Annotated in this window: 102 protein-coding genes, 3 tRNA genes, 3 rRNA genes and 3 pseudogenes (1 of these 111 cut by a window edge); 48 read left to right on the forward strand and 63 right to left on the reverse strand. The window is 43.7% G+C overall.

The features are described 5' to 3' along the window. The 3 genes in view from AC4MCD_RS02540 to AC4MCD_RS02550 are tightly spaced (at most 11 nt apart) and all read left to right on the forward strand, a layout consistent with a single transcriptional unit that may run on beyond the window. Window positions 1–324, forward strand: partial view of a Re/Si-specific NAD(P)(+) transhydrogenase subunit alpha gene (locus AC4MCD_RS02540; RefSeq protein ID WP_034170850.1) — the 3' end only. The gene continues 804 nt to the left of window position 1, outside the view; 324 of the gene's 1,128 nt are visible here — the last part of the coding sequence; the start codon falls outside the window, past its left edge; its stop codon occupies window positions 322–324. Between the two features lie 11 nt (window positions 325–335). Beyond that, a complete protein-coding gene (locus tag AC4MCD_RS02545) occupies window positions 336–659 on the forward strand; it encodes a proton-translocating transhydrogenase family protein (RefSeq protein WP_004783638.1) in 324 nt (107 codons plus the stop codon). Window positions 660–662: 3 nt separating this feature from the next. Then, the gene (locus tag AC4MCD_RS02550) at window positions 663–2,108 is read left to right on the forward strand and encodes an NAD(P)(+) transhydrogenase (Re/Si-specific) subunit beta (RefSeq protein ID WP_159123084.1); all 1,446 of its coding nucleotides are present in this window, start codon (window positions 663–665) and stop codon (window positions 2,106–2,108) included. Window positions 2,109–2,427: 319 nt separating this feature from the next. Here the strand turns inward: AC4MCD_RS02550 and rsfS are convergent, their stop codons facing one another. The 5 genes from rsfS to AC4MCD_RS02575 form a co-directional block, all read right to left on the reverse strand. Continuing rightward, entirely contained in the window at window positions 2,428–2,829 is a 402-nt protein-coding gene (gene rsfS, locus AC4MCD_RS02555) for a ribosome silencing factor (protein ID WP_419365688.1), read from the reverse strand. Between the two features lie 81 nt (window positions 2,830–2,910). Beyond that, window positions 2,911–3,699, reverse strand: coding sequence for a hydroxypyruvate isomerase family protein (locus AC4MCD_RS02560; protein ID WP_419365689.1), 789 nt, complete (start codon window positions 3,697–3,699; stop codon window positions 2,911–2,913). Window positions 3,700–3,740: 41 nt separating this feature from the next. Continuing rightward, window positions 3,741–4,607, reverse strand: a complete 867-nt coding sequence (locus AC4MCD_RS02565) for an NAD(P)-dependent oxidoreductase (protein ID WP_419365690.1) — start codon at window positions 4,605–4,607, stop codon at window positions 3,741–3,743. A gap of 36 nt (window positions 4,608–4,643) precedes the next feature. Beyond that, entirely contained in the window at window positions 4,644–5,432 is a 789-nt protein-coding gene (locus tag AC4MCD_RS02570; protein ID WP_491876541.1) for a crotonase/enoyl-CoA hydratase family protein, read from the reverse strand. 101 nt (window positions 5,433–5,533) lie between these two features. Then, window positions 5,534–8,341 carry a GacS-like sensor histidine kinase gene (locus AC4MCD_RS02575; RefSeq protein WP_419375144.1) on the reverse strand — a complete coding sequence of 936 codons (2,808 nt, stop codon included), beginning with the start codon at window positions 8,339–8,341 and terminating at the stop codon, window positions 5,534–5,536. 331 nt (window positions 8,342–8,672) lie between these two features. On the opposite strand from AC4MCD_RS02575, the gene cysM reads away from it, so the two are divergent. The 5 genes from cysM (at window position 8,673) to AC4MCD_RS02600 (ending at window position 14,919) form a co-directional block, all read left to right on the forward strand. Next, on the forward strand, window positions 8,673–9,602 hold the full coding sequence (cysM, locus tag AC4MCD_RS02580; protein ID WP_034702431.1) for a cysteine synthase CysM: 930 nt from the start codon (window positions 8,673–8,675) through the stop codon (window positions 9,600–9,602). Between the two features lie 17 nt (window positions 9,603–9,619). Next, window positions 9,620–10,438 (forward strand): 3'-5' exonuclease, encoded by an 819-nt coding sequence (locus tag AC4MCD_RS02585; RefSeq protein ID WP_179992986.1) that lies wholly within the window; start codon window positions 9,620–9,622, stop codon window positions 10,436–10,438. Window positions 10,439–10,444: 6 nt separating this feature from the next. Next, entirely contained in the window at window positions 10,445–11,821 is a 1,377-nt protein-coding gene (gene rlmD, locus AC4MCD_RS02590) for a 23S rRNA (uracil(1939)-C(5))-methyltransferase RlmD (RefSeq protein ID WP_491876542.1), read from the forward strand. 44 nt (window positions 11,822–11,865) lie between these two features. Next, a complete protein-coding gene (locus AC4MCD_RS02595) occupies window positions 11,866–14,175 on the forward strand; it encodes a RelA/SpoT family protein (RefSeq protein WP_004783621.1) in 2,310 nt (769 codons plus the stop codon). Window positions 14,176–14,268: 93 nt separating this feature from the next. Continuing rightward, window positions 14,269–14,919, forward strand: coding sequence for a hypothetical protein (locus tag AC4MCD_RS02600; RefSeq protein WP_491876543.1), 651 nt, complete (start codon window positions 14,269–14,271; stop codon window positions 14,917–14,919). Window positions 14,920–14,974: 55 nt separating this feature from the next. On the opposite strand, the gene secF is transcribed toward AC4MCD_RS02600, so the two are convergent. From secF to queA, 8 genes are all read right to left on the reverse strand, one after another. Then, window positions 14,975–15,949 carry a protein translocase subunit SecF gene (gene secF / locus AC4MCD_RS02605; RefSeq protein WP_419365694.1) on the reverse strand — a complete coding sequence of 325 codons (975 nt, stop codon included), beginning with the start codon at window positions 15,947–15,949 and terminating at the stop codon, window positions 14,975–14,977. Window positions 15,950–15,956: 7 nt separating this feature from the next. Then, window positions 15,957–17,855 (reverse strand): protein translocase subunit SecD, encoded by a 1,899-nt coding sequence (gene secD / locus AC4MCD_RS02610; RefSeq protein ID WP_159123076.1) that lies wholly within the window; start codon window positions 17,853–17,855, stop codon window positions 15,957–15,959. Between the two features lie 52 nt (window positions 17,856–17,907). Beyond that, complete coding sequence (yajC, locus tag AC4MCD_RS02615) at window positions 17,908–18,237, reverse strand: preprotein translocase subunit YajC (protein ID WP_004783613.1); 330 nt, start codon at window positions 18,235–18,237, stop codon at window positions 17,908–17,910. A 100-nt stretch (window positions 18,238–18,337) separates the two neighbouring features. Further along, a complete protein-coding gene (tgt, locus tag AC4MCD_RS02620) occupies window positions 18,338–19,468 on the reverse strand; it encodes a tRNA guanosine(34) transglycosylase Tgt (RefSeq protein ID WP_262738105.1) in 1,131 nt (376 codons plus the stop codon). Window positions 19,469–19,591: 123 nt separating this feature from the next. After that, window positions 19,592–20,446 carry a hypothetical protein gene (locus AC4MCD_RS02625; RefSeq protein WP_491876544.1) on the reverse strand — a complete coding sequence of 285 codons (855 nt, stop codon included), beginning with the start codon at window positions 20,444–20,446 and terminating at the stop codon, window positions 19,592–19,594. Between the two features lie 110 nt (window positions 20,447–20,556). Beyond that, the gene (locus AC4MCD_RS02630; RefSeq protein WP_491876545.1) at window positions 20,557–21,126 is read right to left on the reverse strand and encodes a LemA family protein; all 570 of its coding nucleotides are present in this window, start codon (window positions 21,124–21,126) and stop codon (window positions 20,557–20,559) included. Window positions 21,127–21,151: 25 nt separating this feature from the next. Further along, window positions 21,152–22,180 (reverse strand): hypothetical protein, encoded by a 1,029-nt coding sequence (locus tag AC4MCD_RS02635; RefSeq protein ID WP_491876546.1) that lies wholly within the window; start codon window positions 22,178–22,180, stop codon window positions 21,152–21,154. An 18-nt stretch (window positions 22,181–22,198) separates the two neighbouring features. Further along, a complete protein-coding gene (gene queA, locus AC4MCD_RS02640; RefSeq protein WP_180130690.1) occupies window positions 22,199–23,233 on the reverse strand; it encodes a tRNA preQ1(34) S-adenosylmethionine ribosyltransferase-isomerase QueA in 1,035 nt (344 codons plus the stop codon). A 167-nt stretch (window positions 23,234–23,400) separates the two neighbouring features. Between queA and AC4MCD_RS02645 the strand changes: the two genes are divergently transcribed. Continuing rightward, window positions 23,401–23,487, forward strand: a tRNA-Leu gene (locus AC4MCD_RS02645). 286 nt (window positions 23,488–23,773) lie between these two features. On the opposite strand, the gene AC4MCD_RS02650 is transcribed toward AC4MCD_RS02645, so the two are convergent. Next, entirely contained in the window at window positions 23,774–25,417 is a 1,644-nt protein-coding gene (locus AC4MCD_RS02650; RefSeq protein WP_491876547.1) for an acyl-CoA synthetase, read from the reverse strand. A gap of 241 nt (window positions 25,418–25,658) precedes the next feature. Here AC4MCD_RS02650 and AC4MCD_RS02655 point away from each other — a divergent pair, with 241 nt between their 5' ends. The 4 genes from AC4MCD_RS02655 to infC all read left to right on the forward strand — a co-directional run bounded on the left by AC4MCD_RS02655 (window position 25,659) and on the right by infC (window position 30,832). Then, window positions 25,659–26,939: a D-arabinono-1,4-lactone oxidase gene (locus AC4MCD_RS02655; RefSeq protein WP_491876548.1), complete on the forward strand. Its 1,281-nt coding sequence runs from the start codon at window positions 25,659–25,661 to the stop codon at window positions 26,937–26,939. 16 nt (window positions 26,940–26,955) lie between these two features. Next, the gene (locus AC4MCD_RS02660) at window positions 26,956–28,125 is read left to right on the forward strand and encodes an alanine racemase (protein WP_491876549.1); all 1,170 of its coding nucleotides are present in this window, start codon (window positions 26,956–26,958) and stop codon (window positions 28,123–28,125) included. A gap of 227 nt (window positions 28,126–28,352) precedes the next feature. After that, window positions 28,353–30,275: a threonine--tRNA ligase gene (gene thrS / locus AC4MCD_RS02665; RefSeq protein WP_491876550.1), complete on the forward strand. Its 1,923-nt coding sequence runs from the start codon at window positions 28,353–28,355 to the stop codon at window positions 30,273–30,275. 5 nt (window positions 30,276–30,280) lie between these two features. Beyond that, the gene (gene infC / locus AC4MCD_RS02670; RefSeq protein WP_081400954.1) at window positions 30,281–30,832 is read left to right on the forward strand and encodes a translation initiation factor IF-3; all 552 of its coding nucleotides are present in this window, start codon (window positions 30,281–30,283) and stop codon (window positions 30,830–30,832) included. A 61-nt stretch (window positions 30,833–30,893) separates the two neighbouring features. Here the strand turns inward: infC and AC4MCD_RS02675 are convergent, their stop codons facing one another. The 3 genes from AC4MCD_RS02675 to AC4MCD_RS02685 all read right to left on the reverse strand — a co-directional run bounded on the left by AC4MCD_RS02675 (window position 30,894) and on the right by AC4MCD_RS02685 (window position 32,630). Next, a complete protein-coding gene (locus AC4MCD_RS02675; RefSeq protein ID WP_491876551.1) occupies window positions 30,894–31,289 on the reverse strand; it encodes a hypothetical protein in 396 nt (131 codons plus the stop codon). A 225-nt stretch (window positions 31,290–31,514) separates the two neighbouring features. Further along, on the reverse strand, window positions 31,515–32,066 hold the full coding sequence (locus tag AC4MCD_RS02680; RefSeq protein ID WP_166135695.1) for a hypothetical protein: 552 nt from the start codon (window positions 32,064–32,066) through the stop codon (window positions 31,515–31,517). A gap of 99 nt (window positions 32,067–32,165) precedes the next feature. Beyond that, complete coding sequence (locus tag AC4MCD_RS02685) at window positions 32,166–32,630, reverse strand: Hsp20 family protein (RefSeq protein WP_004783582.1); 465 nt, start codon at window positions 32,628–32,630, stop codon at window positions 32,166–32,168. Between the two features lie 310 nt (window positions 32,631–32,940). Between AC4MCD_RS02685 and AC4MCD_RS02690 the strand changes: the two are divergent. The 3 genes and pseudogenes from AC4MCD_RS02690 to AC4MCD_RS02700 all read left to right on the forward strand — a co-directional run bounded on the left by AC4MCD_RS02690 (window position 32,941) and on the right by AC4MCD_RS02700 (window position 34,355). Beyond that, window positions 32,941–33,562, forward strand: a pseudogene (locus AC4MCD_RS02690) (glutathione S-transferase N-terminal domain-containing protein). A gap of 72 nt (window positions 33,563–33,634) precedes the next feature. Further along, complete coding sequence (locus AC4MCD_RS02695; RefSeq protein WP_159123055.1) at window positions 33,635–33,925, forward strand: hypothetical protein; 291 nt, start codon at window positions 33,635–33,637, stop codon at window positions 33,923–33,925. Window positions 33,926–33,932: 7 nt separating this feature from the next. Further along, a complete protein-coding gene (locus AC4MCD_RS02700; RefSeq protein ID WP_419365702.1) occupies window positions 33,933–34,355 on the forward strand; it encodes a YqaA family protein in 423 nt (140 codons plus the stop codon). Between the two features lie 92 nt (window positions 34,356–34,447). Here the strand turns inward: AC4MCD_RS02700 and AC4MCD_RS02705 are convergent, their stop codons facing one another. Then, complete coding sequence (locus AC4MCD_RS02705) at window positions 34,448–35,701, reverse strand: MFS transporter (RefSeq protein WP_491876552.1); 1,254 nt, start codon at window positions 35,699–35,701, stop codon at window positions 34,448–34,450. Between the two features lie 230 nt (window positions 35,702–35,931). Between AC4MCD_RS02705 and rpmI the strand changes: the two genes are divergently transcribed. After that, window positions 35,932–36,126: a 50S ribosomal protein L35 gene (gene rpmI / locus AC4MCD_RS02710; protein ID WP_004278281.1), complete on the forward strand. Its 195-nt coding sequence runs from the start codon at window positions 35,932–35,934 to the stop codon at window positions 36,124–36,126. Window positions 36,127–36,137: 11 nt separating this feature from the next. Continuing rightward, window positions 36,138–36,497, forward strand: a complete 360-nt coding sequence (gene rplT / locus AC4MCD_RS02715) for a 50S ribosomal protein L20 (RefSeq protein ID WP_004647525.1) — start codon at window positions 36,138–36,140, stop codon at window positions 36,495–36,497. Between the two features lie 161 nt (window positions 36,498–36,658). On the opposite strand, the gene AC4MCD_RS02720 is transcribed toward rplT, so the two are convergent. Continuing rightward, window positions 36,659–37,687, reverse strand: coding sequence for a hypothetical protein (locus tag AC4MCD_RS02720; protein WP_491876553.1), 1,029 nt, complete (start codon window positions 37,685–37,687; stop codon window positions 36,659–36,661). 159 nt (window positions 37,688–37,846) lie between these two features. Between AC4MCD_RS02720 and pheS the strand changes: the two genes are divergently transcribed. The 3 genes from pheS to AC4MCD_RS02735 all read left to right on the forward strand — a co-directional run bounded on the left by pheS (window position 37,847) and on the right by AC4MCD_RS02735 (window position 41,632). After that, window positions 37,847–38,827 carry a phenylalanine--tRNA ligase subunit alpha gene (pheS, locus tag AC4MCD_RS02725; protein WP_034703065.1) on the forward strand — a complete coding sequence of 327 codons (981 nt, stop codon included), beginning with the start codon at window positions 37,847–37,849 and terminating at the stop codon, window positions 38,825–38,827. Between the two features lie 130 nt (window positions 38,828–38,957). After that, entirely contained in the window at window positions 38,958–41,339 is a 2,382-nt protein-coding gene (gene pheT, locus AC4MCD_RS02730) for a phenylalanine--tRNA ligase subunit beta (RefSeq protein WP_491876554.1), read from the forward strand. Then, a complete protein-coding gene (locus AC4MCD_RS02735; protein WP_004783565.1) occupies window positions 41,336–41,632 on the forward strand; it encodes an integration host factor subunit alpha in 297 nt (98 codons plus the stop codon). The genes pheT and AC4MCD_RS02735 overlap by 4 nt, the downstream gene beginning before the upstream one ends. An 88-nt stretch (window positions 41,633–41,720) precedes the next feature. On the opposite strand, the gene AC4MCD_RS02740 is transcribed toward AC4MCD_RS02735, so the two are convergent. From AC4MCD_RS02740 to trxA, 3 genes are all read right to left on the reverse strand, one after another. Next, window positions 41,721–42,008, reverse strand: a complete 288-nt coding sequence (locus AC4MCD_RS02740; RefSeq protein WP_491876555.1) for a hypothetical protein — start codon at window positions 42,006–42,008, stop codon at window positions 41,721–41,723. 402 nt (window positions 42,009–42,410) lie between these two features. Beyond that, complete coding sequence (gene rho, locus AC4MCD_RS02745; RefSeq protein WP_004783562.1) at window positions 42,411–43,679, reverse strand: transcription termination factor Rho; 1,269 nt, start codon at window positions 43,677–43,679, stop codon at window positions 42,411–42,413. A 321-nt stretch (window positions 43,680–44,000) separates the two neighbouring features. After that, on the reverse strand, window positions 44,001–44,327 hold the full coding sequence (trxA, locus tag AC4MCD_RS02750; RefSeq protein WP_005233946.1) for a thioredoxin: 327 nt from the start codon (window positions 44,325–44,327) through the stop codon (window positions 44,001–44,003). 261 nt (window positions 44,328–44,588) lie between these two features. Between trxA and ppx the strand changes: the two genes are divergently transcribed. From ppx to AC4MCD_RS02775, 5 genes are read left to right on the forward strand one after another with little or no spacing between them, the layout of a single operon-like run. Continuing rightward, window positions 44,589–46,109, forward strand: a complete 1,521-nt coding sequence (ppx, locus tag AC4MCD_RS02755; RefSeq protein ID WP_491876556.1) for an exopolyphosphatase — start codon at window positions 44,589–44,591, stop codon at window positions 46,107–46,109. 30 nt (window positions 46,110–46,139) lie between these two features. Further along, window positions 46,140–46,964 (forward strand): acetyl-CoA carboxylase carboxyltransferase subunit alpha, encoded by an 825-nt coding sequence (locus AC4MCD_RS02760; protein ID WP_004783557.1) that lies wholly within the window; start codon window positions 46,140–46,142, stop codon window positions 46,962–46,964. Then, window positions 46,901–48,274: a tRNA lysidine(34) synthetase TilS gene (tilS, locus tag AC4MCD_RS02765; protein ID WP_491876557.1), complete on the forward strand. Its 1,374-nt coding sequence runs from the start codon at window positions 46,901–46,903 to the stop codon at window positions 48,272–48,274. Before AC4MCD_RS02760 ends, tilS begins: the two co-directional genes overlap by 64 nt. 2 nt (window positions 48,275–48,276) lie before the next feature. Beyond that, complete coding sequence (gene proC, locus AC4MCD_RS02770; RefSeq protein ID WP_491876558.1) at window positions 48,277–49,107, forward strand: pyrroline-5-carboxylate reductase; 831 nt, start codon at window positions 48,277–48,279, stop codon at window positions 49,105–49,107. Between the two features lie 31 nt (window positions 49,108–49,138). Continuing rightward, window positions 49,139–49,708: a YggT family protein gene (locus AC4MCD_RS02775; protein ID WP_004783550.1), complete on the forward strand. Its 570-nt coding sequence runs from the start codon at window positions 49,139–49,141 to the stop codon at window positions 49,706–49,708. Window positions 49,709–49,856: 148 nt separating this feature from the next. Here AC4MCD_RS02775 and polA read toward each other — a convergent pair whose 3' ends face one another. Next, window positions 49,857–52,622 carry a DNA polymerase I gene (gene polA, locus AC4MCD_RS02780; protein ID WP_491876559.1) on the reverse strand — a complete coding sequence of 922 codons (2,766 nt, stop codon included), beginning with the start codon at window positions 52,620–52,622 and terminating at the stop codon, window positions 49,857–49,859. A 161-nt stretch (window positions 52,623–52,783) separates the two neighbouring features. Here polA and AC4MCD_RS02785 point away from each other — a divergent pair, with 161 nt between their 5' ends. Further along, window positions 52,784–55,489, forward strand: coding sequence for a DUF2339 domain-containing protein (locus tag AC4MCD_RS02785; RefSeq protein ID WP_491876560.1), 2,706 nt, complete (start codon window positions 52,784–52,786; stop codon window positions 55,487–55,489). Between the two features lie 138 nt (window positions 55,490–55,627). Here the strand turns inward: AC4MCD_RS02785 and AC4MCD_RS02790 are convergent, their stop codons facing one another. Together AC4MCD_RS02790 and AC4MCD_RS02795 are read right to left on the reverse strand one after the other, a co-directional pair. Further along, window positions 55,628–56,551 carry a mechanosensitive ion channel family protein gene (locus AC4MCD_RS02790; protein WP_180015546.1) on the reverse strand — a complete coding sequence of 308 codons (924 nt, stop codon included), beginning with the start codon at window positions 56,549–56,551 and terminating at the stop codon, window positions 55,628–55,630. Window positions 56,552–56,560: 9 nt separating this feature from the next. Continuing rightward, window positions 56,561–57,391, reverse strand: coding sequence for a DUF432 domain-containing protein (locus AC4MCD_RS02795; RefSeq protein WP_419365710.1), 831 nt, complete (start codon window positions 57,389–57,391; stop codon window positions 56,561–56,563). Window positions 57,392–57,484: 93 nt separating this feature from the next. Here AC4MCD_RS02795 and gspE point away from each other — a divergent pair, with 93 nt between their 5' ends. Beyond that, the gene (gene gspE, locus AC4MCD_RS02800; protein ID WP_419375323.1) at window positions 57,485–58,972 is read left to right on the forward strand and encodes a type II secretion system ATPase GspE; all 1,488 of its coding nucleotides are present in this window, start codon (window positions 57,485–57,487) and stop codon (window positions 58,970–58,972) included. A gap of 173 nt (window positions 58,973–59,145) precedes the next feature. On the opposite strand, the gene AC4MCD_RS02805 is transcribed toward gspE, so the two are convergent. From AC4MCD_RS02805 to AC4MCD_RS02825, 5 genes are all read right to left on the reverse strand, one after another. After that, window positions 59,146–59,571 (reverse strand): organic hydroperoxide resistance protein, encoded by a 426-nt coding sequence (locus AC4MCD_RS02805; RefSeq protein ID WP_159123044.1) that lies wholly within the window; start codon window positions 59,569–59,571, stop codon window positions 59,146–59,148. Between the two features lie 117 nt (window positions 59,572–59,688). Beyond that, complete coding sequence (locus tag AC4MCD_RS02810; protein WP_491876561.1) at window positions 59,689–60,516, reverse strand: carbon-nitrogen hydrolase family protein; 828 nt, start codon at window positions 60,514–60,516, stop codon at window positions 59,689–59,691. A gap of 20 nt (window positions 60,517–60,536) precedes the next feature. Continuing rightward, on the reverse strand, window positions 60,537–61,055 hold the full coding sequence (gigB, locus tag AC4MCD_RS02815) for an anti-anti-sigma factor GigB (RefSeq protein WP_004783532.1): 519 nt from the start codon (window positions 61,053–61,055) through the stop codon (window positions 60,537–60,539). A 112-nt stretch (window positions 61,056–61,167) separates the two neighbouring features. Continuing rightward, entirely contained in the window at window positions 61,168–62,136 is a 969-nt protein-coding gene (gene gigA, locus AC4MCD_RS02820) for an RsbU family protein phosphatase GigA (RefSeq protein WP_180011763.1), read from the reverse strand. 103 nt (window positions 62,137–62,239) lie between these two features. Further along, window positions 62,240–63,157, reverse strand: coding sequence for an MlaA family lipoprotein (locus AC4MCD_RS02825; protein WP_491876562.1), 918 nt, complete (start codon window positions 63,155–63,157; stop codon window positions 62,240–62,242). 545 nt (window positions 63,158–63,702) lie between these two features. On the opposite strand from AC4MCD_RS02825, the gene AC4MCD_RS02830 reads away from it, so the two are divergent. From AC4MCD_RS02830 to rrf, 5 genes are all read left to right on the forward strand, one after another. Further along, window positions 63,703–65,240, forward strand: a 16S ribosomal RNA gene (locus AC4MCD_RS02830). A 61-nt stretch (window positions 65,241–65,301) separates the two neighbouring features. Next, window positions 65,302–65,378, forward strand: a tRNA-Ile gene (locus AC4MCD_RS02835). Window positions 65,379–65,444: 66 nt separating this feature from the next. Beyond that, window positions 65,445–65,520: transfer RNA gene (locus AC4MCD_RS02840), tRNA-Ala, on the forward strand. A 399-nt stretch (window positions 65,521–65,919) separates the two neighbouring features. Continuing rightward, window positions 65,920–68,811 (forward strand): 23S ribosomal RNA (locus AC4MCD_RS02845). 202 nt (window positions 68,812–69,013) lie between these two features. Beyond that, window positions 69,014–69,128: ribosomal RNA gene (gene rrf / locus AC4MCD_RS02850) — 5S ribosomal RNA — on the forward strand. Together the 16S, 23S and 5S rRNA genes with 2 tRNA genes alongside form the textbook arrangement of a ribosomal RNA operon. Before the next feature lie 112 nt (window positions 69,129–69,240). On the opposite strand, the gene AC4MCD_RS02855 is transcribed toward rrf, so the two are convergent. From AC4MCD_RS02855 to rplM, 9 genes and pseudogenes are all read right to left on the reverse strand, one after another. After that, window positions 69,241–69,654 carry a roadblock/LC7 domain-containing protein gene (locus AC4MCD_RS02855; RefSeq protein ID WP_491876563.1) on the reverse strand — a complete coding sequence of 138 codons (414 nt, stop codon included), beginning with the start codon at window positions 69,652–69,654 and terminating at the stop codon, window positions 69,241–69,243. A 10-nt stretch (window positions 69,655–69,664) separates the two neighbouring features. Continuing rightward, window positions 69,665–70,209 (reverse strand): annotated as a pseudogene (locus AC4MCD_RS02860) (GTP-binding protein). Window positions 70,210–70,223: 14 nt separating this feature from the next. Further along, window positions 70,224–71,201 (reverse strand): hypothetical protein, encoded by a 978-nt coding sequence (locus tag AC4MCD_RS02865; protein ID WP_491876564.1) that lies wholly within the window; start codon window positions 71,199–71,201, stop codon window positions 70,224–70,226. 87 nt (window positions 71,202–71,288) lie between these two features. Continuing rightward, window positions 71,289–71,649, reverse strand: a pseudogene (locus AC4MCD_RS02870) (roadblock/LC7 domain-containing protein). 421 nt (window positions 71,650–72,070) lie between these two features. Continuing rightward, window positions 72,071–72,718, reverse strand: coding sequence for a hypothetical protein (locus tag AC4MCD_RS02875; protein ID WP_180015663.1), 648 nt, complete (start codon window positions 72,716–72,718; stop codon window positions 72,071–72,073). An 18-nt stretch (window positions 72,719–72,736) separates the two neighbouring features. Further along, window positions 72,737–73,165 (reverse strand): ClpXP protease specificity-enhancing factor, encoded by a 429-nt coding sequence (locus tag AC4MCD_RS02880; protein ID WP_491876565.1) that lies wholly within the window; start codon window positions 73,163–73,165, stop codon window positions 72,737–72,739. Then, a complete protein-coding gene (locus AC4MCD_RS02885; RefSeq protein ID WP_491876566.1) occupies window positions 73,158–73,826 on the reverse strand; it encodes a glutathione S-transferase N-terminal domain-containing protein in 669 nt (222 codons plus the stop codon). Before AC4MCD_RS02885 ends, AC4MCD_RS02880 begins: the two co-directional genes overlap by 8 nt. 334 nt (window positions 73,827–74,160) lie before the next feature. Beyond that, the gene (rpsI, locus tag AC4MCD_RS02890; RefSeq protein WP_004785251.1) at window positions 74,161–74,547 is read right to left on the reverse strand and encodes a 30S ribosomal protein S9; all 387 of its coding nucleotides are present in this window, start codon (window positions 74,545–74,547) and stop codon (window positions 74,161–74,163) included. Between the two features lie 12 nt (window positions 74,548–74,559). Beyond that, on the reverse strand, window positions 74,560–74,988 hold the full coding sequence (gene rplM / locus AC4MCD_RS02895; protein ID WP_004785249.1) for a 50S ribosomal protein L13: 429 nt from the start codon (window positions 74,986–74,988) through the stop codon (window positions 74,560–74,562). Window positions 74,989–75,524: 536 nt separating this feature from the next. On the opposite strand from rplM, the gene pdxA reads away from it, so the two are divergent. Genes pdxA through AC4MCD_RS02910 form a run of 3 tightly spaced genes read left to right on the forward strand, consistent with a single transcriptional unit; the run spans window position 75,525 to window position 78,187 of the window. After that, the gene (gene pdxA / locus AC4MCD_RS02900; RefSeq protein WP_491876567.1) at window positions 75,525–76,493 is read left to right on the forward strand and encodes a 4-hydroxythreonine-4-phosphate dehydrogenase PdxA; all 969 of its coding nucleotides are present in this window, start codon (window positions 75,525–75,527) and stop codon (window positions 76,491–76,493) included. 30 nt (window positions 76,494–76,523) lie between these two features. Continuing rightward, the gene (gene rsmA / locus AC4MCD_RS02905) at window positions 76,524–77,336 is read left to right on the forward strand and encodes a 16S rRNA (adenine(1518)-N(6)/adenine(1519)-N(6))-dimethyltransferase RsmA (protein WP_159123656.1); all 813 of its coding nucleotides are present in this window, start codon (window positions 76,524–76,526) and stop codon (window positions 77,334–77,336) included. A 5-nt stretch (window positions 77,337–77,341) separates the two neighbouring features. Next, window positions 77,342–78,187 carry a symmetrical bis(5'-nucleosyl)-tetraphosphatase gene (locus AC4MCD_RS02910; protein ID WP_104425779.1) on the forward strand — a complete coding sequence of 282 codons (846 nt, stop codon included), beginning with the start codon at window positions 77,342–77,344 and terminating at the stop codon, window positions 78,185–78,187. A gap of 56 nt (window positions 78,188–78,243) precedes the next feature. On the opposite strand, the gene AC4MCD_RS02915 is transcribed toward AC4MCD_RS02910, so the two are convergent. The 7 genes from AC4MCD_RS02915 to AC4MCD_RS02945 form a co-directional block, all read right to left on the reverse strand. Continuing rightward, window positions 78,244–78,690, reverse strand: coding sequence for a DUF2147 domain-containing protein (locus tag AC4MCD_RS02915; RefSeq protein ID WP_491876568.1), 447 nt, complete (start codon window positions 78,688–78,690; stop codon window positions 78,244–78,246). Window positions 78,691–78,831: 141 nt separating this feature from the next. Continuing rightward, window positions 78,832–79,281, reverse strand: a complete 450-nt coding sequence (locus tag AC4MCD_RS02920) for a DUF2147 domain-containing protein (RefSeq protein ID WP_491876569.1) — start codon at window positions 79,279–79,281, stop codon at window positions 78,832–78,834. A gap of 396 nt (window positions 79,282–79,677) precedes the next feature. Beyond that, window positions 79,678–80,124, reverse strand: a complete 447-nt coding sequence (locus AC4MCD_RS02925) for a DUF2147 domain-containing protein (protein ID WP_034704115.1) — start codon at window positions 80,122–80,124, stop codon at window positions 79,678–79,680. Between the two features lie 87 nt (window positions 80,125–80,211). Then, window positions 80,212–80,886 (reverse strand): LrgB family protein, encoded by a 675-nt coding sequence (locus tag AC4MCD_RS02930; RefSeq protein ID WP_419364715.1) that lies wholly within the window; start codon window positions 80,884–80,886, stop codon window positions 80,212–80,214. Window positions 80,887–80,895: 9 nt separating this feature from the next. Next, entirely contained in the window at window positions 80,896–81,267 is a 372-nt protein-coding gene (locus AC4MCD_RS02935) for a hypothetical protein (protein WP_491876570.1), read from the reverse strand. A 34-nt stretch (window positions 81,268–81,301) separates the two neighbouring features. Beyond that, window positions 81,302–82,642 (reverse strand): ribosome rescue GTPase HflX, encoded by a 1,341-nt coding sequence (hflX, locus tag AC4MCD_RS02940; protein ID WP_491876571.1) that lies wholly within the window; start codon window positions 82,640–82,642, stop codon window positions 81,302–81,304. Between the two features lie 76 nt (window positions 82,643–82,718). After that, on the reverse strand, window positions 82,719–82,850 hold the full coding sequence (locus AC4MCD_RS02945; RefSeq protein ID WP_257220898.1) for a hypothetical protein: 132 nt from the start codon (window positions 82,848–82,850) through the stop codon (window positions 82,719–82,721). 190 nt (window positions 82,851–83,040) lie between these two features. Between AC4MCD_RS02945 and AC4MCD_RS02950 the strand changes: the two genes are divergently transcribed. Continuing rightward, window positions 83,041–83,850, forward strand: coding sequence for a lysophospholipid acyltransferase family protein (locus AC4MCD_RS02950; RefSeq protein ID WP_175968124.1), 810 nt, complete (start codon window positions 83,041–83,043; stop codon window positions 83,848–83,850). 35 nt (window positions 83,851–83,885) lie between these two features. Here AC4MCD_RS02950 and AC4MCD_RS02955 read toward each other — a convergent pair whose 3' ends face one another. Continuing rightward, window positions 83,886–85,520: a phospholipase D family protein gene (locus tag AC4MCD_RS02955; protein ID WP_419364748.1), complete on the reverse strand. Its 1,635-nt coding sequence runs from the start codon at window positions 85,518–85,520 to the stop codon at window positions 83,886–83,888. A 101-nt stretch (window positions 85,521–85,621) separates the two neighbouring features. Between AC4MCD_RS02955 and AC4MCD_RS02960 the strand changes: the two genes are divergently transcribed. Next, window positions 85,622–86,632 (forward strand): metallophosphoesterase, encoded by a 1,011-nt coding sequence (locus AC4MCD_RS02960; RefSeq protein ID WP_034704127.1) that lies wholly within the window; start codon window positions 85,622–85,624, stop codon window positions 86,630–86,632. Between the two features lie 22 nt (window positions 86,633–86,654). Here AC4MCD_RS02960 and AC4MCD_RS02965 read toward each other — a convergent pair whose 3' ends face one another. From AC4MCD_RS02965 to trhA, 3 genes are all read right to left on the reverse strand, one after another. Continuing rightward, window positions 86,655–87,068, reverse strand: a complete 414-nt coding sequence (locus AC4MCD_RS02965) for a hypothetical protein (protein WP_491876572.1) — start codon at window positions 87,066–87,068, stop codon at window positions 86,655–86,657. A 142-nt stretch (window positions 87,069–87,210) separates the two neighbouring features. Then, the gene (locus AC4MCD_RS02970; RefSeq protein WP_180003873.1) at window positions 87,211–88,527 is read right to left on the reverse strand and encodes an MFS transporter; all 1,317 of its coding nucleotides are present in this window, start codon (window positions 88,525–88,527) and stop codon (window positions 87,211–87,213) included. Window positions 88,528–88,669: 142 nt separating this feature from the next. Beyond that, window positions 88,670–89,314 carry a PAQR family membrane homeostasis protein TrhA gene (gene trhA, locus AC4MCD_RS02975; protein ID WP_034704133.1) on the reverse strand — a complete coding sequence of 215 codons (645 nt, stop codon included), beginning with the start codon at window positions 89,312–89,314 and terminating at the stop codon, window positions 88,670–88,672. Between the two features lie 101 nt (window positions 89,315–89,415). On the opposite strand from trhA, the gene AC4MCD_RS02980 reads away from it, so the two are divergent. Together AC4MCD_RS02980 and AC4MCD_RS02985 are read left to right on the forward strand one after the other, a co-directional pair. Next, on the forward strand, window positions 89,416–90,636 hold the full coding sequence (locus AC4MCD_RS02980; protein WP_491876573.1) for a class I SAM-dependent methyltransferase: 1,221 nt from the start codon (window positions 89,416–89,418) through the stop codon (window positions 90,634–90,636). Then, entirely contained in the window at window positions 90,630–91,067 is a 438-nt protein-coding gene (locus tag AC4MCD_RS02985; protein ID WP_419375264.1) for a GNAT family N-acetyltransferase, read from the forward strand. The genes AC4MCD_RS02980 and AC4MCD_RS02985 overlap by 7 nt, the downstream gene beginning before the upstream one ends. 55 nt (window positions 91,068–91,122) lie before the next feature. On the opposite strand, the gene AC4MCD_RS02990 is transcribed toward AC4MCD_RS02985, so the two are convergent. The 5 genes from AC4MCD_RS02990 to AC4MCD_RS03010 all read right to left on the reverse strand — a co-directional run bounded on the left by AC4MCD_RS02990 (window position 91,123) and on the right by AC4MCD_RS03010 (window position 97,503). Beyond that, the gene (locus tag AC4MCD_RS02990; protein WP_491876834.1) at window positions 91,123–91,476 is read right to left on the reverse strand and encodes a hypothetical protein; all 354 of its coding nucleotides are present in this window, start codon (window positions 91,474–91,476) and stop codon (window positions 91,123–91,125) included. Window positions 91,477–91,636: 160 nt separating this feature from the next. Further along, on the reverse strand, window positions 91,637–92,788 hold the full coding sequence (locus AC4MCD_RS02995; protein WP_491876341.1) for an IS4-like element ISAbe18 family transposase: 1,152 nt from the start codon (window positions 92,786–92,788) through the stop codon (window positions 91,637–91,639). A gap of 131 nt (window positions 92,789–92,919) precedes the next feature. Beyond that, complete coding sequence (locus tag AC4MCD_RS03000) at window positions 92,920–95,052, reverse strand: 3-hydroxyacyl-CoA dehydrogenase NAD-binding domain-containing protein (protein ID WP_491876574.1); 2,133 nt, start codon at window positions 95,050–95,052, stop codon at window positions 92,920–92,922. Between the two features lie 10 nt (window positions 95,053–95,062). Next, a complete protein-coding gene (locus AC4MCD_RS03005; RefSeq protein ID WP_491876575.1) occupies window positions 95,063–96,268 on the reverse strand; it encodes an acetyl-CoA C-acetyltransferase in 1,206 nt (401 codons plus the stop codon). 224 nt (window positions 96,269–96,492) lie between these two features. Continuing rightward, window positions 96,493–97,503, reverse strand: a complete 1,011-nt coding sequence (locus tag AC4MCD_RS03010) for an AraC family transcriptional regulator (protein ID WP_004785199.1) — start codon at window positions 97,501–97,503, stop codon at window positions 96,493–96,495. Window positions 97,504–97,716: 213 nt separating this feature from the next. On the opposite strand from AC4MCD_RS03010, the gene AC4MCD_RS03015 reads away from it, so the two are divergent. The 3 genes from AC4MCD_RS03015 (at window position 97,717) to AC4MCD_RS03025 (ending at window position 101,189) form a co-directional block, all read left to right on the forward strand. Next, window positions 97,717–98,841, forward strand: a complete 1,125-nt coding sequence (locus AC4MCD_RS03015; RefSeq protein ID WP_491876576.1) for a CaiB/BaiF CoA transferase family protein — start codon at window positions 97,717–97,719, stop codon at window positions 98,839–98,841. Between the two features lie 226 nt (window positions 98,842–99,067). Further along, the gene (locus tag AC4MCD_RS03020; RefSeq protein WP_180003868.1) at window positions 99,068–100,711 is read left to right on the forward strand and encodes a nitrite/sulfite reductase; all 1,644 of its coding nucleotides are present in this window, start codon (window positions 99,068–99,070) and stop codon (window positions 100,709–100,711) included. Further along, complete coding sequence (locus AC4MCD_RS03025) at window positions 100,704–101,189, forward strand: DUF934 domain-containing protein (protein ID WP_419375231.1); 486 nt, start codon at window positions 100,704–100,706, stop codon at window positions 101,187–101,189. Before AC4MCD_RS03020 ends, AC4MCD_RS03025 begins: the two co-directional genes overlap by 8 nt. 52 nt (window positions 101,190–101,241) lie before the next feature. On the opposite strand, the gene AC4MCD_RS03030 is transcribed toward AC4MCD_RS03025, so the two are convergent. The 3 genes from AC4MCD_RS03030 to AC4MCD_RS03040 form a co-directional block, all read right to left on the reverse strand. After that, on the reverse strand, window positions 101,242–101,697 hold the full coding sequence (locus AC4MCD_RS03030) for a VOC family protein (protein WP_419375230.1): 456 nt from the start codon (window positions 101,695–101,697) through the stop codon (window positions 101,242–101,244). 185 nt (window positions 101,698–101,882) lie between these two features. Beyond that, window positions 101,883–103,058: a thiolase family protein gene (locus tag AC4MCD_RS03035; RefSeq protein WP_166139143.1), complete on the reverse strand. Its 1,176-nt coding sequence runs from the start codon at window positions 103,056–103,058 to the stop codon at window positions 101,883–101,885. A 112-nt stretch (window positions 103,059–103,170) separates the two neighbouring features. After that, a complete protein-coding gene (locus tag AC4MCD_RS03040) occupies window positions 103,171–103,692 on the reverse strand; it encodes a GspH/FimT family protein (RefSeq protein ID WP_419364686.1) in 522 nt (173 codons plus the stop codon). Window positions 103,693–104,067: 375 nt separating this feature from the next. On the opposite strand from AC4MCD_RS03040, the gene omp38 reads away from it, so the two are divergent. Next, a complete protein-coding gene (omp38, locus tag AC4MCD_RS03045) occupies window positions 104,068–105,138 on the forward strand; it encodes an outer membrane protein Omp38 (protein ID WP_419364684.1) in 1,071 nt (356 codons plus the stop codon). 104 nt (window positions 105,139–105,242) lie between these two features. Next, window positions 105,243–105,776 carry a cysteine peptidase family C39 domain-containing protein gene (locus AC4MCD_RS03050; protein WP_419364682.1) on the forward strand — a complete coding sequence of 178 codons (534 nt, stop codon included), beginning with the start codon at window positions 105,243–105,245 and terminating at the stop codon, window positions 105,774–105,776. Window positions 105,777–105,831: 55 nt separating this feature from the next. Here AC4MCD_RS03050 and AC4MCD_RS03055 read toward each other — a convergent pair whose 3' ends face one another. The 3 genes from AC4MCD_RS03055 to AC4MCD_RS03065 all read right to left on the reverse strand — a co-directional run bounded on the left by AC4MCD_RS03055 (window position 105,832) and on the right by AC4MCD_RS03065 (window position 109,766). Beyond that, window positions 105,832–107,295: an amino acid permease gene (locus AC4MCD_RS03055; RefSeq protein WP_419364680.1), complete on the reverse strand. Its 1,464-nt coding sequence runs from the start codon at window positions 107,293–107,295 to the stop codon at window positions 105,832–105,834. Continuing rightward, window positions 107,295–108,329: a methyltransferase gene (locus AC4MCD_RS03060; protein WP_419375228.1), complete on the reverse strand. Its 1,035-nt coding sequence runs from the start codon at window positions 108,327–108,329 to the stop codon at window positions 107,295–107,297. The genes AC4MCD_RS03055 and AC4MCD_RS03060 overlap by 1 nt, the downstream gene beginning before the upstream one ends. 66 nt (window positions 108,330–108,395) lie before the next feature. Then, on the reverse strand, window positions 108,396–109,766 hold the full coding sequence (locus tag AC4MCD_RS03065) for a uracil-xanthine permease family protein (protein WP_419364676.1): 1,371 nt from the start codon (window positions 109,764–109,766) through the stop codon (window positions 108,396–108,398). A gap of 162 nt (window positions 109,767–109,928) precedes the next feature. On the opposite strand from AC4MCD_RS03065, the gene typA reads away from it, so the two are divergent. Both typA and mscL read left to right on the forward strand, forming a co-directional pair. Further along, complete coding sequence (typA, locus tag AC4MCD_RS03070; protein WP_067731027.1) at window positions 109,929–111,764, forward strand: translational GTPase TypA; 1,836 nt, start codon at window positions 109,929–109,931, stop codon at window positions 111,762–111,764. A gap of 175 nt (window positions 111,765–111,939) precedes the next feature. After that, window positions 111,940–112,383: a large conductance mechanosensitive channel protein MscL gene (gene mscL / locus AC4MCD_RS03075; RefSeq protein WP_419364674.1), complete on the forward strand. Its 444-nt coding sequence runs from the start codon at window positions 111,940–111,942 to the stop codon at window positions 112,381–112,383. Window positions 112,384–112,482: 99 nt separating this feature from the next. Here mscL and AC4MCD_RS03080 read toward each other — a convergent pair whose 3' ends face one another. Both AC4MCD_RS03080 and mutM read right to left on the reverse strand, forming a co-directional pair. Beyond that, window positions 112,483–112,767 (reverse strand): peptidylprolyl isomerase, encoded by a 285-nt coding sequence (locus tag AC4MCD_RS03080; RefSeq protein WP_005237136.1) that lies wholly within the window; start codon window positions 112,765–112,767, stop codon window positions 112,483–112,485. Beyond that, complete coding sequence (gene mutM, locus AC4MCD_RS03085) at window positions 112,764–113,624, reverse strand: bifunctional DNA-formamidopyrimidine glycosylase/DNA-(apurinic or apyrimidinic site) lyase (RefSeq protein WP_004785170.1); 861 nt, start codon at window positions 113,622–113,624, stop codon at window positions 112,764–112,766. Before mutM ends, AC4MCD_RS03080 begins: the two co-directional genes overlap by 4 nt. 383 nt (window positions 113,625–114,007) lie before the next feature. Between mutM and AC4MCD_RS03090 the strand changes: the two genes are divergently transcribed. Further along, window positions 114,008–115,279: a carbohydrate porin gene (locus AC4MCD_RS03090; RefSeq protein WP_419375227.1), complete on the forward strand. Its 1,272-nt coding sequence runs from the start codon at window positions 114,008–114,010 to the stop codon at window positions 115,277–115,279. The last annotated feature ends 64 nt before the right edge of the window (window positions 115,280–115,343 follow it).

The raw sequence follows: 115,343 nt of genomic DNA on the forward strand, positions 1-115,343 counted from the left end.
CCACGCTTAATCCGCGCTGAAACCGTAGCCAAGATGAAACCAGGCTCAGTGATTCTGGATATGGCAGTGGAATCAGGCGGTAACGTGGAAGGTTCTAAATGCGGTGAAACTGTTGTGACTGAAAATGGTGTGAAGATTCTGGGTGTGCCAAATATTCCATCAACGGTGTCGACTGAAGCATCAGCGCTATATGCACGTAACGTCTATAACTTTGTTGAAACACTTTTTGATGCAGACAAGAACTTTGTCCTGAATCAGGAAGATGAAATTCAAAAAGCCCTACTTGTCACTCACGGCGGCCAAGTGCTGTTAAAACGTGGTTAAGGAGCAGACTCATGGTTGAAACAATTACGATTTTCGTCCTGGCCATCTTCGTGGGTTACTACGTGGTTTGGGGGGTAACACCAGCACTACATACGCCATTGATGGCGGTGACCAATGCCTTGTCTTCGATCATTATCGTGGGCGCAATGATTCAAACTGTTGGCCTGCCAATGGTGGGCGTTGAAGGCAGCGTGGATTTCCAGACCATTAACGTGGTGAGTGTACTGGGGGCAATCGCAGTATTTCTGGCGAGCATTAATATTTTCGGTGGCTTTGCCGTGACTGCACGTATGCTGGAAATGTTCAAACCTAAGCAAAAGAAGAAAGAGGGTTAAACCATGGAATTTATTCGAGAGTATGCGGATTGGTTCTACCTGATTGGCGCCGTTCTTTTTATCTTAACGCTACGTGGTTTGTCTGGTCCTAAAACTGCAATTGCAGGTAACCGCTACGGTATGATCGCCATGGCGATTGCTGTAGTGACCACATTCTTTGTTGCTGAAAATCCAGTAGTCTGGATGATTCTTGCAGCAATGGCTGCGGGTGCAGTGGTGGGTATTGCGCGTGCACGTACTGTACCAATGACCCAGATGCCAGAAACTGTGGCACTTATGCACTCACTGGTGGGTCTGGCTGCGGTACTGATTGCAGTTGCCGCAATTATCCATAACAACAAGCTGGTTGAATTAGGTCCAGACCTGTTAGCTGCAAATGGTGTGACTTTCCATGAAATGAGCAAGGTTCACCTGTTTGAACTGTTTGTGGGCTGTTTTGTGGGAGCGATTACCTTTACTGCTTCTGTATTTGCATACGGCAAGCTGGCTGCAAAGAAATGGGCAAAAACCATTTCAGGTGGCTGGGTAAAACCGGTTCAGGCTCTGATCTTTATTGCAATGCTGGCAGCAGGGATTCACTTCTTCCTGACAGGTAGCATGACATCTTTCTGGGCAATGACTGGTCTTGCACTGGCATTTGGCTGGGTATGGATTGCACCAGTAGGCGGCGGCGATATGCCGGTTGTAGTTTCGCTGTTGAACTCATTCTCAGGCTGGGCAGCAGCAGGGATTGGTTTCACACTGGAAAACAACATGCTGATCGTTGCGGGTTCGCTGGTTGGTTCTTCAGGTGCGATTCTGTCTTACATCATGTGTAAAGCGATGAACCGTTCGATCATCAATGTATTGTTTGGTGGTGCGATGGGTGGTGCAGCTGCGCCGACAGCAGCTGCGGGTGCACAAGTGCAACGTAACTACCGTTCAGGTTCTGCGGATGATGCTGGCTTCTTAATGTCGAATGCAGACAGCGTTGTCATTGTACCGGGTTATGGTATGGCACAAGGCCGTGCACAAAACGCAGTAAAAGAGCTGGCAAACTTGCTGAAAGAGCAGGGCGTGACTGTACGTTTTGCGATTCACCCGGTAGCTGGTCGTATGCCTGGTCATATGAACGTATTGCTTGCAGAAGCTGATGTTCCTTATGAAGATATTCTGGAAATGGACGAGATCAACTCAGACTTCCCGGCAACTGACGTAGTACTGGTTATTGGTGCAAACGACGTTGTAAACCCAGCTGCAAAAGACGATCCGAACTCACCGATCTACGGCATGCCAATTCTGGAAGCTCACAAGGCGCGTACCATCATGGTAATCAAGCGTTCTATGGCGACCGGTTATGCAGGTCTGGACAATGACTTGTTCTATAACGACAAGACCATGATGATTTTCGGTGATGCGAAGAAAGTTGTGGAAGATATGACTAAAGCGATTAATGGTACAGGTCACTAAGACTTTCCATTCGCTGAATCATCTTAAATCCTCCTTTTAAAAGGGGGATTTTTCCATTTAAATTACAGATAAATTCTCCTTCCTATATAAAAGCTGAATCGAAAAGAATTACAAAGTAAAATTAGCTATGGTGTTTTATTTTTAGAAAATTGGTCTGGATAAAATTGCAACAAAACGTTTAAAGAATAGGCTGAATGATTAAATCTGATCAAAAAACGAATTCATTAAAGTTTTTGACCCATAAATTTCTTTTTCGATTCAAGTTAAACAATATAAAAAAAGCGACCTACATAGGTCGCTTTTTTTGAATATTCGATATTTATGCTACAGAATCTGTAGGATTGCGCCATAGGCTTTCTAGATCATAGAATTTACGCGCTGTAGGCAGCATGCAGTGCACTACAACAAAACCTAGATCAATCAGGATCCATTCTGCATCACGTTCGCCTTCGATACCAAGCGGACGGAAACCTGCTTTACGTGCTTCTTCAGCAACATTATCTGCAAGTGATTTGATATGACGGGTTGATGTACCGCTTGCAATCACCATGGCATCTGCCACGTTACTGATGCTAGCAACATCAAGCTGAACAACTTCTTTAGCCTTTACATCTTCGAGGGCTGCATGTACAACTTTCAAGCATGCATTTACTGCTTGTGCATGAGAATTCATAGTGTGATCGTGAGAATTAGAAGCGCTGGGCGATGGTTCTAAATTCATAGGGAGTATAATTTCCTAACAATTATGCATGATCTAATATAGCGGTTTTAGCCCAAAATTTCAAATGCACCTTCCGCCGCTTTAGTCATACTCTGGGAAGAACTGTTCTTTCCAGTCAAAGGATTCTTCCGAAGTCCCCAGAGGTTTATATTCGGCTGCGACATAACCATTGTATTGGCTATTCTCTAACCATTGAAAAATCTCATAATATGGAATGGAAGCCGTATTTGGTTGATGACGCCCCGGGCAGTCTGCAAACTGGATATGACCAATCTCTGCAATATTTTCTTTTAAGGCTTCAAGTACATCTTCACCCATCATGGCCATATGATAACAGTCATATTGCATTTTCAAGGATGGATGATTGACAGCTTCCAGCATCTCCTGAGCTTGAGCCACATTCTGAATCAGAAAGCGTGGCATATCCTGACCGTTGATCATTTCAAAAACCGGCTGAATCTGATAATCAGAGAGCATGGAGCAGGCAACTTTCAGATTACTCGCCAAGCTGTTCAGGCAAGGAAGCAGGTCACAATCCAGTGGCTGTTTGCCGGCCAGAATATTGACACTCGGCACATTCAAAGCAGTCGCATATTGAATGGATTGCTCTACGGCATGACGAAACTCGATTTCCTGTCCAGGGATGCCGGCCAGACCATGTCCACCTTGCATCAGATCGCCGGCAGGCACATTAATCAGGCAGATATCCAGATCATGCAACTGAAGCTGCTGCTGGATCTGCTCAATACTCAGTTCATAGGGAAACTGGATTTCCACATGTTTAAAACCATGCGCATGAGCCAAGGCAAAACGTTCTAACAGCGGTACTTCCGTAAAAATCATGGAAAGGTTAACGGCGAGTTTGGTCATGGGCTTTTCCTTGCTCAAGATAGAATATTGAAATCGAATATTTAACGGTCTACGTGCTTGATTACAGTGGCCAGATCGGCTTCTGCAAATCCGTCTTGCTGATGGGCTTTGAGTTGAGATAGGGCCTGGCTTGCCACAGGGATATCCAAAGATAAAGTAGCAGCCAGTTGCACCGCATTGTTCAGGTCTTTAGATAGTGTCTGCACTTTCCATTGCACGGGTTCAAAAGTCTGGCTGGCCATACGTGGGGCCAGAATCTGAAAAGGCTTGGAGTCAGCAAAACCACCGGCTAATGCAGGTGCTAGTAGGGCTGTATCCACACCGGCACGATCGGCCAGGGCCACTGCTTCAGCGATCAGGGTACTGTTCGCCGCTACAATCAGCTGGTTACAGATTTTAGTCGCCTGACCGGTTCCCGTATCACCCATGCGAGTGACACGTTGTGAAAGCACGGTATAGATGGGATCAAGTGCGGTAATAGTTTTTGCATCACCACCCGCGAAGATGACTAGCGTGCCTTGTTCTGCACCGGCTGTACCGCCAGACACAGGAGAGTCAATCCAGATCGCTTGTTTAGCTTGGGCCTGTTCAGCTAGAGTTTTGGTTTGATGTACAGAAAGGCTGGAAAAATCGACAATGATCTGACTAGCTACCAGATGTGGTTGAATCTGCCCAAAGACCGATTGCACTGCGGCATCATCTGCCAGACAGGTCAAAATAACCGGATAATCTGCAATTTGATCTAGAGATAGCGGAGTGGCTCCGAGGGCAAGCAAAGGATCGCAGGCACTGGCCGTACGGTTCCAGACTGCAACTTGAAAACCTGCTTCTAGCAAGCGGGTTACCATACGACTGCCCATGAGTCCCATACCTAAAAAGGCAATTTTGCTATCACGATCGAATTGCATCTTATCTCTCATCTTTTGATTTTGCTTCAGCTATAATTATCGATATTGACGTGGCACAAACTGCACATCCGGATTTTTATCCTTTTTACGTGCCAGTTGGCTGTTTTTACCGAGTAACAGTTTAAGTTGCCAGATTTTTTCCATACGCAGTGACTTTTTGGGTTTGTGTTCCATCGCATCCAGCACAAATTTAGAGGCCATCAAGGCATCTGGAGAGCGTTGTAACATTTCTTCAGCCAAAACCTGTGCTTTTGCTAATGGCTGTTCATCAACATGGGTGATCAGGCCAATTTCTTTGGCATAGGCACCTTCAAAAATACGTGCGGTTAAGGTCAGCTCTTTGGCTAGATCAATCCCGATCAGACCTTTGAGTGAACGCGTTAGTCCCATGTCTGGTACTAGGCCCCAACGAGTTTCCATAATTGACATTTTGGTCGCAGGGTGGGCGATCCGGATATCCGCAGCCAACGCAAGTTGCATACCTGCACCAAAGCAGAAACCTTCAATGGCTGCAATTACTGGGACAGGCAATTCCTGCCAGACCAGAAAAGCTTTCTGAAATAAGCTCTGTCCAGGACGGATCAGTTCCCAGGCCGCATAGGCACGATTTTTAGGATTGTTTAAATCGGCCAAGTCAATGCCGGCACTAAAGACCTGCGCTTCACCGGTTAAAATGACACAACGCACCGACTTGTCTTTTTTAATCTGGTTTGCAATCTGCACCAGTTCACGCAGCAGGGCAAAGCTCATGGCATTACGTTTGTCTGGACGGCTGAGAGTAACCGTGGCAATTCCATTATTTTTTTCAAAGCGCACAAGTGACATGGTATTCATCCTTAATTTTTCTGTAAGCGAGCATAGCATGAGCAATCTGTGCTTGCATGACAGTGCGGTCATACAGATATGAGTGATTAAACAGCAATGATTTAACCACTATGCTTGTTTAAGATTTGCTGGGCTGCCTGTTCTACCTGCTCAATCACGGCTTTCAACTCATCTAGGTATTTCAGTACTTCCTGAACAAAACTGTCATCGGCTTTACGACGTTCCTTACGCAAGGTCGAGACAAACTGTTCAAAACTTCCGGTAACTTTTTGCAGAGTCGGTGTGCCGACATAACGGGTAGCCCCATAGAGACGGTGCAAGACATGTTCCAGCTGCGGAAAATCTTCCAGTTCAATCAATTGCTCAATCTCATCCAGCTCCTTTTCAAAACTGTCGACCAGCATACTGAGCAGATCGACCGCTAGATCTTCTTTATTGGCCGCCAGTTGCAGGCTTTGTTGCCAGTCCAGAATATTCGGATCTAGCGCATCAATGACATTGGCACGTTCCAGCACCGGAATCTTTTTAAAACTCTCAGTCGTCCAATGCGTCAGAATCTGCACGATCTGATCAATCTGAATAGGCTTGGTGACATAATCATCCATGCCATTTTGCAACAGTTTTTGCTTCTCATCGGAAAGGGCATGTGCTGTCAGGGCAATAATCGGTAGACGCTGATGATTTTCGAAAGTTGATTCCAGTGAACGGATTGCACGGGTGGTATCGATACCGGACATCACTGGCATCTGAATGTCCATAAACACCAGATCAAAGGACGGCAGGCCCTGTTCATAACGGCTCTGGATGATATCAATCGCTTCCTGTCCGCTAATGGCTTTGGTTGTGGTGACATTCAGTTCGGCCAGCAATGCCTCCAGAACAATCAGGTTCGGCAGATGGTCATCAACGGCAAGGATATGCAGTCCCTGACCATTAAAGTCTTCATGCTGTTCCTGATCGAAGACGGGTTGATTACCAAGTAGCTGAATTAGGGCACTACGACTGAGTGGCTGATGCAGGGCGCGGGCACGATGATCATTCAGCATGTTCGGATCAAGCTGCATCTGATAACCATATACAGCCAGATGTCCCTGATAGCGAGAGCGAATCTCTGTCAGTAGAGCCTGGCTATCGCCACTATGGTCGACAATCAGCCAGGTATTCTCGATATTTTGTAAATGGTTCAGACGGCTGAACAGATCCAGAATGGACGTCGATTCAATATGTTTAACGCGATAATTTTCCAGATAATGTCTTAAGACATTCGCCGTTGCCGGGTGGGCAAGATAAGACACAACGGTCAGATCACTGAAATCCGGGTGCTCATGGATAATATCTTCATCCACCGGGAATTGGGCGGTAAACCAGAAGGTTGAGCCTTTTTCTGTTGGAGCGCGTTCCTGATTGTCTTCAAAGCCGATCTGACCATGCATCAGGTGAACCAGCTGTTTGGAAATGGCCAGTCCTAGACCTGTACCACCGAATTGGCGGGTGACCGAGGTGTCGCCTTGCGAGAAGGATTCAAACAGTTTTTTACGGTCAGTTCCGCTCAGGCCAATGCCGCTATCCTGAACGCTGAAATGCAGCAGACATTGTCCAATATCATCGTGCTCCATGCGTGCCCGAACAATGATTTCGCCGTCTGGAGTAAACTTGATCGCATTGGAAATCAGGTTGGTCAGAATCTGCTTGAAGCGTAGTACATCACCAATCACATGTTTTGGCACATTGTCTGCAAAATAGAACGCCATATCGATATGCTTCTGTGCAGCCAGTGGCGAGAGCATGTCCATCACATCAAAGATAGCTTCTTCCAGATCAAAAGGTGCAGTTTCCAGTTCCAGTTTGCCAGCATCGATCTTGGAGAAATCCAGTACATCATTGATTAGGGCCAGCAGATGCGCAGAAGATTTGCGGATGGTCTGCAAATACAGGCTTTGCTCATTGCTAAGATTGCCTTGACGCAGCAGCAGGTGAATAAAACCATCAATACTGTTTAAGGGTGTGCGTAATTCATGGGAAATATTGGCCAGAAACACCGACTTGGCCTGGTTGGCAGAGATCGCCTGGTCACGTGCTTGACGATAAGTAATATTTTGAACTTCTAAAGTATCTAGGGTACGGCGCAAATCGTCTTCAGTCTGTTCGGTATGCTCGCGCAATTCCAGAAAACTGAAATGCAGACGTTTCACCACATTGGCAATATCACGCTGCAAAAGACGCAGTTCACCGGTACTGTTAATCACCATGTGCTGATCTAGAGTGTCGGCATTCAGGCGTTGTAGCTGCATGCGAATCTCATACATTGGCGCAATCCAGCGACGCGAATAGAAATTCAGACATAACAACAAGAGCAATAAGGTCAATAAGCCGGTTGCAATCAAAACGATCAAGACCCGGTAGCGGGCAATTTCTAAGGGTTGGTTGTCTAGTTCAATTGCCAGCCAGCCTGCATTCATGCCATTTTCATTTACTTTGACTGCATAAATATGATTGTTTTTATCTAATATCGGGCCAACAAAATTGCTATCTTTTTTAAAGTCCGGCCAAGGCGCTTGCTCCTGAAAACCAATGCCGAGTTTACTTTTGCCATTTTCATCCAGAATAGCCGCACGAACCAGATGCTTTTCATTCAGCATATTTTGCATGGCATCATGAGCCTGCTCATATTGCCATGGATATAGGCTCAGAATGTCCAGCGCATATTCAGAAGTGGCCTGAAAACGGGTCAGAATCGCAATGGCCATCTGCTTTTGCTGGGCACGGGCGGCATTGGAAGTTTCTGAAATGACCAGAGCAGCGCCGACACAGGCCAGAATAGTAATGGGTACAAAAATCAGTGCAATCAGCTGTCCATAAGCATGATTTAAGTGTAGGCGTTTAAACAGCTTTTTGTTGATATTTGACATGATTCAAGCAGTATTTTCCTTATGCTTTGCATATTAGCATGCTTTAAATCTACTGTTAAAATTTCAGCATTATTTTTCTAAAGCTCCAGATTAAGGCAGAAAATAAGAACTATTATGCTGAACAGTCATTATGGGTGTTTGAACAAACCTTTTCAGGGGGAGAGGTGAGCTAAGTCACTGTCATGATTAAGGAGTTTTATCAAGCTAAAACAGGACGAATTGGCCATGCCGATCGTGATTTATACAGTTTTATGCAAAAGCACTGCTATAAATGGGTGCAGGGAAATGCATTTTTTCATACAATAGCCGCACCTCGATATAGGTGCAAATAATGAGTAATACCACCCCTGATTTTCAAGCAGACGAATTTTTACTGGACCATTATGTAGGCAAAACGCCACTGGTGCGTTTGCAGCGTCTGGCTAGTCACACTCAAGCCACAGTACTCGCAAAACTCGAAGGAAATAATCCGGCAGGCTCGGTCAAGGACCGTCCAGCGTATAACATGATCATGCAGGCGGAAAAGCGCGGACAGATCAAACCGGGTGATACCTTGATTGAGGCGACCAGCGGAAATACAGGGATTGCATTGGCAATGGTTGCGGCCATGCGCGGTTACAAGATGCAGCTGATTATGCCGAATAACATGAGTCAGGAGCGTAAGGACGCGATGCGTGCTTATGGTGCTGAACTGATTGAAGTGACCAAAGAGCAGGGCATGGAAGGTGCACGTGATCTGGCCTTGCAAATGCAGGCTGAAGGTAAAGGTCTGGTGTTAAACCAGTTTGGTAACCCGGACAATGTCGAAGCGCATTACCTGACCACAGGTCCTGAAATCTGGCAGCAAACAGGCGGCAAGATTACTCACTTTGTCAGCTCAATGGGTACTACAGGTACGATCATGGGCGTATCTAAATATCTGAAAGAAATGAATCCGGATATTCAGATTGTGGGCCTGCAGCCATCTGATGGTTCTAGCATTGCCGGTATCCGTCGCTGGCCAGAAGAATATTTGCCAACAATTTTTGATCGTAGCCGTATCGACCGTATTATCGATATTCCACAGATTGAAGCGGAACGCACCATGCGTAAACTGGCGCAAAAAGAAGGCATCAGTGCCGGAACATCTTCTGGCGGTGCAGTTTGGGCATCGATCAAGCTTGCAGAAGAAAATCCGGATGCAGTGATTGTATGTATTATCTGTGACCGTGGTGACCGTTACCTGTCTACAGGCTTATTCTCTGTACAAGATCCTGAATAATTTTTGAGAAATCTTTTATGCGCCTGCCTGTTTTAACCTTCGATATTGAAACCCAAACCGATCTTAAATCAGGCGCGCATCTGTTTGGTCTGGATCTGCCCGAGGCTGATCTGGATCAGGCCCTGACCAAATTACGCCGTCAGGAATCAGGCTCGGACTTTCAGCGTCTGCCTTTGCATGAAATTGTCTGTATTTCTGGTTTATGGATGGATGAACAGGGCATGCGCCTGTTTTCTTTTAGCCGTGAACAGTACAGCGAAGCAGAAATTTTAAAAAAGTTCTTATCCATTTTTGACAAGCGTCATCCGACGCTAGTCAGTTGGAATGGCTCACAATTTGATCTGCCGGTTATTCTTTATCGGGCCATGTATCATGGTTTATCTGCCCCAAGTCTGTTCGATCAGGGCGAAATTGATACGCAAAAGCGTTATAATAACTACCAGAATCGTTACCATCAGCGTCATGTCGATTTGATGGATGTCATGGCCATGTTTCATGCCCGTCATTTTCAGAAACTGGATGATGTTGCTCATTTATTGGGTTATCCAGGCAAGCGTGGTGATGGTGGCTATCATGTACCTGAATATGTACGTAACCAGCAATGGAGCGAACTCACCAGCTATTGCGAAGGTGATGTGCTCAATACCTGGTTGGTCTATATTCGCTGGCTGTTGCTAAAAGGCCAGTTGATGTTGCCTGATTATCAGCATCTGGTGCAAAGTACGATTCAATATCTGCATACTCAGCCGCAACATGCAGATTTTTTATCAGTCTGGCGTGAAACCTCACAAAGAACTGAATTTACCCGTTTTGATTTTCCCATCTCCACATCCTAGGTTTTCATGAAACGTCGAGCACAACCACGTCCAGCACCGCAATCCGAGTATATTTTTCAGGTTGAATCACTCTCACATGAAGGACGTGGCATCGCTCACTATGGTTCACATCCGGATCACCCGCTTGAAAAGCATGGCAAGAAAGTTTTTATTCGATATGCCTTGCCGGGTGAAACCGTTCGTGCCCGCATTACCCGTGAAGTCAAAAAACTGGAAGAGGCGGATAGCCTTGAATTGCTCAGTGAGGCTTCCGAGATCAGGGTCAAACCTGTGTGTCCACACTTTGGCGTATGTGGCGGCTGCAATATGCAGCATATCCATCCAGATGCACAGATTGAACTTAAGCAGAATGTTCTGAAATCACATTTGCAGCATTTTGCCGGGATACAGCCTGAAGAATGGCTGTCACCGCTACGTTCACAACGTGAAGATTATCGTCGTAAAGCCCGGATTGGGGTGCGCTATCTGCCTCAAAAAGACAAGCTGGTGGTCGGTTTTCGTGAAAATCAGTCCAATAAGCTGACCTCGATTGACCGCTGCATGATTCTGGATCGCGAGTTTGGATCGGTTACACGTCTTAAACAATTGCTCCAAAGTCTCGATGGTCAGGCAGATATTGGTCATATAGAATTGGCTATGGGTGATCATGACATTGCGTTGCTTATTCGTGAAACTGCAGAATTATCGGTAACAGATGTCAACCGATTACGCCAATTTACGTTAGAGAAAGGTTGGCAGCTTTATTTGCAACCTGCAGGCCAAGATTATTTGAAGCGGATTGATGAGCCTGAACAGGTAGCACGCTTACACTATGGTCTTGATGACTTTGATGTGGAATTCGGTTTTAATCCATTGGACTTCACTCAGGTCAATTCAACGATCAATCCGCAGATGGTTCGCTTGGCATGTGATTTGCTTCAATTACAGCAGGGCGAACGAGTTCTGGATCTGTTTTGTGGATTAGGAAACTTTTCTTTGCCACTGGCGCGCTGTGTTGGTGCGTCTGGTCAGGTGGTTGCGGTTGAGGGGAGTGAGGAAATGGTGCAACGCGGTGCAGAAAATGCTAACAATAATGGTATTGCACAAGTTTCGTTCTATTCACAAGATTTAACCAAAGATTTTTCGCACCAGTCTTGGGTAAATCAAGGATTTGATGCATTATTAATCGACCCGCCACGTGCTGGAGCAGAAGAAGTCATGCATTATATTCCTCAGTTTGGTGCCAAAAGAATCGTTTATGTGTCATGTAATCCCGCTACGCTCGCAAGAGATGCAGGGCTACTGGTACAACAGGGTTATCAGCTAACGAAAGCCGGTGTGATGGATATGTTTACACATACCGGACATGTCGAGTCGATTGCCTTGTTCGAAAAAGAAAATTAAATAAACGATCAAAGAGATGATGTATCTAAAAGTAGGAGAAGGGTATGGTCACAGTACGTGAGCAACTGCCTGGGCGGCTCAATGAGTTGTCACAGGAGGCGACTGTAGAACATGCCGAACAAGCACAGCAGGATCTGACTGAATGGTTAGATCGGGTTCGTGGCATATTAGACGGGGCTCCCCTGAAGCAGCTCGAAGAAGTTGCCCGTTTAACCTTAGAAAAAGAGCTACAAAGTACGGTTCAGCATCGCTCTAATACCTTCTATACTGGTATTGAAATGGCGGATATTCTCGCGCATCTCTATGTCGATGAAGATACCTTATCCGCTGCCATGCTTTACCGCGCAGTACGTGAAGGCGTCATGCCACTGGCAGAAGTGCAGGAAAAATTCGGTGAACAGGTCTACAGTCTGGTCAAAGGCACGCTGTCCATGGGTAAGCTGTCTGAGCTGATTGAAAAAAATAAACGCCTGGAAGATCACTTTAATAATAACCAGCGTGAACATCTGTCTGGCATTTACAAGATGCTGATTTCAGTGACAGAAGATGTCCGCGTCGTGTTAATCAAGCTGGCAGAACGTACCTATGCACTGCGTGAGCTGGCCAATTCTTCACGTGAACGGCAAGAACGGGTCGCACGAGAAATCCTCACCATTTATTCTCCTCTAGCGCATCGTCTCGGGATTGCCCAGCTGAAATGGGAACTCGAAGATCTGGCCTTCCGCTATCTGGCGCCGGAACGCTATAAAGAAATCGCCTCTCTGCTGAATGAAAAGCGTCTGGAACGTGAACAATATATTCAGTTCGTGATTGATACATTGCGTGAAGAGCTGGCAGAACACGGCATTGAAGCTGAAATTAATGGCCGGGTGAAGCACATTTATTCGATCTATCGGAAAATGAAAAGCAAGAGCCTGAGCTTCGACCAGCTGTATGACATCCGTGCGCTGCGTGTACTGGTGAAAAGCGTACCTGAGTGTTATCACACGCTCGGGATCGTACATCAATTGTGGCGACATATTCCGCATCAGTTTGATGACTATATTACCAATCCGAAGGCCAATGGTTATCGCTCTTTACACACAGCTGTGATTGCGGAAAACAAGTCACTTGAAGTGCAGATTCGTACTTATACGATGCATGAAGAGGCTGAACTTGGCGTATGCTCACACTTCAACTATAAGGAAGGTTCGAAAAATACCGATACTTCCTTTAATCATCGTCTGCACTCCCTGCGTGCAGTGATTGAGCATTATCAAGAACGCAATGAAGCCAGCGCACATAAGGATGAAGAAGAGGAAGTTGAAAATTTTGAACACATTCAAGATTTTGAAGGCTTTGAAAAAATCTATGTGTTCAGCCGTGATGGTGATATTAAAGAGTTGCCGCGGGGTTCAACTGTGCTCGACTTTGCCTATCACGTGCATACGGAAGTCGGCAACAAATGCTATGCAGCCCGGGTCAACCAGCGCTATGTGCCTTTAACCTATGCCTTGAAAACTGGTGAACAGGTCGAGATTCTGACCAAGAAAGACCGTGAACCGAATCGGGACTGGTTGGTTAATTCACTGGGTTATATCAAGACTGCACGTGCCCGTGACAAGTTACGTCACTGGTTCCGTCAGCAGGATCGCAGTAAGAACCTGGAAGTGGGTCGTGAAATTCTGAATAAAGAATTGGCACGTCTGGCAATTCATCCAAAATCAATTGATCTGGGTGATTATTGCAACCATTTTAATGTGAAGAGTGGCGAAGATATTCTGATTGGTCTGGTGAATGGTGATATTAGCCTGCATGCCCTGATCAATCAGGTGAACCGTCATATGCATCTGGATCAGGATGAGCCTGAACTGGTGCTGAAACCCGCCTTGAATCCGCGTGCTAGCCATACCTTGTCTGCACATGGTATTCTGATTGATGGGCTGGATAACGTGGAACTGCATGTAGCCCAGTGCTGTCAGCCGGTACATGGTGAATCGATTGCGGGTTATATTACACTGAATCGCGGTGTAAGCATCCACAAGGTAGCTTGTCCGGATTATGTACGTATGATCTCGCAGGAACCGGAACGTGCAGTAGAAGCCGACTGGGAAATGCAGCCGACTCGTGGTCAGAGCGTACAGATCGTGGTGGAAGCCTATGACCGTCGTGGCCTGCTCAAAGACCTGACCCAGGTGATTTTCTCGGATCAGATTAATATCCGTCAGGTAAATACTATTTCTGAAGCAGATGGTATTGCTAATATGAAACTGTTGATTGAAGTCAAAGGTCTGGCTCAACTTTCCAAATTATTGGCCCGTCTTGAACAGCAGCCGGGAATTATCAGTGCCCGCCGTCTGGTACAAGGTAACTGATTCTTTTTAGGTATGATTAGAAAAGCCCGCAATTCAATTGCGGGCTTTTTTGTTATAAGGTGTGCTGAAGAGGGAAAAGAGCAAATAATAAACATGAGTGCCACGGAAATATTTGAACTGAGAAGAAATAATCTGGCCAAAGTAATCGATCAGTTGATTGATAGCCAGCAGTTTAATAATGGCAAAGAGATTTGCGAGCACTTTGGTCTGTCTGCAGCTTATATTACCCAGCTATTGAACAGTAAGCGCCAGATTGGAGAAAAGGCCGCACGAGAACTTGAACAGCAACTTGGTTTGGAAAGTTTAATATTGGATTGTGCCGAAGTTCCGGTCATTGAAGTGGTATCTAGTCCTGTAAAAATGAATTTGTTCCAGATGCAGGTTGTTGAGCAGCAAGCCTTTAAAATGAAAACTATAGATTCGGCAGAAAGACTTTTACCATGGCTTAAATTGGAGCTTCAGCATTATGCCATTCAGGTCACAGGACAATATTATTTTCCGAGCCTAAAAGCAGGCTGGTGGTTGGTCTGTGATGCGCAAGCTGTATTACAGTCATCTGGCTTGGCGTGTCTTTATTTAATTAATGGACTGCAACTCATTGTGGAGCTGATGTCGGAAAACCAGGACAGCTATCAGATCCAAAGTCTGGATGAAAACCGCATGGTCAGTTTCCAGAAATCTGATGTAGCTAAAATCCATCCTGTGATTGCCATAGTGCCTCAGCATTCAATTTTCTTAAGATAGAAATAATTCAGCCCATCATAAGATGGGCTGAATAGGGAAATCGAAAACGGGCAGCTTATGGAAGCTGATTTTCGTCCTCAAATTCTGGTTTCACCTGAACAATAAAGTCCTGACGATTCAGACCGCGCCACAGGGCGAAGGCTGTACCAATATAGATCGAAGAATAGGTACCAACAAAGACACCCACAAACATCGCAATCGAGAACCATTTTAGACCAGCACCGCCCATGATCATCATGGCAACTACAACCAGTAATAATGTCATAGAAGTATGAATGGTACGGCGTAAGGTTTCAGTCAAGGCAATATTGATAATTTCAACAGGTTCGGCACCCCGGATCTTACGGAAGTTCTCACGGATACGGTCAGAGACCACGATATTATCGTTGAGTGAGAAACCGATGATCGCCAGTAGTGCAGCCAGAACTGTAAGGTCAAATGGCCATTGCATCATGGCAAAGATACCGATGGTCACCACGATATCGTGGAACAATGACAGTACCGCACCCATCGCCAGTTTGAACTCAAAGCGGATGGTGACATAGACCAGCATCAGCAACAGGGCAAGGGCAACTGCACCTGCAGAACGCACATACAGCTCGTTACCGACCTGTCCACCGACTACATCGACCTTAGGTACCTGAGCCGCATTGCCTGGCAGCTGAACTGCTGCAGTAACGGCTTTGGTAAGGTCTTCTGCTTCAATATCTTCCTGTACCGGCATACGTACCATCAGGTCACGTTCCGAGCCCAGCGTCTGCACGACAGCATCATCAAAGCCAGCTTTGCTGAGTGCCTGAGTCACATCTTCCGATTTTACCGGATTGGTATAGTTCAGCTCTGCTGATACACCACCGGTAAAGTCCAGACCGAGGTTTAAGCCTTTGGTCGCAATAAAGAAGATGCTGGCAACCGTCAGGATGATAGAGAACACTGCCGCAGGCAATGCAACCTTCATAAAAGGAATCACGCGTTCGTCTTCAGGGCGACCATACTGTTTTTGATTCAGTTGAGTATTTTCAGTCATCATCGATCTCCTAAATGCTCAACTTTTTCAAGTTACGTTTTTTGCCATAGATGATCTGTACGATCGCACGGGTTACGGTAATCGCCGTAAACATCGAGCAGACAATACCAATCATCAGGGTGACAGCAAAGCCTTTGATCGGACCAGTACCAATTGCGAACAGAATGAACGCTACCAGGAAGGTAGTTAAGTTCGAGTCGAAAATGGTGTTATAGGCCCGATCATAACCGGCCACAATTGCCTGTTTCGGCGAGGCGCCCCATTTCATTTCTTCCCGTATCCGCTCACAGATCAGTACGTTGGCATCGACCGCCATACCGATAGTAATCACGATACCTGCAATACCCGGCAGGGTGAGGGAAGCGCCAATCCATGACATCACTGTCAGAATCATTGCCAGGTTAACAACCAGTGCGAAGTTGGCAATTACACCGAACAGACGGAAGAATACGACCATCCAGATTGCAACTAAGATGAAACCGATTTGAGTCGACAATACGCCTTTATCAATATTTTCCTGACCTAGACTTGGACCAATCACACGTTCTTCAACGAAGTACATTGGCGCAGCCAGAGCACCAGCACGTAGCATCAAGGCAAGCTCAGAAGCTTCCTGAGGTGAGTCCAGACCGGTAATACGGAATTGAGAACCCAATACTGCCTGAATGGTTGCAGCGTTAATGACCACAGATTCGGTATATGGTGTACGCACTTCAGTTTGTGCACCAGTTGCCGGATCTTCTACGTAGCTGATTTTTTGCTTGTTCTCGATAAACAGTACCGCCATACGTTTGCCTACGGCATTACGTGTAGCATCTGCCATCAATTTACCGCCAGCGCTGTCCAGCGTAATATTAACTTCAGCACCGCCAGTATCCTGACTAAAGCCAGAGGATGCATTTTGTACACGTTCACCGGTCAAAATACGGTTACGGTTCAGCAATAACTGACGACCACTGTCCAGAGATTCATAAGCAAATGCTTGAGTACCTGCTGGAGCTGTACCACTTAATTGGCCAGTATAAGGATCGATATATTGATCATTCAGATCAGACACCAGACGGAATTCCAGGTTCGCCGTACGGCCCAAGACACGTTTTGCTTCTGCGGTATCCTGTACACCCGGAAGTTCAACCACAATACGGTTGCTACCTTGAGTTTGTACCAGTGCTTCAGCCACACCTAACTCGTTAATACGGTTACGTAAAGTAGTTAAGTTCTGGTTCACCGCATAAGATTCGATTTCCTGCTTACGCGTATCGGTATAGTTGAGGCGTAAAGTCGAACCAGTTTCAGTCGCCACTGCCTGCTGATTGAATTCATTGCCATTACGGCGCAAGAAATCCATCACGGCAGCACGATCATCATTATTGGCAAACTGCACAACAATGGTGTTGTTGCTTAAATTCAGACTGTTGAATTTCAGGTTATTATCACGCAGCTGACGACGTAGGTCAGTTGCAGAGGTGTCCATGCGCTGTGCAATCGCCTTATCCATATCCACTTCGAGCAGGAAGTGAACACCACCACGTAAGTCCAGACCCAGTTTCATTGGTTTGGCACCAATTTTCTGTAGCCATTCTGGGGTGGTTGGAGCAAGGTTAAGTGCTACGACGTATTCATCACCTAAACCACGGCGTAAAGCTTCTTTGGCTTTCAGCTGCGCTTCACTTGAATTTACACGTAATAAAGCAGCGTTATTACTAAAGCTATTGTCGTGAGTTGCAATATTTTCAGTTGTTAAAATCTGCTCTGCTTTTTGTACGATGCCTGCGTCAATCTGAGTACCGGCTTTGGCACCCGAAATCTGTACAGCAGGTTCATCTGGATACAAACTTGGCAGGGCATATAAAGTACTGACCACCAGGACAACCAGGATCAGCACATATTTCCATGCTGGGTAACGCATTCGTTTTCTTCTTAAAATGAAAAAGTCGTGCGGGGAGCACGACTAATTTTGATTAAATGTTATTTAAAGTGCCTTCAGGCAGAACTGAGATCACACTCGCACGTTGAACTTTGACTTCTACACCGCGGCTCAGCTCAACGACTGCGAAATCACCTTCAATTTTAGTGATTTTGCCCATTAAGCCGCCTGCAAAAACGACTTCGCTGCCTACGCCAAGGCTGTCAACCAGAGCACGGTGCTCTTTGGCACGTTTTGATTGAGGGCGCCAGATCAAGAAATAGAAGATTGCAACAAAAACCGCAATCATCAAAAGGTTAGCCATCAAGCTTGGTTGTTGTGCAGCTTCACCTGCAGCGTGAGCAGTCGAAATAAATAGGCTCATTTCATTTTCCTAAAATAAAAAACTGGTGATCAACTTGATAATAAATTGACATATTCTTGCAATTTACCCTGTCTTTTTCCTCAGCGCAAATGCTGAAAGATTAATCTTGTGGACAAGGTGGAACTTCCAGGCCACGACGAGCGTAAAAGTCCTGAACAAATTCATCAAAAGTTCCGTTATCCAGTGCGTTGCGGATATCTTCGGTAAAACGCTGGTAATAACGCAGGTTATGGATGGTACCGAGCATAGAACCCAGCATTTCTCCACATTTCTCTAAATGGAACAGATAAGCGCGGGTAAAGTTCTGACAGGTATAGCAGTCGCAATGTGGATCAAGCGGGCTTTGATCATGACGGTATTGGCTATTACGGATACGCACCAAACCATCAGTCACGAAATAATGACCGTTACGTGCATTTCGGGTTGGCATGACGCAGTCGAACATGTCTACACCGCGACGGATGCCTTCAACGATATCTTCTGGCTTACCCACACCCATCAGGTAGCGCGGTTTATTTTCCGGCATTTTGTTCGGAAGATAATCCAGTACCTTGATCATTTCTTCTTTTGGTTCGCCAACGGACAGACCGCCAATCGCATAACCATCGAAGTCAATCTCAAGCAGGCCTTTTAAGGATTCATCGCGCAGGTCTTCATACATCCCGCCCTGAATAATCCCGAACAGGGCATTTTTATTGTTGAGCTCATCATGATGATGTTTCTTGCAGCGCTCAGCCCAGCGTAAAGACAGTTGCAAAGATTTTTGCGCTTCTTCATGGGTTGCAGGATAAGGCGTACATTCATCAAAAATCATCACAATGTCAGAGTTCAGCGTGTGCTGAATTTCCATCGAAATTTCAGGTGAAAGAAAAACTTTTGAACCATCGATCGGGGAGCGGAAGGTCACGCCTTTTTCTTCAATCTTGCGCATTGCACCCAGACTGAAGACCTGGAAGCCGCCTGAGTCAGTCAGAATCGGTTTATTCCATTTCATGAAACCGTGCAGGCCACCATGCTGCTTGATGACTTCAAGACCCGGGCGCAGGTACAGGTGGAAGGTATTACCGAGGATAATCTGTGCTTTAATGCCTTCAACATCACGTGGCAACATGCCTTTAACCGTGCCATAAGTACCAACTGGCATAAAGACCGGCGTCTCTACTACGCCATGTTCAAGCGTTAAACGACCACGACGGGCACGACCCGACTGACCTAATTTTTCAAACTTCATAAGAGTCCCAAATCAAGGCGAAAAAAACAGTTCGCTGATTACTAATGCGAATTAAAGGGCGCTATTTTCCTTGATTCTGACCTTAAACGCCAGCATTGTAGAGAATTCACTCTGTAATTTTATTTATCGATGAATAAAGGAAATATCAAGTGAAAGGGGTGAATTTGCAGAAAACTGCTGTAAACGCTGCATGATTTCTTCCCGGCTCAAGGCACAGCTACCATCAGGTTCAGCCGCCATGGCAGCAATATGCAGGATCAGTTTCTGGATATAGATATTGCTGTCGATAAAATAAGATTCCAGCGTCAGTAAATAGGCATCCTGCGCCACTTGTAGATAGTCATAAGGCTCCATCGCCAGCATTTGTTCCAGGTCAATCAGGATGTCTTTGTCATTCTGCGAGAGTTTTAAACGCTTATTGACTGTCGGTTGAGACAAGGTCTGTCTGGAAGCTAAAAAGTCTTGCAATAAGCGACTGTCAGAATTGAGTTCAAGTGCAGATTGGTATTCACATTCGGGTTGGGTCGGAACGCTGAGAAAAAAGATAATCGAACCTAGATCCAGACCATAAGCTTCAGAAAGTCGATGTTTGGCTTGCTTAAAAGTTTCTAGCAATAACTCCAAGTGAGTAGCGGGAAGCTGTTTTTGCTGGGCTAAGACAGGATGGCCAAAACTATGCTGGGTTTTAAAATACTCTGCCAGCAAGGCTTTAACAGGTATAAGCTCGGATTGAGGAGAGCTCTGGCTTCTATAGCGCCATTTTCGCACATTCCAGCGATCCCGTTCGGCCAGATATTGCTGTGAATCTTCAGGGTCCTGAAAAATGCTACGTTCTGTGGAAATCGCCAGATCATCCAGCAGCAAAAATTCATCAAAGACCAGACTACAGGCATAGATTTCATCATCCTGATAACGGTCATACAGCTGATAAAATTCCTTGACCAGCGTCTGTTGCAAGTGTTCTAAATAATCCAGCATGATTTTTTATTCTTTTTATTGGATTTTATAAGTATATTGCTTTATCTCTCGCTATTTCATCATAAGCCAATGTATTGCAAATCAAAAACTATAAAATGTAATGATTTTTCTCAGTGGAAGTTAGGACGATAGTCAAAGTTCTGACTCACGGTCTGGTCACGGAAAGGGCGTACGGCTTTCTTTTTGAGGAACATGTTATTGATAATATTATGCGGGAAAATCTGGATCTGATTATTGAAGAGTTCAACATTGCGGTTGTAGATGGTAATTGCAGCACCGACATTTTCATTCTGTTCTTCAATTTCATTCATCATTTTCAGGTAAATATTATTGGCTTTCAGTTCAGGGTAGTTTTCAATCACCACATTCAGGCTGCGCATCAGTTCTTTATTCAGGTTTTCAACTCGTTGTAACTGGGCAATATCGGCATCCTGAATATTCAGGTTCATAATGTTCTGGCGCAGTTCAGTAACTTTCTCTAAAGTCCCTTTTTCAAAACTGGAATATTGCTCAACCAGAGGTTGCAGACCATCCAGGATTTTTAGTTTTTGCCGCTCATAGCTAGCGACATCGGACCATGCACGAATAGTGGAGTTATGATGGCGCACAATGCTGTTACGAATCATGATAATGGCAATAATGACCAGAAGCGGGATAATGACAAAAACAAAAAATCCCATAAGAATAGTCCCCAGGAAAAAATAATTATTTTAAAAATTGCGTCAGATCAGTATGTAACTTTTCCAATTCTATTAATTTAAACGTTCTGAGATGGCCACGCAATGTGGAAATATCGCTAATTATGTCGTGTTTACTGGATACCTCAAATAAATCATGTGGTCCCAGATAACAGAGCATATGGCTCTCCGGGTGAAACAATAAATCGCCCTGACGCTGTTCAAAAAAGTCCGCCAGTCGAAGTACAAAACCAGGCGTGAGCAGTTTCGCCATTTGCATCGGATCACTGCCAAAGAAATTTAATTTCTGATTGGTGAGAATGTCGCTGCTGTGCCAAGGATGAGCATAAGGATAATAAAATTTCTTTCTGGAGGTAGTCACGGCTAGCCCCTGAATCTGAACATCAAAAACAAATACCCCCCAAAGGTCTTTATGTACCTGGGTCAGTTTGACCGGTTGACCTTCCTTATTGCGTACCTGAACTTCATGCACATAATGATATTGAAAGACCAGAACCTGATGTTGTTGACCATCTTCATCTTCCCAGACAGTGCTGGCATAGCGTGAAATTTCATTACTCAGAGAGCCTTGATTAAATACCGGGAACAGACGTTTTAAATGACTAATAAAATGTAGGGGATTGAGTGGAATCGAAATATGTTGTGGCTGCTTCTGAAAAGCCAGTTGGTATTTTTTGGCAAGCGCCTCATCTTCCAGATAGCGAATGACTTCATCCAGTGGCTTTCGATGTTCATAGCTGATATAAGCCCAGAACAATAGTAGACAGCCGAAGAAAACACCGCTTTGCATCCAGATATTGGCAGGCGCCACAAAGATGCAGCCAATCAAAAAGAGTCCGATTCCGGCTAGGGCAAACGGTAAATTATTTTCAAATTTTAAGCTAATTGGGCCGTTCCATGGATGCAAGCCATCCAATAATTCCTGATGGCTTTTGGCCTGACGACCCAGATCCCAGAGCCGGGCGATATTGCGAAACACTACTTCATTTTTCTTACGTCGAATATGAATGGAGTGCTGCACAGACTCGATCGGCATGGGGAGGGTTCCTGCTGATTACTGCGCTTGATCAATCAGCATGGCATCGCCATAACTGAAGAAGCGGTATTTGCTTTCAACCGCGTGTTTGTAAGCATTCAGGATGTTTTCGCGGTTAGATAGAGCTGAAACCAGCATGAGTAGGGTAGATTCCGGTAAATGGAAGTTGGTAATCAGACGATCCACTACTTTGAACTCATAACCCGGATAGATGAAGATTTGAGTATCACCGGTCCAGCCTTTCAGTTCACCACCATTGGCCTGAGCCGCACTTTCGGTCGCACGGGTTGCGGTCGTACCCACAGCAATCACTTTATTACCACGTGCTTTGGTGGCTTTGATCAATTCCATGGATTCATCCGATACCTGACACCATTCGCTGTGCATGATGTGATTTTCGATATCATTGGTACGAACTGGCAGGAAAGTTCCAGCCCCAACATGCAAGGTCACAAAGGTTTTCTGAATGCCTTTTTCTTCCAGTTTTTTCAGCAACTCTTCATCGAAGTGCAGGGAAGCGGTAGGAGCAGCAACGCTGGCCAGTTTTGTCGGATCATTGAAGACAGTCTGATATCGAACTGTATCAATCTCTTCGGCTTCACGGTTGAAATAAGGTGGAATTGGTAGTGCGCCGTATTGATCCAGCACATCCAGAATCGGCTGAGAAAACTCGACAATAAACAGATTTTCATGACGGCCTTGAACGGTGACTTTGACTTCATCTGGACCAATAAATAATTCTGCACCGGCTTTGGGTGTATTGCTGGCCTTGATATGACAATGCGCGATGAACTGATCCATCATCCGCTCAACCAGCACTTCTACTGCACCACCAGACGCACGTTTACCTTTCAGGCGTGCTTTCATTACTTTGGTATCGTTCAGAACCAGCAAATCGCCTTCATTCAATAAATCCAGAATATCGGTGAACTGGTGATCGTGATATTGGCCTTGTGCATCAAGGTGTAACAGGCGAGAAGCACTACGTTGTTCAAGAGGATAGCGAGCAATCAGCTCATCAGGGAGATCGAAACTAAAATCAGAAAGTTGCATGACAATTTACGATAAAAAAACTGCGGCTAGTATAAACTTTTTTCTTTTTTATGGCGGGAATTGCTCGATTATAAAACAAAAAAATAAGAATTGTTTTAAAATTAGGCAAATGAGTTTTTTCTGCGTTGACAAGTTTTTGAAACAGAGTAATATAGCCGTCATCCACTCCCGAGGTGGTGAAATTGGTAGACGCGGCGGACTCAAAATCCGCTGTCAGAGATGACGTGTCGGTTCGAGTCCGACCCTCGGGACCAAGATTCTAAAGAACCCCAAGCATATTAAGTCTTGGGGTTTTTTATTGCCTAAAAGTAAGTATATAGATGTGAACCTTATTGATTGATCGCATTCTTTGTTTTTAATTTGGTAAGGTATCTTTCAGAATAAGTATCTTAATCAGCAATTTAAATTCAGCCACTTAAATAAATGAGTTGTCTGTATTCTGGATATAAAAAAGCCCCACTCATCAAATTTTTCTTTTTCACAATCAAAAATAAAATTCAAAAGTGGAGCTAGATACCTAGATACTACAGTCTTAATAAATTAAGAAAATTCACCCGTTGAGCGTTCTTTGGCCCAGTCACGCAGGATAAATTTCTGCAATTTCCCGGTTGAAGTTTTTGGAATCTCGGTAATCACCACATCTTTAGGTACTTTAAAACGCGCCAGATGTTGCTTGCAGAATTCGATAATCTCTTCTGCTGTAGCAGTTTGTCCTGCTTTCAGTTCGACAAAGGCACATGGTACTTCCTGCCAGCGTGGATCTGGTTTTGCCACCACGGCTGCCGTGAGAATAGCAGGATGCTGATAGAGCACTTCTTCCACTTCTAGCGATGAAATGTTTTCACCACCTGAAATAATCACATCCTTAGAGCGGTCGGTAATTTTCGCATAACCATCAGGTTGGCATACTGCTAGATCGCCAGTATGGAACCAGCCACCGGCAAAGGCTTCTGCAGTTGCTTCCGGATTCTTTAAATAACCTTTCATGACGATGTTGCCACGGAACATGATTTCACCCATGGTCTGACCATCATGTGGCACTTCCTGCATAGTGTCAGGATCAAGTACTTTCATGCCGTCTTGCAATGGATATGGTACACCTTGACGAGAATGCAGTTGTGCCTGCTCCTGAATCGACAGGTCTGACCAACCTGCCTGAGACGCACAAAGCGCAGAAGGGCCGTAGGTCTCAGTTAGGCCATAGACATGAGTCACATTAATACCGATATTGCGCATGCCCTCAATGATCGCAGCAGGAGGCGCAGCACCGGCTACCATCACTTCGACACGATGATCAAACTTGGTCTTTTTATCTTCAGGGGTATTGATCAGCATCGATAGTACAATGGGTGCACCGCAGAAATAATCCACTTTATGTTCAGCAATCAGCTTAAAGATCAGTTCCGGATCAACTTTACGTAAGCAGACGTTCGTACCGCCATTGGCCGCCATGGTCCAGGCAAAACACCAGCCATTACAGTGGAACAGCGGTAAGGTCCATAAGTAAGTGGCACGCGGCATCATGCCACAGGCAATGATATTACTGGCTGCATTAATATAGGCGCCACGGTGATGGTAAACTACGCCTTTCGGGTTGCCTGTGGTTCCAGAAGTGTAGTTCAGGCTAATCGCATTCCATTCATCATCCGGTAAATGCCATTCAAAATTGGCATCGCCTTGAGCCAGCCAGTCTTCATATTCAATTTGGCCGATACGGGTGTCTTCACCCTCAAACTCCTCATCAGCCACGTCAATCACATAAATGTCCTGCTGTGGAACCAATGCCAACGCTTCTGTTGCAACTGCAGAAAATTCTGGATCGACCAGCAGTACTTTGGTCTCAGCATGTTCCAGCATGAACGCCAATGTTTTGGCATCCAGACGGGTATTTAAGGTATTCAGGACCGCACCCGCCATTGGCACAGCAAAGTGTGCTTCGATCATCGCAGGTACGTTTGGCAGCAAAACTGAAACGGTATCATTTTTACCGATGCCTAAATTCTGGAGCTGGTGGGCAAACTGACGGCAACGATTGTATTTTTCACGCCAAGTAATACGACGCTTACCATGAATGATCGCGTTTTGATTCGGGTAGATATAAGCCGCGCGATCGAGATAGCGTAAAGGTGACAGCGCTACAAAATTGGCAGGGGTGCGCGGTAATTCATCGTATGCCTTAACCATTGTAAAACTCCGTTCTATATTTATTTTTCATATCCTGTTAAAAAAGATATGCAATTCTTGGAAGTCTTGCAGTTATGCTTTAGTCGAGTGCAAATGTATAATTTTAAAAATTTAAATAATTGAATATTAATAAAATTATTTTTAAGCACTGATTTTTTTGAACCTATGGGTTCCCATATTTGCCTTTTTAGGTATTTTACTCTAAATGGGTGTTAAAAATAGCCTCAGCCAAGGAATAATAATGAAAATACAACAGGCGGATGCAACATGGCACAACTGGTCAGGAATCCAGTACAGTTCTCCTCAAATTTTCAAGCCTAAAGAAATCAATGAATTACAAAATCTGGTGAAGTCACATGCGCAGATTCGTGTGGTGGGTGCAGGACATTCGTTCAGTGCGCTGGCCAAAACCGATGAGGTATTGATTCGTCTGGATCATTTCAAAGGCGTGATAGATGCAGATGAAGCGACAGCTCAATGTACTGTACAGGCAGGTACGCGTTTATATGAACTGGGTGAATATCTAGCCCCTCTTAATCAGGCTTTGATCAATCAAGGCGATATTGATCAGCAAAGTCTGGCGGGTGCCGTCTCGACTGGTACGCATGGCACGGGAATTGATTTGCCATGTTTATCTGCTTTCGTTCAAGGCTTTGAGTTACTGATTGCAGATGGCGAATTATTGCAATGTGATAAGCAGCAAAATACGGAAATTTTTCAGGCGGGGCGGGTAGCACTGGGCAGTCTCGGAATATTGACTAAAATCACCCTGCAAAATCGGCCGTGTTATAAATTAAAAGAACAGATCCGGTTGTGTCCATTAAAAGACATATTTTCCAATATCGATCAATGGAAACATCAGCATCGTCATATTGAGTTTTGGGCTTTTTTGTATGCTGATCAGGTCATGCTGAAAACACTAGATGAAACGGATGAATGCATTCAGCCGAGAAAAGAAAGCTGGCCATCAGAAGATAGTTTATTGATGTTGTGCTCTGAATTGACACGGTTATTGCCGTTTACCAATCCTTATCTGCAAAAGCTGCTCGGTGTTTTTGTCAAACCGACCTGTTTTGTGGATTGGTCCAGTCAGATTTTCCCCACACCGCGTAATACCCGATTTAATGAAATGGAATACCAGATTCCGGTCGAACTAGGCTTGCAGTGTCTGGAAGAAGTGCTGCATTGTTTAAGGCAGCATCGTGTGCCGATGTTCTTTCCGATCGAGTTTCGTTATGTCAAAGCGGATGATATCTGGCTTAGTCCGTTCTATCAGCGGGATTCAGTTTCAATTTCTATCCATCAGTTTCATAAGCAGGATTATCATGTCATTTTTAATCTAATTGAACCGATTTTTCAGAAATATCAGGGGCGACCGCATTGGGGCAAATTGCATAGCATGCATGCTGCATCACTGCGTGACTTATATCCAAAATGGCCTGAATTTATGGCGCTACGTCAGCAGCTGGATCCACAGCAAAAATGGCTGAATCCCTACTTGAAACAACTGTTTTCTGGCTAAGTAGCAGGAGTAGAAGATGCGATCAACTTATTTTCAGCAACTGACTCAAGACCTAAAACAGCAGGGTACAGGTACACCACAACTGATTCTGGATTTGGTTCAGTATCAGCATAATCTGGATGTTGTGCAGGCAAAACTACCTCCGCAGTTAAAGCCTCGTCTGGTGGTGAAATCTCTGTCCAGTACTGAGTTGCTTCAATTAGCCAGTGAAAAGCTGAATACCCAGCGTTTTATGGTATTTCATCTGCCACATCTTCGGGAAATTATCGGAGCATTTGAGCAAGCGGACATTCTACTCGGTAAGCCAATGCCGGTTCATGCAGCGCAGCGCTTTTATCAAAGCTGGTTTGGTCAAATGGACTTAAATACTCAAGTAAATATTCAATGGCTGATCGATAGTCAGGCACGTCTGGAGCAGTATCTGCAACTCGCCCAAAGCCTGAATCTTTGCCTGAATGTGAATATTGAAATTGATGTGGGGCTGCATCGCGGAGGGGTGAACAGTCAGGAGCAGTTTATAGCCCTACTCAAGCTGATTCAGCAGCATCCTTTGTCTCTAAAATTCTCCGGATTAATGGGCTACGATGCGCATGTAGCTAAACTACCAAAAATTCTCAAAAGTTCTGAGAAAAGCTATCAGCAATCACAGCAGATTTATCAACAATTCAAGCTGACGCTGCAACAGCAATTTCCTGATTTATGGCATGAAAACCCATGTTTTAACGGTGGCGGCAGTCCGACCTTTATGCAGCATTGCCAGCAGAGTGTCTGTAATGATCTGGCTTTTGGTTCCATGCTACTTAAACCCAGCGATTTCGATCTGGACAATCTCTCTGCTTTAAAATCTGCCTTGTGGATCGCCACTCCGATTTTAAAAGTGCTGCCTTATAGCCAAATTCCTGGACTGGAAATGCTGAATCATCTACCACATCAGCATAAAGCGCTATTTGTGTATGGTGGCTACTGGCAGGCGGACTATTATTTTCCAGAAAAAAGCCAGCCGCATGTTTTATATAGACGCAGTAGCAATCAGGAAATGGTTCTGGTACCGAAATCTTGCGAACTGAAAGTTGATGATTATGTGTTTTTAAGACCAACTCAAAGTGAAGCCATCATTCCCCAGTTTTCTCAATTATATGTCTATGCTGAAAGGCAATTTGAAGCGTGGCAAACCTTTAGAGAATAAATAATTTTTGAGAGAATAATGATCTTAACTCATTGCGGCTCAAAAGAACTTTTTGGTGATAAATCCTATTTTTATTAGGGAAAAGGTTTAATCATTGGCCCAAGCCGTGTAAAATTCTAGGCGATTTTTTATTTATCCACCGTTTTTATCTTTTGAGGTTCTCCCTCGATCATAATCTCGCGGTGACATGCTCCATGGTACGGGGCATCACTCCTTAAGGATTTCATATGCCAATTATCACTTTGCCAAATGGCGATCAAAAACAATTTGATCACGCCGTATCTGTGATGGAAGTTGCTCAAAGCATCGGTCCTGGTCTTGCAAAAAATACCGTTGCAGGTCGTGTTAACGATCGTCTAGTGGACGCGTGCGATCTGATTGCTGAAGACGCAACCTTACAAATCATCACGCCTAAAGATGAAGAAGGTGTCGAAATTATTCGTCACTCTTGCGCACACTTGGTGGGTCATGCCGTTAAGCAATTGTTCCCAGAAGCAAAGATGGTCATTGGTCCAGTCATTGAAGAAGGTTTCTACTATGACATCTGGATGCCGCGTCCATTTACTTTAGATGACATGGCTGCGATTGAAGAGCGTATGAAAAAGCTCATCGATCAGGACTATGATGTCGTGAAAAAAATGACACCACGTGATGAAGTAATTGCAGAATTCACTGCACGTGGCGAAGAATACAAATTGCGCCTGATCGCAGACATGCCTGAAGAAACTCAAATGGGCCTGTACTACCATCAGGACTATCTGGATATGTGCCGTGGTCCGCACGTACCAAATACCAAATTCTTAAAATCATTCAAGCTAACAAAAATCTCTGGTGCTTACTGGCGCGGTGATGCGAAAAACGAACAGCTGCAACGTATTTATGGTACAGCTTGGGCTGATAAGAAACAGCTTGCAGCTTATATCAAACGTATTGAAGAAGCTGAAAAACGCGATCACCGTAAAATTGGTAAAGCTTTAGACCTGTTCCACATGCAGGAAGAAGCACCAGGTATGGTGTTCTGGCATCCGAACGGCTGGACCATTTATCAAGTGCTTGAACAATACATGCGTAAAGTTCAGCAAGAAAATGGCTATCTTGAAATCCGTACACCACAAGTGGTGGATTTCACGCTTTGGGAAAAATCAGGTCACGCAGCAAACTATGCTGAAAACATGTTTACGACTCATTCAGAGAACCGTAACTATGCCGTGAAACCGATGAACTGTCCTTGTCACGTGCAAGTGTTCAACCAGGGCTTAAAATCATATCGTGATCTTCCAATCCGTTTAGCGGAGTTTGGTTCATGTCACCGTAACGAGCCATCGGGTTCTTTACACGGCATCATGCGTGTACGTGGTTTTACCCAAGATGATGCGCATATTTTCTGTACTAAAGAACAAATCGGTACTGAAGTTGCAGACTTTATCAAATTGACACTAGACGTATACAAAGATTTTGGCTTTGAAGAAGTACAAATGAAGTTATCTACACGTCCTGAAAAACGTGTGGGTGATGATGCACTTTGGGATATGGCAGAAAAATCTTTGGCAGATGCTTTAGATACTGCTGGCCTAGATTGGGATTTACAACCAGGTGAAGGTGCATTCTACGGTCCGAAGATCGAATTCTCATTGAAAGACTGCTTAGGCCGAATCTGGCAGTGTGGTACCATTCAATGTGACTTCAACCTTCCAGAACGTCTGGATGCCTCTTATGTTACTGAAGACAACGATCGTGATCAGCCTGTAATGTTGCATCGTGCAATTCTTGGCAGTTTCGAACGTTTTATTGGTATACTGATTGAGCACTACGCGGGCTTTATGCCACCTTGGTTATCACCAGTGCAAGCGTGTGTCATGAATATTACTGATGCTCAAGCCGAGGCTTGTGAGTCAGTCGTCGCGAAACTTAAAGAAAACGGAATTCGTGCAATTTCTGACTTGAGAAATGAGAAAATCGGCTTTAAGATTCGTGAACGTACTTTAGAGCGTATTCCTTACTTATTGGTACTTGGGGACCGTGAGGTAGAGGAAGGTACGGTGAATGTCCGTACCCGCTCAGGAAAAAATTTGGGTACTATGTCAATCGATGCTTTCGTTGACTTAGTAAAAGCAGCCGTTGCCGAACGCGGCCGGTACATTGTGGAGTAACAGCGATTAAACAGCCTGACCGTAATCAACAGGGCGGTAATAAATCAAACCGTCCTGCCTTGAATGATGAAATTCGTGCTAAAGAAGTTCGTCTTGTAGACGAAAATGGTGAGCAAAAAGGTATTGTAAGCCTTGCGGAAGCATTGCGCGCAGCAGAAAATGTTGAGCTTGATCTTGTTGAGATCGTAGCCAATGCTGAGCCACCTGTTTGCAAAATCATGGACTTCAATAAGCATTTGTTTGATCTGAAACAAAAGCAGAAAGAAGCGAAGAAAAAACAACATCAAGTCCAGGTGAAAGAAATCAAGCTACGTCCTGCGACAGATGTAGGTGATTACAACGTAAAATTACGTGCAATCATCAAATTCCTTGAAGAAGGAAACAAGGTAAAAATTACCCTGCGTTTCCGTGGTCGTGAAATGGCTCACCAACAACTGGGTCTGGCTCAACTGCAAAAAGTTGAAGCAGACGTCGTTGAATATGGTGTAGTTGAACAAGCGCCAAAAATGGAAGGTCGTCAAATGGGTATGCTGCTTGGTCCTAAAAAGAAAAAGTAAGCATCTCTTGATGAAAAAAGCCCTGCATTTGCAGGGCTTTTTTATGAGGTAACTTAATTTTTTATTGAATAGGGTAGGATTTTCCTGCTTCTACAATCGGAATATTGGCCTCAGTGGGTACATAAATTATTTGTTGAATACGACCTTCACGTAGGGCTTCACCAAATGCACCAATAAATTCCTGCTTGCGATATTCAGGATAATCTTTAGCTGCCTGCCCAACGAGTTTAATAGCTTCTGCACGCAGTTTGGCACTTTCCAGTTCCGCTTTTGCAACTTGCACTTGAATCATTTTAGATTGTTCTGCTTCAGTCAATGCTGCCTGACCATCCATCCCTTGTTTCCAAACTTTATAATGTGGCCAGCCAAACAATAGCAGTAAAATGACAATCAATAAAAAGAAGAGCAAGCCCAATAGCATGAATGGACTTAGGGCGTTGCGACGGACATAATTCATAGTGCACCTACGGCAGATTTTTTTATCTATGGTATTTATTGAATGTTTTATTCTGTTTCAGAAAAGCATAGCCGAAATTTTATGTAAATCAACTATATGTGGTGATAGGGGAAAGTCCCAACCAGAACACCATTTTTTAATAACTGCTTTTTATCCTTTGAAATCTGATGAGATAAATTTCTTTCAGCTTAAACTTCATGATTAAAATTGCTTTTGAATCAGCCTTTATGATCTTAAATTCCAAGCACTGTACATGGCTTGAATAATTTCCTTGGCTTGCTGGCGGGAAAACATCGATAAATGAATCCGGAATAATCTTAAACAGAGTCGGTCGCGCCAACTGGGCTGACAAAGAATAAAATCGAGAGTGCCATCCCGCTGATTAATTTGATGAGCGGGAAGTCTGGTTAGCCAACGTTTGGTACGGGCTTTAATTGAATCATATTGAGGATTGATAAAGCTATAATGGACGGCTTCACGATATAAACACAGGCTGATCCGGTAACCTGCCAAAGTGTAATAAATTGTCCGCGAGGTGATTTTTAGTTTAATGCTATATACCAAGAGCGATAGCATCAGGAAACCCAGCATATAGCCATAAAAGCTTGGAGACTCCTGCCATAAAAATACCAATCCTCGAATAAAACTGGAAGGAGGATCTGGAGTATGAAGGTATAAGGTCATCAAAATTCCAATGGGATAGCAAAGAAGGAGAAGTCCCATATGTTTCATCGTCTGGGCACTTTGATGAAACAGAATAATATCTGATGTGCTCATATTATTATTTTTATAATGAGTGAAAATTGAACACTTTCAAGCTTAAGGATTCTGTCCTAAAAAAGAAAGACCCATTCGGGTCTTTCTTTTGGCAGGTGATTAGCTTTGCTGCTCGTTAGATTCATTTTTTTCAGCTAACAGTTTTTTGCCAATCGGAATCTGACGAGGCAATTTTTCTTCCGGTACATTGCGCTGCAATTCGATTTTCAATAAACCATTTTCAAATTCAGCTTGTTGTACCTCTACATGTTCATCCAGTCTTAAAGACAATTTGAATGAACGGTGGGCGATGCCTTTATGCAGGAATTCCACAGTCGTATCTGAATTTTCTTCCACCGCTTTACCGCTAATGGTCAGAACCTGATTTTCCAGATTGATCTCTAGCTGGTCTTCATTGAATCCGGCAGCAGAAACCACAATGCGGTAATTGTTGTCGCCGGTTTTTTCAATGTTGTAATGTGGATAGTTCGGTGCCTCACTTTGCATTGCATAATCAAAAAGGTCATTAAAGCGGTCAAAACCGATACTACGACGGAATAGTGGGCTAAGACTGAAATTGCTCATTGATCTTACCTCCTGATCTCAGAAAAGTTTTTTAAACAACATGCAATTCTTCAATATGAACTCAGTGATTGGAAGCAATCTCCTGAATAGATCATTGCTCTATTTCTAATATAGGATTGAGGCGAAGCTTTTCAAGCCTCAAGATTTAAAAATATTTGAACCCATCTTGGGCTAAAAATAATGCTTTGAATTTAGCGATTTTACTGCTGAATCTATAACAAAATATGCGGAAGTAAGGCTTTAAATCATGCTATAACTAGATCAAATTTCAATAATGTCATGTAAAAACGAAAAGGTAACAGGTAATAACATGATTGATCTCTATTATTGGGGAACGCCCAATGGCCATAAAATTACCATCGCATTAGAAGAAATGGGCTTGGAGTATAAAATTTTCCCGATCAATATTCTGGAAAATGACCAGTTTCAACCTGATTTTTTTACGTATCTCTCCAAATAACAAAATTCCTGCGATTGTGGATCAGGATGGCCCGCGTGGTGAACCGATTTCAGTCTTTGAATCTGGCGCGATTCTGCAATATTTGGGTCGTAAAACTGGCCTGTTTTATCCGGATGATGAGCAGCAACGTGTTGAAGTTGAGCAATGGCTAATGTGGCAAATGGGTGGCTTGGGTCCAATGCTGGGGCAAAATCATCACTTTAGCCGTTTTGCTCCTGAGCGTATCCCGTATGCCACTGATCGCTATGTCAATGAAACCAAGCGTCTATACGGGGTTCTGAACAAACAGCTGATTGGTCAGAAATATGTAGCTGGTGAGTATTCGATTGCGGATATGGCTATTTTGCCATGGGTGCTACGTCATGAATGGCAGCAGATTGATCTGGCTGATTATCCGGAAGTACAGGAATATGTGACACGCCTGACTGCGCGTCCAGCGGTGCAAAGAGCGTTAGCAATACAGGTCAGATAAGTCTGGCCTTTGTGCTAAACTAGATAAAAGTAGATTAAACCACCTTTGGGTGGTTTTTTATTGGGTGAGTATATGAAAGATTTTTTCCTGAACTTTACTAAAATCGTGGAAACGAATCCTCGAATTTACTGGAGTATTATTTTCGGTATCGCAGCTTGTCTGCTGCTGTTCGTTGCTGAAATTGTGCATGTGGATCAGGTGATCAGTGCCTTGAATACCAAAGATCGTCAGATTTTAAATACAGCTCTTGAGCCGATCACCCAGAAATATCAATGGTCACGTATTTTGGTCATGGTTATGGCTATAGTCTGGGCGAATTGGGAATATCTTAAAGCCAAGAAAAAACTGGGTTTAAGCCGTTAGTCTCGGGATGTCCCTGTTTCTGCTCTTTCTTGCCGCTTTTGGTGCAGCCACTTTATTACCGCTGCAGTCGGAAGCGGTTTTGCTGGGTTTATTATGGCAAGGGAGCTATTCGGCGGCCTTGCTCATCATGATCGCAAGTGCTGGAAATATCTTGGGTTCCTGTGTGAATTGGTATCTGGGATTCAAGATTGAACAATATAAGCATAAAAAGTGGTTTCCAGTCTCTGAGCAGCAGATGCTTAAAGCTCAACGTACTTATCAGAAATATGGTTATTGGTCATTATTGCTGAGCTGGGTGCCGATTATTGGCGATCCAATTACGTTAATTGCCGGCTTGCTCAAGGAAAATTTTACCCGTTTTATCTTGATAGTCAGTATTGCCAAAATTGGACGTTATCTGTTTGTCTATTGGGCGTATGCGATGTTTTAAAAAAAGAGGCATAAAGCCTCTTTTTATTTGTATTCATCATTAGCGCGCAGGATTTTCCTGATTAAAGATCCTACGTGCATCAGAACTAAAAATTACTTTTCAGTCCCTTTGGTAATATCAACTCCAAACAGATCCTTGGTTCTCACCCAGCTGATGGCAACCACCAGTAGGGTCATGCTGCCACCAAACACTGTAGCCATAATCGTGCCCATATATTTCGCAGCCAGACCAGACTCAAAAGCACCCAGTTCATTACTGGATGAGACAAACATGCCGTTTACTGCAGCAACCCGACCACGCATATTATCGGGTGGGTAAATCTGTAAAATCGTTTGGCGAATCACTACTGAAATACTGTCACATGCACCAGTCATGGCAAGAGCAAACAGAGATAGCCACATCGAGTTGGAAAAAGCGAATAGCAAGGTAAAGACACCGAAACCTGCGACTGCAAGCAGCATATTACGCCAGGCATGTTGCGTAGGCGGAAAGCGGGTTAGGGCAATCATGGTTATCAGTGCGCCAATGGACGGGGCAGCCCGTAAATACCCCAAACCTTCCGGGCCAACCTTTAAAATATCCTCTGCAAAAATCGGTAAGAGGGCAATCACCCCACCAAACAGTACCGAAACCAGATCTAGGGAAATCGACCACAGTACAATTTTGCTGTTCCAGATAAAACGGAAACCATCGCCCAGACTATGCAGGACATTTTCAGTTTCAATTTTAGGAAAATCGCGCTTTTGCAGTAAGTTAATCAGAATAAAACAGATGCTGACCAGTACTGCGACAGTTAGAAGACTGGTTTCCCGACCTAAAAATGCCAGCATAAAACCACCGAGCATTGGTCCGATAATTACCCCACTTTGCCAGCCAATTGTGGTCCAGGTTGCACCATTGGCATAGAGTGCACGTGGAATCAGAAAGGGTTTCAGTGAAGTTGCTGAAGGATTATAAAAGCCACGAATGGTACCCAGACAGAAAATGACAGCATAAATTCCCCAAGATAATTGACTGGTGCCGAGGTTTCCCAAGCCGTGATAATGAAACAGTGACCAGAGAATGAGAGGCATCGGAATGGCGAAAAATAAACAGATTTTCATAATAGTCTGTTTATTAAAGCGATCCGCGACATATCCGCCCCATAAGGAGAGGGAAATAAAAGGAATGGCTTCTGCCAGACCAATCAGTCCTAAGGTTAGCGGGTCTTTGGTAATCTGATATAGAGAATAGGCAACAATAATTTCCTGAATCAGAATGGCTAAAGTCAGGCAAAACTGATTTAAGGTAACAATAGAAAAGTCTCGATAACGGAGTGCGGCAAACGCATCGGGCTGAATGTGCATAAAGAGCTGCAACTGAAAAAATTGACAAATTATAAAGTGATATCGCAAGCAGTATATAAATTCATCATTCAATTCTTATCGTAAAAAATGCTAAGTTTGCAGATTCATCAAGAAAAAAAGACTAGTGCTTTTGTTTTAAGCAAAGATGCATTAGAATATCGGCTCCCTTACCTGCAGGGCGTTCTTGCAATGGTGCAGACGTGCCGAACAGGTGTTCAAAAGAGGTTGTTATGCCTAAGATGAAAACTCGCCGTGGTGCAGCTAAACGCTTCAAAGCGACTGCTAACGGTTTTAAGCGTAAACAAGCGTTCAAACGCCACATTTTGACCAAAAAATCTGCTAAGCGTATTCGTCAATTGCGCGGCTGTGTAATGGTTCACGTAAGTGACGTTGCTTCAGTTCGTCGTATGTGCCCGTACATCTAAGGAGATTATAAATGGCTCGTGTAAAACGTGGTGTACAGGCTCATCGCCGTCACAAAAAAATTCTTGCTCGCGCTAAAGGTTACTATGGTGCTCGTTCACGCGTTTACCGCGTAGCGTTCCAAGCGGTAATCAAAGCTGGTCAATACGCTTACCGTGACCGTCGTCAGAAGAAACGTCAATTCCGTGCTCTATGGATTGCGCGTATCAACGCTGGTGCACGTCAAAACGGTTTATCGTACAGCCGTATGATCGCTGGCTTGAAAAAAGCTCAGGTTATCATCGACCGTCGCGTACTTGCTGACATCGCTATGCATGACGCAGTTGCGTTTGCAGCTCTAGCTTCTAAAGCTAAAGATGCGTTGGCTGCATAAGTCTTTATGACTTAGAAAAAAGACCGCTAAAAGCGGTCTTTTTTTATGCTTAAATAAAATCAGTGGGATCTTTGATTTTTTAAATCATTTATTTATTGATTTGGTGGAGATTAATTCTCCACCAAGCCAAAGTGATTATTTATTATAGACAATATATTTTATTAAAGCCCGAAATAGTAGCCAATCAGACAGATCACAATCGTGATCAGAATCAGTTTGATCACACTTGAAGCACCGGTTTTATGATGACTTTGTGGTCGTTCAGCTTTAGAGACTTTAACCGCGCGATCTTCAGTATTCATGCCCGCAAAAGGATCAGGCGCCACTTTAGGAGTGAGTTGTGCAGTTTTATAATGATTGGCCACTTTCACAATAAACTTGGCACTGATTTCATCGATTTTTTGTGCAAAGTGGCGCAGATTTAATTGCTGCTCTGGATTCAGTACCTGACCATCATCATTATAAGGGTGTTGAATCTTCGTCTGAATAAAATCACTTAATGCATCCAGACGGTACAAGGTTTGATGAGCATAATCAGATGAATAATCCGTTGGAATCAAAGCAAGATGACTCGGATTTTCTGCATGAGACTGAATCGTTGGGGTAGTACCGTAATAAGGCAAACCAGTATAAGCAGGCTCAGTGAATCCTTGAGCTAAATGATGTTCAAATAATTCCTGTTCGGTATAGGTATGAATATCATCCCAGTTTGGTTGTAGCAGATCAGCATCAATTCTTTTGGCCAGTTTACTGTTGAGTTCGTAACGCCAGAATACTTCATGACGTAAAGGCGACTGTTGGGCTTCCGGTGCTTCATAATCATTATCAGCGGTATACCATTCAGCCAGTTCCTTACCGATCATCCAGGCGGTTTTACCTTGAGCATGATGACTGATAATCACATGAGCCAAAGGAACCAGTTCGACATTGGCATTAGGGTTATTTTCATCTTCCAGCAAATGTGAAGAATGCAGACTGATCCTACGAACACCTTGCTTTTTCAGGCCTTCTAGCCAGATTTGAAAGTGCTGTGCCAGCAAATGCTGGGAAATCAGATCACGAAAAGTTAAATGGTGTTGATTAAAAATGGAGTGATTCAGCCAGCGGCTGAAACTGAGATCCTGAGTTAAAAACTCATTGCCATAAGTGACGAGGGTCAGTTGCTGTTTCCAAATTTGATCGAGTGCCATAGTGATTTGATCTGATTGATATTATGTTTATCTTATACTTTTTATAATTCATGATGCTATTCTAATTTTCATTAAAAGCGCACTTCATCAACTCGCCTAAAAACTGTTAGAATATGGGGTTTTTAAAAATATTTCTAACCTGTTGCTTTGAGAGTTACTATGTCACTGGAAGCCCTGACCACTGAAGCGCTCGCTGCGATTGCAGCAGCTCAAGACCTTGCTGCACTTGATCAAGTACGAGTGCAATTTACGGGGAAAAAAAGCCAGCTCGCGGAACAATCTAAGTCGCTGGGGAAAATGGATCCTGAACAACGTAAAGCGTTTGGGGCACAAATTCATGCAGTTCGTGAAGCCATCACAAGTGCTTTGACACAACGTCAGGCTGAACTGCAAAAAGCTGCACTAGAACAAAAGCTTGCTAGTGAAACAATTGATATTACCTTGCCCGGTCGTGGCCAACAGGTGGGCAGCATCCACCCAGTGACCCAAGTACAAGAACGTATCTGTCAATTCTTTACCAAAGCAGGTTTCACAGTAGCGACTGGTCCAGAAGTTGAAGATGACTATCACAACTTCGAAGCATTGAATATTCCAGGCCATCACCCTGCACGTGCCATGCATGACACTTTCTACTTTGATGTGAACCATCTGCTACGTACCCATACTTCGGGCGTACAGATTCGTACTATGGAAACCCAGCAGCCACCAATTCGTATCGTGTGCCCAGGCCGTGTATACCGTTGTGACTCTGACCAGACACATTCACCAATGTTCCATCAGATCGAAGGCTTATACGTTGCTGAAAATACCAGCTTTGCTGAATTAAAAGGTTTATTGGTAAACCTGCTAAACGAATTCTTCGAAAAAGATTTGAAAGTGCGTTTCCGTCCGTCTTATTTCCCGTTCACTGAGCCAAGTGCTGAAGTGGACATTATGGATGAGCGTGGCAAATGGTTAGAAGTTTTGGGTTGCGGTATGGTGCATCCAAATGTACTTCGCGCTGCGGGCATTGATCCAGACAAATACAAAGGCTTTGCATTTGGTTTAGGTGTAGAACGTTTTGCAATGTTGCGTTATGGCATTAATGACCTGCGTATGTTCTATCAAAACGATGTGCGTTTCTTACGCCAGTTTGCTTAAAGGATTTAAACCTCTCCCTGACCTCTCCTAAAAGGAGAGGGGCTGTCCTTATGTGACTCAGGGTTCTCCCCCTTTATAAAAGGGGGAGTTAGAGGGGGATTTAAAAGATTAATTTATAGGTTTTAAAGAAATGAAAATTAGCGAAAATTGGCTGCGCACATGGGTTAACCCAGTCATCGATAGCGAAAAACTGTCTGACCAGTTGACTATGCTTGGTCTTGAAGTGGATGAAATTGCACCTGCGGCAAAACCGTTTACAGGTGTGGTTGTTGGTGAAGTCCTGACAGTCGAACAGCATCCGGATGCAGACCGTTTACGTGTTACCACTGTAAACATTGGTTCAGGTGAGCCTTTGCAAATCGTGTGTGGTGCACCTAACGTACGTGCCGGTATGAAAGCGCCCGTAGCCACTATCGGTGCAGTATTACCAGGCGATTTTAAAATCAAGAAAGGCAAACTGCGTGGTGTTGAATCACAAGGTATGCTATGTGGCGCTTCAGAAATCGATCTTGAAGACAAAATTGATGGTCTGTTAGAGCTTCCTGCAGATGCACCAGTCGGTGTAAATGTTCGTGAATACTTAGACCTTGATGACAACGTGATTGATATCAGCATCACCCCGAACCGTGGTGACTGTTTCAGCATTCGCGGGATCGCACGTGAAATTGGTGTGATTAACCAGTTGCCGGTAACTCCATCTGAAATTAAAGAAGTAGCTGCAACCATCGCCGATCAAAAGCAAGTCGTTGTTGAAACTGAAGGTTGTCCACGTTACCTCGGTCGTGTGATCAAAAACGTCAATACCAAAGCACCAACCCCTGAGTGGATGGAACGAGCTTTAGTACGTGCTGGCATCCGTCAACACAGCATTTTGGTCGATATCACTAACTATGTATTAATGGAACTGGGTCAACCTCTGCATGCATTTGATGGTGGCAAGGTTCAGGGTTCAGTGCATGTACGTCAAGCCAAAGCAGGTGAAAAACTTGTTCTGCTTAACGAACAGGAAGTTGAACTGCAAGACGACGTGATGGTGATCGCAGATGCTGAAAAAGCATTAGCGATTGCAGGGATTATGGGGGGCTTGTCTTCATCAGTAACTGATGAAACTACTGAAATCTTCCTAGAATCAGCATTCTTCGCGCCATTGCATATTGCTGGCCGTGCCCGTCGTTTCGGTCTACATACTGATGCATCACAACGTTATGAACGTGGTGTCGATTTCGAATTGCCTATGATTGCAATGCATCGTGCTTCTCAGTTGATTGCTGAGCTTGCAGGCGGTGAGTTTGGTCCAATTATTGTAGCTGAAAAAACAGAGCTGTTACCAAAGCGTGAAGCGATTGAGTTAGAACAAGCGCAGGTCGATCAACTATTAGGTTATACAGTTGAATCAGATTTCATTACAGATGCTTTAACGCGTTTAGGCTGTAGCGTCACTGTAAAAGCTGAAGGTCAGTGGTCAGTGGTTCCTCCGTCACACCGTTATGACATGGCAATTTACCAAGACCTGATTGAAGAAGTTGCCCGTATTCACGGTTATGACAATATTCAAATCAGCTTGCCTGTGATCGATGTGAAACTGGCGAAATATGAAGACCAATTCGAACTGACTCAGCTTCGTCAAACAGCCGTAACCTTGGGTTATCAGGAAGCGATCAGCTTCAGTTTTGCCGACCTGAAACTGGAAAAACAGTTAAATCCAGAAGTCAATCCATTGGCTTTGGCGAACCCAATTTCAAGCGATTTGGCGGTGATGCGTTCAACTTTACTGTCTAGCCTGATTCCATGCGTACAGTACAACGTCAACCGTCAGCAGAACCGTGTGCGTTTCTTCGAACTCGGTTTGCGATTTGATTATCAGGATGCGGCTTCAATTCATGATCTGAAACAGATTCCAACTTTTGCCTTGATTGCTACTGGTTCACGTACGCCTGAAACTTGGCATGGTAAAGCGCAGTCAATGGATTTCTTTGACTTCAAAGGTGACATTGAGGAAATTTTGGCAGCTGCACGTCTGAATGTGGAATATGTGCGTTCTGAACGTAGCTGGTTACATCCTGGTCAATCTACTGAAATTCTAGTGAATGGTCAGTCAATTGGTTACTTAGGTCGTTTACATCCATCACTTGAAGATGAACTCGATTTGGCGACGACTTGGGTCGCTGAATTAGATCAATCGGCTGTTTTGCAAACTTATGTATCTAATTTTACAGAATTATCACGTTTTCCATCGGTTCGACGTGATATTGCGCTTTTAATTAGTGATAAGATTAATGTTAGCGAAATTCAGGGACTTATCGAAAAAACAGGTGGAGAGCTTCTAGGCTCGACATGGTTGTTCGATGTGTACACTGGACAAGGAGTAGAAGAAGGGAAACGCTCACTGGCATTTGCACTTCTCTGGCAGCATCCAAGCCGTACACTGGAAGATGCTGAAATTAAATCAGGTATGGATAATATCCTTCAGGTGTTGGAAAACACTTACCAAGCGACATTGAGGGCTTCATGACAGCATTAACAAAAGCAGAAATGGCTGATCATTTAAGTGAGCTCACGAGTTTAAACCGTCGTGAAGCTAAACAAATGGTCGAGTTGTTTTTCGACGAGATTAGCCAAGCGCTAATCTCGGGCGAACAAGTAAAATTATCGGGTTTCGGTAACTTTGAGTTACGTGATAAGCGCCAACGTCCAGGCCGTAACCCGAAGACGGGTGAAGAGATTCCGATTTCTGCACGCCGTGTTGTTACGTTCCGCGCGGGGCAGAAGTTCCGTCAACGTGTGGGGAATGAGCAGATCAATTGATCTGCTTTTTTTATACCTAAAATTTTTATTTATTACATAAAAAAAGAGAGCCAAAGGCTCTCTTTTTTGTACTGAATAATCGTAAAGATTATTGAGCAGCAGCTTCAGAAGCAGCAGCAGCGTCAGCAGCAGCGTCAGTAGCAACAGCAGCAGCAGCGTCAGCTTCAGCAACAGCGTCAGCTTCAGCTTCAGCAACTTCAGAAGTAGCTTCTACAGCAGCAGCGTCAGCAGCAGCTTCAGCTTCAGAAGCAGCTTCTACAGCTTCAGAAGCAGCTTGGTTAGCGTCAGCAGCAGCGTCGTCAGCTTTTTTAGCACAACCAACGAAAGCTAAAGTAGTAGCAACTGCAGCAGCAATAGCGATTTTTTTGAATAACATGGCATCACTCTCTAAAAAATTGAGATTAAAAAAAACCAAAGTCAGGCTGTAATATGCTTTTATTATTCCTAATAGTGTTAGGGACTAACAACGCAGGAGCAGTCTAACTGGTCTGCAAATATGCTATCACTGCGCATTTTTAATTGCTACTAGGGGAACATCAAAAACAGTGAAAAAACGATAAAAATTAAGGGTTTTTTAACAGAAAATAACAATTAATTGAAAGATATAGATTGGAGAAAGGCTTATTAAGCTTATAAAAATTATACAGTTATTTATCTGTTTATTTTAATAATCAAAAACTTAAAAATAAGTTTACAGATATCTCAGTACATTGTTTCATTGTGTAACATACGTCAACCATAAAAAAGGCCACCTTGAATGGTGACCTTTCCGATAATTTTAATTCGACGCTTTGCGTTTCATTTGATCAAAGAAATCATCATTGGTTTTGGTTTCTTTCATGCGGTCAAGCAGGAATTCCATCGCGACCAGTTCATCTTGGGTATGCAGAAGTTTGCGTAAAATCCAAACTTTACGCAGTTTGTCTTCGGACATCAAACGTTCTTCACGACGCGTACCCGATTTCTTTATATTCATCGCAGGGAAGACGCGTTTTTCCGCAATACGACGATCCAGCGTGATTTCCTGGTTACCGGTACCTTTGAATTCTTCGTAGATCACTTCATCCATTTTACTGCCGGTTTCAATCAGTGCTGTAGAAATGATAGTTAGTGAACCACCTTCTTCAATATTACGTGCCGCACCAAAGAAACGTTTTGGACGTTCAAGTGCATGTGCATCTACACCACCAGTTAATACCTTACCTGATGAAGGAATCACAGTGTTGTATGCACGTGCCAGACGGGTAATCGAATCCAGCAGAATCACCACATCTTTCTTGTGCTCGACCAAACGCTTAGCTTTTTCAATCACCATTTCAGCCACTTGAACGTGACGGGCAGGCGATTCATCAAAGGTAGAAGCGACCACTTCACCGCGAACGGTACGTTCCATTTCGGTGACTTCTTCAGGACGTTCATCAATCAGAAGGACAATCAGGAAACATTCAGGGTTATTACGAACAATCGATTGAGCGATGTTTTGTAACAGCATGGTTTTACCAGCTTTCGGTGGTGCAACGATAATTGAACGTTGACCTTTACCAATTGGAGCAACCAGATCGACCACACGTGCAGTTAAATCTTCAGTCGTACCATTACCAAGTTCCATCACTAATTGTTCAGTAGGGAACAATGGAGTCAAGTTTTCGAACAAGATCTTGTTACGTGAATTTTCCGGGGTATCGTAGTTAATCTGATTGACTTTAAGCAAAGCAAAATAACGCTCACCTTCTTTAGGCGGACGAATGGTTCCCGTAATGGTGTCACCGGTACGCAGGTTAAAGCGACGAATTTGTGATGGGCTGACATAGATATCGTCAGGACCTGCCAAATAAGAGCCTGCTGCAGAGCGTAAGAAGCCAAAACCATCTGACAAAATTTCTAGAACGCCATCACCAAAAATCTCTTCACCATTCATCGCATGGCGTTTTAAGATGGCAAAAATAATGTCTTGCTTACGGTTACGAGCCATACCTTCAAGGCCCATAAACTCGGCAATCTTGATGAGTTCGCCAATCGGTTTTTTCTTGAGTTCGGTTAAATTCATAGGTGGTCAGATAGAATCAAAGTTCTAAGGTATAGGTTAGAAAGGGAGTAACATTCGGCCGCATATAAGCATTCAAACGAAAGCAATTGAATTTGCACAAGAACAATTCAGAGGTCTGTTTGATTGTTTCAAAGAGAAATGTGAAAACAATTTCTATTGCCGAGCGGCATGTTATGTAATGTGTCTTGTAAGAAACTGACAGGATTTAGCATCCTTTATCTCTTGAAGTTGAAATATAAGAGAGAAACAGGTTTTTGTCAATTTATAGACGAAAAAAATACGCAACCTTTGGTCGCGTATTTTTACTATAGCATTTTATGCTTAGATGTTTTGATCAATAAATGCAGTCAATTTAGATTTTGGTGCTGCACCGACTTGAGTCGCTACCACTTCACCATTTTTGAACATCAATAAAGCTGGAATGTTACGGATATTGAAATTCACAGCAGTTTGTTCGCAAGATGTTACGTCAACTTTGACAATTTTTACTTTGCCTTGATATTCATCAGCCAATACTTCAAGTACAGGGGCAATAGCTTTACATGGCGCACACCAGCCAGCCCAGAAATCAACCAGTACAGGAACGTCTGATTGAAGAACGTCTGCTTCGAAGTTTGCGTCAGTAGTGTTTACGATGTTGCCAGACATGGAGTGCTCCAGAATTAATTTTATAAAGATAACTATAATTATTAGTATTACATAGCCATCTTTAACAATGTAGGGGAATCTGTAAATTTTCAAGCTTTAATGTTGTTTTGTCTAATGGATGATCACGATAGTCACCATCGCCTCATACAATTGTCCTATAAATGAAAAAAATAATTACGCGAAATTGTCCTGACAAATGGCTTTTAAATTGCATGGTTGTGAATTACTCTAAGCACAATTCTTAAAAGGTTTATTTCTAGAATGTCTGATTTTTTGATTGATGAAGAATTACTCGCAGCCATCGATATGGGATCAAACAGTTTTCATTTGGCGATTGCCCGGGTGGATCATGGCGAAGTGAAAAAAGTCGCATCAATGTCAGAAAAGGTTCAGCTTGCAGCGGGGCTAGATGAAAATAAAAATTTGACTGAAGCCGCGCAGCAGCGTGGTTTGGCTTGTCTGGCCCGTTTTGTCGGACGCTTGGGATCGGTACAACCGAACCGTTTACGGATTGTGGCAACGAATGCTTTGCGTCAGGCCAAAAATGGTCATGAATTTATTCAGAAAGCAGCTGAAATTTTACCAAAACCGATTGAAATTATTGCTGGTCGTGAAGAAGCACGTCTAATTTATCTCGGTGTGTCACATACCATGGCTAATACTGGTCGTCGTCTAGTAGTAGATATCGGTGGTGGTTCGACTGAACTCATCATTGGGGAAGAATTCGAACCCATTCATACCGAATCTGTGCAGATGGGTTGTGTGACTTTTACCAAGAAATTCTTTGCTGATGGTGAAATTACCCATAAAGCCTTTGATAAGGCAGTGACTGCGGCACGTAAAGAAATTTCAGGCATTGCCAATACTTATAAATCTGCCGGTTGGGATGCGGTGGTTGGTTCGAGTGGTACGATTAAGGCTTGCCGTCAGATCTGTGTCAACATGGGCTGGAGCAATGATAAAGAGCAGCTCACCCGTGAAGGTTTGGAAAAACTCAAAGACAAATTATTCAAATATAAACATGTTTCGGACATGGAATTTGAAGGTCTGAAAGATGACCGCCGTGCAGTTTTGCCTGCAGGAATTGCCATTTTATATGCGGTATTTGATGTGTTGAATATTCCGTATCTGGTGTATTCAGATGGCGCATTGCGTGAAGGCGTGATGTATGACCTCTTGGGTCGTTTCAAGCATGAGGATATCCGTGATCGTTCAGTCCATGCCTTGATTGGTCGTTATAATGCCGATGCCAAGCAGGCCGAACGTGTAGTGCAGACTGCACAAAAACTGTTTGATGATGTAGCAGGTGATCTTGGCCTGTATAGCGAGGACAGTGATTTACTTCGTCGTGCAGCTTATTTGCATGAAATCGGTTTGGCGATCAGTCATAGTGGTTATCACCGCCACGGTGCCTATTTATTGCAACATTCTGACATTGCCGGTTTTTCGCAGGTAGATCAAAATTATTTGTCACATTTGGTCGCACATCATCGCCGCAAATTGCGCGCTGATGCCAAGCATGATGTGATGAAAGTCGGCGGAACTAAACTTTTACAGCTATGTTTGTTACTGCGTCTGGCGGTTTTGGTCAATCACAGTCGTAGCGATGAGATGCTTCCTGCCATTGAACTTAAGGTCAAGAATGCGCAACAATGGCAGCTCAGCATTTCTGGTGATGCCAAACAATGGCCATTACTGATTGCTGAACTGCATGATGAACAGGTGCAGTTTAAAAATTGGGAGATCGAGCTCTCGGTTCAATCTGAACAATTTGTTAATTAATACCTTTATAGGGATGAAAACGGTTGACCTATGAAAAATAAAGCTACCCCATCAAAAGCATGGACGACAGTACAGATTGCTCGTCATCCGGAACGTCCACAATTTCTGGACTATGTAGGTGAAATATTCACTGAATTTGATGCTTTGCATGGCGACCGTCTCTATGGTGATGATGGCGCAATGATCGGTGGTCTGGCACGTTTCGATGGACAACCAGTGATGATCGTGGGTCAGCACCGTGGTCGTAGTACCCGTGAAAAATTACAGCATAATTTTGGCATGAGTAACCCGGAAGGTTACCGTAAGGCTCAGCGTCTGTTAGATATGGCGGAACGTTTTAATCTGCCAGTCTTTACCTTTATTGATACCATGGGTGCTTACCCAGGTGTGGGTGCAGAAGAGCGTGGTCAGGCTGAAGCGATTGCGTCAAGTTTGGCACAACTTTCTAATCTGAAAGTGCCTGTAATTGCCACTGTTCTGGGTGAAGGCGGTTCCGGTGGTGCACTTGGGATTGGCGTGGCAGATCGTGTGGTGATGCTCTCTCACAGTATTTATTCAGTGATTTCACCAGAAGGCTGTGCCTCAATTCTGTGGAAAACTGCAGAAAAAGCCGAACAGGCCAGTGAAGCTTTGGCATTGACTGCAGAAAAATTGCAAAAGATGGGCATTGTTGAATACGTCGTTGATGAAGGTGAAGGTGCACATCTGGATCCGGATGAAGTCATGTACCAACTGAAAGCAGTCCTGAAAGAAGCTTTAAATGAACTGCAAGCAATGGAACCACAAGCACGATGCGAAGCACGTTACCAGCGTTTAATGAAGTTTGGCAGCGACAATTTAGGTCTGGCATCTTAAAGCAACTGCAGGAATTTCCTGTAGAAACAAAATTTCTAATCGGATGCAGTGGCGGCGTGGATTCTATGCTGTTGCTGCATCTGATGTTTTTTTTGTGCTCGGAAAAAATCCGCGCGATCTATGTTGATCATCAACTGCAAAGTGTTAGTGCTGAATGGGGCACTTTTGTCCAGCATCAGTGTCAGCAACTAAATATTCCTTGCATCATTCAGCCCGTCCATATTGCCAGTGGTAATCTGGAATCTCAGGCTCGCCAATCGCGTTATCAAGCTTATCTACAGCATCTCCAACCTAATGAAATTCTGGTCTTGGCTCACCATCAGCAGGATCAGGCAGAGACTTTGATGTTGCGCTTACTTTCTGGGGCAGGGATTGATGGTCTGGCTGCGATGAAAGCGATCGATATCCGCCACGATTTAACCATTTGGCGGCCACTGCTGGATATTTCCCGTGAGCAGATTTGCCAATGGGCAGCAGATTTAAATATCCAGAATATTGAAGATCCGACCAATCAGGATACTCATTATGATAGGGCTTGGGCACGTCAGGTGCTATGGCCAGTATTAAGTCATCGTTACCCGAAAATGCAATCTGCCTTGGCACGTACTAGTGAACTGATGCAGGATGCACAAAATATTCTGCAAGAAGTATTGGAGCAGGATCTAAAACTCTGTGGCAATACCGAAATTCTCGATCTATCTTCATTCTCAAGTTTATCTAAAGCACGGCAGCGCCAGTTACTCTCGGTCTGGATGAAAGGCGAAGGACAATATCGTCCTTCTCTGGACATGGTTGAGCGTGTACAGGCTGAAGTAATTGGAGCGAAACAGGATGCTCAAGCAGCGCTGCATTGGTCGGGTTATTACTATGTGCGTTATCAGCAGCAGTTGCATCGCCTAAAAGCTGAAGTTTATCTGGCTAATCAACAATCGACTGTAGCTGAACAGCAGATCATTTTACAAAATAAAGATCAGGTTCATCTTCCTTCTGGTCAATTCGGGATTCAAAGGGCTGAGATAGGATTATCTCCCACCTTATTAGGCCAACCCTTGTATTTACGGCAACGGAAGGGTGGTGAAAAAATTCATCTCTATGGACGGGTGGGGCACTGGCCGCTCAAAAAAGCCATTCAGGAAGCGCAAATATTTCCCTGGACTCGGCATACTATTCAAATATTAAGCACAGATAATGTTATGCTAGGCGTGTTTACACCTAAAGGATTTTGGTTAGCTCAATCTGCATATTGTGAAGCAGGGGGGTGGCTACCCATTTCGGTTTCTTCAACTTTAGAATTCAACGACGAGCATTAAACATGAGTGCAGCTTTAAATTGTAATATTAGTTTTATTGGTGGCGGTAATATGGCTCAAGCCTTGATTGGCGGGCTGATTTCGCAGGGGTTGCCAGCGACGCGTATTACAGTTTCTGATCCGGTTGAGAAAGTACGCTCACTGCTTGCAGAAAAAGAAGTCAATGTCACCGATGATAATATTGCTGCTATTAAAGATGCAGATATCGTTCTGTTTGCAGTCAAACCACAGGTTTTAGCTGGTGTGTTAAAACCACTTCAAGGTTTACTTGATGGCAAGCTGGTGATTTCAATTGTTGCGGGTGCCGAGATTGCAACACTATCTGCGCTATTGGGTACTGACCGTATTGTCCGTGTGATGCCGAATACACCCGCATTGGTACAGACTGGTGCACATGGTTTATTTGCCAATGAAGAAGTCGGTAGTAATGACCGTGAGCTGGCGAGTCAGGTTTTGGCTTCTACCGGCCTGACAATTTGGGTAAACTCAGAAGTTCAGATTGATGCCGTAACTGCTGTGTCTGGTTCAGGACCTGCTTATTTCTTCTATATGATGGAAAGCATGATTCGTGCAGGCAAGAATTTAGGTCTGGATGAAAAAGTAGCCACTGCATTGACATTGCAAACTGCTTTGGGGGCAGCGCAAATGGCGATCACCAGTTCTAATACACCAGCAGAGCTGCGTAAGAATGTCACATCTCCGAATGGTACAACTCAAGCGGCATTGGAAGTATTTGATCGCGCGCAGATTTCTCAGAATATTCAGGCAGCGCTTGCTGCTGCGCAAAAACGTAGTCAGGAACTGGCCCAAGAACTCAGTGACAATAGCAAATAATCTTCAGTTTAATTTTTAGGAACGTTCAAGTATGGGTGCAAATTCTGCGCTAATTTTTGGCATTATCATTAACGTCGCGATTTTGCTCGTATTCTTCCGCTTTTTAATGCAATTGGCCGCGGTGAGTCCTTATAATCCTGTCGTTCTATCTACTGTCAAAGCGACTAAAATTGTAGATGTGTTTGGGCGTATTTTCCCAACTGCAGGTAAAGGCCGGGTGAATACTGCTGCACTGGCACTTTTGGTCGTGCTGTATTTGCTGAAAATTTTTGGCATCATGTATTTGTCTGGGGGAATGCCAAATGGTCCAATCCATTTGCTTATCTTGACCTTCGTCACCATGATGCAGGATTTGATCCGCTTCTGTCGTTACCTGATTTTTGCAACGATTATTTTGAGCTGGGTGGTGATGTTTACGCAATCCCGTTCACCTTATATTGAAGTGGTTCAGGAACTTGCAGAACCATTATTGGCACCGTTCCGTCGTATCATGCCGAATATGGGGATGATTGACCTGTCTCCAATCTTGGCAATTTTGGCACTGATCGTAATTGAAATGATTATGAACCAGGTGGCAATTGTGTTGCTAACTGGTCTTTAATCAAATCCCAAAGAAAAAGGACGCTTAGGCGTCCTTTTTTATTTCAAGAAAATTCCCTCTCCTTGTAGGAGAGGGTTAGGGTGAGGTCTATAAATTTAAATAACCTCCATCCCAACCTTCCTCCTAAAAGGAGGAAGGAGCTTTCGTATTAATGCGCTTCATCCCAGTTCATGCCTTTACCCACTTCCACGACCAAAGGCACAGAGATTTCAATCACGGATTGCATCACTTCAGCCAGTTGAGGTGCCAGTTCATCTGCAATCGCTTCATCAACTTCAAATACCAATTCATCGTGGACTTGCAGCAGCATTTTGGCTTGATCTTTAGGTAGCATTTTATCAACCTCAATCATCGCCATTTTGATGATGTCTGCAGCCGAACCTTGTAATGGTGCATTAATCGCAGCACGTTCAGCGGCTTTGCGGACCATCATGTTACGGGCATCGATATCAGGTGTGTATAAACGGCGGCCTAGAATGGTTTCAACGAAGCCTTGTTCCAATGCCACCTGACGGGTACGCTGCATATATTCATAAATCCCCGGATAACGACGGAAATACTGTTTGATATATTCCTGGGATTCCTGACGAGTAAAACCTAACTGACGAGTCAGGCCAAATTCAGACATGCCATAGAGCAGACCGAAGTTCACGGCTTTAGCCTGACGACGCTGATCATTGGTTACTTCTTTGAGCGGGATGCCCAGAACTTCAGCTGCGGTACGGCGATGTACGTCCTGTCCATGGTTAAAGGCATCTACTAGCGCATCATCCTGAGATAAATGTGCCATCAGACGCAATTCAATCTGTGAATAATCTGCTGCGAGTAAGACACGGCCTTCAGGCGCAATAAAGGCCTTACGAATCTGACGTCCGATTTCTGCACGAATCGGAATGTTCTGCAAGTTTGGATCAGTAGACGATAAACGGCCAGTGGCTGTGAGTGCCTGATGATAACTGGTATGCACACGATGGGTCTCATTATTGGCTTGTTTGCATAGACCATCGGTATAAGTACTTTTCAGTTTAGACAGACCCCGATATTCCAGAATCAGTTCAGCAATCGGGTGTTCCAGTTTTTCCAGTACACTTTCACTGGTGCTGTACTGACCGGTAGAGGTCTTTTTGCCACCTTTTAAGCCCAGTTTGTCAAACAGAACTTCACCGACCTGTTTTGGAGAGCTGACATTAAACGCTTCACCAGCTATTTCCGTGATCTGATTTTCCAGATTCTGCATGGTTTGAGCGAACTCACAACCGAGTTGATCCAGAAAAGCCAGATCCAGTCGGATGCCATTTTCTTCCATGCTGGTCAGCACACGCGCTACAGGCATTTCAATATTGTGCAGAATATTGACCAGTTCAGGATAAGTTTGAAGCTTTTTGCTGAGTACTTCAAACAGACGATAGGTCACATGCGCATCTTCTGCGGCATAATGCGCTGCAGTTTCGATCTCAATTTTATTGAAAGTTTTTTGTTTGGCACCTTTGCCCGCCACCTGTTCATAAGTGGTGGTTAAGTGGCTTAAGTACAGACGGGCTACATCATCCATGCCATGGCGGGTGGCAACCGAGTTCAGCACATAAGAAGCCAGCATGGTATCAAAATACCAGCCCGCCAGATGAATGCCGTGATTTTCCAGAACATGCGCATCATATTTCAGGTGGTGGCCAATTTTCTGAATGGCTTCATTTTCTAGAATCGGTTTGATCTGAGCCAGAATTTCTTCACGATTGAGCTGTTCTGGCGCACCTTCATAATCATGTGCTAGCGGTACGTAATAGGCATCCTGTGCATCAAAAGCCACCGAAAAACCAACAATCTGTGCAATACGATAATCTAGACTGGTGGTTTCAGTATCAAAAGCAAAGCGTTTTTCAGTGTTTAAACGTTCAAACAGCTTGCCCCAATCTTCCTGAGTCAACACAGTATGATAAGTTGCTTCTCCAAGCTGATCATTATCACTGCTCAGTGTTGCCTGCTGGTCATCGGCTTCCTGAGGTTCAGGTGCTGCTTTGGCATTAATCGATTGAGTAGCTTGTTTATAATTACGGTTATTGGGATTATTTGGATGATCCAGTGATTGCAGCTGGTTACGGAATTCCAGTTCGGTATACAGATTACGCAAAGCTTCTACATTTGGATCCTGAAGTTTCAGGTCATCATAAGTGAAGCTTAAATCCAGATCGCAAATGATGCTGGCCAATTGATGATCCAGTGCAATGCCATCGGTATTGTCTTTAATATTCTGACCAACTTTACCTTTGATCTTGTCGACATTTTCCAGAATGCCACCAATCGAGCCATATTCATTGAGTAATTTGGCTGCAGTTTTCGCCCCGATGCCAGGCACACCCATAATGCCATCTGAGGCATCTCCCATCAGGGTCAGGTAGTCAATGATCTGGTTTGGCCATACGCCAAACTTTTCAAAAACCCCATCAACATCCATCGGTTTTTCTTTGAAACTGTCTTCTAAGGTCACTTTATCAGTCACCAGCTGTGCCATGTCTTTATCACCGGTTGAAATCAGTACCTGATGACCTAAAGCTTCAGCACGTTTAGCCAGTGTCCCAATGATGTCATCGGCTTCCGCACCTGGCAGCATATGCAGGGGGATGCCCAAAGCGCGAATCAAGGCATGTAGGTATGGAATTTGCTGTGACAGTTCTTCCGGCATGCTTGGACGGTCACCTTTATAAATAGGTGATAGCTCGTGACGGAAAGTCGGTTCAGGCGTGTCGAAAATTACCGCCATATGTGTTGGCTGGGTACGGCGCATCAGTTTTTGAATAGCAGAAATCGCACCACGAATTGCATTGGTGTGCAGGCCGGTTGACGTGGTTAATGGTGGTAGTGCATGAAAGGCACGAAATAAAAAGTAAGAGCCATCGACCAAGACAAATGGTGGCATGTAATCAATTCCTTATTCAAAAAACAGTTTTATTGTACGTGATTTTTACTGCACTCGCAGGGGCAAGTCGGTTTCTACAGCTTAGCGAATATCGGGTGAAGATGAAATAAGCAGTACAAGCTGTTGTATGATGACATGGTTAAGGAACGAGAACGAGAAGAATGACGGCAGGGCAAAATGAATTGCGTATGATCTGGCTGATTAGTCTGGTGATTGTAGGGATAAGTGCATGGTATATGGAATTGCAGATCGTGACTTATCTCACTGGTCTGGGTTTTCTGATCAGCGTGATGCAATATATCAGTGCCATTGAAGCGCCCGTGCGGGATCTGGCAGCACCGACGCAGATGATTGTACCGGCCAATTCTAAAATACCGCTGTATATTTCTTCTTTTATCGCGATTGTCGGAGGCGTGACTGAGCTCAACTGGCTAATGGGGATTGGCATTACCGCCTGGATTTTCTTTCTATTACGCTGGCTACAACGTTTGGAACGTAACATTGTCCAGTTGCAATCTCGTTACCGGTCAGCAGATCAGACACATCCAGAAATCACTCAACCAGATATTCCTTTACCCATTGCTGCTCAAGCTAGTCCAGAGCAACCACAATTGCTGGCTCAGATCCAACAATGGATTTTTCGTGGAAATCCGGTTCTCAAAGCCGCGATCACGATTCTGGTCATTGGGATTATTTTATTACTCCGTTTTGCAACAGAGCACTGGCAGCTGAGCCTGGCGGTAAAATTAGGACTGGTCGCTTTATCTGCTGTTGTTGTGACCGGATTGGGTTATACCCTGATCGCTAAAAACCGTAGTTTTGGTCTGGCACTGGAAGGCTTGGGATTAGGGGCACTATTTCTGACCTTGTTCTTTGCTTATTACAACCTGGTGATTGCCACGTTGCCACTCGCAGCTCTGGTGTTCTTGGTCATTTTGGCAATTACGCTGTACTTAAGCTTGAAACAGGAAAGTATTGAACTGGCAGTCATGGCCTTATTCATTGCCTATCTGGCGCCGTTTACCTTGCCGACCCGAGATGCTTCTGCGGTTGAGTTCATCAGTTATTATCTGCTGATTAATATCGGCGTGCTGTTACTCAGCAGTTTGCGGCCCTGGAAAATCCTGAACCAGATTGCCTTTCTGGTCACAGTCATAGTAGGTGGGATGTATAGCCTGATTCATGGTCATACATACGAGCGTTATACCATGACCGCTCTGATTCTGGCACATAGTGCGGTATTCATCTGGCTGGGCTTTCGTTTTAGCCAGTTACTGGCCAAGCAGGATCTTTCCCGTTTTCGTTTAAAACCGGTTCTGGATCTTGTCCTGATTTTTGCTGCACCGATTACCGCCTATATTTTCCTGTATCTGATTCATTTCAATCAGCCTGATCAGAAGCTTTGGCAAGCTGGGCTTAGTCTGTTATTTGCCGGGATATTTGCAATCTGTTGGACTTTAGTGCGTCGCAGAGAAAGTATTCAGGTCATTTCTCAAAGTTATCTGAGCCTGATGCTGATCTTTCTGGCTTTGGTTCCACCCATTTTATTGACAGAGCAGTGGAGCGTAGTCGGTTGGGCGGTTGAAGGAGTCCTGATTTATCTCTGGGCATTGGAAAAGAATATTCGGGTTGCGCATTACCTGAGTATGGGACTGCTGATCATGGCAGGTTTCAGTAGTGTTTACTATCTGATTGAGCTTAATCCCACACCGCGGAAAATTTTCTGGATTCTCAGCTTCTGTTATGTCGCCGTCGTCTTCCTTAGTCAGCTTAAAGCCAAATACCGCCAGCAGCTCAATAGCTTAAGTATCAGTTTTCTGAGTATTCTCAGTTTTGCTGCGACTTTGATGTTGTTTGCCTTGCTTGAAGATGAATTTGCTCATGAGCAGGCCTATATTTATAGCTTATTTAGTCTTGCACTGGGTTATACGGTTCTAAGTGAAATCATACAGCGCAAGCATCAGGAATGGTGCTGGTTATTGCCAAAGTGGAGTGGGCTTACGCCATTGGTGATCATTGCGATTTTGCTGGCTGTTGATCATAGCGAAAATGGGATTCTGGTCTGGCCAAGTGCTTTGGAGCGTGGAATCTTTGCACTTTCATCATTATTGCTGGCTGCTTTATGGCTAAGACCGGTGAAAGGGATTGATTTATCCAAAGAGTGGATGAGCTTTGGGGTTTTTGCCAGCCTGGCTTTGGCCAGTGTATGCCTAATACCGAGCATGCCTTATCTGAGTATGGTAATTCTGCCTCTGGTATTCTGGTTCTGGTGTTACCGACAAAAAGAAAATTCAGAGTGGCGTTTACTCTGGCAAAGTAAAAACTGCTTGGTATTAATGGGAGCTTGGTTAATATGCTCACAGCTGTTTAACCAGCAAGCTTTCCAATATTACTGGTTACCTCTATTCAATCCATTTGACCTGATCAGTCTGGCCATGCTTGCCAGTTTCCTATGGATGCTGTTGCAGCAGATTCGGGCAGGACAAGATCGCGGTATGATGTCGGTACTGATGGTGCTAAGTCTGTTATGGCTATCGAGCTATATTGTATTACGGGCTCTACATATCTATCTGCAAACACCATTCAATAGTCTGGAATTGTGGAGTAATGCCACAGTACAGTTAAGCCTGACGATTCTTTGGGTATTGCTGGCTTGGGCAACCATGTGGACCGCCACCCTGAAAAGGCTTAAACCGATGTGGATATTAGGGGGGAGTATTCTGGTCATTGTCAGCTTGAAGCTGGTGTTATTCGACCTGTCTCATACTGGTACACTGACACGCGTAATTTCATTCTTGCTGGCCGGTGGGGTGATGCTACTGATTGCGTATATTGCACCGATGCCGGAGGGGGAGAAGAGGGTTTGAATCTAAATTACTAGATTTGAGTATTAATTTAATCTCCCCAAACCCTGAACGAGCTTAAAGCGATGTGTAAGAGAAAGACAGGCTTTTTATGAAAGTTCCTCCCTTAGTAAAGGGAGGTTAGGAAGGATTTAGAAAAAGTTATTTTAAATCTGGCTCACGTTTTAATTCTTTCTCATTGGCATATTGATCAATGTCTTCATTTTCCAGTGGGCGAGCCAGTGGATGATCAACAAAGCCCATTTTTGGTACCGGAATTTCAATCTGGTTATCGAGAAAGCCATTTCGAATCCGTTCCTGCATTTCATCGCGGACTTTTAGATAATTTTCCTGCTGACACCAAATCGCAAACAAAAGTTCAATCGAAGATTCACGGAAGGCGGTGACCGTAACTGCAGGCTTTGGATCGGCCAGAACAAGTGGATATTTATTGGCAACATCCAGCAGTACTTCACGCACCTTGATGATGTCTTCATGGAAATTAATAGCCAAGGTAATCGGAATACGCCGGATTGGAAACTTGGACAAGTTGTGTACCGGAGCCCGAATCAGTTGTTCGTTCGGTAAGCGTACATAAATATTGTCTTGGGTAAGCAGTTTAACCGAGAGCAAATCAATCGAAATCACTTCACCTTCAACGGTATGTCCACGAATCAGTGTGATCTGGATGGTATCACCGACCTCAAAAGATCCTTCACCAATCAGGAAGATACCGCTGATCAGGTTGGATGCAGAGGTTTGGGATGCGAAACCCAGTGCGACGGTTAAAATACCTGCTGCACCGAGAAAGACACTGAGTTTAAATCCGGCTTCCTTCAAACTCGCCATCACAAACAGCAGGAAAATAAAGTAGAAAATCCCGCGGCGCCAGACCATTTGCTGATGCGCATTAAAGCGTATACCAATAGTACGGATAAAAGCATTCGAAAAAAAACGTGCGATCAGGAAACCAATAAAACAAAGCACTACCGCGACGACAATTTCAGTCAGGCGATCGGTATTAATATTGGTAAATACTCCCTTGAGACTGTTGGTGACTTCGGTTGGAATATTCGAATTTGGCATCACACGCTCTTAGAAAAATGAATCAAACATATTAAATAAATTGCCCGCCGGATCACGCGGTGGGTGTAAATAATCTACTTCACCCGCATTGGGCGGGGTACGGTTTTCCACCCGGATACGGGGTGGGCGATCCAGACCTTCATGCAAAACCTTAATCTGCGAGGTCCACAGACGTTCAGTGCTGGCACTATAAAAGAGAGGTAATGCAGGTACTGGAACATTCATACGATCGAAACGTAGTTGCTTGTGACTGGTATTATGGAATTCAATTGGAGTCACAGCACGGAATGCACGGGGACGTAATTGTTCTAGCTCAGTTCTTCCGTCGACTGCGGTAGCATAGCAAATTTCACCGGAACGATGATTGGGTCCAAACCAGGTGTCTTTCGGTAAAATCACTGGAAGATCAAAAATCGGTTCACGTTGACCTTCGACAAAACCGGCAATCCATAGCGGGGTACTGATATAGAGCGTTCCACGCTGACCAGCCGGAATATAAATCGGATCAACTGGTTTAATTACTACGGAGCGATTCGCCAGACGTGGCATAAGCTGTAATTTGCTTTGGGTGGATTTGAACATATAGCGTTCAATTTTCACCGGGGTCGGGAATGCAAACAGTGGATCACTGATCTGATGCCATTGCTGTTCATAATCGTACTGAACCGTCGGACGGTAATATTCCAGTCGCCATTCCTGCAAGCCTCGGGTCAAACGAAACAGCAGAGAGCCAAATTGCCAGGCCTTGGACTCGTTAATTTCAAAACTTTGCTCTCCCCACCATTGGATTCGGGGAGACTGCAGGTTCAATTCCTCTTGATCTAGGGGCAATGTTGGCATCCTTTCTTGCTAAATCTTTGAAAACATACTTCACGCTGTCATATGCTTAGAGTACACTCAATTTAAATTTTTTCATCATTATTATAATCTGCGATGCAAGTACTGAAACAATTACAAATCCCGTATAGCTTTGCGAAACGTCATGGTGTGCTGTTGCGTTATGAGGGAGATCAGGCTTTTATTGTCCGTCGTGACAATACGTCTATGCTTGCATTACAGGAAGCACGCCGTTTGCTGGGTCATCCGGCTCAGTATCAACATTGTACAGAACAAGAATTCAATCAGTTGCTCAGTTCCAGTTTTGTGGGCGATAGCGGTGAGTCGCAGCAAGTGGCGGCTGGTCTGGAAGATCATCCGGATTTATTAAGTCTTGCCGATTCGGTTCCGGAAGCCGAAGACCTGATGGATCAGGAGGATGATGCGCCTATTGTCCGTCTGATTAATGCCTTGTTATCGGAAGCGATCCGTGTTGGTGCCTCAGATATCCATGTGGAATCTTTCGAAAAACGACTTTCTGTACGTTTGCGTGTCGATGGGCAGTTGCGTGAAATTGTGCAGCCACGTCGTGAGCTGGCGCCATTACTGGTATCACGGATCAAGGTCATGGCCAAGCTGGACATTGCAGAAAAACGGATTCCTCAGGATGGCCGTATTTCCTTACGTCTGGCAGGTCGTGAAGTCGATGTCCGTGTTTCGACCTTGCCATCCTCTTATGGGGAGCGGGTGGTGATGCGTTTGCTGGACAAGCAGGCTGGCCGTCTGAATATGACTCATCTGGGCTTGATGAATAATGATTATGATCGACTCAAGACCTTGGTGCATCGTCCTCATGGTATTATTCTGGTGACTGGACCTACCGGTTCGGGTAAGACCACTACCTTATATGCAGCACTTTCTGATCTGAATGATGGTTCCAAAAATATTCTGACTGCTGAAGATCCAGTAGAATATCAGTTAGAAGGGATTGGTCAGACTCAGGTAAATACCAAAGTCGATATGACCTTTGCCCGTGCCTTAAAAGCCATGTTGCGTCAGGATCCGGATGTGGTCATGGTGGGGGAAATCCGTGATTTGGAAACTGCAGAAATTGCAGTTCAGGCCTCACTGACAGGTCACCTGGTATTATCAACGCTGCATACCAATACTGCGATTGGTGCAGTGACCCGTCTGAAAGACATGGGAATTGAGCCATTCTTGCTATCAAGCTCTTTAATTGGGGTAGTTGCTCAGCGTCTGGTACGTACCTTATGTCCGCATTGTGCGACCTGGAAGGATGCAGATGCATTTGAACAGAATCTGTTTGAACATATTGAGCATCCACAGGAGTTGAGATTACCTCAACTGCACGGTTGTGAACGCTGTGGGAATACCGGCTTTAGTGGACGTACTGCCATTTATGAAATTGTACCGGTTGATGAACATATGCGTCGTCTAATCCATAGTAATGCGGCTGAATATGAGCTGGAAACCTATGCACGTCAGCAATCAGGTTCAATTCGCGATGATGGTTTACGTAAAGTGCTGGCTGGGAAAACGACCATTGAAGAAGTTCTGCGTGTAACCAATGAGGCGGCAGAGTAAATTTTTATTCGATGGGATAGGAAGGCACTGTTTTCTTAAATAAATATCTCAAATGATCATTTTTCTATTAAATAGCATAAAGCAATTTTGATCAAAATTTTATAAGAATGATCAGCTCTATCCTGAAATGACTTCTGATTTTTCAGGATAGAGAGTCAAATATTTATTTAGACTTAGGTGATGACATTCAAAGTAACATCAATATTGTTACGGGTTGCATTTGAGTAAGGACAAACGATGTGTGCGGCATCGACCAGTTTTTGTGCTTCTTCCTGTTCCATTCCTTCTAAATGAACATTTAAAGTCACTTCAATACCAAAACCGGTAGGAATTGGGCCAATGCCAACTTCACCTTCAATATAGGCATCTTTGCTAATATTGATTTTATCCCTGTTGGCAACAAACTTCATGGCACCTAAAAAACAGGCTGAATAACCTGCAGCGAACAATTGTTCAGGATTGGTCCCGCCACCTGGGCCACCCATTTCCTTAGGCACTGCCAGTTTCACATCCAGAATCTGATCGTCAGAGGTTGCACGGCCATCTCGACCGCCTGTAGCTTTGGCACGTGCGGTATATACTGCTTTTTCTAATGACATGAGAGTATTTCCTGCTTGTTCTTTTATGGAACTTCTATGCTCCATAATTTCTAGGGAAGAATAAGCAGGGATTTTGTTAATTTATGCAAGCGAATGAGAATGCGGTAAAAGTCTGACTTAAGAAAACTGTAGTAGCTTGCGATGCTGCATGAGTGGCATAGACTCACGCACTTTGGCCTGCTCAGTCAAATCAAAATCAACCGTAATAATCTGTGCGCCTTCCGCATGCACCATATCCAGAAGTTGACCACGACTGTTTGTAGCAGCGGCATGTCCCCAAGTTTGGCGTTTTTCACCATGCCAACCCTGTTGAGCAGCACCGAGAACTATACATTGGGTATCCATAGCACGTGCTTGCAATAATAATTGCCAGTGCATTTGGCCAGTGGTGTAGGTAAAGGCAGATGGCGCAGTTAAAATATTCGCGCCTTGGCCACGTAAATGAAGCGCAAGTTCAGGGAATCGCAGGTCATAGCAAACCATCATGCCAATATTGCCAAAAGGTGTTTTCGCAACGACGACATCAGTACCTGGTTCAAAAAATTGGGATTCCTGATAGCCACCCACAGCATCACCGACCTGTACATCAAAGAGGTGAATTTTGTCATAGCGGGCTTCAGTTTTTTCTGGGCTAATACATAGGCTTACGGTTCGAACCCGGCCATCTTCAATAATCGAACCATCAGGACGATAAGGACAGGGTAATGTCCCCGCGATAATCCAGATCTGATATTGATGCGCCAGTTGTTCCAGACGTTGTTGAATGCTCTCGAACTGAGCAGCAGTTTCGCGCTGCTTACCAGCAGCAAAACAGACGAAATTTTCAGGAAAGACAATAAGTTCAGCGCCTTTTGCTTTACTTTGTTGAATTAATGATTCGATGGTCATGAAATTTTGCTCAATTTCATTTTGGGAATTCATTTGTGCAACAGAAAGTAAAGTCATAGGGATTCCTTATTGTGTGTTCATACCTTTTGTTCAGACACTTGATCTAGATTATCTTGTTCTTTTTGCAACTGTTTGACCAAGGGCTCAAACATATTCTGGTTGCTCTGATTTAACCGCATTAAAGTCTTGTGTGCATCCAGAACAGTTTTCAACATTGCCTGATGCGTCACATGTTCTTCCATAAGTTTACGGGTACATACATTTGAATCACCGCAGTAATCCAAAATGACAAAGACCTGCCCCAAGCCCATACTGTTGGCTAGAGTCGTGATATCAGAGTTAGTCGACAACATCACCGCCTGGATCTTATGGAGCTGCTTAAGTTTAAGTCCTAATTTTGCTAGGACACCCAGTACAGTGCTGTCAATAAAGCTGGTTTCAGTCAGATCAACAATTGCGCCAACAACGTTGTCCTGCTGCTCAAGTTTGTTCAGTAATTTGTCTAGACTAATACAAGATTGGGCCCGCACTTCGCCGATAAGCTTAAAAATATGCGTTCCATTCAAGCTTGCATATTCAACATGACCTGTTGACATATAAATGCCATTTGCAGAGAAGGATATTAAATTATCCCATAGGGTCTATAGATACTCAAGTAGCTGAAAGTCGCAATCAAATTAAGTGCTTATAAAGCTTGTGATTATACTGCTATTTCACTCTTATAAAGCTGAGAATGGCAATATCGTCGGCGACATGTTCGGGTGCTTCGAAAGATTCGTTCTGTAAGTGATGCAATAATTGGGAAAATTGTTCATTCAGACCGCCGCTAAACGGTTCCAATGCCCCATCTGAACAGATAATGAAACGTGCATTGCGGCTGAGGATATATTCATTTTCTTCTACCTCAAGATCTTCAGTGAGGCCAAGAGGAAAGCTGCTGGATGACAGGATTTTTGGTTCCTGATTCGGTTCAAAGATAATCGGAGGAGGATAGTGGCCAGCACTAGACCATTTCAAAACATGGCTTTCCAGGTTCAGAATTCCGGCAATCATGGTGATATGCTTTTCGATATTTTCCTGAACCAGCATCCCGTTCAGCTTCTTGATCAGCTCACGAGGTGTTTTCGAACGTCCATGAAAGGCTGCCATCCAGGACGTTAATAAACTGCTGGTAACGCCATGACCAGAAACATCTGCAAGATAGAAAATGACTTCTTTATCGCTGATTTTCCAGTAATCGTACCAATCGCCAGATAAATAGGCAGAAGGCTGAAAATAGGTTTCAACCGCATAATTGGTCAATTCAATTTCATTCGGTAGCAAACGTTTTTGTAACTCTGCCGCTGAAGGAAGATCACGACTATCCTGATTACGCTTATATTGCGCATCAATTTTTTGTAATGCGATATCGGGTTGTTCAGGCAGTTTATTCCAGATCCAGCCTGCCAAAGCGCCTTGTTCCCAAGCTTGTGCCAAGGCTGTTCCTTCATTTTTCAGCGCTAATACTACAGTCGGAAGGTTCCACTTGTATTTCAGATAATCATGTACATCTGCAATGGCAATAATCGTTGCATCGTACAACTCGTGATCTTCCAGCTTGATTACTTGAACATGCGGAAGCTTCTCAAGCACTTGATCTAAATAAGGAATATCGCGAGTAGGTTGAATGAAATACATAGACAGGTAGTTCGATCCTGGAATGAGTTATAAGATGTACTATAACAAGCAAATGATTGCTAGCGAACAGTTTTCGCTAGCAAATCAACATTGAGCTTTGGTTTCAAAGGTCATCACTAGAAGATTCAGTCTCATTTTCATCGAAAGATTCATCCTCAAGATTTTCATCATCAAAGTCATCTTCAAGGAATAAAGATTCCTGTTCCAGACCTTTTTTCTGGGCGATCATATAATTAGTGCGTTGCAAATAAATATCGCGAATTTGTGCATAACGATCACCTGTTAACACACCTTCAATATCAAGTAATTCTGCACGATTATCAATTGCACGCCAGAATTGATCACCCCAATACAAGCCTTCATCATCTTCAAGAATATATTTCTGTGGACGGGTCTGGCTATCGACTGCCATACCGAAAGTATCACGCACAGAACTTGGGCCCAGGAACGGTAACATCACATAAGGGCCAGAAGGTACACCATAATAACCTAGTGTGATCCCGAACTTTTCATCTTCATGATCCAGTCCCAGACGCCGGGCAGGATCTGCCAGACCTAAAGTGGTTAAAGTATTAATGGTAAAACGACCCAAAGATTTTGCTGCACGAGCAGGCCGGCCCTGAATCAACTGGTTTACCGCATTCCATGGTTCACCTAAATTGCTACGGAACTGGGTATAGCTGCCGCGCACATCTTGAGGAACCTTTTCCTGATACTGAACCGCAATGGGGCGAACGACTGCCTGATCGATTGCATCATTAAATTGATAGACCTTTCTATTCCAGCCCTGGAAAGGATCTTTAACTTCTTCAGCCTGTGCGGCACTAGCATCGACTTTTAGCTGGGTTTGCAGATGACTCACCTTGGAAGATATTTTTTCTCTGAGTGGAACCGTAGCAGTAGTAGCAGAAGATTCAGTTTCTATTTCAGTCTGTTCAGTCTGAGTAGTGTCTTCAGCAAAAATTAATGGGCTAGAGGCCAAAGAAAATAAGCATAAAGATAAATAAATAGAGCGATGCATAAGGAAACCCCAAAGCCTTGTTCTGAGTATAGTGGCGTTGTTTAACCCGGAATAATAAACTGTATTACTAGGAATAGGCGTAATTTAAGCAAAATTGTATAATAAAAGAATAAAAACTTCATAAAAGGCTAAAAATTAGACATGCGGTAAGATTTATTTGAAAAAGGTATTGCAAGCCCCCTGAAATGCTGTAGAATGCACATCCATCGGCGGTGATGAAGATTAAAACTTCTGATAAAACAGTAACTTAGCATGAAATGGTTGAGTTGAGTTTTAGAAAGAAAGTTTAAAAATAATTTTCATTACTGGTTGACTTTCTAGAGATAGAGAGTAATATAGCCGACCTAGCTTGCTACTGACGAAGTAGTAAGAAGATCATTAAGAGATTATGAAGAACAACTTGTGTGGATTTTTACTGGTTGATTGATCGAAATTATTTTCATTGATTGAATGGTAGAAATTACTCGAAGTTTATTTGAGAAATATTTGTCAGAAAATTGATGAGCCAAGTTTAAGAGTTTTACTTATAAAACTCGAAATGATTTTAACTGAAGAGTTTGATCATGGCTCAGATTGAACGCTGGCGGCAGGCTTAACACATGCAAGTCGAGCGGGGATAGGGTGCTTGCACCTGATTCCTAGCGGCGGACGGGTGAGTAATGCTTAGGAATCTGCCTATTAGTGGGGGACAACGTTCCGAAAGGGACGCTAATACCGCATACGTCCTACGGGAGAAAGCAGGGGATCTTCGGACCTTGCGCTAATAGATGAGCCTAAGTCGGATTAGCTAGTTGGTGGGGTAAAGGCCTACCAAGGCGACGATCTGTAGCGGGTCTGAGAGGATGATCCGCCACACTGGGACTGAGACACGGCCCAGACTCCTACGGGAGGCAGCAGTGGGGAATATTGGACAATGGGGGCAACCCTGATCCAGCCATGCCGCGTGTGTGAAGAAGGCCTTTTGGTTGTAAAGCACTTTAAGCGAGGAGGAGGCTTACCTGGTTAATACCTGGGATAAGTGGACGTTACTCGCAGAATAAGCACCGGCTAACTCTGTGCCAGCAGCCGCGGTAATACAGAGGGTGCAAGCGTTAATCGGATTTACTGGGCGTAAAGCGCGCGTAGGTGGCTAATTAAGTCAAATGTGAAATCCCCGAGCTTAACTTGGGAATTGCATTCGATACTGGTTAGCTAGAGTATGGGAGAGGATGGTAGAATTCCAGGTGTAGCGGTGAAATGCGTAGAGATCTGGAGGAATACCGATGGCGAAGGCAGCCATCTGGCCTAATACTGACACTGAGGTGCGAAAGCATGGGGAGCAAACAGGATTAGATACCCTGGTAGTCCATGCCGTAAACGATGTCTACTAGCCGTTGGGGCCCTTGAGGCTTTAGTGGCGCAGCTAACGCGATAAGTAGACCGCCTGGGGAGTACGGTCGCAAGACTAAAACTCAAATGAATTGACGGGGGCCCGCACAAGCGGTGGAGCATGTGGTTTAATTCGATGCAACGCGAAGAACCTTACCTGGCCTTGACATACAGAGAACTTTCCAGAGATGGATTGGTGCCTTCGGGAACTCTGATACAGGTGCTGCATGGCTGTCGTCAGCTCGTGTCGTGAGATGTTGGGTTAAGTCCCGCAACGAGCGCAACCCTTTTCCTTATTTGCCAGCACTTCGGGTGGGAACTTTAAGGATACTGCCAGTGACAAACTGGAGGAAGGCGGGGACGACGTCAAGTCATCATGGCCCTTACGGCCAGGGCTACACACGTGCTACAATGGTCGGTACAAAGGGTTGCTACTGCGCGAGCAGATGCTAATCTCAAAAAGCCGATCGTAGTCCGGATCGCAGTCTGCAACTCGACTGCGTGAAGTCGGAATCGCTAGTAATCGCGGATCAGAATGCCGCGGTGAATACGTTCCCGGGCCTTGTACACACCGCCCGTCACACCATGGGAGTTTGTTGCACCAGAAGTAGGTAGTCTAACCTTAGGGAGGACGCTTACCACGGTGTGGCCGATGACTGGGGTGAAGTCGTAACAAGGTAGCCGTAGGGGAACCTGCGGCTGGATCACCTCCTTAACGAAAGATTGACGATTGGTAAGAATCCACAACAAGTTGTTCTTCATGACGATGTATCTGAGGGTCTGTAGCTCAGTTGGTTAGAGCACACGCTTGATAAGCGTGGGGTCACAAGTTCAAGTCTTGTCAGACCCACCACTACTGACGAAGCGTTAATTGCAGAGCGAACAGAAACGGAACGATACATTGACTTATTGATAAGCTGGGGACTTAGCTTAGTTGGTAGAGCGCCTGCTTTGCACGCAGGAGGTCAGGAGTTCGACTCTCCTAGTCTCCACCACGTATTCGTTCGAATACGTAATAAGCAAACGGTTTGATAGCTTATAGAGCTTAGTAAGAAAGCGGCGTATAATGCGCGGCATTGTTATTAACCTCTGTGATTTATCACAGTAATGCAGTCCGACGAGGATGCATTAAATCATTAACAGAATATATTTGAGTTGAAATAATTTGTTCATACTCATGAAAGAGCGGAAACAAGAGATCGCAAGATTGATTGTTGAAGTGATTGAATGAGAACTAGCGAAATTAACTGAATCAAGCGTTTTGGTATATGAATCTAATTGAAGCTGTACGGTAGTTAAATCTACGAGATACCAACTGTATGAGAGTGATGAGTAATCATCACAATCTGTTGCTCATCCTACTTGTAGGGATGAACGACTGTTTGGGGTTGTATAGTCAAGTAATTAAGTGCATGTGGTGGATGCCTTGGCAGTCAGAGGCGAAGAAAGACGTGATAGCCTGCGAAAAGCTCCGGGGAGGCGGCAAATATCCTGTGATCCGGAGATGTCTGAATGGGGAAACCCACCGGCTATAAGGTCGGTATCATAAACTGAATACATAGGTTTATGAGGCGAACGCGGAGAAGTGAAACATCTCAGTATCCGTAGGAAAAGAAATCAATTGAGATTCCCTCAGTAGCGGCGAGCGAAAGGGGAACAGCCCATTAAGTCATATCAGTTTTAGTGGAATGCTCTGGGAAGTGCAACCATAGTGGGTGATAGTCCTGTACACGAAAGGGCTGATATGATGATGTCGAGTAGGGCGAGGCACGTGAAACCTTGTCTGAATATAGGGGGACCATCCTCTAAGGCTAAATACTCCTGACTGACCGATAGTGAACCAGTACCGTGAGGGAAAGGCGAAAAGAACCCCTGTGAGGGGAGTGAAATAGATCCTGAAACCGCATGCATACAAGCAGTGGGAGCCACTTTGTGTGGTGACTGCGTACCTTTTGTATAATGGGTCAGCGACTTATATTCAGTAGCGAGGTTAACCGAATAGGGGAGCCGTAGAGAAATCGAGTCTTAATAGGGCGTTTAGTTGCTGGGTATAGACCCGAAACCGGGTGATCTATCCATGAGCAGGTTGAAGGTTGGGTAACACTAACTGGAGGACCGAACCCACTGTCGTTGAAAAGCCAGGGGATGACTTGTGGATAGGGGTGAAAGGCTAATCAAACTCGGTGATAGCTGGTTCTCCCCGAAAGCTATTTAGGTAGCGCCTCGGACGAATACCATTGGGGGTAGAGCACTGTTTCGGCTAGGGGGTCATCCCGACTTACCAAACCGATGCAAACTCCGAATACCAATGAGTACTATCCGGGAGACAGACTGCGGGTGCTAACGTCCGTAGTCAAGAGGAAAACAATCCAGACCGCCAGCTAAGGTCCCTAAATCATAGTTAAGTGGGAAACGATGTGGGAAGGCATAGACAGCTAGGAGGTTGGCTTAGAAGCAGCCACCCTTTAAAGAAAGCGTAATAGCTCACTAGTCGAGTCGGCCTGCGCGGAAGATGTAACGGGGCTAAAACTATGTACCGAAGCTGCGGATTTGCAATTTATTGCAAGTGGTAGGGGAGCGTTCTGTAAGCCGATGAAGGTGTGTTGAGAAGCATGCTGGAGGTATCAGAAGTGCGAATGCTGACGTGAGTAACGACAAAACGGGTGAAAAACCCGTTCGCTGAAAGACCAAGGGTTCCAGTCCAACGTTAATCGGGGCTGGGTGAGTCGACCCCTAAGGCGAGGCCGAGAGGCGTAGTCGATGGGAAATTGGTTAATATTCCAATACTTCAGTGTAATGCGATGAGAGGACGGAGAAGGTTAAGTCAGCCTGGCGTTGGTTGTCCAGGTGGAAGACAGTAGGCATGCATCTTAGGCAAATCCGGGGTGCTCTATGCTGAGAGTTGATAGCAAGCCAGTTTACTGGTGAAGTGGCTGATACCATACTTCCAGGAAAAGTCTCTAAGCTTCAGTTACACTGGAATCGTACCCGAAACCGACACAGGTGGTCAGGTCGAGTAGACCAAAGCGCTTGAGAGAACTCTGCTGAAGGAACTAGGCAAAATGGTACCGTAACTTCGGGAGAAGGTACGCTGTTGATGGTGATGGGACTTGCTCCTTGAGCTGTTGACAGCCTCAGAAACCAGGCCGCTGCAACTGTTTATTAAAAACATAGCACTCTGCAAACACGAAAGTGGACGTATAGGGTGTGATGCCTGCCCGGTGCTGGAAGGTTAATTGATGTGGTTAGCGCAAGCGAAGCTATTGATCGAAGCCCCAGTAAACGGCGGCCGTAACTATAACGGTCCTAAGGTAGCGAAATTCCTTGTCGGGTAAGTTCCGACCTGCACGAATGGCATAATGATGGCGGCGCTGTCTCCAGCAGAGGCTCAGTGAAATCGAATTCGCCGTGAAGATGCGGTGTACCCGCGGCTAGACGGAAAGACCCCGTGAACCTTTACTGCAGCTTGACATTGAACTTTGATCTTACTTGTGTAGGATAGGTGGGAGGCTTTGAAGTGGTGACGCTAGTTGCCATGGAGCCGTCCTTGAAATACCACCCTGGTAATATTGAGGTTCTAACTCTGCTCCCTGATCGGGAGCGAGGACCATGTCTGGTGGGTAGTTTGACTGGGGCGGTCTCCTCCTAAAGAGTAACGGAGGAGTACGAAGGTGCGCTCAGCGTGGTCGGAAATCACGCGTAGAGTATAAAGGCAAAAGCGCGCTTAACTGCGAGACCCACAAGTCGAGCAGGTACGAAAGTAGGTCTTAGTGATCCGGTGGTTCTGTATGGAAGGGCCATCGCTCAACGGATAAAAGGTACTCTGGGGATAACAGGCTGATACCGCCCAAGAGTTCATATCGACGGCGGTGTTTGGCACCTCGATGTCGGCTCATCTCATCCTGGGGCTGAAGCAGGTCCCAAGGGTATGGCTGTTCGCCATTTAAAGAGGTACGCGAGCTGGGTTTAGAACGTCGTGAGACAGTTCGGTCCCTATCTACCGTGGGCGCTGGAAATTTGAGAGGATCTGCTCCTAGTACGAGAGGACCAGAGTGGACGAACCTCTGGTGTACCGGTTGTGACGCCAGTCGCATCGCCGGGTAGCTATGTTCGGAAGGGATAACCGCTGAAAGCATCTAAGCGGGAAGCCTACCTCAAGATAAGATTTCCCCGAGACTTTATGTCTCCTAAAGAGCCGTTGAAGACTACGACGTTGATAGGTTGGATGTGGAAGTGCAGTGATGCATGAAGCTGACCAATACTAATTGCTCGTGAGGCTTGACTATACAACACCCAAGCAGTTGTATATAAAGCATCAATTGATTTCATATTGATCTAACGATCAGACGAAGCCTTGATTTGGTTAAGCTAATCGAACAAACTACTGCAACTCAGATACATCTGTTAATGAACTCTATTTGAAGAAAGCTAGGCAAACGAAGCGCAAGCAACGTAGATAAGACCATAGCGAGTAAGCATACCAGTTGTGCTGGCGACCATAGCAAGAGTGAACCACCTGATCCCTTCCCGAACTCAGAAGTGAAACCTCTTAGCGCTGATGGTAGTGTGGGGTATCCCATGTGAGAGTAAGTCATCGCCAGCTCATTATTCCAAAAGCCCTCTGCTCATGCAGGGGGCTTTTTTTATGCGTGCGACCTAATAAAATCGAGATAAAAAGGCTTAAATAAATTTAAGCCTTTTTTGAATCTATCTATTTATTGATCTGCAGCGATAATAGACTGTGTTGCATTCTTTAGTATATACAATGCTTGACCCAATAAAATATCTTTTTCGGCTAAAGTGACCAGAATAAGAGGGTGTTTCGGTGCTGCAACCGCTGTCAAAATAGCTTTACCATTTTCTGCATCCAAAGTAATGCTTTGACAGCCAGTAAGATGGATCTCTTTAGTAAATGCTGAAACCATCGCTAAAATCGAGCTACTCACAGCAGCCAGTTTGCTGTTGTTATAGTTGTCTTTCTTATGAATTGTGGCCAATTCAAATCCATCTGTTGAACAGACCATTACATAATATACGCCACGAACATTGCTAATGATCTCCTGAATTTGCTGTTTGGCATGCTGAACGAGGGCTTCCGAGGCTTGACGTCTTTCTTGTATAGTGAGCATGCTTTAATCCTTAGCTCATGAGGTTATAGTTGACTTCGATTGAAGTAATGAGGGCTTCTAAAAGAAGCAAGATGTCGTCTTTTTGACGTGCATCTACAAAAAAAAGAGGGGAGTATAAAGATCCTGCTGGATCAGCCAGTCCTTATAAATCTGGGTAAAATGAGGACTTTCAAGATCACTATGCGTAATCCCAATAGCAATATTATTGGTATATTCCTGAAATACTTCGATATAACTTTCCAGTTCTTGGATCGGGTCATTCACTGTATGATCAATGAGGATAATAGCACCTAATGCGCCTTGGCAAATGACAGGCCAGATAAAGTCAAAGCGGCTTTGTCCAGGCGTCCCATACAGGCCAATTTTGGTTCCATCTTGTAATGTGATCTCACCATAATTGATTCCTACCGTGGTTTCCATTTTTGAATGACTGCGGTCGTCAGTATTCAGTGCCTCAGTGAGTAACACTGGAATATCAGATAATGAACGTATCGCGGCTGTTTTACCTGCGCCCATGGAGCCCGCAAAAACGATTTTATATTGTTGTAAAATCATAAGTATTTACTTTATTAAAATCCAAATTTAAATCGTAGCTTTTCAAAAAAGCTTTTAATGAAACTTTGCTGTTCTGTTCTTTCAACTGGCTCAGTGGTGCGATAACGACTTTCCCAAGCATTAATTTTTTCAATATTTCCTGAAGCCATGCTGGCTGCGATAAATTGTCGAAGCGTAAGTAAGGAAATAGCATGTTGCTCAGCAATTTTTGAAATCTTAGCGCCTTGAATAAAGCAGGCAGATATCTGAAAAATACGTTTTTTATGCAGTGGATGGGCCGGCTTTGGCCAATAATGAATTTTGTAGTGACCATCTTCAGGTGCGATCTGGGCAAAACTAGGCGAGTTCCAGAAGAAATTCCATAACCAGTCTTGCAGAATCTGTGCTTCTCTACGTGTCACTTTTAAAAGGTCACTAGTGGATGCGAAGTCATATTGAAAAGAAAAGTCTGTGCTTGTTTCAGCCCGGTCTTTGTTTAACCAGGCCAGGTTTTTTGCTGAGTCAATAATGGCAATGGTGCCATGCTGATCATAGAGATGTAATTTACCTTTTTCAGGATGCAGTATCTCTTTAAAAAAGTTAATGGTGTAAGGATGGTCAGAAGATTGCTGGATCTGAACGTGGTATGAAAATATAGGTTCTTCTATTTCTGAGCTAATTTCTGAATTAAGGACATTTTGCTCAAACCAGTGCTTGAGAATTTGTGTGTTTTGCAGGGGCAGAGTGAGCGTGTTATTTATAATCTGGTTCGAGTATTGAGCATTTTTAGAGATGCATAAATAAGGACATTTTTGGTTTTTGAGAACACGTTGAATCCCTTCTGTTTCAAGAAAGTATTCATACACTAACAGGCAATCGAGATGAGGATCGGAAGCAGTGTTCCATTGCAGGATAAAATGATCAGGAATGATGTGTTGTAAAGTCTTTTTTAGTTCATCTGCATCGTGAATACTTAAACCTGCTATTCCAATATGAATATAATGCCTATGCATTTTAAGTCTCGATTAAATTTTATATTTTATTGGGTGAAGCGCATAAGGATCCCCTTTATTGCATGAAATAAAGGGGAAAACTGTGTATTAGCTAAAGTCTAAACCTTGTTCAAAAGATTTAAGCTCATGACGAGCCATAGCCAGGTTTGCTTTAGAGCGGTCCAGTACAAGATACAGGAATACATTATTATTCTTTTCGAGTGGGCGAATGAGATGATATTGCTTGCCCAGCGTAATCAGAATATCTTCAATCGAGTCATTCAGGTTTAATGAATTCGCTACACGGTGTTTTGCGCGAACCACTTCTGTATTGCCGGCTGCTGCAAGTTCATGATCGATATTGCCACCACCTTGAGTTGCCAGAGCCAAGCCGCTTTCACCATCAGCTAATGCTGCAGCAACGAAACCATCAATGTCTGTAAGTGTTATCTAAGGTTACCTTAGCCATAATTATTTTCCTGTTATAAAAATAGTTGATGCGATAGTTGTATTTAATGAAGTTCGAATATTATCTTTTTCATTCAAATTCATTATAAAAATAGAGGAGTAAATTACAATTGAAATAAAAATCATATAAAATTTAATGGTTTACTTTGGATTTTAATTTTTAACTTGTACTTTTTAATTATGTGATGCATTTATCTTTTTATTTAAGGATATGTGAAGTAATTTTGTGATTATTTTTGATCTATAATCTCACCTTAAGCTAAAATATGTAACAAAATATTTTGAATGTATTATGGAGCTAATTAGGTAAAACTTTCAGTTAAAAAAAATAGATTCACTTTATTCCTTGATAAGTTTAAAGAATAAAAAAAGCCAATATCTCATTGGCTTTTAGTAAAACTGAATTTTTGAGGTTGAAGTATTTATGCAAATACGCGTAATACTGCTTCAATCAGTACCCAAAGAATCGCAAGCGCAACTACTGGCTCAACGATTTTTGCCCAGGTTGGTGCTTCTACAACAGCAACTTCTTCAACATCATGATGCTGGATATTTTGGTGAACCATTTGGCTAAACTCCTTCATTGATGCTTCTAATGATAGCTCTTCTTCATGAATTGGTTTAGAGCCTTTGAGTTCTGTTAGGTTATTTGTTGTCCAAACCCAATCATCTGCCTGTCCAGACAAATGTTCAATTTGTCCTTTCAGCAGCTCTTGGATACTGGTCTGATTATGATTGCCAGTATCATGTAACTGCTTCAATTCAGTCAGCTGAAAATGGAAAATTTCAGACGTGAGCTGTTCCAGCTCAGGTTTTGGTAAAGTTGACTTGTTTTCCACTCGGGTAGTCAGGTGACGGGCAATTTCCAGAATATAGAGTTCATCTGGGTGTTTGATTTCATTATAAATTTTTTGCGGATTATTGCGCCATTCGCTAATCAGTTTGCCTAAAGTGAGAGCATTGATTTCTGAAATATATTTACGTTTTTCTTCTTTTGTATAGCCTTGTAGAAGCTCAGGCTTTTGAGTTTCTATCTGTTCAACAAAATATTGTACTAAATCAAAAGCCATTCACTTACTCCATTATTTTTAATCTAATAACCTTAGGGTTGGTTTTTTCTTTGCGGGTTCAGGCTGTTCTTCAGTGCTTGATTTTAAAGCATCTTCATCATTTTGTGTATGCTCATATTCATTTGGATCAAAGAATAATCCCTGACCGTTTTCACGTGCATAGACCCCGAGAACTGCTGCCATCGGTACATAGATATCACGTGATACGCCACCAAAACGTGCTGAGAAGGTGATGGCTTCATTATCCATATTCAGCGCATGAACTGCATGCGGCACAATATTCAGGACAATTTGGCCATCTTTAATAAACTGCTCGGGTACCATGGTATTTGGACGTGTAGCATCGACTAGCAGATAAGGCGTCATATTGTTATCGCAAATCCACTCATAGATTGCACGTGCCATATAGGGACGGGTAGGACTTAAGTTGAATTCTTGTTCAGACATGATGTTTCTCTACAGGTTTGATTTGCTCTTGGTAGCGGTTTTTTTCCTGCAAAGTCATGGATTTTGCAAATGCAGGACGGCTAAAAACTCGCTGGCAATATAAATAAATTGGACGACATTGTTGTCGAGGTAATTCTACTCCCATGCTTTTAAGTCGAATGAAAATGGGAGCCAGCATGCAATCCAAGATGCTGAATTGTTCCGACATAAAGTAAGGGAAATGCTGGAACAGGGGCGTTAATGAAATCAGGATATCATGCAACTGTTTCTGAGCCTTCACTTTGGCTGCAGCATCCAAGGTATCTGGGTGGCATAGCATGATATCGGCCAGTTTGAGCCAGTCATTTTCAAAACGCCAGATATATTGCCGCTGTTCCGCACGTGGCATCGGTGCATCTGCATAGAGCTTGTTCTGGCGGTAACGATCGTCAATATATTCGGAAATGATGCTGGTATTGAATAATTTTAAATCATTTTCAATCAGCATGGGCAGCTGGTTATAAGGATTGAGGCTAGCCAGATCTTCATCATCGCTATCGACCAGGATCAGGTTATATTTAATCTGCTTTTCGGCAAGTACGTAGCGAATCCAATGTGAACGAAAGTCATCGGCATGGCTATATAAGGTGAGTCCTTGAAGTGGCGTGCTTTCGACTGACATAAATCCTGATTAAGTTCTAATGAATAGACTAGGATACTAAAAATCAACCTAAAAAGCACGAAGCATAAAAAGCCAATTGAACTAAGGCGGGGGTAGAGTAGAGAAAAAAATGAAAGGAGCAGAACAACATGATCATGAATTTTGGCTTAATCATTCTGTTTATTATCATCGGTGTTGCGAATTATTATCTGACCAAGTCCTTCTGGTGTCATGAAGGAGTGTGGGGTAAGGATGTGCATGAACAATGACCATAAAAATAATATTAAGTGGTCATTTTCAAGTCATAAAAAACCCTGGAATAAACCAGGGTTTTTTGTCCGATTCGGTAAACGAATTAACGTTTAGAGAATTGAGGACGTTTACGAGCTTTACGTAAACCAAGTTTCTTACGTTCAACTTCACGAGCATCACGAGTAACGAAACCAGCTTGACGAAGAGCAGGTTTAAGAGTTTCGTCAGAAGCGATCAGTGCACGAGTAATACCGTGACGGATAGCGCCTGCTTGACCACCGATACCACCACCAGCAACAGTGATGTAAAGGTCATATTTCTCAGTTGCTTCAAGAAGCTCTAGAGGTTGACGAACAACCATACGAGCAGTCTCACGACCGAAGTATTGTTCTAAAGAACGGTTGTTGATTACGAGTTTACCAGTACCAGCAGATAGGAAAACACGTGCAGTTGCGGTCTTACGGCGACCTGTACCATAGTTAGTAGCCATGTGCTGTATCCCTTAGATGTCCAAAACTTGTGGCTGTTGAGCAGTATGTGGATGCTCAGTACCAGCGTACACTTTCATTTTTTTGATCATTGCATAACCAAGAGGACCTTTTGGCAACATGCCTTTTACAGCGCGTTGGAAAATTTCTTCTGGTTTGTGAGCAACTAATTTTTCAAAATTAGTTTCACGAATACCACCAGGGAAACCAGTATGGCGATAGTATTTCTTGTCAAGTGATTTGTTACCAGTCACTTGAACTTGCTCAGCATTGATAACAACGATGTAATCACCAGTGTCAACGTGAGGAGTATAAGAAGTTTTATGCTTACCGCGTAAACGACGAGCGATTTCAGTCGCGAGACGACCTAAAGTTTTGCCAGAAGCATCAACAACGTACCAGTCGTGTTGAACTTCAGCTGGCTTAGCGCTGAGAGTTTTCATTAAACCACTACCTATTATAGTTGGTTTGGACTATGGAAGCTGTCCAAACAAAAGGAGACCGAATTCTACCCGAAAGCCGGGAGAACCACAATGAAAATATAAAATTTCAAGTGCTGTATTTTACAACGTCTTTCAATGAATGACCAGTAGGATTTTTAGCCTATAAACTACATATTATTAATCATTAAATAATAAAACGGACCTAAGACTATAGGTGCATCTTTGTATGAGTGGATTCACCTGTTTTTTAATATGTATTTCTTTAGTAAGTAGCCTGTCTTCGTTTCTACCTAGGTTTGTCTTCTAAACTTGAGACAATCTTCCTTGAAAATGGCAAAAGCTAAACATGTCGAGTGTTGAGATGATTGCCTGAAACTCTTTATACGGTTCATTGACGTCAGTCCGATTTTATCTTTCTTTAATATAATGAGAAATGTACATTATTATTTGAATAAACATCATCTAAACCTTTATCTAAAACTTTCCTTATGAAATTTGTACTAAAATAAGGACAATTGATAATACAGAAGAAAGTCATGCTGCCTTTATATATTACCAGTGGTGAACCTGCCGGAATTGGTCCAGACATTTGCCTGAGTCTGGCGGATCGTATTGATGAGCGTCCATTGGTAGTACTTGCCGATAAGGAAATGCTCCGTCAACGGGCGCAGCAGTTAAAACTTCTGGTTGAACTGATTGAATATACAGGGCAAACGACTTCTTCAGAAAAAGGTCAGCTTTATGTTGAGCACGTGCCTTTAAAAGAACCGGTAGTACTAGGTCAGCTAAATAGCCATAATGCCGCTTATGTACTGGAGCAGCTACGTCGTTCAGCCAAATATGCCATGTCAGGCAAAAGTGTCGGGGTCGCTACAGCACCGGTACAGAAGTCAGTCATCAATGATGCTGGCATTCATTTCAGTGGTCATACCGAGTATTACCAGGAATTTGCGGGTGTGCCTCGCGTGGTGATGATGCTAGCGACCAAAACCTTGCGCGTGGCTTTGGCAACCACACACCTTCCACTGCGTGCAGTTGCTGATGCGATTACTCCGGAACGCCTGCATCAGGTGATTGATATCCTGATTCATGACCTGAAATCCAAATTCAAAATTGAACATCCGCATATTCTGGTCTGTGGTTTAAATCCACATGCGGGTGAGGGTGGTTATCTGGGTATGGAAGAGATTGAAGTGATCAATCCTGTGCTGGAAACTTATCGTGCGCAAGGTATCAATATGAGCCTGAGCCTACCTGCAGATACTTTATTTACTCCTGAAAACTTGAAAGATGCCGATGCTGTTCTGGCGATGTATCACGATCAGGGCTTACCTGTGTTAAAATCTCAGGGCTTTGGTGAAGCCATCAATATTACTTTGGGCTTACCGTTTATCCGAACTTCTGTCGATCATGGCACAGCACTCTCCCTCGCAGGTACAGGCCTTGCGAAAAGCTCAAGCTTACATGTGGCTGTGGATTTGGCGCTGGATTTAGCGCGTCAATGATCTCGTCTTTATTACACGTTGGAAATGTCTATGTATCAGATTAATGCCTTAAACCCAAAAGATGAAGGGCATCACACGCGTAAGCGTTTTGGTCAAAACTTCTTACATGACCAACGTGTCATTGCTAAAATTGTGCGTTCGGTAAATCCGCGTGCAGGCGAAAATATTGTTGAAATTGGTCCGGGCCTGGCTGCTTTAACATCGCCTTTAATTGGTGAATGTGATGCCTTGACTGTACTTGAGTTGGACCGTGACTTGGCCGCTGGTTTGCCGGGTCGTGTGCCGCATCCTGAACGTTTAACCATTATTGAAACGGATGCACTGAAATACGATTTCACCAATTTGTTTGAAGAAGGTCGTCCGTTACGTGTAGTTGGAAACCTGCCTTATAACATTTCGACACCACTGTTGTTCCATCTCCTGGAATTTGGTGACAAAGTGAAAGACATGCATTTCATGCTGCAAAAAGAGGTGGTCGATCGTATTACAGCTTCACCGAACACCAAAGAATATGGTCGTTTGTCGGTGATGATCCAGTATTACTGCAAACCGACTTTTCTGTTTGAAGTGCCGCCAGGTTCTTTTAATCCGCCACCAAAAGTGACATCTGCCGTGTTCCGTTTGGAGCCATATGATGTAAAACCGATCGTGGCAAAAAATGAAAAAGCTTTGGCTCGTCTGGTATCGCATGTATTTACCCAGCGCCGTAAGACTTTGCGTAATAGCCTGAAAGGGATGCTGGTTGAAGATGGTTTTGAAAAGGCAGGTGTGGATCCAATGGCACGTCCAGAGACACTGACACTTGCCCAATTTGTGGCTTTATCTGATCAAATGGTAGCTTAAAAATAATGACCCGCACTGTTCGATATAATTATGTGATTGGTGATGTGCAAGGCTGTTTTGAAGCCTTGAAGGCATTGCTGAAAGAAATCCGCTTTGATCCTGATCAGGACTTTGTCTGGTTTGCTGGTGATCTGGTGGCTAGAGGGGAAAACTCACTGGGTGCATTACGCTTCATTAAAAAGCTTGTCGATAATGGTGTAGCGGCAACAGTGCTGGGTAATCATGATCTGACTCTTTTGGCTTATGCACGTGGTATCAAGCCGATTAAAGACAAGGACAATGTCCGTGATGTGATTGATGCGATCGACAGTGATGAGTTAATTGACTGGATTCGTAAACAGCCGATGTGTCTGTTCCCGAATGAACAGACGGTACTGACCCATGCCGGTATTCCCAATATCTGGGATGCAGCCAAGACGGCTGAATTGGCTAAAGAAGTAGAAGCCATTATTGCCCATGATGATTTTGAGGTGGTGGATACTTTCTTAAAGGAAATGTTTGGGAAAGAGCCTACACTCTGGTCAGATGAATTAGAAGGTCATGAGCGTACACGCTGTATCGTGAATTACCTGACCCGGATGCGTTTAACTGATGCAGAAGGGCGTCTGGAATATAGTTTTAAAGATTCACTGGATGATCCGATGCCAGAAGGTTTTAAGCCCTGGTTTGAATTTGAATCGAAAACTGCAGCAACCCATCAAATTGTATTTGGACACTGGGCCGCCTTACAGGGTAAAACCATTTCTGGGCGAATTCAGAATGTCGATGGTGGCTGTGTCTGGGGTAATCAGTTGATGGCTTATCGACTGGAAGACCAGCAAATGTTTGCCGTCGATAATCCGGTATTTTAAAATATTCGAAGCTCAAAAAAGCCACGTTGAACGTGGCTTTTTTATTGTGCTGATGATTAGTCTGCGCGAATCCAGGTCTGGTTGCGGCCCAGAACTGAAACACCCACACTGGCACGTAGCGTTAAACGCTTGCCGGTATTGTTTAGACGAACCTTGGCATCATAAATTTTACCTGCCAATGGATCAATGACACGACCTTTTTCATAATTTTTGGTGCCTTCAACGTGTTTCAGGCCTTTTAGAATAGTCATGCCTAAAATCGGTTGATCGGTATAAGGGGCTGGACATTTATTACATTTTTCGCGTGGTGTATAACCTGGACGTGGCGTGATTTTCACAATCTTGCCTGAGTAAGTATTATTCGCTTCTTTTTCGATGACAATGATGGCTTTTGCTGCTCCAGTTTTATCATCAATTTGTTTCCAGGTTCCGCTAATATCTTGAGCCCACAGGTTCATCATGAATCCTGTAGTCAATGTGGCAAGGAATATCTTCTTTAACATATCCATCATTCCAAAGAATTTTTGATTATTGCTCGCTCATGTTAGGAAGATTGCACAAATAGTCAATAAATAATTAAAAATCATGGAATTAAATTTATAAAAAAAGCTGCCTGTTTGGCAGCTTTGAGAAAAAGTGTGAACTTATTCCTGACGAATCCAGGTCTGGCTACGACCCAGAGCAGAAATACCCACATAACCGCGTAGAGTTAAACGTTTGCCGTTGCTGCTTAGACGAACCTTGGCATCGTAGATTTTACCTGCCAATGGATCAATCACACGACCTTTTTCATAATTCACGCTATCACCAACCTGTTTTAAACCTGTCAGTACGTCCATCCCCAGGATCGGCTGATTGGTATAAGGTGCCGGACATTTATTACAGGTTTTTTGCGGCGTATAGCCTGGACGAGGCGTTACTTTGACAATCTTGCCGACATAAGTACCATTGCTGTCCTGACGGATTTCAATCAGTGCTTTTGGTGAACCAGTCTTATCATCAATTTGTTGCCATGTCCCGGTCAAGTCTTGTGCATAAATGGTCCCAGTCATGAATGTAGCAATGAGCATTAATCCTAATTTAGATTTATTCATTTATATTTATCCTTTTTTCATAGATGAAACAAACTATCCCAAACACAAGCGTGTGGTTTTTTAATTTTGGCTGATTTTAGAGTAATGAGCGTTGCAGATCGCTCGGTCAATCTGCTTTAAGCTTGTTGATTCCCCATGACAGAAATCTGTCGATGTTAATTGCTTTGTTGCTGAATTTTCAGTAAAAGCAGAGAAATTCAGTAAGATCTTTAACCTGGTAATGTCTTGCATTCTATCTCCTTATATTGCGCATCAAAATCCGTTTGATGCTAAGCTTGTTAAAGCAAATGAATCTAATATTTATATGCATGTTTTATATTGTATAAAAAAGCATCTGTCTAATATTGATACAACTTAATGCATGAAAATGCAAGCTTCTGTGCACTAAGTCATGAATTAATCTTGTTTAATCCAGGTCTGGCTGCGTCCCAAGGCTGACACACCCACATAACCACGTAGGGTTAGACGTTTGCCATTGGCACTTAATTTAGCTTTGGTGTTGTAAATATTGCCAGATAAAGGATCAATCAGTTTGCCTTGAGAGAAATTATTGTTACCTGCATCCTTTAAGCCGGTGAGTACATCCAGGCCAAGAATCGGTTTATTGGTATAAGGTGCAGGGCAGGAAACACAGGTTTCGCGCGGTGTGTAGCCAGGACGAGGCGTAATCTTGGTAATTTTGGCGGTATAAACACCATTTGAAGTTTCACGAATTTCCAGAATCGCTTTGGCTGATCCTGTTTTATCGTCAATACTTCTCCAGGTACCTGAAATATCGGAAGCGAAAGCCAGATGACTGAAAAAGGTCAGGGCTAAAACGGAGAATAATTGAACCTTTTTCATAGGTCTGTTCCTGAGTGAAAAATTCTTTATTTCCCTATAGTAAGAATAGTTTCATTCAGAAACAAACGTTAAATATTGATTGATGAGTCACATTTTTTGCAGATAAAGTATAAAAGTTGGCAACCAGATCGCAGTAAAAACGGCATTCACTGCCATGCCAAACGCAGCATAACGTCCGGCAACACTACCACGCTGCCAGGCTTGAGCTGTACCAATCGCATGTGCTGCTAGACCTAGAGCCAGACCTGAAGCACGCTCATCATTGATATGTCGTAAAATAAATGGTGAAAATGCTGCACCAATTACGCCAGACAGAATAACAATCAGAATGGCCAGACTAACAGGTGCCTCCAGTAAGGTCGCAATATTAATTGCAATTGGTGTTGTGACTGCACGGGTGGCAAAGGCCATGATGTCGCCAGAAGACATATGTAGCAAATAGGCGAGACCCATCGGTAAGGCGACCGCGCTGATACTGGCAAAAACGAGAATCCCGACAATGGCTTTCAGTGGCAGATCATCATAACGCATGGCGGCTAGCGGAATCGCCAGTGCAACCGTGACATAACCGAGCAGATGGTTGAACAGTGGATTGACTTCATCCATATAATGTTCATAAGGAATACCGAGCACCAGCAAAATCACCAGCACCAGGAACATGCTAAACACAATTACTGGAATTTGCGGAATAACACGATTGCAAGGTTTAGCAAGCAGATAAGCAATTAAGGTAATCGCAAAGCCATAAAGAACAGAAAACATGTGCGACTCCTATAACCAGCGTTTTGCCATTTTGGCGTAGATCCAAAGAGGGAGCAGAGTGCTCAGGCATAACACCAGCATAAAGGCTGGAATTTTTTGTCCCATATGCATCAGCATAATTAGCGCGCCTGCACTAATTGGTAAAAAAGCGAAGGCACTTTCTTTCATCAGCTTGTTATTGGTATCCACCAGACGCGCTGGAATTTTGCCAAAATAGCGCCAGGCAAATAAGGTGACTAGCAGGCTGATGAGTCCGACCAAGTTGCCCAGTTCAGGGTGATCTAGCTGGCTCATTAGCCAGACTGAAGCTTCACGAAATACAATAATTAAGAGGAGAGTGCCGATCCATGCTGACCAGTCAATATGTTTTATCCAGTTCATTGGTGATGTCATTTAAAAGTTTACTTATCAAGTTTTACTCGATCTTACGCTGGATTTCAAACTCTTCAAGTGGACGCTGGAATTGAAGTGCTTGAGATCCCAGAATTTCTTCTATCGGTAAATGTGCCTGTTTGATTAGTTGTTCCAGCTTCGGAGGCGCAATCCGCACATCGATATGTAACTGACCTTCATCATCATAATGTTCGGACTGAATCACGTTCAGCGCATAAAGTTGATTGCGCAGTTTGCCATAGGCAGGTTTCAATACCAGTTCAAAGTGCTGAACCTGACCCATTAATGCTTCATGCACTGCTTTGCGTAATAGATCCAGCCCTTCACCACTATGTGCTGAAACATAGACCCGTTCAGGCTGACCGGGCTGGCGGTAAATGATTTTGGCATCTTCACCGCTACAGTCGATTTTATTATAAACCCTTAGAACCGGAACATCGGCACCAATTTCCTTGAGCACCTTTTCAACGGCTTCAATTTGTTCAAGCATTTCCGGACTGCTGGAATCGATCACATGCAAGAGCAGGGTTGCTTCAACGGTTTCTTCCAGAGTTGCTTTAAAAGATTCGACCAGTGAGTGCGAAAGATTACGCACAAAGCCTACCGTATCTGCCAGTACCAGATTACCAACGCCGTCCCATTGCAGGCGTCTTAAAGTAGGGTCCAGAGTCGCAAATAGTTGGTCAGCTGCATAAACCTCACTATCGGCCAGAATATTGAATAAGGTAGATTTCCCCGCATTGGTATAACCTACTAAAGACACGGTTGGAACAGCCGCTTTTTGGCGTGCAACACGGCCCTGAATACGGGTTTGACGGACTTTTTCTATTTTGGCTTTAAGCTGTCCCATGCGGATACGCAATAAACGGCGATCTGTTTCTAGTAAAGTTTCACCTGGACCGCGCAGACCGATCCCACCTTTCTGGCTATCCAGATTGGTGCGGCTACGAACCAGTCGTGAAGACAGATGCTGTAACTGTGCCAGTTCAACTTGCAGTTTCCCTTCATAGGTACGGGCACGCTGCGCAAAGATATCGAGGATGAGTTCGGTACGATCGACCACCCGGCAATGCACCACATTTTCTAGGTTACGTGCCTGGGCAGGTGTCAGCGCATGATCGAAGATGACCAGATTGGCATCCAGTTCTTTGACCCGTTCAGCAATTTCTTCTGCTTTTCCTGAACCCACAAAGAATTTGGCGTCTGGTTTTAAGCGTTGAACAAAGAGATGTTCCAGAATTTCGGCATTTGCAGATTGAGCTAATAGATGAAACTCTTCAGCATCAAGGTCATCCAGCATTTGTACGCTCACACTGACCAGTATGACGCGTTCTTTTCCCTGATGTTGCTCAAAATATTCCACTCAGGCCAATCTCCAGTTGAAAACTTCATTTTAGTTGAAAATGAACTTTACAGATACTGAAATAGCGGGCTTTGTTTTAGAGTGCCGTGACAAACAGTTGTGCAAGTGTTACGAGCAACACCGTATATAACAGGGTGCCACCCAAGATATAGCTTAATACTTTTAAGGGTCGAATCATCTCAGCTGATTTCACTGTTTCATCTTGCATGATGAGCATCCTTTTTTAATCTAATATTTCGATTGATTTATTTTATTTAATTCATTTAATGAATTTAAATTGAAAATATAGATGTACTTGGTCGTTTTTTATTATCAATGCAAGTTGGACATGAACAGTATAAAATGGGTTTAATTCGTGGATATTCCCTGTATCTTGTTTAGGATTTAGTGATCTTTTTATGAACTCGACTGTACAAAATCAATCACCTGAGATACAAGGTTTTGCAAAATTCTTTCTTTATACAAGAAAAACGACTTCTGCATTAGCAGCCATCAGCCAGGGGTTTTATCTGGTTTACCGTCATGGTTTGTATAAAGACCCGAATAACCCGAACAATACCCGATATGTGCAATACTTCTGTCGCCAGTTGTGCAAGGTATTTAATATCGAGGTTCAGGTCCATGGCGTGATTCCACGTGAGCCTGCATTATGGGTGAGCAATCATGTGTCCTGGCTGGATATCGCCGTTTTAGGTTCAGGCGCGCGGGTGTTTTTTCTGGCCAAAGCTGAAATTGAAAATTGGCCAATTTTAGGCAAGCTGGCTAAAGGTGGTGGCACCTTATTTATCAAGCGTGGTTCAGGAGATTCGGTCCGAATCCGTGAACAGATTACCGATTTTTTAAAGCAGAATATTCCAGTCCTGTTTTTTCCTGAAGCGACCACATCTGATGGACGCTCAATTAAAAAAATTTATGGACGTATTCTCGGTGCGGCGATTGAAGCGCAACGTCCGGTACAAATCTGCCTGATCTGTTATGTGAATCAGCAGGGCGAACTGGATATGGTGGCACCTTTTATTGGGAATATCAGTTTTGCCAAACATGTACAGAATGTTCTGGAAATGCCTAAAGTAACAGCTCATCTGATGGCCTTGCCGGCAATTGCGACCGAAGGGCATACAGTAGAAAGTCTGACTGCACTGGTGCATGAAAATATGCTGGAGGGTTTGCAAAGGTTGCAAGCCAAAGTTTTAAAAAAGCCTCATTAAGAGGCTTTTTTATTAGAAATACTCAGAGATATTCATTACATAAAACCTTCGATCGGGAGTATCGACAGGAATTTTATTGAGGCTTTTTGATACCACTTCATTCCCGGCTCTTTTTTAAAGGTCTTCGTTTCACCTTTGGCATTGCGGATTTTCCAGTTAATGTTCTGGTTGGCATCCAGAACCAGCTTATAGGCATACTTGCTTAAGTTTTTGTCCATGGTTTCGTGTACTGCACGGGCCAGATTAGGACTATTTAGCAATACGCCAATTTCAGTATTCAAATAAGCTGAGCGTGGATCGAAATTAAAAGAACCAATAAATACCTGTTTCTGGTCAATGGCCATCAATTTGGCATGCAGGCTGGAACGGCTCAGGCCTTTTAAGCTGACCTTCGCTTTTTGTGCCAGCTCTTCAGTATTGGCATTCAGGTTGTCGGCATCTGGCGCGGCCAAAAACTCATAAAGTTTTACATCATTTTCCAGTAGTTCCTGACGATATTTGGCATAAAAGGCATGGACCAGTGGCACGTCATTGGCCTTATAGGAATTGGTCAGTACTCGCACTTTGACATCTTCTGAAGCTAGTTTCTTGAGACGTTCTGCGCCCTGTTTTTCCGGTACAAAATAGGCCGACACGATATCCACACTTTCTTCCGGTTTTTCCAGATGTTGTAATAACTGGAAGTTCAAGTGATCTTCAGTTTTAGCTTTCGACTTGATCTTACTTGGTGGATCTTTGACGACTTCAGCTTCTACCCAATCAAGTTGAATGTTGTGTTCCAGCCATTTATCGAAGGCTTGGGAGCGATTGGCCAGATTCAGGTAGTTCTGGATTGCAGTATCATGGCTATATTCTTCCAGCTGCTGTTTTAGGCTCGGGAAACGGAGTCCGTGATGACGAGGATTAACAATCTGACGAACTGGATAGGCATAATCATCATTCCAGTATTCATCAAAAGAATGAATAATTTCATCAGAAGCGGCACCGACCAGCATTACATCTACATCAGAAAACTGATAACTGTCACTAACGTTATAATACTGGTTACTCATGTTACGGCCGCCAATCAGGGCAATCTGATTATCGGCAATAAAGCTTTTGTTATGCATGCGGCGGTTGATCCGTTTTAGATCCAGCAGCATATCCATGGCACGGTATTTACGGAAACGGTAGGGGTTATACAGTTTGACCTCAATATTCTGATGCTGATCCAGAGCTAGATAAATGCCTTCCATTTTCTTGGCATTGTTATCATCCATCAATAAACGGACTTTTACGCCACGGTCTGCTGCCTGAATGAGGGCATGCAGAGCCAGTGCACCAATACGGTCGTTATCCCAGATGTAATATTGCAGATCCAGACTGCGTTCCGCTTTATTAATCAGCTGGATACGTGCAGCGAGTGCTTCGAGCGGATCTGGAAGCACATGATAACCGGTCAGGCCAATATTCTGCTGACGTAAAGGCTCAATAATCTGGGCCAGACTGGTTTGCGAGGTATCCGTTTCAAATGCCATCCGGCTAGGCTGTTCGGTTTGCGGAGGCAGCGTACTGCAAGCAGGAATGCCGAGTACCAGGCTGCAGCTCAGTAAAATGCCAGCTTTATAGCGGTAAGCTTTTGATAAGCCAGAGGGTTTTGAATGAGCGGAAGCATGGGGAGCATTTACCATAAACATTAAAGACTGAAAAATTTGGATTGAGTATAATTGCCAGCTATGAAAAGATAAATATAAAGCCACTAATCAGCTCCTCGACTCGACAAGGCAAATCTATGTGGGATACCAGTTCCGTACTTTTTTATTTTTATCTAGGCATGGCCATTCTTGCCGTTTGGGCAGTGTATCAGGCCTGGTCGAGTCAGTCGCGTACAGAAACCATTCATCCCTTTAAAGCGTTTTGTCACCTGCTGGCTTTCTATCTGGCCTATTTGCTGATTCCGCTGGTGTTCTTCAGTATTTATGCAGGATGGATGGGCTACTATTCGATTCATGAGTCTATTTTTATTTTCGTGATTAGTGCCGTACTCAGTTATGCACGTTTTATCGAGCCGCATTTGATTCGGGTCGAAACCACACCTTATCAAATCAATCCTCAACAGAAACTTAAAAAACCGGTACGGATTGCCCTGATTGCAGATTTACATATTGGCCTGTTTTCCGGACATGAACGTCAGCTAAGACAGATTGTACATAAGCTGAACCATCTGAAACCGGACTTGGTGGTGGTTGCAGGGGACTGGACCTATGAACCGGAAAATAAACTGGCACAGGAGCTGGCGGTCTTGAAAGAAATTCATGCGCCGGTATATTCGGTGACAGGGAATCATGATGAACAGTATCCTGGCCCTCCGATTCAGGAATTGCTTCGTTATGCGCTGGAAGTGAATCAGGTCATGGATATTGAAGGGCAGATTGTTGAGTTTGATGAATTTCGTCTGCTCGGGGTAGGAGATCTTTGGGCTGGAAAAACCGATATGCGCGCAATGCCGGATCTGCCTCAAGACAAACCTTGGGTGATTCTGTCACATAATCCAGATACCGTGGATATGGTGCCGAAATTGCCAACACGACCACTGATGCTTTCTGGGCATACGCATGGCGGACAGGTCGAGTTACCTTGGCTGACGGATTATGTGATGAAAAAGGTTTCCATTCTGGGCCATAAAAAAGGTCTATACCGGCATGAACATGCAGATGTATTTGTGACTGTGGGAACTGGCATGGTAGGGGTACCATTTCGTTTTCGCGTACCACCAACCATTGATATTATCGAATTGGTCTAAAAAACTGATTTATTCACTGCTGTTAAAGCAGTAACCAGAGCACAATAATAATCAGTAAAATAACGGCTGCGGTGATCCAGATTTTCTTTTCAATCTCACGGCCGGGCACACGTTTGCCGACTTGCTGTGCAGCCACCTCAGTATCTTTAGCGATGCTCAGGTTGGGGTGATCTGGAACTTCCAAAGGTGTAGTTACCACCGGAATATTTTCATCTGCATCATCAGTAAAGCGTGGGCCAATATTGCCTTTATTGTCTCGATTCAGCGCCAGATCATGCTCACGGACAATTTCATCAATGACCTGTATCGCCTGTGATTCATCTAAAGCTGTATGCGTCCGGATATAGCGAATGGCTTCCAGTTTTTTATCATCCTCTAGCAGAATCACAATATCTACCAGCTGTTCTTGAGTAAGTTGCTCAATAAGATCCTGCATCACTTTGCCTCATTCTCTGGCTTAATTTATTTGATTGTTCCCGAAATATCCGCAAAGAAGTAGCAAGTTTTTGTTGTGAAATCATAAAAAAGCCAGCATGAACTGCTGGCTTTGATTGAGATGACTTAATCTGTCAAGATCCTTAGATCTGATTGTTTACATCATCATTTTTAGTTTCACGGATCAGCAAGAATGCAAGCAATGACAGGATAGATGCTGCTGTGAGGTAATAACCTACTGCAGACAAGCCATAAGTTGTTGCCAGTTTTGTTGCAATCAATGGCGCGAAAGATGCACCAAAAATACCTGCCAGGTTAAAGGTCAGGGCAGAACCGGTATAACGTACTGAAGTCGGGAAGATTTCAGACAATACAGTACCAATCGGACCATAAGTTAGACCCATGATCGCTAGGCCGATACATAAGAAGAAGAACACAACCAGCGTACTGCCTGATTCAAGCATATCGGCAAAGAAAATACCGAAAATAGCAGAGACCACACATACTGCGATTGAAGTTGTCTTACGACCGAATTTTTCTGCAAGAACTGCTGAAAGTGGAATGAACGCGGCAAAGCACAGAGTTGCAACTAACTGTAGCTGAAGGAATTCTTCACGTGTATAGCCGAGCTGTTTGGTACCCCATTGTAACGCGAATACAGTCGTCAGGTAGAACACTACGAATGTACAAATCGCAGCGATGGTACCCAATACCAGCATTTTAGAATGCTTTTTGAATACTTCGAAAAAGGGTACATTCACTTCTTTCTGCTTTTTCAACACGTTCTGGAATGCAGGAGTTTCATGCAATTTCAAGCGAATCCATAAACCCATAATCACCAGTAGGGCACTAGAGATAAATGGAATACGCCAGCCCCATTGCATGAACTCTGCTTCAGACATGAATGCGCCAAGCGTCAAGAATGAACCTGTTGCCAGAATGAAGCCAATTGGTGCACCAAGTTGCGGGAACATACCGTACCAGGCACGTTTGCCTTCTGGCGCATTTTCAGTTGCCAGTAGAACCGCACCTGACCATTCACCACCTAAACCAAGGCCTTGACCTAAACGGCAAAGGGCCAGCAATAATGGCGCAGCAATACCGATTTGTGCATAAGTTGGCAATAAACCGATGGCAACGGTAGAAAGACCCATGGTCAACAAGGCCGCGACCAGTGTCGCTTTACGTCCGATCCGGTCTCCCAGATGACCAAAGAGTGCAGCACCGATTGGACGGGCAATAAAGGCAATCGCAAAGGTTGCCAGCGACTGAATAGTCGCAGTCATAGGATCTGTACTTGTAGGGAAGAACAGATAAGGGAAAATAATAACGGCAGCTGTGGCATAAATATAGAAATCGAAGAACTCGATTGTAGTGCCTACTAAACTTGCTGTTAAAACACGAAATTTTGAATTGGTTGCTGTAGTTTCTGTTACAGCGATAGAATCTGAAGACGCCATGAATAACCTTACACTTACTAAAAATAAAAAACTTAGTTTTAAAAGCGTAATCTTTTTAAAAAAGGCGTAATTTTTTAAAAAAACAACTGCAATCTTCTCGTTTCAACTCGCTCAGGGTCACTGAAATGGAGAAATGAGATGATTAAATCACGTAAAGATAGATAGACAGAAAATGTGATCCTGCGCCTATCAATACAAAAATGTGCCAGATAGCGTGGGTATATCTTACTCTTTTTAAAGCGTAAAACAATGCACCTACAGTGTATGCTAAGCCACCAATGATCAGAAAGGTTAAAGATTGAGCACTTAAGTACTGCTGCATATCGTCCATAACTAGTAGTGCAAGCCATCCCATGACCAGATAAGCGACCAAAGAAAGTTTCTGGAAACGGTTGATGAAAATGAACTTGAATAGTGTTCCAAGTACAGCAATCACCCACAAAGCAATCAGTAAATACTGCGCTTTGGCTGTTGGAATCGCAATCGACAGAAACGGAGTATAGGTACCTGCAATCAGGTAGTAAATTGCCGTATGATCAACTTTTTTGTAAAAATAGCGTCGGTCTGCAGCAGTGGACATATGGTAGAGCATCGAAGCGGAAAATAGCAGAATCATGCTGAAAGCATAAACCCAAAGGCCGATCCATTGTCCTGTACTCAAATAAGAGCCTTTAATAATCAATAAAATACCAGCAATCAAAGCCAGCGCAGCACCGAGGCCATGACTAATATAATTAATCCGTTCCTCATTGTGATCATAATCTGGAACTAGGGGAGCATTCTGCATGATTGTCATTCTTTTTAAATATACACTTGTATAATAATTCAATTTTGCTTTTAAGTTAAGAACAATTAAACTTGAGCAGCAATTCATATCAGGTTTTTCTTATGTCGACATCGACTTCTCTCTCGGTTCAGGAACAACAATTCTTGGAGGCTTTTCAGCAAGCCTTTGAAACTGATTATTTTGATCGTCTGATCTTGAGTCAGTATAAAGGTGAACTTGAACAATTGGAGAAAATGACCTTTAGAGTCATTTCGCTCAATGAGCAGAAAGTCTTGAGCTGTGTCTATCGATACAAGACTCAGGATGTCACCAAAAACTATCCCTTGAATGAAGCCTTGACTCAAGTAACGGAATTATTGGCCTGTTGCAAGCAAGCTAACCTGTTTACCGATCAGGAAGAATTACAGCTGAAGAAAAATAAGAAAAAGGCCATGCTGACACGAAGTAAAGCTAAACCAGTCTCTACAAAAGCAAAAGCCGAACAAGGCCATGACCGGATCAAGCAGCGTTATGTCGATCAGGACAGTGTATTTCTACGGCATTTAGGAATTACCGATCAGCAAGGCCAGATCATTCCGAGCATGGCGCGTAAGTGGAAACAGATTAATAAATTTGTCGAGATTTTCTCAGGCGCACTGGCTCAAATCCAGCCGCAGGAACAAGGATTACGTATCGTTGATTTTGGTTCAGGTAAGGGATATTTAACCTGTGCGCTGTATGACTATATGCAAAAACATGGCCAGACGCCGTATGTCACCGGCGTAGAGCTAAATCCGAAAATGGTCGAGTTCTGTCAGAATGTTGCACAGCAATCCGGTTTTAATCAGCTGGATTTCTTCCAGGGTGATGTGCGTACCTATGAACCGGAACGCCTCGATGTGATGATCGCTCTGCATGCCTGTGATGTAGCGACCGATTTTGCGATCCATAGCGGTATTCGCCTGAATGCACAGATCATCATGTGTGCTCCATGTTGTCATAAAGAGTTAAGACCGCAATTACAGAGTCCGAAAGTGCTGTCGCCAATGTTGCAGTTTGGCATCCATGCTGGGCAGCAAGCCGAAATGCTGACGGACACGATTCGTGCCTCATTGCTTAAGGCCTATGGTTATGAAACCAAGGTCTTTGAATTTGTGGCCCTAGAACACACCAGTAAAAATAAAATGATTCTGGCGACCAAACGGAAGGATTATGAACAGCCAGACCAGGCTGTTCTCGCCCAGATTCAGGCATTGAAAGAGATGTATGGGATTCAAAAACATTCACTAGAATTGTTATTGAATAACCAGTGGGATCAGCAGGGAATTGGTTCTAAATGCTAGACAATAAAAATCTTAAAATCATGTCAGGCAGCTGGGATGAATTAGCCCAAGATGCCAGAGTGATACGTGAAGCCGTTTTTATTCAGGAACAGCATATTGCTCCCGAAGATGAATGGGATGCTGAGGATGCAATCTCCACGCATTTTGTGGCTTATTTACAGGATCAACCCGTTGCGACTGCACGCTTATTAAAGAATCATAGTATTGGTCGTGTAGCTGTATTGCGGTTGGCACGTGGTATGGGCATCGGCCAAAACATCATGCAGGCTGTGATTGATCAGGCCAAGGCAGAGCAACGTGAATTCGTAAAGCTTTCTTCACAGGTACATGCGATTGGTTTTTATCAGAACTTGGGTTTTGACGTGCAGGGTGAAGAATATCTGGATTGTGGCATTCCACATATAGATATGTATCTCAGCTTAAAAAGCTAGAAAATAAAAAAGCGAGGAAAACCTCGCTTTTTTTTAAATTTGATATTGGAACTACTTAGTGGCCATGAGTGGTATTTTCGTCATGGCTAGCATTGTCCATCTGTGCATGTTCTTCAGCAGACATATTATGCTCTTCCGCACTCGTCTCATGAGCCTGATGAGATGATGGTGTAGCCTGACGAGCTTCACGGTCAGCCTGTGCTTTGGCTAAGGCTTCTGGGGACATCGCAGGTGCATTCTTAAATGCATACTGCTGGGTATTTTCTTTCTTTTGCTGGCTTGGCATGTAGTCTGGTTCATTGCTGACTGCAAGCCAGAAAAACAACATGAATAATCCACCTAAAATACAGAAGATAATCAGTGCTTTCCAACCCCAAGGTGATTTTTCAGGTGAACTGTGATCAGTCATATGCATGTACCCATCGTGGATGTCTAACTCATGTAACTTTATAACATAAATTGCTTGGAAAGCAGATCAAAATGTATCATTGAGAGAGAATATCAGGCTTAGAAATTCTATGGCGTTGAAATAAAAAAGAGGAGTCAAGCCATTGCTGTCCCACAATTTTTCACAAGAGGAAGCTCAAATGAGCTTCCTCTTGTTTTATGGGTATTTTATCGGGTGAAAATAAAGCTTTTAAAGTTCTTCTTTCAAACAAATTCACTTGAATTATTCTGAGTAAACGTTGAACTGTCCAACCTGTTTTTCCTAAATGTTGAGCGAAACTCACCAATAAATAGGCGATCATCGCAATCCAGATTTGTGTCTGAATTGCGTTCCTGCTGCGGCCTAGAAACGCTTTTAATTTGAGATTCTGCTTAATCGCCTTAAAGAACAGCTCAACTTTCCAACGATCTTTATAAATCGCCGCAATGGTGGAGGCGGCTAAATGAAAGTTATTGCTGAGAAAGTTAAAGTGCTTGCCACTTTGCTGATCTCTATATTCAATTCTTCTTAACACTGGGGCTTTTCTTTTTAGGGCATGTGCGCTATTCAGCTGAATGGTTTCATCTTTTAGAATACCTTTGGATTCAAGCACTGGATGTTGCTGGATCACCTGATACACAGATTTAGGCCTAAAACGTGTGACAAATCCAATGTTTTGAGCAGTCAGATTTGCATACCATTGGTAATCGACATAGCCTTTATCAAAAACTACAATGCTGCCAGCAGGAAACTGGAATTTGCGGCCTTGTACCATGTCATTTTCTTTGCCATTTTCAACTGCAACAAACTCAGGAATATCATTGCTGTGATTCAATCCTATACTGAGTTTCATGCTGGCTTTTGAGTCGTGAACTTTGGCCCATTCACATAAGGAAAGCGACAGGTCAATATGACTGGCATCCAAGGAATACAAGGGATTCTTAAAGCGAAATTTATGAGCGACTTTTGAGTGTTCATAGTATTTAAGCAACTTGTAAAATAGCTGTTGATACAAGGCAGCAGGCTGCTGCTCATTGATTCGTGCCAGCGTGCTTCGGGGAATAGACTTTGCTCCGAGATGACTTAGCTTTTCCTGTTGGCACTCCAAATTGGATTGAATATCTCTCAGACTTTGCCTACAAGAGAATTGAGACATCAATATGGCAATAAACTGATCCCACCGGGAAGCTGCTCTAAATTTCTGTCCAACATGGTGTACTTTAGCAAGTTGTTCAAAATCCTGTCGCACAACAGGTTTAATTAGCTCATGAAATACGGTATTCTGATGTGACAAAACCTGAATCCTGGTCGTTAAAGTGTTTGTTTGCACTCATATTTTAACTGTTAGGACTCAGGTTTTTTTATTTAAAGTAAACTATGGGACAGCAGTGGGAGTCAAGCTCCTCTTTTTTTTAGATTCAGTTTTTAAAAGCGCTGACCTTCAGCAACTTTCTGTTTGAGTAACTGTGGCGCTTTGAAACGTTCGCCATATTTATGTTCCAGGATTTCAGCACGATTCAAGGCCTTGGTTAAACCATACTGGTTCAAGAACTGCACAGCACCTCCCGTCCAGGCAGCAAAACCAATTCCAAAGATTGAACCAATATTGGCATCGACCACTGACTCCAGCACACCTTCTTCCAGACAGCGTACGGTATCCAGCGCTTGAACAAACAGGAAGCGGTCTATCATTTCCTGTTCAGAAATATCCACTTCTTTATACCAGTGCTCCAAGCCAGACCACAGCTGCTTTTTGCCACCTTCAGGATAATCATAAAAACCTGCACCAGCAGCTTTGCCTTTACGGTTAAACTCATGAATCATGGTTTGTATCACGGCATCCGCATCGGTGCTTGGACGTTCTTTGCCTTGTGCAGCCAGAGCCTTACGGCTTTCTGCAGCCACATGCTCAGAAAGTGTTAGAGAGACTTCATCCTGAATAGCAAGTGGTCCGACTGGCATACCGGCTTTCAGCGCAGCCATTTCGATACGGGCTGGATGCACACCTTCGGCAAGCAAACGTAATCCTTCCTGTACAAAGGTACCAAAGACACGGCTAGTAAAGAAGCCACGACTGTCATTCACTACAATCGGTAGCTTGCCAATCTGCTGCACAAAGTCAAATGCCTTGGCCAGTGTTTCTGCTGAAGTATTTTTCCCCTTAATGATCTCGACCAGTTGCATTTTGTCGACTGGGCTAAAGAAATGCAGACCGATAAAATTCGCCTGATTCTGAGAGGCTTGGGCCAAGTCACTGATGGGTAGAGTCGAGGTATTGGATGCCATTACACCGTTGGCTGATAAATATTGCTCTACTTCCTGAGTAACTTTGGCTTTGAGTTCCTGATTTTCAAATATTGCTTCAATGATCAGGTCACAACCTGCTAAATCTACTGCTTCTGTCGTGGTTTGAATCAGACTTAAAATCTGATCACGTCTTTCGGCTGTTAAGCGGCCTTGAGCCACTTTTTTATCCAGTAATTTCTGGCTATAGGCTTTGCCTTTTTCAGCAGCTTCGACCGAAATATCTTTCAGTACCACTTGAATGCCTTTGCTGGCAGTGACATAGGCAATACCTGCACCCATCATGCCTGCACCCAAAATACCTACTTTAGTGGCTTTCCATGGCGCAAAGTCTTTAGGACGACTGGCACCTGATTTAATGGCATTCATGCCATGCCAGAATGTACCGATCATGTTCTTGGAAATCTGGCCGGTAGCGAGATAGGTGAAATAACGCGACTCAATTCTTAGCGCAGTATCGACATCAACCTGAGCACCTTCAACCGCAGCGGAGAGAATAGATTCTGGTGCTGGATAACAACCCTTGGTTTTATCACGCAGCATCGCAGGAGCAATAGCCAGCATCTGCGCAACGGCAGGTGAAGAAGGAGAGCCCCCCGGAATTTTGTAACCTTTTACATCGAAAGGCTGTTGGGAGTGCGGATGTTGTTTAATCCAGGCTACAGATTTTTCAAGTAATTTATCTAGCGATTCAGCTGTGTCATGTATCAGTCCCAAAGACTTGGCTTTTTCTACACCGAACTGTTTGCCTTCCATCAGCAAAGCTAAGGCATTTTGCAGGCCTAGCAGACGAACCATACGGACAATACCACCACCGCCTGGCAGCAAGCCTAAAGTGACTTCAGGTAAACCAAACTTAGTCTTGGCATCATTCAGGGCAATACGATGATGGGCACATAAAGCGATTTCCCAACCACCACCGAGTGCGGTGCCATTTAAAGCTGCCACCACAGGAATGCCACGCGTTTCGATATAGCGTAATTTGGCTTTCATGTCTTCAATCATATTGAAGAATTCAGTGGCATGTTCAGGCGTCGCCTGAATCAGCTCATCCAGATCACCGCCAGCAAAGAATGTTTTTTTCGCTGAACGGAAAATAATTCCGGCAATCTGTTCATCAGCCTGTAACTGGGCAACGACTTCTTCCAGAGCCGCGCGAAAGTCGGCATTCATGGTATTGGCGGACTGGTTCGGAGAATCAAAGGTCAGAATGACAATATGATCTTCAGTTTTTTGATATTGAATTGCGCTCATGCTGATCTCCTTATACCAACTCAATAATGGTTGCGATGCCCATACCACCACCCACACACAGGGTGGCCAGTCCACGTTTCTTAGCTTGACGTTCCAGTTCATCCAGTAAAGTGCCTAGAATCATGGCACCGGTCGCACCAAGTGGATGTCCCATGGCAATGGCACCACCATTAACATTGACTTTGGCAGGATCAACTTTCATTTCATTGATAAAGCGCATCACCACAGCAGCGAAAGCTTCATTGACTTCAAACAGATCGATGTCATCAATGGTGAGTCCAGCTTTGGCTAAAGCCTTACGTGCAGCCGGGGCAGGGCCGGTCAGCATAATGGTTGGATCGGCACCAACCAGTGCCGTTGCCAATACCTTGGCGCGTGGCTTGAGATTTTGCTGTTGGACTGCCTGTTCGGAGGCAAGTAATACGACTGCTGCACCATCCACAATGCCTGAAGAATTACCCGCATGGTGTACATGGTTTACAGAGCCTACTTCCGGATATTTCAGTAGAGCGATAGCATCAAAGCCCATCTGGCCCATCGTTGCAAAACTTGGCTTTAATGCACTTAAGCCTTCTGCAGTTGTTGTCGGTTTAATGAATTCATCTTTGTCTAGAATCACGACGCCAGCTTTATCTTTCACTGGAATAATAGATTTATTGAAATGACCATTCGCTTGGGCTGCTGCCGCTTTCTTTTGTGATTGCTCGGCGAATTGATCTACATCTGTACGACTATAACCATCAATGGTCGCGATCAGGTCAGCCCCGATGCCTTGTGGAATAAAATCGCAAGCCATATTGGTTTCAGGATCTAATGCCCACGGGCCGCCATCAGAACCCATCGGAACGCGAGACATAGATTCAACACCACCCGCAACGACCAGATCTTCCCAGCCTGAACGGACTTTTTGTGCTGCCAGATTTATAGCTTCCAGACCCGAAGCACAGAAACGATTGATCTGTACGCCAGCCACATCATTGTCCCAGCCTGCGGCAATTGCAGCAGTTTTGGCAATGTCTGCACCCTGGTCCCCAATTGGAGTCACACAGCCCAGCACAATATCATCCACCTGAGATGTATCCAGGTTATGGCGTTCTTTCAGTTCATTTAAGAGCGTAGTCAGTAAACTAATTGGTTTAACTTCATGTAATGATCCGTCTTTTTTTCCCTTTCCGCGTGGCGTGCGAATGGCATCAATAATATAGGCCTCGCTCATACAATATCCTTTTCTTGCTTTACTGAAATTGTTCTAATGCTTCGAGTGTAATGATTAAATCTTGAAGTGCAATGACGAGAACGGACCAGATCATTTGAGCAATTTGGTCAGTCTTGATGGATTAAAAAGCAGGCATAAAAAAGCCCAAGTCTGGAGCTTGGGCTAGGGGCTTGTAGCGCTTAATAAACGATACTTTTCAAGTATACAATTTTATAGCAAGGTTTTTAATGGTAACCGTGTAACTGACGGTATAGGCCTGGTGTTACCCCTGTCCATTTTTTGAAAGCACGGTGGAAAGTACTGGTTTCACTAAAGCCGACCTGTTGTGCAACATCTTCCAGAGTCAGATCCGGATTAAGCAATAAATGAATTGCGGCATCACGGCGCAGTGCATCTTTTACGCCCTGATAGCTCTTGCCTTCGGCAGCAAGACGGCGACGCAGGGTTTGTGGGGATAGATAGAGCATCGATGCAACATCGTTTAAGGTCGGCATTTCTTCACCGATCTGGCTCTTCAATACATCCCGGATCCGCGAAGTCAGCGAGTTGGTATTTTTAAATTTAACGAGAAGTTGAGCAGGTGCTGCTTTCAGGAATTCTTCCAGAGTTTCTTCATTCTGGCGAATTGGCAAATCCAGATAATCCGCTGCAAAGGTAATTTCAGTACGCGGCATATCGAACTGCATCACAGGTGCAAAGAACAGCGCATCGTATTCATCTGCATGCGCAGGGCGAGGGTAACTGAAATGTACACGTTCCAGCGGCAGACGACGTTCAATTAACCACGATGCCAGACCATGCCAGATCATCAGCATGCTTTCGGTAATAAAGTGTTCCGGATCCATCGAATTTGGAATCAGAGGAACCAGACGCGCTTCATGCTTGTCACGCTCCAGGGTTACAGACCAGTCGTCACCAAAGAGTTTGTAGAATTGAGAAGAAAGCTCGAGTGCATCGCCCAGCGTTTTGGCATGGATGATCAACTGGCACATAATCGCGAAAGTGCCCAGACGACGCGGCTGTTTGTCAAAACCGACATGTTCGTCCTGAGTCACCATCCAGAGCATCTTGATAAAACGGGTATATTGTTCAGGCGAAATACGGGCCTTCGGCTGATGCAGAAGCTCGGCTTCAATCCCAACGTGAGACAATAAAGTATCGACATCCATGCCCAGGCGCTTAACGCCATATAAGGCTGCATTGACGAAATGGATACTGATCGTATCACGACTCATGTTTAATCCTTCAGTCTCTTTAATGTTCACTAATATTTGACCTAAATGACAAAAAATAAAAAATCAATGGCAATTTACAAGAATGCAATTACCATTTTCTTACATGTTAAATTGCCGAAACTATCAAGGTAAATGGCTGAACATGACATTGTTTTTGGGCATTTATGTTCTTATGATGAGGCAAAAAGCGATATAAATAGAGTAATAACTCCAATGTCATATGCATTAAAAGGTTTGAAAATATTAGATTTTTCTACACTATTACCCGGTCCATTTGCCACATTATATCTTGCAGACATGGGTGCAGAAGTTGTGCATATTGAATCACCCACACGTCCTGATCTGGTGCGTTTAATGCCACCTTTTGCACATGGACAGGCCACAACGCATAATTATCTGAATCGAAACAAACATTCTGTCGCACTGAATTTAAAGAATCCCGAACATATTGAACAGATCAAATCCCGAATTGCGGATTATGACATTGTGGTCGAACAATTTCGTCCAGGTGTGATGCAACGGCTTGGCCTGGATTATCCAACACTCAGTGCGCTCAATCCACGCTTAATCTATTGCTCGATTACTGGTTATGGTCAGACTGGCCCTTATAAAGATCGGGCAGGGCATGACATTAACTATTTGGCTTTATCTGGGATTGCCGGACATAGTGGCCGGATCGAAAGCGGACCACCGGCAATGGGAATCCAGATTGCCGATGTCGCGGGTGGCTCTATGCATGCGCTGGTTGCCATTCTGGCAGCGGTGATTGAGCGGCAGAGCAGTGGTCAAGGACAATATATTGATATTTCCATGACCGATTGTGCGGCGACCTTAAATAATATGGCAGCTTCCGCCAGCCTGGCGGGTAATCAGCATCAGCAGATAGAATCCGGTTACTTAAATGGCGGTACCTTTTATGACTATTATCAGACTCAGGATGATCGCTATTTATCAGTAGGCAGTCTGGAGCCTCAATTCATGCAAGGTCTGGCACAGTTGCTGGATTTGCCGATCATTCTGGAAAAAGGAACTTCTTTCGCACCTGAAGATCATGCTTTAGTGAAACAGGCGATTCGCGATAAAATCAGATCCCAACCTCTATCTCACTGGCAAGCCCTATTTTCTCAGGCAGATTTCTGTGTCGAACCAGTACTAAAGCTTGATGAAGCCCTACATTCTGAGCTGGCGCAGCAACGTGAATGGGTGGTACAGGTGCCAGTTAAAGTAGATCAGCGGGAGCAAACTGAAGCTCAACTGGCTTGTCCAATCAAGTTTTCAAGATCAACTATGCGATATCAATTTATTGGTCAGGCTTTAGGCGAAACCAAAGAGTGGTAATTGAACGACTTTCTCATTTTGGTTTATGAAAAAAACTGCTAAAGATTTAAAAAATAAATCATTCACGTTAAAAATCAGAGGAAGCTGATCTAAAGCTTTATATCATTGAAAGTTTGCTAGGCTTATCAATAAAATCGCTATGAAATATGTATAAAAAGCATTTTATTGATAGATTCAATGTCGTTATCCTTGCCGACGATATAATAGAAACTACTAGCTGTACGCCATGTATTTATATACTGATTTCGATCAGCAACTGATTAATGAACGTGTTGCACAGTTCCGTGACCAGACGGAACGTTATTTAGCGGGCAAATTGACGGAAGATGAATACCGTCCGCTCCGCCTTCAAAATGGTCTTTATGTACAACGTTATGCGCCAATGTTGCGTATCGCAGTACCTTATGGCCTGATGAATTCTAAACAACTTCGTAAAGTGGCTGATCTGGCGAAAGAGTATGATCGTGGCTATGCACACGTTTCAACCCGTCAGAATATCCAGTTTAACTGGCCTGCACTAGAAAACGTGCCTGATATGCTGGCTGAACTGGCAACCGTGCAAATGCATGCGATCCAGACTTCAGGGAACTGTATCCGTAATACTACCACCGACCAGTATGCAGGTGTGGTGGCAGGTGAAATTGCAGATCCACGTCCAACTTGTGAATTGATCCGTCAATGGTCAACTTTCCACCCGGAATTTGCTTTCTTGCCACGTAAGTTCAAGATTGCGGTATCTGCGCTGGAAGAGATTGACCGTGCGGCAACTTCATTCCACGATATCGGTGTTTATATTGTGAAAAATGAAGCAGGCGAAATCGGCTATAAAATTAAAGTCGGTGGAGGTTTGGGGCGTACGCCAGTAATTGGTAGTTTTATTCGTGACTTCCTGCCACGTGAAGACCTGATTGCTTATCTTGAAGCGGTACTACGTGTCTATAACCTGCACGGCCGTCGCGACAACAAATACAAAGCACGTATCAAGATTCTGGTAAAAGCACTGACGCCTGAAGTTTTTGCTGAAAAAGTTGAAGCCGAATTTGCGCATACTGTTAAAACGTTAAAAATTGATGCTGAAACACTGGCGAAAATGGATGAAAACTTTACTCCATTTGATTACCAAGATTATGCGGATGAAGACTTCACTGAACTGTTTGCCCAGTATCCTAAGTTCAAGCAATGGTTCAACATCAATACCAATGCACATAAAGTGAAAGGTTATCGTATTGTCACGATTTCACTGAAACGTGCGGGTATTGCACCGGGTGATATGACCACTGAAGAGATGAACCTGATTGCAGACCTTGCCGACAAGTACACCTTTGGTGAACTGCGTACGACCCATGAACAAAACATTGCGCTGGTAGATGTACCACAAAAAGACCTGTTCGAATTGTGGCAGACGCTGGATCAGCATAACCTGGCACGTGCGCATATCGGTTTCTTGACTGATATTATCTGCTGTCCAGGCGGTGACTTCTGCTCACTAGCAAATGCGAAATCTATTCCAATTTCTGAAGCAATTTCACGCCGTTTTGATGATCTGGATACCATTTACAACTTGGGTAAACTGGACCTGAACATTTCAGGTTGTATGAATGCCTGTGGTCATCACCACGTGGGTAACATCGGTATCTTGGGTGTAGACAAAAAAGGTGCTGAATTCTACCAGATCACTTTAGGTGGTAATGCAGATCATGATGCCTCTATTGGCGATATTCTTGGACCATCATTTGCTGCAGAAGTGGTGCCAGATATCGTAGAAGAAATTCTGAATACTTATCTTGACTTGCGTCAGGATGGTGAAGAGTTTATCGATACTTATCGTCGTGTCGGCATTCAACCATTCAAGGAGCGCGCATATGCTTAATACCGCACTACAAGTGCTCTCTAAAGATGGCACAATTGCAGATAACACTTACCAGCTAATTGGTGAAGATGGTGTATTGCCACAGGGTGATGTAGTTCTGACTGTAGAGCAGTTAGACCAGATTGCCAATATTTCTGGTAAAAAAGCATTGTACTTAACGGTTGATGCTTCACCTGAAACTAATGAATTTCCACTTGATCAACTTGATGCGATTTTGATTGAGTTTGCAGGTTTTAATGATGGCCGTGGTTATTCATTTGCTGCATTGCTTCGCCGTCAAGGTTTCCAGGGTGAGCTGCGTGCAACTGGTGATGTGTTCAAAGATGTCTTGAACTACATGAAGCGTTCTGGTTTCGATACCTTTGTCATTAAAGAGGGTAAAGATATTCAGGAAGCAGCTGCTGGTTTGGGTGATTTTACCAATCCGTACCAAGCCTCAACAGCAGTACCAACACCGAATTATCAAACTGGGGCTTAATTCGCCTTCAACTAAAAAAGCCTCCATCTGGAGGCTTTTTTGTATTTAAATCTTAGGGTGCACGTTCTTCAAGTAGGCAGTTAATCATCCATTGCACTCCGAATTGATCCGTAAAGGCACTATAAAGTGCACCCCAAAATGTTTTTTCTAAAGGCATTTCGATTTGGCTATTCACCGATAAAGCTTCATAGAGTCGTTTGGCTTCATCCTGTTCATTGGCACCTAAAATAATCGCAATATAGTGATTAGTACCTTTTCTAAATACTGGTGTGTTTTCAGTACAGAGCTTATCATTGATATCAGAGCCCATGAGCTCTGTGTATTCATTAATTGGAAGTGAGATATGCAAAATCAGATTTTTTTCTTCATTTGATAAATCAATTCCTTGCTGTCCAGGCGTATCTCCATAACGGGTTAGACTAGAAAATTCGCCACCGAACACTGAACGATAAAAGGTAAAGGCAGCTTCGGTTTCACCCTGAAAATTAAGATAGTGATTAAGTCGCATGCAGGCTTCCTTTTCTTGTTTTGAATCCCTTTAATTTACGCCTTGAATTGAATTTGATTGATAAAGAAGCTTTATGAAAATGTAAGTAAAAGAATTTACTTTATAGATGGATTATAAAAAATGAAATATTTATAAAATAAAAAGAGGGCTATAAAAGCCCTCTCTGTTACTTGATTATAAAAGAGTTAGATCAGTTCGATTGCGACCGCAGTTGCTTCACCACCGCCAATACATAGTGCAGCGATACCACGTTTACCACCTGTGCGTTTCAAAGCATGAATCAAGGTCAGGATAATACGTGAACCTGTAGAACCAACCGGGTGACCGAGTGCACATGCACCACCATTGATGTTGACTTTCTCAGGATCAAGCTTGAACTCATCCATTGGGCACATGGTGACCATGGCAAACGCTTCATTGATTTCCCAAAGGTCAACTTCCTCAGCTTTCCAGCCAGTTTTATCCAGAACTTTCTGAATCGCACCCACTGGCGCAATCGTGAATTCAGATGGATGCTGGGAGTTTGAAGCATAAGCGATGATTTTAGCCAAAGGCGCTAAACCTTTAGCCGCCGCATTGTCGCTTGAAGTCAGCACAAGGGCAGAGGCACCGTCTGAAATTGAGCTGGCATTTGCTGCCGTAATTGTCCCGTCTTTTGCAAAAGCAGGACGTAAAGTGGGAATCTTGTCAATATTGGCATTGAAAGGCTGTTCGTCCTTATCAACGACCACATCACCTTTACGGGTGGAAACAGTGACTGGTACGATTTCATCAGCAAAGTAGCCTTCATTGACTGCAGTTTGAGCACGTTTCAGTGAACGGATTGCAAATTCATCCATCTGTTCACGTGTATAACCTTTGCTATTTGCCATATCTTGAGCAAATGAACCCATCAGGCGACCAGTTTCGGCATCTTCCAGGCCATCTAGGAACATATGATCCTTGATTTCACCATGACCCATACGGAAACCGCCACGCGCTTTTGGCAATACATATGGCGCATTGGTCATGGATTCCATACCACCAGCAACTACATAAGTTGCAGAACCTGCCTTAATCATATCTGCCGCTTGCATGACTGCTTTCATGCCTGAACCACATAATTTATTAATGGTGACGGCACCTGTAGAATCAGGCAGACCCGCTTTACGCATCGCTTGACGGGCAGGACCTTGTTTTAAACCTGCCGGGAGTACACAACCCATAATGACTTCTTCAATATCGGTTGGCTGCAAGCCTGAACGCGCAATCGCTTCTTTGATGGTGGCAGCGCCCAGCTCAGGTGCAGTAACGCTAGCTAGGCTGCCTTGAAAGCCGCCCATCGCTGTACGTGCACCATTGACAATTACGATGTCAGTCATTGTTATATCTCCCTATAAGTTTTGATCATTTTTTCTCGAACCTAAGCAGTATATTGAAAAAAGTACAGGATTAAAGTCCTAATCTGGATAAATCATAGACTCTAGGGTTTTATTAACAGGAGGCCAGATGTTCGATCCGGATATGTCCCATTTTATTCAAAACAATACGTTGCTGAGATGCAAGGTGAGTAGAACAATAATAAAAGCTGCCATTCGATCCAATCGGTAAAGCCGTCTGGGCTTGATAAGTTACGTTCGGCATACTTAAAGCACCTCGCCAACTCAAGTTACCGTATTTAAGATTAAGTTGTTCAATGTGTAAAATTTGTTCGTCATTGTCGACTTGACGATTACGGTTTTTATCAATAAATACCAGCAAATTTTTATTCCATTGGTTTGCTTGACAGGTTAATGAATCTTGACTGGGACAAATCACAATATTCTGGTGAAACACAGCTGCCTGGCTGCGTGCATAACGATTGGTTGCTGTAAGTTTCATCGGAATATTTTTAGCTTCCTGCTTGGATAGATAATCATGAAAGTAAGGCAAGGCAATGGTGACCCCAATTGCGATAAGGGCAATACAGATAATTAACTCAACAATAGTGAACGCTCTTGTTATCTTTTTATACATAGAGTTACCTGATTTATATATTATTTTTATTTGAAACATGCTATTAATTGTGCGTTTTTTATGCTTAATTGAGCGAGTAAGAAATGCCTTACTCAAAATTCAAAAAGGCGCTTAAAAATAAATTGGCAATGACAATAGGCGATTCACAACAAAAAATTGAGTAAAAAATTACTGAATTACAACGGAAATTGTAAGTAATTTTGTCAATAATTTACTTGATTAGATTAATCAAGCACTTGGAAAAATAATAAAGTGTTTGTATGATGCGCAGTGAATAGCTTAAAAATAACACTGGGGTAAAAAAAGCCTATCTCAGAATGGCCTATTAGAAGGCTTGAGCTTGAACAACAATTGTTATCTCTGGAGGATAAATCCATGAAAATGAGTCGTATTGCTTTAGCAATGCTTGTAGCTGCTCCTTTTGCTGCTGCAAACGCAGGCGTAACTGTTACTCCATTAATGTTAGGTTATACTTGGCAAGACACCCAACACAACAATGGCGGTAATGACGGTGAATTATTAGCACCAACTCAAGGTGAAATTCAAGACGATTTATTCGTTGGTGCTGCGATCGGTGTTGAATTAACTCCATGGTTAGGTTTTGAAGCTGAATATAGCCAGGTGAAAGGCGATGTAGATTATGCAGCTCCTGGTGCAGAATACAAAGGCCAGAACATTGCAGGTAACTTCTATGCAACTTCTGATGTGTTCACTGGCAACTATGACAGCAAAATCAAACCATATGCATTGTTAGGTGCTGGTCATTACAAATATAAATTTGATGATGTGCCGCGTGGTGGACGTGGTGATGAAGAAGAAGGTACACTAGGTAATGCTGGTATCGGTGCATTCTGGCACATCAACGATGCTTTAGCTCTACGTACTGAAGCTCGTGGTACTTACCACTTCGACGAAAAATTCTGGAACTATACAGCACTTGCTGGTCTTAACGTAGTTCTAGGTGGCCGTTTGAAACCAGCTGCTGACGTTGTAGAAGTTGCTCCAGTTGAGCCAGTTGCTCCAGTTGCTCCAGCTCCACAAGAGTTGACTGAAGACCTGAACATGGAACTTCGTGTGTTCTTTGATACGAATAAATCAAACATCAAAGACCAATACAAACCAGAAATCGCGAAAGTTGCTGAGAAGTTAGTTGAATATCCAAACGCAACTGCTCGTATCGAAGGTCACACAGACAGCACTGGTCCACGTGCATTGAACGAACGTTTATCTCTAGCTCGTGCTAACTCTGTTAAATCTGCACTTGTTAACGAATACAACGTAGATGCATCTCGTTTGTCTACTCAAGGTTTCGCTTGGGATCAACCGATTGCTGACAACAACACTAAAGAAGGTCGTGCTATGAACCGTCGTGTATTCGCGACAATCACTGGTAGCCGTACTGTTCTAGCTGAACAACCAGTTGCAGACCAACCAGCTGCTCAATAATTCGTTATTGAACACTGATTAAAAAAAAGCGACTCTTTGAGTCGCTTTTTTTATGGCTGTTTTTTGCATACACTTGCTGCTCGAAACTGATTTTGAGTTAAAGCATGAGCATAGAACTCCCTCAAGACTTACAAAGTCTGGAAGCTAATAGTGGTATTTATGCGATCTGGATGATTTTTCATCATTATGGAATGGATCTGCATATTCCTGATTTAGTGCAATTGACACAGCATAATAATGAGATGGGAGCTTCAAGTATTGCGCTCGCTGTTGCACTTAAAACACTAGGGCTCGATGTTGAATTTTTTACAGAAACTGATCCTGATAAACAGCCCCTTGAAATCCAGTTTTATCAAAAAGCCCAAGAACTCAAAATGCCTGTTCATGAATATCCACTTTCTTATACAGATATTCAAAAATCAGTGGATAAAGGCCATTTTGTAATCGTGTTCTACGACACGCTTGAAGGGGTGGGGAACCATTCATTAATTTATGAAATCAATGAAAAAGAGATCAGTTTCTTTGATAGTTTTAATGCTATGTCTAAAGAAGTTTTCGAACAGCAGCGTCGAGTAGAAGGTATTTGTCAGCAAGTCATAGTGATTGATGATCGTAATTTTGTCATGCGTCATAGCTGATTTCAGAATATAAAAAAGCAGCTAGTTGAGCTGCTTTTTTAATAAAGGTGAGAACTTAGTCTTTTTCAATATTCATCGGTCGAACATCCATCTCCTGATAGGAAACCAGTTTGGTTTTATATTTCCACTTATAACCTAGCCAGATCACCAGGAATAATAAAATACCGATATAAGTAGAAAGGACAGCCAACCACTCACCATCTAGAACAGCTTGATAATTCTGACCTAGAACGACAATTGAGCAAAGGATGAAGGCAAACCAAGGCGCGAACGGGAAGAATTTAGCTCTATAGGCCAGACCTTCTAGTTGATAGCCTTGAGCTAAATAACCTTTACGGAAGCGGTAATGTGAGATCGCAATCCCGAGCCAGACAATGAAGCCACACATACCTGACATATTCAGCAACCAGTTAAACACTTCCTGCTCGCCAAAGAATGTGGTCAAGAAGCATAATGCTGCAATCGCCGTGGTCGCATACAGGGCATTCATCGGTACGCCGCGTGGATCCAGATGGGCAAACAGCTTAGGCGCACTGCCTTTACGCGCCATATCGAATAGCATACGGGTCGAAGAATACATGCCTGAGTTACCCGCAGACAGAATCGCAGTCAGAATGACCGCATTCATCATGCTCGCTGCAAAGGCAAAGCCTGCTTTCTCATACAATAAAGTGAATGGAGAAAGGGCCACATCTTCTGTTGCAGCTGCCTGTAAGAGACGCGGATCATTATAAGCAACCAATGTACCGATAATGAAAATACACACGATATAGAACAGCAGGATTCGCCAGAAGATCTGCTTGATTGCGACTGGAATGGTTTTTTGCGGATCTTTAGATTCACCAGCAGCCACACCAACCATCTCGGTTCCCTGGAACGAGAATCCGGCAATCATGGCAACACCAATCAAGGCTTGGAAACCGCCTACAAAAGGCGCTTCACCTACGCTCCAGTTTGCAAATGCCGAAACACCTGGTGTGAGCATGATCTTGGCAATCATCCAGATCCCGATGATGATAAAGGCAATAATTGCCAGAACTTTCACCAATGAGAAGAAGAATTCTGACTCACCAAAACCTTTAACTGTCAGGGCGTTAATCCCAAAGATCACAGCGAGGAAGATCGCGCTCCAGTAAAAGCCCGGAATATCAGGAAACCAGAATTTCATAATAAACTGTACGGCAACCAGTTCAAAGGCAACGGTAATCGCCCAGTTGTACCAGTAGTTCCAGCCTAAAGCGAAACCGAAACCACCTTCGACATATTTGGTACCGTAGGTAAAGAATGCGCCCGAGGTCGGATTATGAGTCGCAAGTTCTCCCAGACTGGTCATCAAGAAATAAATCATTACGCCAATCAGGGCATAGGCGAGGAGTGCGCCCCCCGGGCCTGCGCTGGCAATGGTCGCACCTGAGGCCAGGAATAAACCTGTACCGATAGACCCGCCAATCGCGATCATATTGAGATGACGAGCACCAAGCTTACGCTGCAGCTGCACGCTGTTCTGAGTTTCGCTCATCATGATTCCTTAGCATTTTTTTGAGTGCTGGCAAAGAGCACTTTAAAACCTTGTTGATCAGTTTTGACTGTACATTGGCCAAAACTTTGTTCAATTAAAATTGGATAATTTAAGAAGCGGTTTGCCACAATCCACAATTCACCGCCAGACTTAAGGTGGCGACGCGAAGTTTTGCATAAAGTTTCGCTGGCCGCATAGTTGGTCTGGATTCCCTGATGGAAAGGGGGATTGCTGACAATGGCATGTAAAAAAAGCGGTGCATCTTCAATACCTGATACAGCTTTAATTTCCAGCTGCTGAGGACTGAGCTGATTTTTCTCAAATGTCATTCGGGTAGAAGCCAAGGCAAAGGCATCTACGTCCAGAGCAAAAATACGGTTCTCAGGATTCAGTTTAGCTAAATAAGCACTGATCACACCTGCGCCACAGCCAAAGTCGGCAATCTTGCCTGAGGTCACTTGAGATAAATAGGGTAAGAACACCGCTGTTCCTACATCCAGATGATCCTGACTGAATACACCTGGAAGTGCACAAATCTGCAAATCACCTTTTGGTGTGGCCACTGTATAGGTCTGTGCCCAATCTGCCAACGCTTTTGCTTCGACCGTGCAGTCTAGAGTCAATTGCCACAATTGGCAATGTCGTGCGCTGTCGAGCTTGATGAGTTTACCATAAGCCTGTAGCTGCTTTGCCGCACGCTCTACACCACCTTTCTTTTCACCCACCAGAAAAACACTGCTGCCTTGTTTTAATCGGGCTGCAATATTGTGAATCAGATAATTCAATAATTCTTTTGATTTAGGTACGAAAATAACCGCCTGATCAAATTCCTGATCAGGAAATTCTGCGCCGAAATGAACCTGGGCCTGCTGTGACTGGAAATATTGAAAATCATTATAATTCCATGTCCAAACAAAGGGCTGGATAGATTCACCACATTCAGCAAGAAGCTCATCGGTCGGTGCATTCACCAGCAATACGCGACCAGACAAATAATCATATTGTCTTAATAAAACTTCGCTTTTAGGATCCATAGATCTCTCTCCAATAGAAAAAACACTGTCCGAGTCCAACTCAGACAGTGTTCTTTGGACATGAAATTACTTCTTTACTTCAGGAAGTACAATATTCAATATGAGGGCTGCAATACCGCCTGTCGCAACACCTGAGCTAAAGATGTTACGGAATAATTCAGGAAGATGTTCCAGAATCTGAGGTACCTGCGCAACACCCAGGCCAAGTGCAAGCGAGATTGCAATGATCAGCAGGGCCCGACGGTCTAAGTGAATACCAGACAGGATATTAATCCCAGATGCAGCGACTGCACCGAACATCACCATCACTGCGCCACCAAGCACAGCTTGAGGGACGGCTTGAATCACACCTGCTACTGCTGGAAGTAAACCCAAAATCACAAGCAGAGCAGCAATCCAGATACCGACATAACGGCTGGCGACACCAGTCAATTGAATCACACCATTGTTTTGCGCAAATACAGAACTTGGGAAAGTATTAAATAAGCCTGCAAGTAGGGAGTTAGCACCATTTACCAATACACCACCTTTAATGCGATTCATCCAGGTTTGACCATCGACTGGCTGATTCGATAATTTTGATGTTGCGGTAATATCACCAATCGCTTCTAGTGAAGTCACCAGGTAAATGAATGCCATTGGAATGAATAAGCTCCATGAGAAGCTTAAACCAAAATGCATTGGGGTTGGAATCTGAACCAGAGGTGCATCTTTTAAACCATCAAAGTTGAGATGACCCATAAAGCCGGCAAGGATATAACCCACAACCAGTGCAATCAGAATTGCTGAGCTTTTTACCCAGGTAATACGCACACGGTTCAGTAGAATAATCAGTGCCAGAACGGTACATGACATGATCAGGTTATCTGCATTGGCAAAAGTTTTGTCACTCATGGCTTGATAACCACCACCCATGCTGATCAAACCTTCTTTGATCAAGGTTAAACCAATCAATAGAACTACAATACCCGTTACTAATGGAGTAATCAGTTTCTTCACCCATGGCAAAATGCGTGACACGCCCATTTCAATAAATGAACCTGCAATCACTACACCAAAGATCGAAGCCATCACCGCTTCTACAGGCGTGCCTGCGGCGACCATCGCTGAACCGATCCCGATGATTGGGCCAATAAAGTTGAAACTTGTACCCTGAACAATCAGCAAGCCTGCACCAAAGGGACCCACTTTCTTGGATTGTAAGAAAGTTGCAATACCAGAGATCACCAAAGACATGGACAAGATCATGTTGGTGTCTTCTTTAGACACACCCAATGCCAGACAGATCAGTAAACCTGGCGTTACAATTGGGACAATAATGGCCAATAAATGCTGGAATGCGGCTAAAAATGCGATAAACGGTTTAGGACGATCTTCAAGGCCGTAGACAAGGTCAAGTTGATCTTTAGAAGGAGGAGATTGATTAAAATCAGACATGTGTCAATGCAAATTAAGGCTGGGTGGCGCTATTCTAATCGAGTTACACGTCATTACAAAAGTAATTGGAAAAAAAATTGACGCTCTCTACAAACAGTCACTGTCAAAAGTTTGTATTTTTCTGTATAATTTGCCCTCAAATTTAAAGCGTATCGAATTTACATGTCAGATATTAAAACTCTCCGTAACATTGCCATCATCGCGCACGTCGACCATGGTAAAACGACTCTTGTAGACAAACTTTTACAGCAATCAGGTGCTCTTGGCGATCGCGCAGGCGAGATCGAACGTGTCATGGATTCGGGCGCTATTGAAAGTGAACGTGGTATTACCATTCTTGCAAAAAACACTGCAATTAAATGGTTAGACAAACGTACTGATACTGAATACCGTATCAACATCGTGGACACCCCGGGACACGCCGACTTCGGTGGTGAAGTTGAACGTGTAATGTCGATGGTTGACTGTGTACTTCTTCTTGTAGACTCACAAGAAGGTCCAATGCCACAAACTCGTTTCGTAACGCAAAAAGCGTTCGCACGTGGTTTGAAACCTATCGTAATTATCAACAAAGTTGATAAACCAAACGCGCGTCCTGACTGGGTCATTGACCAAGTATTCGATTTGTTCGATAACCTTGGTGGTACTGATGAACAGTTAGACTTCCCAGTGGTTTATGCTTCTGGTCTACGTGGTGTTGCGGGTCCTTCTCCTGAAGAACTTGCTGATGACATGACTCCATTGTTCCAAACAATTGTAGACATCGTTGAACCACCAAAAGTTGACGTTGACGGTCCATTCCAAATGCAAGTGTCTTCACTTGACTATAACAGCTTCGTAGGTGTTATCGGTGTTGGTCGTATTCAACGTGGTTCTGTTAAATTAAATACACCTGTTACTGTTATCGACAAAGATGGCAAAACACGTAACGGTCGTATCTTAAAAATCATGGGTTACCATGGTCTAGAGCGTATTGATGTTGAATCTGCTTCTGCTGGTGACATCGTATGTGTAACTGGTATTGATGAACTTCATATCTCTGACACAATTTGTGATCCTAAAGCAGTTGAAGCATTACCTGCACTTTCTGTAGACGAACCGACTGTATCTATGACTTTCCAAGTCAACAACTCGCCGTTTGCTGGTAAAGAAGGTAAATTCGTAACTTCACGTAACATCCGTGAACGTCTTGACCGCGAATTGATTCACAACGTAGCACTTCGTGTTGAAGATACTGACAGTCCTGACCGTTTCAAAGTGTCTGGTCGTGGTGAACTTCACCTTTCAGTATTAATTGAAAACATGCGTCGTGAAGGTTTCGAAATGGGCGTATCACGTCCACAAGTAATCATCAAAGAAATTGATGGTGAAAAACAAGAACCTTATGAAAACGTTACATTTGACGTTGAAGAACAGCATCAAGGTGCTGTAATGGAACAAATGGGTCACCGTAAAGGCGAAATGACCAATATGGAAGTTGACGGTAAAGGCCGTATCCGTATTGAAGCAACTGTACCTTCACGTGGCTTGATTGGTTTCCGTTCTGAATTCCTGACTATGACTTCAGGTACTGGTATCATGACTTCAAGCTTCTCGCACTATGGTCCGATGAAGCAAGGTACTGTTGCTAAACGTCAAAATGGTGTGTTGATCTCTATGGTTCAAGGTACTTGCTTGGGCTATGCATTGTTCAGCTTACAAGACCGTGGTCGTCTATTCGCTAAACCACAGTTAGAAGTTTATGAAGGTATGATCGTAGGGATTAACTCTCGTTCAGACGACATGACTGTTAACCCAACAAAAGCGAAACAGTTAACAAACGTACGTGCTTCTGGTACTGATGATGCGTTGACTCTTGTTCCAAACATTGAGTTCACACTTGAGCAAGCGCTTGAATTCATCGAAGATGACGAACTTGTTGAAGTAACACCGAAGTCAATCCGTATCCGTAAACGTTACTTGACTGAAAACGAACGTAAACGTCACCGTAACGACTAATCTTTAGTTTTTCGGTTCAATAAGAAACCGTAATCTTTTCGGAGGTTACGGTTTTTTTTATGGATGAAAGGTGATGCTTAAAGTTACTCAAATCTAGTAAATTAGATAAAAATGCTGGCAATGAAATAATGTATAATCCATCACAAAATTTCAAAACAAACATTGTGGAGTCTTTATGAGTATTATTCAAGAATTTAAAGAATTTGCGGTAAAAGGCAATGTCATGGATCTCGCAGTGGGTGTGATCATTGGCGGTGCTTTCGGTAAAATTATCGATTCTCTGGTGAAAGACATCATCATGCCTGTCGTGAGCTGGATCTTGGGTGGTGATGTTGATTACTCTAACTGGTTTGTCGTGTTAGGTGATAATCCAAATAATGTGACCAATTTGGCTGCAGCACAGGCAGCAGGTCTGAATGTCTTTGCTTATGGTAATTTCCTGACCATTCTCATTAACTTCCTGTTATTGGCATGGGTGGTGTTCTGGTTGGTGAAACTGATGAACAAACTACGCCGTGATAAAGCAGAAGAAGCAGCGCCTGAACCTGAAGCGACTCCGGAAGATATCGAATTACTGCGTGAAATTCGTGACGAGCTAAAAAAACGTCCTGAAGCTTAAGCTTTTGGAGTAAATAAAAAAACGGCGTATAAGCGCCGTTTTTTTATTTTCTGACCTCTCCCTAACCCTCTCCTGAGAGGAGAGGGAACCCTAAAGGAATTAAAAATCCATCCGAAACTTAATTTCGACCAAATGAAAACCAAACTGACTTTTGACTGGACCATGTAGAACATGTTCTGCAGCGGTAAAAACCAGTTTATCAATCACTGGAACGAGTTGGCCTTTTTTTACTTCACCGAGTTCACCACCACGTTTGGCAGAGTTACAGGTCGAATATTGTTTGGCGATCTTAGAAAAATCTGCACCTGCTAGAATTTTCTTTTTGAGTTGTTCGGCAGTATCTTTATCCTTAACCAGAATATGACGGACAATTGCAGTCTTCATGATTTCTTACCTCGTACGGCAGCCATACGCTTAGGTGAAAGCTTTACCTTTTTTAGCGGCTGGCATTCAGGACAATAGACGGATGCACGTTGGCCGAGCTTGATATTTTCCAGTGTCGTTTCACAGTTCACGCACATTTCTCCTGCACGGCCATAAGCCAACAGCGTCTGCTGGAAATAACCATTTTCTCCCATAGCATTGGTGTAGTCGCGTAAGGTAGAACCACCTAAGTCAATCGCCTGTTTTAAAATACGCTTGATCTCAACCACCAGTTTTTCAATCTGTTCGAAACTTAAACTTGAGGCTGGCTGTGCTGGATGAATGCCCATATTGAACAGGCTTTCAGTTGCATAGATATTGCCTACGCCGACCACGACATGGTTATCCATGATTGCAACTTTGGTGCCAACATTTTTATTTTTTAGTTTTTCAAATAGATATTCGGCATTAAAAGCATCGCTTAATGGCTCCGGCCCAAGCGTATCAATCAGTTTGCTTTGTGATTGAGCATCTAACCAGAGAATACAGCCGAAACGGCGTGGATCATGATAACGCAGCTGAATCTCTTCAAACTGAATAATCAGATGATCATGCTTGCGCAATTCTTCATTGGCTTCACACAAGCGAAAGCTGCCTGACATACCCAGATGCCAGAGCATCGTATCCTGTTCAAATTGCGCCAGAATATATTTGGAACGACGCGTAAGCTGAATCAGGCGCTGTCCTTGCAGACGCGCGAGATCATCAGGAATTGGCCAACGTAAACTAGGCTGACGCACTTCAACTTTTAGCACTTGCTGATTAAGAAGGGGAAGGAGGCTGGTTTTGGTGGTTTCAACTTCGGGTAATTCAGGCATAACACTTAGCAGCTAATATCATGAGGCTAATATTGGGCGTTTTAAGTCTGAATGCAAGTCCTGTTTGACTAGAAGTTATAAGCAGGACATTCAAAAATATTTTAACAATTGGTTAAAAAATAAACTTTAATATTGAGATGGTTTCAGATTCAAATAATAAAAATAGGAAATATATGGGTTGATTTTTCGTATTTAACTTACTGAAAAATATAAATTATGTAGAATTTATTGTTATATAAAATATATTTTCTTATAACTTAAAGTTTTACCAATAATAAAAAAATTGCTGCGTTTTTAAGTGAAAAGTTATGTAACGTTCTGTATCAAGTCATACAGGGCATGCATCAGGCTGCCTTTACTCTCTCCATATGTTTAGGTTTTATATGAAAAAGTTAAGTCTAGCTTTATTGCCATTGATGGCAGCCATGACTTCTGCTCAGGCTGAGTCTGCATTTGATTCCCAAGGACAGTACCTATTAGGCGATTGGAATGGAAAACGTACTGAGCTTGCTCAACAAGGCGTCAAGTTTGAAGCAAACTTGCTGACAGATACAGCTTATCTGGCTGATGGCGGACGTAATGAAGGGGCTGATCCTCTAACTTCTGCACAGTTATGGTTGGGTACACAGTTAGACATGGAAAAACTGGCTGGCTGGGATGGCGTAACTGTTCGTGCAGTTGCGACTGCACGTCAGGGACAAAGTACATCGGTACGTGATTTACAAGTATCTCAATCAGTACCGCATATGGCTAATGTGCAAGGGACATTTGGCCGTGGTAACCAGGACAGCCGTTTAACCGAACTTTCAATTGAAAAGAACTATAAGGATCAAGGACTGAGTATTAAAGCTGGTCGTCTGGGTCTCGGTATGGACTTTAACGTGATGGCCTGTGATTTTGCCAGTACAGCATTTTGTGCTGCGCAGATGGGTAAATGGCAGGGCAATATCTGGATGAATACCCCAGTCGCACAATGGGGGGCACGTGTGAAACAGCAGCTAAACTCTGACGTTGCTGTACAAGTCGGTGTTTATGAATTTAATCCTGATAACGGCAATGGTACTAAAGAAGGTCAGGGCTGGAGTCTGGATACCGACAATGCTGATGGCGTGACGATTCCTGCAGAAGTAATCTGGACACCAAAATCATTAGTAAATGGTTTACCTGGCAGTTATCGTGTAGGTGGTATGTATAATACTGCTGATGATGTGGCCAACCAGAAAGACGTAGCCAATCCAACAGATGCTAAAAATCGTACTTTTGCTGGCTGGTTAGCCGTAGAGCAGCAGTTGACCTCAACCGGCAGTGGTCGTCAGGGTTTACACTCATTCGCTAACTTTACCTGGCATGATCGTGATACCAATAAAGTGGACAATTCACAACAGTTGGGTCTGAAATATATTGGTCTGGTGGATAGTCAGCCAAATGATATTTTGGGTTTAGCGGTTAACCGTGTACATGTTAATGACCGCTTCGCAGATTCACGTCCAGTATATGATGCGAGTGCCGAATACAATATCGAACTCAACTACAGCTATAACGCAACAAAATGGCTGATGCTACGTCCAAACCTGCAATACGTTATAAATCCGGGGTCTAGCAACCAAGTAGATAATGCATTGGTGGTAGGTTTGACTACACGAGTGATCTTCTAAAAAGAATTTAATCACGTTATAAATAAACAGGCTCATCAGAGCCTGTTTTTTATTTTTTGGTAAA

It is taken from the genome of Acinetobacter sp. CAU_H_78 (assembly GCF_058599365.1).

Coding starts and splice junctions, on each gene's coding strand:
- AC4MCD_RS03080 (WP_005237136.1), bottom strand. CDS start 112,767: ATGAAGACTGCAATTGTCCGTCATATTCTGGTTAAGGATAAAGATACT.
- omp38 (WP_419364684.1), top strand. CDS start 104,068: ATGAAAATGAGTCGTATTGCTTTAGCAATGCTTGTAGCTGCTCCTTTT.
- typA (WP_067731027.1), top strand. CDS start 109,929: ATGTCAGATATTAAAACTCTCCGTAACATTGCCATCATCGCGCACGTC.
- AC4MCD_RS02990 (WP_491876834.1), bottom strand. CDS start 91,476: ATGACTGATCACAGTTCACCTGAAAAATCACCTTGGGGTTGGAAAGCA.
- rpmI (WP_004278281.1), top strand. CDS start 35,932: ATGCCTAAGATGAAAACTCGCCGTGGTGCAGCTAAACGCTTCAAAGCG.
- AC4MCD_RS02915 (WP_491876568.1), bottom strand. CDS start 78,690: ATGTTAAAGAAGATATTCCTTGCCACATTGACTACAGGATTCATGATG.
- AC4MCD_RS02880 (WP_491876565.1), bottom strand. CDS start 73,165: ATGTCTGAACAAGAATTCAACTTAAGTCCTACCCGTCCCTATATGGCA.
- pdxA (WP_491876567.1), top strand. CDS start 75,525: ATGCTGCCTTTATATATTACCAGTGGTGAACCTGCCGGAATTGGTCCA.
- rpsI (WP_004785251.1), bottom strand. CDS start 74,547: ATGGCTACTAACTATGGTACAGGTCGCCGTAAGACCGCAACTGCACGT.
- AC4MCD_RS03035 (WP_166139143.1), bottom strand. CDS start 103,058: ATGACTGACATCGTAATTGTCAATGGTGCACGTACAGCGATGGGCGGC.
- AC4MCD_RS03050 (WP_419364682.1), top strand. CDS start 105,243: ATGAGCATAGAACTCCCTCAAGACTTACAAAGTCTGGAAGCTAATAGT.
- AC4MCD_RS03025 (WP_419375231.1), top strand. CDS start 100,704: ATGCTTAATACCGCACTACAAGTGCTCTCTAAAGATGGCACAATTGCA.
- AC4MCD_RS02635 (WP_491876546.1), bottom strand. CDS start 22,180: ATGCCGATCGAGTCTGTGCAGCACTCCATTCATATTCGACGTAAGAAA.
- AC4MCD_RS02695 (WP_159123055.1), top strand. CDS start 33,635: ATGAAAGATTTTTTCCTGAACTTTACTAAAATCGTGGAAACGAATCCT.
- tgt (WP_262738105.1), bottom strand. CDS start 19,468: ATGAAGTTTGAAAAATTAGGTCAGTCGGGTCGTGCCCGTCGTGGTCGT.
- mutM (WP_004785170.1), bottom strand. CDS start 113,624: ATGCCTGAATTACCCGAAGTTGAAACCACCAAAACCAGCCTCCTTCCC.
- pheT (WP_491876554.1), top strand. CDS start 38,958: ATGAAAATTAGCGAAAATTGGCTGCGCACATGGGTTAACCCAGTCATC.
- AC4MCD_RS03010 (WP_004785199.1), bottom strand. CDS start 97,503: ATGAGTCGTGATACGATCAGTATCCATTTCGTCAATGCAGCCTTATAT.
- AC4MCD_RS02655 (WP_491876548.1), top strand. CDS start 25,659: ATGAAAATACAACAGGCGGATGCAACATGGCACAACTGGTCAGGAATC.
- tilS (WP_491876557.1), top strand. CDS start 46,901: ATGCGAAGCACGTTACCAGCGTTTAATGAAGTTTGGCAGCGACAATTT.
- AC4MCD_RS02585 (WP_179992986.1), top strand. CDS start 9,620: ATGCGCCTGCCTGTTTTAACCTTCGATATTGAAACCCAAACCGATCTT.
- AC4MCD_RS02565 (WP_419365690.1), bottom strand. CDS start 4,607: ATGCAATTCGATCGTGATAGCAAAATTGCCTTTTTAGGTATGGGACTC.
- AC4MCD_RS02910 (WP_104425779.1), top strand. CDS start 77,342: ATGACCCGCACTGTTCGATATAATTATGTGATTGGTGATGTGCAAGGC.
- AC4MCD_RS02630 (WP_491876545.1), bottom strand. CDS start 21,126: ATGGGATTTTTTGTTTTTGTCATTATCCCGCTTCTGGTCATTATTGCC.
- AC4MCD_RS02650 (WP_491876547.1), bottom strand. CDS start 25,417: ATGGTTAAGGCATACGATGAATTACCGCGCACCCCTGCCAATTTTGTA.
- AC4MCD_RS02920 (WP_491876569.1), bottom strand. CDS start 79,281: ATGAATAAATCTAAATTAGGATTAATGCTCATTGCTACATTCATGACT.
- AC4MCD_RS02575 (WP_419375144.1), bottom strand. CDS start 8,341: ATGTCAAATATCAACAAAAAGCTGTTTAAACGCCTACACTTAAATCAT.
- AC4MCD_RS02775 (WP_004783550.1), top strand. CDS start 49,139: ATGGGTGCAAATTCTGCGCTAATTTTTGGCATTATCATTAACGTCGCG.
- AC4MCD_RS02955 (WP_419364748.1), bottom strand. CDS start 85,520: ATGGTAAATGCTCCCCATGCTTCCGCTCATTCAAAACCCTCTGGCTTA.
- AC4MCD_RS02930 (WP_419364715.1), bottom strand. CDS start 80,886: ATGTTTTCTGTTCTTTATGGCTTTGCGATTACCTTAATTGCTTATCTG.
- AC4MCD_RS02545 (WP_004783638.1), top strand. CDS start 336: ATGGTTGAAACAATTACGATTTTCGTCCTGGCCATCTTCGTGGGTTAC.
- gspE (WP_419375323.1), top strand. CDS start 57,485: ATGCAAGTACTGAAACAATTACAAATCCCGTATAGCTTTGCGAAACGT.
- AC4MCD_RS03090 (WP_419375227.1), top strand. CDS start 114,008: ATGAAAAAGTTAAGTCTAGCTTTATTGCCATTGATGGCAGCCATGACT.
- yajC (WP_004783613.1), bottom strand. CDS start 18,237: ATGAGCCTATTTATTTCGACTGCTCACGCTGCAGGTGAAGCTGCACAA.
- queA (WP_180130690.1), bottom strand. CDS start 23,233: ATGCAACTTTCTGATTTTAGTTTCGATCTCCCTGATGAGCTGATTGCT.
- rho (WP_004783562.1), bottom strand. CDS start 43,679: ATGAATTTAACCGAACTCAAGAAAAAACCGATTGGCGAACTCATCAAG.
- rsfS (WP_419365688.1), bottom strand. CDS start 2,829: ATGAATTTAGAACCATCGCCCAGCGCTTCTAATTCTCACGATCACACT.
- AC4MCD_RS02945 (WP_257220898.1), bottom strand. CDS start 82,850: ATGCAAGATGAAACAGTGAAATCAGCTGAGATGATTCGACCCTTAAAA.
- AC4MCD_RS02735 (WP_004783565.1), top strand. CDS start 41,336: ATGACAGCATTAACAAAAGCAGAAATGGCTGATCATTTAAGTGAGCTC.
- AC4MCD_RS02790 (WP_180015546.1), bottom strand. CDS start 56,551: ATGCCAAATTCGAATATTCCAACCGAAGTCACCAACAGTCTCAAGGGA.
- AC4MCD_RS03000 (WP_491876574.1), bottom strand. CDS start 95,052: ATGAGCGCAATTCAATATCAAAAAACTGAAGATCATATTGTCATTCTG.
- AC4MCD_RS02885 (WP_491876566.1), bottom strand. CDS start 73,826: ATGTCAGTCGAAAGCACGCCACTTCAAGGACTCACCTTATATAGCCAT.
- AC4MCD_RS02875 (WP_180015663.1), bottom strand. CDS start 72,718: ATGGCTTTTGATTTAGTACAATATTTTGTTGAACAGATAGAAACTCAA.
- mscL (WP_419364674.1), top strand. CDS start 111,940: ATGAGTATTATTCAAGAATTTAAAGAATTTGCGGTAAAAGGCAATGTC.
- trhA (WP_034704133.1), bottom strand. CDS start 89,314: ATGCAGAATGCTCCCCTAGTTCCAGATTATGATCACAATGAGGAACGG.
- AC4MCD_RS02970 (WP_180003873.1), bottom strand. CDS start 88,527: ATGGCGTCTTCAGATTCTATCGCTGTAACAGAAACTACAGCAACCAAT.
- rlmD (WP_491876542.1), top strand. CDS start 10,445: ATGAAACGTCGAGCACAACCACGTCCAGCACCGCAATCCGAGTATATT.
- AC4MCD_RS02810 (WP_491876561.1), bottom strand. CDS start 60,516: ATGACTTTACTTTCTGTTGCACAAATGAATTCCCAAAATGAAATTGAG.
- AC4MCD_RS03055 (WP_419364680.1), bottom strand. CDS start 107,295: ATGAGCGAAACTCAGAACAGCGTGCAGCTGCAGCGTAAGCTTGGTGCT.
- proC (WP_491876558.1), top strand. CDS start 48,277: ATGAGTGCAGCTTTAAATTGTAATATTAGTTTTATTGGTGGCGGTAAT.
- AC4MCD_RS02660 (WP_491876549.1), top strand. CDS start 26,956: ATGCGATCAACTTATTTTCAGCAACTGACTCAAGACCTAAAACAGCAG.
- AC4MCD_RS02935 (WP_491876570.1), bottom strand. CDS start 81,267: ATGAACTGGATAAAACATATTGACTGGTCAGCATGGATCGGCACTCTC.
- thrS (WP_491876550.1), top strand. CDS start 28,353: ATGCCAATTATCACTTTGCCAAATGGCGATCAAAAACAATTTGATCAC.
- AC4MCD_RS02760 (WP_004783557.1), top strand. CDS start 46,140: ATGAAAAATAAAGCTACCCCATCAAAAGCATGGACGACAGTACAGATT.
- secD (WP_159123076.1), bottom strand. CDS start 17,855: ATGCGTTACCCAGCATGGAAATATGTGCTGATCCTGGTTGTCCTGGTG.
- polA (WP_491876559.1), bottom strand. CDS start 52,622: ATGCCACCATTTGTCTTGGTCGATGGCTCTTACTTTTTATTTCGTGCC.
- AC4MCD_RS02700 (WP_419365702.1), top strand. CDS start 33,933: ATGTCCCTGTTTCTGCTCTTTCTTGCCGCTTTTGGTGCAGCCACTTTA.
- gigA (WP_180011763.1), bottom strand. CDS start 62,136: ATGTATTTCATTCAACCTACTCGCGATATTCCTTATTTAGATCAAGTG.
- AC4MCD_RS02950 (WP_175968124.1), top strand. CDS start 83,041: ATGAACTCGACTGTACAAAATCAATCACCTGAGATACAAGGTTTTGCA.
- pheS (WP_034703065.1), top strand. CDS start 37,847: ATGTCACTGGAAGCCCTGACCACTGAAGCGCTCGCTGCGATTGCAGCA.
- AC4MCD_RS02985 (WP_419375264.1), top strand. CDS start 90,630: ATGCTAGACAATAAAAATCTTAAAATCATGTCAGGCAGCTGGGATGAA.
- AC4MCD_RS02740 (WP_491876555.1), bottom strand. CDS start 42,008: ATGTTATTCAAAAAAATCGCTATTGCTGCTGCAGTTGCTACTACTTTA.
- AC4MCD_RS03040 (WP_419364686.1), bottom strand. CDS start 103,692: ATGTATAAAAAGATAACAAGAGCGTTCACTATTGTTGAGTTAATTATC.
- AC4MCD_RS02785 (WP_491876560.1), top strand. CDS start 52,784: ATGACGGCAGGGCAAAATGAATTGCGTATGATCTGGCTGATTAGTCTG.
- AC4MCD_RS02805 (WP_159123044.1), bottom strand. CDS start 59,571: ATGTCATTAGAAAAAGCAGTATATACCGCACGTGCCAAAGCTACAGGC.
- AC4MCD_RS02550 (WP_159123084.1), top strand. CDS start 663: ATGGAATTTATTCGAGAGTATGCGGATTGGTTCTACCTGATTGGCGCC.
- secF (WP_419365694.1), bottom strand. CDS start 15,949: ATGATGACTGAAAATACTCAACTGAATCAAAAACAGTATGGTCGCCCT.
- AC4MCD_RS02960 (WP_034704127.1), top strand. CDS start 85,622: ATGTGGGATACCAGTTCCGTACTTTTTTATTTTTATCTAGGCATGGCC.
- AC4MCD_RS02600 (WP_491876543.1), top strand. CDS start 14,269: ATGAGTGCCACGGAAATATTTGAACTGAGAAGAAATAATCTGGCCAAA.
- AC4MCD_RS03020 (WP_180003868.1), top strand. CDS start 99,068: ATGTATTTATATACTGATTTCGATCAGCAACTGATTAATGAACGTGTT.
- ppx (WP_491876556.1), top strand. CDS start 44,589: ATGTCTGATTTTTTGATTGATGAAGAATTACTCGCAGCCATCGATATG.
- AC4MCD_RS03065 (WP_419364676.1), bottom strand. CDS start 109,766: ATGTCTGATTTTAATCAATCTCCTCCTTCTAAAGATCAACTTGACCTT.
- rsmA (WP_159123656.1), top strand. CDS start 76,524: ATGTATCAGATTAATGCCTTAAACCCAAAAGATGAAGGGCATCACACG.
- AC4MCD_RS03005 (WP_491876575.1), bottom strand. CDS start 96,268: ATGAGCGAGGCCTATATTATTGATGCCATTCGCACGCCACGCGGAAAG.
- AC4MCD_RS02865 (WP_491876564.1), bottom strand. CDS start 71,201: ATGCATAGGCATTATATTCATATTGGAATAGCAGGTTTAAGTATTCAC.
- AC4MCD_RS02925 (WP_034704115.1), bottom strand. CDS start 80,124: ATGAAAAAGGTTCAATTATTCTCCGTTTTAGCCCTGACCTTTTTCAGT.
- cysM (WP_034702431.1), top strand. CDS start 8,673: ATGAGTAATACCACCCCTGATTTTCAAGCAGACGAATTTTTACTGGAC.
- AC4MCD_RS02720 (WP_491876553.1), bottom strand. CDS start 37,687: ATGGCACTCGATCAAATTTGGAAACAGCAACTGACCCTCGTCACTTAT.
- AC4MCD_RS02795 (WP_419365710.1), bottom strand. CDS start 57,391: ATGCCAACATTGCCCCTAGATCAAGAGGAATTGAACCTGCAGTCTCCC.
- AC4MCD_RS02680 (WP_166135695.1), bottom strand. CDS start 32,066: ATGAGCACATCAGATATTATTCTGTTTCATCAAAGTGCCCAGACGATG.
- AC4MCD_RS02570 (WP_491876541.1), bottom strand. CDS start 5,432: ATGTCACTTGTGCGCTTTGAAAAAAATAATGGAATTGCCACGGTTACT.
- AC4MCD_RS02855 (WP_491876563.1), bottom strand. CDS start 69,654: ATGCTCACTATACAAGAAAGACGTCAAGCCTCGGAAGCCCTCGTTCAG.
- AC4MCD_RS03030 (WP_419375230.1), bottom strand. CDS start 101,697: ATGCGACTTAATCACTATCTTAATTTTCAGGGTGAAACCGAAGCTGCC.
- AC4MCD_RS02980 (WP_491876573.1), top strand. CDS start 89,416: ATGTCGACATCGACTTCTCTCTCGGTTCAGGAACAACAATTCTTGGAG.
- AC4MCD_RS03060 (WP_419375228.1), bottom strand. CDS start 108,329: ATGGATCCTAAAAGCGAAGTTTTATTAAGACAATATGATTATTTGTCT.
- trxA (WP_005233946.1), bottom strand. CDS start 44,327: ATGTCTGGCAACATCGTAAACACTACTGACGCAAACTTCGAAGCAGAC.
- AC4MCD_RS02705 (WP_491876552.1), bottom strand. CDS start 35,701: ATGCACATTCAGCCCGATGCGTTTGCCGCACTCCGTTATCGAGACTTT.
- AC4MCD_RS02675 (WP_491876551.1), bottom strand. CDS start 31,289: ATGAATTATGTCCGTCGCAACGCCCTAAGTCCATTCATGCTATTGGGC.
- rplM (WP_004785249.1), bottom strand. CDS start 74,988: ATGAAAACTCTCAGCGCTAAGCCAGCTGAAGTTCAACACGACTGGTAC.
- rplT (WP_004647525.1), top strand. CDS start 36,138: ATGGCTCGTGTAAAACGTGGTGTACAGGCTCATCGCCGTCACAAAAAA.
- AC4MCD_RS02595 (WP_004783621.1), top strand. CDS start 11,866: ATGGTCACAGTACGTGAGCAACTGCCTGGGCGGCTCAATGAGTTGTCA.
- AC4MCD_RS02825 (WP_491876562.1), bottom strand. CDS start 63,157: ATGCATCGCTCTATTTATTTATCTTTATGCTTATTTTCTTTGGCCTCT.
- AC4MCD_RS03015 (WP_491876576.1), top strand. CDS start 97,717: ATGTCATATGCATTAAAAGGTTTGAAAATATTAGATTTTTCTACACTA.
- AC4MCD_RS02685 (WP_004783582.1), bottom strand. CDS start 32,630: ATGAGCAATTTCAGTCTTAGCCCACTATTCCGTCGTAGTATCGGTTTT.
- gigB (WP_004783532.1), bottom strand. CDS start 61,055: ATGTCAACAGGTCATGTTGAATATGCAAGCTTGAATGGAACGCATATT.
- AC4MCD_RS02560 (WP_419365689.1), bottom strand. CDS start 3,699: ATGACCAAACTCGCCGTTAACCTTTCCATGATTTTTACGGAAGTACCG.
- AC4MCD_RS02965 (WP_491876572.1), bottom strand. CDS start 87,068: ATGCAGGATCTTATTGAGCAACTTACTCAAGAACAGCTGGTAGATATT.
- AC4MCD_RS02625 (WP_491876544.1), bottom strand. CDS start 20,446: ATGCTGGATTATTTAGAACACTTGCAACAGACGCTGGTCAAGGAATTT.